At 60.2% G+C, this 113,779-nt stretch carries 105 protein-coding genes, 2 tRNA genes and 1 riboswitch (2 of these 108 only partly in view); of the genes, 64 read left to right on the top strand and 43 right to left on the bottom strand.

The features are described 5' to 3' along the window. Positions 1-482, top strand: the 3' portion of a protein-coding gene (locus QD336_RS12640; RefSeq protein WP_269346662.1) for a YebC/PmpR family DNA-binding transcriptional regulator. It extends 265 nt beyond the left edge of the window; 482 of the gene's 747 nt are visible here — the last part of the coding sequence; the start codon falls outside the window, past its left edge; its stop codon occupies positions 480-482. An 86-nt stretch (positions 483-568) separates the two neighbouring features. Here the strand turns inward: QD336_RS12640 and QD336_RS12635 are convergent, their stop codons facing one another. Together QD336_RS12635 and QD336_RS12630 are read right to left on the bottom strand one after the other, a co-directional pair. After that, complete coding sequence (locus QD336_RS12635) at positions 569-1,570, bottom strand: LLM class flavin-dependent oxidoreductase (protein WP_499170947.1); 1,002 nt, start codon at positions 1,568-1,570, stop codon at positions 569-571. 143 nt (positions 1,571-1,713) lie between these two features. After that, positions 1,714-4,023 (bottom strand): methyl-accepting chemotaxis protein, encoded by a 2,310-nt coding sequence (locus QD336_RS12630; RefSeq protein ID WP_499170946.1) that lies wholly within the window; start codon positions 4,021-4,023, stop codon positions 1,714-1,716. Between the two features lie 247 nt (positions 4,024-4,270). Between QD336_RS12630 and ruvC the strand changes: the two genes are divergently transcribed. From ruvC to QD336_RS12515, 23 genes are all read left to right on the top strand, one after another. Continuing rightward, positions 4,271-4,783: a crossover junction endodeoxyribonuclease RuvC gene (ruvC, locus tag QD336_RS12625; protein ID WP_003523217.1), complete on the top strand. Its 513-nt coding sequence runs from the start codon at positions 4,271-4,273 to the stop codon at positions 4,781-4,783. A gap of 28 nt (positions 4,784-4,811) precedes the next feature. Next, on the top strand, positions 4,812-5,429 hold the full coding sequence (ruvA, locus tag QD336_RS12620; protein WP_499170944.1) for a Holliday junction branch migration protein RuvA: 618 nt from the start codon (positions 4,812-4,814) through the stop codon (positions 5,427-5,429). A gap of 128 nt (positions 5,430-5,557) precedes the next feature. Next, entirely contained in the window at positions 5,558-6,598 is a 1,041-nt protein-coding gene (gene ruvB / locus QD336_RS12615; protein WP_269346667.1) for a Holliday junction branch migration DNA helicase RuvB, read from the top strand. A 136-nt stretch (positions 6,599-6,734) separates the two neighbouring features. Continuing rightward, positions 6,735-7,316, top strand: a complete 582-nt coding sequence (locus QD336_RS12610) for a DinB family protein (protein ID WP_499170942.1) — start codon at positions 6,735-6,737, stop codon at positions 7,314-7,316. After that, on the top strand, positions 7,313-7,840 hold the full coding sequence (locus tag QD336_RS12605; RefSeq protein WP_269346670.1) for an NUDIX hydrolase: 528 nt from the start codon (positions 7,313-7,315) through the stop codon (positions 7,838-7,840). Before QD336_RS12610 ends, QD336_RS12605 begins: the two co-directional genes overlap by 4 nt. Then, positions 7,837-8,373, top strand: a complete 537-nt coding sequence (locus tag QD336_RS12600) for an NUDIX hydrolase (protein ID WP_269346672.1) — start codon at positions 7,837-7,839, stop codon at positions 8,371-8,373. The genes QD336_RS12605 and QD336_RS12600 overlap by 4 nt, the downstream gene beginning before the upstream one ends. After that, on the top strand, positions 8,370-8,810 hold the full coding sequence (gene ybgC, locus QD336_RS12595) for a tol-pal system-associated acyl-CoA thioesterase (protein WP_269346673.1): 441 nt from the start codon (positions 8,370-8,372) through the stop codon (positions 8,808-8,810). The genes QD336_RS12600 and ybgC overlap by 4 nt, the downstream gene beginning before the upstream one ends. A gap of 262 nt (positions 8,811-9,072) precedes the next feature. Further along, on the top strand, positions 9,073-9,792 hold the full coding sequence (tolQ, locus tag QD336_RS12590; RefSeq protein WP_269346675.1) for a protein TolQ: 720 nt from the start codon (positions 9,073-9,075) through the stop codon (positions 9,790-9,792). Positions 9,793-9,851: 59 nt separating this feature from the next. Continuing rightward, a complete protein-coding gene (gene tolR, locus QD336_RS12585) occupies positions 9,852-10,313 on the top strand; it encodes a protein TolR (RefSeq protein ID WP_004445732.1) in 462 nt (153 codons plus the stop codon). 9 nt (positions 10,314-10,322) lie between these two features. Next, a complete protein-coding gene (gene tolA / locus QD336_RS12580) occupies positions 10,323-11,492 on the top strand; it encodes a cell envelope integrity protein TolA (RefSeq protein WP_269346680.1) in 1,170 nt (389 codons plus the stop codon). A gap of 68 nt (positions 11,493-11,560) precedes the next feature. After that, positions 11,561-12,820, top strand: a complete 1,260-nt coding sequence (gene tolB / locus QD336_RS12575) for a Tol-Pal system beta propeller repeat protein TolB (RefSeq protein ID WP_499170960.1) — start codon at positions 11,561-11,563, stop codon at positions 12,818-12,820. A 210-nt stretch (positions 12,821-13,030) separates the two neighbouring features. Beyond that, on the top strand, positions 13,031-13,564 hold the full coding sequence (gene pal, locus QD336_RS12570; RefSeq protein ID WP_003506243.1) for a peptidoglycan-associated lipoprotein Pal: 534 nt from the start codon (positions 13,031-13,033) through the stop codon (positions 13,562-13,564). 158 nt (positions 13,565-13,722) lie between these two features. Beyond that, positions 13,723-14,742, top strand: a complete 1,020-nt coding sequence (ybgF, locus tag QD336_RS12565) for a tol-pal system protein YbgF (protein WP_499170940.1) — start codon at positions 13,723-13,725, stop codon at positions 14,740-14,742. 27 nt (positions 14,743-14,769) lie between these two features. Then, positions 14,770-16,104 carry a tRNA lysidine(34) synthetase TilS gene (gene tilS / locus QD336_RS12560; RefSeq protein WP_499170938.1) on the top strand — a complete coding sequence of 445 codons (1,335 nt, stop codon included), beginning with the start codon at positions 14,770-14,772 and terminating at the stop codon, positions 16,102-16,104. A 154-nt stretch (positions 16,105-16,258) separates the two neighbouring features. Continuing rightward, positions 16,259-18,223 (top strand): ATP-dependent zinc metalloprotease FtsH, encoded by a 1,965-nt coding sequence (gene ftsH, locus QD336_RS12555; protein WP_269346687.1) that lies wholly within the window; start codon positions 16,259-16,261, stop codon positions 18,221-18,223. Between the two features lie 189 nt (positions 18,224-18,412). Continuing rightward, a complete protein-coding gene (glmM, locus tag QD336_RS12550) occupies positions 18,413-19,765 on the top strand; it encodes a phosphoglucosamine mutase (protein ID WP_499170937.1) in 1,353 nt (450 codons plus the stop codon). Between the two features lie 187 nt (positions 19,766-19,952). After that, on the top strand, positions 19,953-20,798 hold the full coding sequence (locus QD336_RS12545; protein WP_269346690.1) for an outer membrane protein: 846 nt from the start codon (positions 19,953-19,955) through the stop codon (positions 20,796-20,798). 212 nt (positions 20,799-21,010) lie between these two features. Next, a complete protein-coding gene (locus tag QD336_RS12540) occupies positions 21,011-22,189 on the top strand; it encodes a phosphoserine transaminase (protein WP_499170935.1) in 1,179 nt (392 codons plus the stop codon). 85 nt (positions 22,190-22,274) lie between these two features. After that, positions 22,275-23,870, top strand: coding sequence for a phosphoglycerate dehydrogenase (gene serA / locus QD336_RS12535; RefSeq protein WP_269346694.1), 1,596 nt, complete (start codon positions 22,275-22,277; stop codon positions 23,868-23,870). A gap of 227 nt (positions 23,871-24,097) precedes the next feature. Then, on the top strand, positions 24,098-25,174 hold the full coding sequence (locus QD336_RS12530) for a Tim44 domain-containing protein (protein WP_499170934.1): 1,077 nt from the start codon (positions 24,098-24,100) through the stop codon (positions 25,172-25,174). A 487-nt stretch (positions 25,175-25,661) separates the two neighbouring features. Continuing rightward, positions 25,662-26,852: an OpgC family protein gene (locus tag QD336_RS12525; protein WP_499170933.1), complete on the top strand. Its 1,191-nt coding sequence runs from the start codon at positions 25,662-25,664 to the stop codon at positions 26,850-26,852. A 206-nt stretch (positions 26,853-27,058) separates the two neighbouring features. After that, on the top strand, positions 27,059-28,255 hold the full coding sequence (gene mnmA, locus QD336_RS12520; protein WP_269346697.1) for a tRNA 2-thiouridine(34) synthase MnmA: 1,197 nt from the start codon (positions 27,059-27,061) through the stop codon (positions 28,253-28,255). Between the two features lie 135 nt (positions 28,256-28,390). Continuing rightward, a tRNA-Met gene (locus QD336_RS12515) sits at positions 28,391-28,467 on the top strand. A 1,261-nt stretch (positions 28,468-29,728) separates the two neighbouring features. On the opposite strand, the gene QD336_RS12510 is transcribed toward QD336_RS12515, so the two are convergent. Both QD336_RS12510 and QD336_RS12505 read right to left on the bottom strand, forming a co-directional pair. Beyond that, the gene (locus QD336_RS12510) at positions 29,729-30,421 is read right to left on the bottom strand and encodes a glutathione transferase, Atu3701 family (protein ID WP_499170932.1); all 693 of its coding nucleotides are present in this window, start codon (positions 30,419-30,421) and stop codon (positions 29,729-29,731) included. 223 nt (positions 30,422-30,644) lie between these two features. Continuing rightward, positions 30,645-30,719, bottom strand: a tRNA-Gly gene (locus QD336_RS12505). A 253-nt stretch (positions 30,720-30,972) separates the two neighbouring features. Here QD336_RS12505 and QD336_RS12500 point away from each other — a divergent pair. The 6 genes from QD336_RS12500 to pbpC all read left to right on the top strand — a co-directional run bounded on the left by QD336_RS12500 (position 30,973) and on the right by pbpC (position 41,091). Then, positions 30,973-31,482 (top strand): prolyl-tRNA synthetase associated domain-containing protein, encoded by a 510-nt coding sequence (locus QD336_RS12500; RefSeq protein WP_269346700.1) that lies wholly within the window; start codon positions 30,973-30,975, stop codon positions 31,480-31,482. Positions 31,483-31,532: 50 nt separating this feature from the next. Continuing rightward, the gene (gene trxA, locus QD336_RS12495; RefSeq protein WP_269346702.1) at positions 31,533-32,501 is read left to right on the top strand and encodes a thioredoxin; all 969 of its coding nucleotides are present in this window, start codon (positions 31,533-31,535) and stop codon (positions 32,499-32,501) included. A 68-nt stretch (positions 32,502-32,569) separates the two neighbouring features. Further along, positions 32,570-33,241, top strand: a complete 672-nt coding sequence (locus tag QD336_RS12490; RefSeq protein WP_499170931.1) for an LON peptidase substrate-binding domain-containing protein — start codon at positions 32,570-32,572, stop codon at positions 33,239-33,241. A 10-nt stretch (positions 33,242-33,251) separates the two neighbouring features. Then, positions 33,252-33,440, top strand: a complete 189-nt coding sequence (locus QD336_RS12485; protein ID WP_035222506.1) for a Trm112 family protein — start codon at positions 33,252-33,254, stop codon at positions 33,438-33,440. 119 nt (positions 33,441-33,559) lie between these two features. Further along, the gene (locus tag QD336_RS12480; protein ID WP_499170929.1) at positions 33,560-39,016 is read left to right on the top strand and encodes an alpha-2-macroglobulin family protein; all 5,457 of its coding nucleotides are present in this window, start codon (positions 33,560-33,562) and stop codon (positions 39,014-39,016) included. Further along, positions 39,013-41,091: a penicillin-binding protein 1C gene (gene pbpC / locus QD336_RS12475; protein WP_499170927.1), complete on the top strand. Its 2,079-nt coding sequence runs from the start codon at positions 39,013-39,015 to the stop codon at positions 41,089-41,091. The genes QD336_RS12480 and pbpC overlap by 4 nt, the downstream gene beginning before the upstream one ends. Positions 41,092-41,138: 47 nt before the next feature. Here the strand turns inward: pbpC and QD336_RS12470 are convergent, their stop codons facing one another. Further along, entirely contained in the window at positions 41,139-41,795 is a 657-nt protein-coding gene (locus tag QD336_RS12470) for a hypothetical protein (RefSeq protein WP_269346710.1), read from the bottom strand. A 796-nt stretch (positions 41,796-42,591) separates the two neighbouring features. Further along, positions 42,592-43,755, bottom strand: a complete 1,164-nt coding sequence (locus tag QD336_RS12465; RefSeq protein WP_499170926.1) for a M20 aminoacylase family protein — start codon at positions 43,753-43,755, stop codon at positions 42,592-42,594. A 164-nt stretch (positions 43,756-43,919) separates the two neighbouring features. On the opposite strand from QD336_RS12465, the gene QD336_RS12460 reads away from it, so the two are divergent. Together QD336_RS12460 and QD336_RS12455 are read left to right on the top strand one after the other, a co-directional pair. Continuing rightward, the gene (locus QD336_RS12460; RefSeq protein ID WP_499170925.1) at positions 43,920-45,038 is read left to right on the top strand and encodes a D-alanyl-D-alanine carboxypeptidase family protein; all 1,119 of its coding nucleotides are present in this window, start codon (positions 43,920-43,922) and stop codon (positions 45,036-45,038) included. A gap of 182 nt (positions 45,039-45,220) precedes the next feature. Continuing rightward, a complete protein-coding gene (locus QD336_RS12455; RefSeq protein WP_499170923.1) occupies positions 45,221-46,369 on the top strand; it encodes a CobW family GTP-binding protein in 1,149 nt (382 codons plus the stop codon). Positions 46,370-46,589: 220 nt separating this feature from the next. Here QD336_RS12455 and QD336_RS12450 read toward each other — a convergent pair whose 3' ends face one another. The 5 genes from QD336_RS12450 to QD336_RS12430 form a co-directional block, all read right to left on the bottom strand. Beyond that, positions 46,590-46,826, bottom strand: coding sequence for a sulfurtransferase TusA family protein (locus QD336_RS12450; RefSeq protein WP_499170922.1), 237 nt, complete (start codon positions 46,824-46,826; stop codon positions 46,590-46,592). Continuing rightward, positions 46,823-48,118, bottom strand: coding sequence for a L,D-transpeptidase family protein (locus tag QD336_RS12445; RefSeq protein WP_499170920.1), 1,296 nt, complete (start codon positions 48,116-48,118; stop codon positions 46,823-46,825). Before QD336_RS12445 ends, QD336_RS12450 begins: the two co-directional genes overlap by 4 nt. Before the next feature lie 294 nt (positions 48,119-48,412). Next, positions 48,413-49,366, bottom strand: coding sequence for an acetyl-CoA carboxylase carboxyltransferase subunit alpha (locus tag QD336_RS12440; protein ID WP_269346719.1), 954 nt, complete (start codon positions 49,364-49,366; stop codon positions 48,413-48,415). Between the two features lie 62 nt (positions 49,367-49,428). Then, positions 49,429-50,424, bottom strand: a complete 996-nt coding sequence (locus QD336_RS12435) for a site-specific tyrosine recombinase XerD (protein WP_499170918.1) — start codon at positions 50,422-50,424, stop codon at positions 49,429-49,431. Next, the gene (locus QD336_RS12430) at positions 50,421-50,594 is read right to left on the bottom strand and encodes a histidine kinase (protein ID WP_173988904.1); all 174 of its coding nucleotides are present in this window, start codon (positions 50,592-50,594) and stop codon (positions 50,421-50,423) included. The genes QD336_RS12435 and QD336_RS12430 overlap by 4 nt, the downstream gene beginning before the upstream one ends. Positions 50,595-50,782: 188 nt before the next feature. On the opposite strand from QD336_RS12430, the gene QD336_RS12425 reads away from it, so the two are divergent. Both QD336_RS12425 and aroB read left to right on the top strand, forming a co-directional pair. Then, a complete protein-coding gene (locus QD336_RS12425; protein WP_269346722.1) occupies positions 50,783-51,364 on the top strand; it encodes a shikimate kinase in 582 nt (193 codons plus the stop codon). A gap of 5 nt (positions 51,365-51,369) precedes the next feature. Then, on the top strand, positions 51,370-52,503 hold the full coding sequence (gene aroB / locus QD336_RS12420) for a 3-dehydroquinate synthase (protein ID WP_269346723.1): 1,134 nt from the start codon (positions 51,370-51,372) through the stop codon (positions 52,501-52,503). Between the two features lie 22 nt (positions 52,504-52,525). On the opposite strand, the gene QD336_RS12415 is transcribed toward aroB, so the two are convergent. Beyond that, positions 52,526-53,059: a P-loop NTPase family protein gene (locus QD336_RS12415; protein WP_499170917.1), complete on the bottom strand. Its 534-nt coding sequence runs from the start codon at positions 53,057-53,059 to the stop codon at positions 52,526-52,528. A 94-nt stretch (positions 53,060-53,153) separates the two neighbouring features. Beyond that, entirely contained in the window at positions 53,154-53,435 is a 282-nt protein-coding gene (locus tag QD336_RS12410) for a BolA family protein (protein ID WP_499170915.1), read from the bottom strand. A gap of 115 nt (positions 53,436-53,550) precedes the next feature. Between QD336_RS12410 and QD336_RS12405 the strand changes: the two genes are divergently transcribed. From QD336_RS12405 to QD336_RS12390, 4 genes are all read left to right on the top strand, one after another. Next, entirely contained in the window at positions 53,551-54,186 is a 636-nt protein-coding gene (locus QD336_RS12405; RefSeq protein ID WP_269346727.1) for a J domain-containing protein, read from the top strand. A gap of 68 nt (positions 54,187-54,254) precedes the next feature. Beyond that, positions 54,255-55,244 carry a cobaltochelatase subunit CobS gene (cobS, locus tag QD336_RS12400; protein ID WP_269346729.1) on the top strand — a complete coding sequence of 330 codons (990 nt, stop codon included), beginning with the start codon at positions 54,255-54,257 and terminating at the stop codon, positions 55,242-55,244. Between the two features lie 107 nt (positions 55,245-55,351). After that, positions 55,352-57,256: a cobaltochelatase subunit CobT gene (cobT, locus tag QD336_RS12395; RefSeq protein ID WP_269346785.1), complete on the top strand. Its 1,905-nt coding sequence runs from the start codon at positions 55,352-55,354 to the stop codon at positions 57,254-57,256. A gap of 37 nt (positions 57,257-57,293) precedes the next feature. Continuing rightward, positions 57,294-58,271, top strand: coding sequence for an esterase-like activity of phytase family protein (locus QD336_RS12390; RefSeq protein ID WP_499170959.1), 978 nt, complete (start codon positions 57,294-57,296; stop codon positions 58,269-58,271). A 3-nt stretch (positions 58,272-58,274) separates the two neighbouring features. Here QD336_RS12390 and QD336_RS12385 read toward each other — a convergent pair whose 3' ends face one another. The 3 genes from QD336_RS12385 to rpmB form a co-directional block, all read right to left on the bottom strand. Then, positions 58,275-58,610, bottom strand: coding sequence for a pentapeptide repeat-containing protein (locus tag QD336_RS12385; protein ID WP_269346731.1), 336 nt, complete (start codon positions 58,608-58,610; stop codon positions 58,275-58,277). Between the two features lie 104 nt (positions 58,611-58,714). Beyond that, positions 58,715-59,353 (bottom strand): queuosine precursor transporter, encoded by a 639-nt coding sequence (locus QD336_RS12380; RefSeq protein ID WP_499170912.1) that lies wholly within the window; start codon positions 59,351-59,353, stop codon positions 58,715-58,717. A gap of 163 nt (positions 59,354-59,516) precedes the next feature. Further along, positions 59,517-59,807, bottom strand: a complete 291-nt coding sequence (gene rpmB / locus QD336_RS12375) for a 50S ribosomal protein L28 (protein WP_003509888.1) — start codon at positions 59,805-59,807, stop codon at positions 59,517-59,519. A gap of 252 nt (positions 59,808-60,059) precedes the next feature. Between rpmB and QD336_RS12370 the strand changes: the two genes are divergently transcribed. Continuing rightward, on the top strand, positions 60,060-60,833 hold the full coding sequence (locus tag QD336_RS12370; RefSeq protein ID WP_269346738.1) for a DUF3108 domain-containing protein: 774 nt from the start codon (positions 60,060-60,062) through the stop codon (positions 60,831-60,833). 207 nt (positions 60,834-61,040) lie between these two features. Here QD336_RS12370 and QD336_RS12365 read toward each other — a convergent pair whose 3' ends face one another. Together QD336_RS12365 and gloB are read right to left on the bottom strand one after the other, a co-directional pair. Further along, positions 61,041-61,481: a cupin domain-containing protein gene (locus tag QD336_RS12365; RefSeq protein ID WP_499170910.1), complete on the bottom strand. Its 441-nt coding sequence runs from the start codon at positions 61,479-61,481 to the stop codon at positions 61,041-61,043. Then, positions 61,481-62,251, bottom strand: a complete 771-nt coding sequence (gloB, locus tag QD336_RS12360; RefSeq protein WP_269346740.1) for a hydroxyacylglutathione hydrolase — start codon at positions 62,249-62,251, stop codon at positions 61,481-61,483. Before gloB ends, QD336_RS12365 begins: the two co-directional genes overlap by 1 nt. A gap of 118 nt (positions 62,252-62,369) precedes the next feature. On the opposite strand from gloB, the gene QD336_RS12355 reads away from it, so the two are divergent. From QD336_RS12355 to QD336_RS12345, 3 genes are all read left to right on the top strand, one after another. Further along, a complete protein-coding gene (locus tag QD336_RS12355) occupies positions 62,370-63,131 on the top strand; it encodes a class I SAM-dependent methyltransferase (RefSeq protein WP_499170909.1) in 762 nt (253 codons plus the stop codon). 84 nt (positions 63,132-63,215) lie between these two features. Beyond that, on the top strand, positions 63,216-64,322 hold the full coding sequence (gene hisC, locus QD336_RS12350; protein WP_499170908.1) for a histidinol-phosphate transaminase: 1,107 nt from the start codon (positions 63,216-63,218) through the stop codon (positions 64,320-64,322). Next, positions 64,322-65,251, top strand: a complete 930-nt coding sequence (locus tag QD336_RS12345) for a prephenate/arogenate dehydrogenase family protein (protein ID WP_499170906.1) — start codon at positions 64,322-64,324, stop codon at positions 65,249-65,251. Before hisC ends, QD336_RS12345 begins: the two co-directional genes overlap by 1 nt. A gap of 160 nt (positions 65,252-65,411) precedes the next feature. Here QD336_RS12345 and QD336_RS12340 read toward each other — a convergent pair whose 3' ends face one another. Beyond that, positions 65,412-66,413, bottom strand: a complete 1,002-nt coding sequence (locus QD336_RS12340) for a DUF2125 domain-containing protein (protein WP_499170905.1) — start codon at positions 66,411-66,413, stop codon at positions 65,412-65,414. 49 nt (positions 66,414-66,462) lie between these two features. Between QD336_RS12340 and QD336_RS12335 the strand changes: the two genes are divergently transcribed. Then, positions 66,463-67,014, top strand: coding sequence for a gamma-glutamylcyclotransferase (locus tag QD336_RS12335; protein WP_499170903.1), 552 nt, complete (start codon positions 66,463-66,465; stop codon positions 67,012-67,014). Here QD336_RS12335 and QD336_RS12330 read toward each other — a convergent pair. From QD336_RS12330 to ftsE, 4 genes are all read right to left on the bottom strand, one after another. Further along, a complete protein-coding gene (locus QD336_RS12330; RefSeq protein WP_499170902.1) occupies positions 66,987-67,784 on the bottom strand; it encodes a lysophospholipid acyltransferase family protein in 798 nt (265 codons plus the stop codon). The genes QD336_RS12335 and QD336_RS12330 overlap by 28 nt on opposite strands. 110 nt (positions 67,785-67,894) lie before the next feature. Further along, a complete protein-coding gene (locus tag QD336_RS12325) occupies positions 67,895-68,611 on the bottom strand; it encodes a YdcF family protein (protein WP_499170958.1) in 717 nt (238 codons plus the stop codon). Positions 68,612-68,740: 129 nt separating this feature from the next. Next, on the bottom strand, positions 68,741-69,748 hold the full coding sequence (locus tag QD336_RS12320; RefSeq protein ID WP_269346749.1) for a cell division protein FtsX: 1,008 nt from the start codon (positions 69,746-69,748) through the stop codon (positions 68,741-68,743). Continuing rightward, entirely contained in the window at positions 69,741-70,400 is a 660-nt protein-coding gene (gene ftsE, locus QD336_RS12315; RefSeq protein WP_269346750.1) for a cell division ATP-binding protein FtsE, read from the bottom strand. Before ftsE ends, QD336_RS12320 begins: the two co-directional genes overlap by 8 nt. 199 nt (positions 70,401-70,599) lie before the next feature. Between ftsE and QD336_RS12310 the strand changes: the two genes are divergently transcribed. The 3 genes from QD336_RS12310 to QD336_RS12300 all read left to right on the top strand — a co-directional run bounded on the left by QD336_RS12310 (position 70,600) and on the right by QD336_RS12300 (position 72,384). After that, on the top strand, positions 70,600-71,271 hold the full coding sequence (locus tag QD336_RS12310) for a hypothetical protein (RefSeq protein WP_499170900.1): 672 nt from the start codon (positions 70,600-70,602) through the stop codon (positions 71,269-71,271). A 68-nt stretch (positions 71,272-71,339) separates the two neighbouring features. Continuing rightward, positions 71,340-71,882: a hypoxanthine phosphoribosyltransferase gene (gene hpt, locus QD336_RS12305; RefSeq protein ID WP_269346755.1), complete on the top strand. Its 543-nt coding sequence runs from the start codon at positions 71,340-71,342 to the stop codon at positions 71,880-71,882. Between the two features lie 142 nt (positions 71,883-72,024). Continuing rightward, the gene (locus QD336_RS12300) at positions 72,025-72,384 is read left to right on the top strand and encodes a response regulator (RefSeq protein ID WP_269346757.1); all 360 of its coding nucleotides are present in this window, start codon (positions 72,025-72,027) and stop codon (positions 72,382-72,384) included. Between the two features lie 264 nt (positions 72,385-72,648). Here QD336_RS12300 and QD336_RS12295 read toward each other — a convergent pair whose 3' ends face one another. The 4 genes from QD336_RS12295 to argH form a co-directional block, all read right to left on the bottom strand. After that, positions 72,649-75,390 (bottom strand): TIGR02302 family protein, encoded by a 2,742-nt coding sequence (locus tag QD336_RS12295; protein WP_499170898.1) that lies wholly within the window; start codon positions 75,388-75,390, stop codon positions 72,649-72,651. A 178-nt stretch (positions 75,391-75,568) separates the two neighbouring features. Beyond that, on the bottom strand, positions 75,569-76,837 hold the full coding sequence (gene lysA, locus QD336_RS12290) for a diaminopimelate decarboxylase (RefSeq protein ID WP_499170896.1): 1,269 nt from the start codon (positions 76,835-76,837) through the stop codon (positions 75,569-75,571). A gap of 13 nt (positions 76,838-76,850) precedes the next feature. Then, a complete protein-coding gene (lptM, locus tag QD336_RS12285; RefSeq protein ID WP_003509930.1) occupies positions 76,851-77,054 on the bottom strand; it encodes an LPS translocon maturation chaperone LptM in 204 nt (67 codons plus the stop codon). 94 nt (positions 77,055-77,148) lie between these two features. After that, positions 77,149-78,549, bottom strand: coding sequence for an argininosuccinate lyase (argH, locus tag QD336_RS12280; protein ID WP_499170895.1), 1,401 nt, complete (start codon positions 78,547-78,549; stop codon positions 77,149-77,151). Positions 78,550-78,573: 24 nt separating this feature from the next. Between argH and tlpA the strand changes: the two genes are divergently transcribed. Together tlpA and QD336_RS12270 are read left to right on the top strand one after the other, a co-directional pair. Beyond that, a complete protein-coding gene (tlpA, locus tag QD336_RS12275) occupies positions 78,574-79,242 on the top strand; it encodes a thiol:disulfide interchange protein TlpA (protein ID WP_499170893.1) in 669 nt (222 codons plus the stop codon). Between the two features lie 134 nt (positions 79,243-79,376). Then, positions 79,377-80,624, top strand: a complete 1,248-nt coding sequence (locus QD336_RS12270) for an MgtC/SapB family protein (protein ID WP_499170892.1) — start codon at positions 79,377-79,379, stop codon at positions 80,622-80,624. 18 nt (positions 80,625-80,642) lie between these two features. On the opposite strand, the gene QD336_RS12265 is transcribed toward QD336_RS12270, so the two are convergent. The 7 genes from QD336_RS12265 to QD336_RS12235 all read right to left on the bottom strand — a co-directional run bounded on the left by QD336_RS12265 (position 80,643) and on the right by QD336_RS12235 (position 85,958). Next, entirely contained in the window at positions 80,643-81,524 is an 882-nt protein-coding gene (locus tag QD336_RS12265) for a 3-hydroxybutyryl-CoA dehydrogenase (protein WP_499170890.1), read from the bottom strand. Between the two features lie 114 nt (positions 81,525-81,638). Then, positions 81,639-82,568, bottom strand: coding sequence for an electron transfer flavoprotein subunit alpha/FixB family protein (locus tag QD336_RS12260; protein ID WP_499170889.1), 930 nt, complete (start codon positions 82,566-82,568; stop codon positions 81,639-81,641). A 25-nt stretch (positions 82,569-82,593) separates the two neighbouring features. Next, the gene (locus QD336_RS12255; RefSeq protein WP_499170887.1) at positions 82,594-83,340 is read right to left on the bottom strand and encodes an electron transfer flavoprotein subunit beta/FixA family protein; all 747 of its coding nucleotides are present in this window, start codon (positions 83,338-83,340) and stop codon (positions 82,594-82,596) included. A 183-nt stretch (positions 83,341-83,523) separates the two neighbouring features. Next, positions 83,524-84,297, bottom strand: coding sequence for a rhomboid family intramembrane serine protease (locus QD336_RS12250; protein ID WP_499170886.1), 774 nt, complete (start codon positions 84,295-84,297; stop codon positions 83,524-83,526). A 32-nt stretch (positions 84,298-84,329) separates the two neighbouring features. Next, positions 84,330-84,908 carry a cob(I)yrinic acid a,c-diamide adenosyltransferase gene (locus QD336_RS12245; RefSeq protein WP_269342459.1) on the bottom strand — a complete coding sequence of 193 codons (579 nt, stop codon included), beginning with the start codon at positions 84,906-84,908 and terminating at the stop codon, positions 84,330-84,332. 1 nt (position 84,909) lies between these two features. After that, a complete protein-coding gene (locus QD336_RS12240) occupies positions 84,910-85,107 on the bottom strand; it encodes a twin transmembrane helix small protein (protein ID WP_020812918.1) in 198 nt (65 codons plus the stop codon). Between the two features lie 17 nt (positions 85,108-85,124). Continuing rightward, entirely contained in the window at positions 85,125-85,958 is an 834-nt protein-coding gene (locus tag QD336_RS12235) for an SDR family oxidoreductase (protein ID WP_499170883.1), read from the bottom strand. A 180-nt stretch (positions 85,959-86,138) separates the two neighbouring features. Between QD336_RS12235 and QD336_RS12230 the strand changes: the two genes are divergently transcribed. Further along, positions 86,139-87,056 carry a YihY/virulence factor BrkB family protein gene (locus tag QD336_RS12230; RefSeq protein WP_499170882.1) on the top strand — a complete coding sequence of 306 codons (918 nt, stop codon included), beginning with the start codon at positions 86,139-86,141 and terminating at the stop codon, positions 87,054-87,056. Here the strand turns inward: QD336_RS12230 and gluQRS are convergent. Beyond that, positions 87,024-87,923, bottom strand: coding sequence for a tRNA glutamyl-Q(34) synthetase GluQRS (gene gluQRS, locus QD336_RS12225; RefSeq protein ID WP_499170881.1), 900 nt, complete (start codon positions 87,921-87,923; stop codon positions 87,024-87,026). The genes QD336_RS12230 and gluQRS overlap by 33 nt on opposite strands. Positions 87,924-87,962: 39 nt before the next feature. On the opposite strand from gluQRS, the gene QD336_RS12220 reads away from it, so the two are divergent. Then, complete coding sequence (locus QD336_RS12220) at positions 87,963-88,619, top strand: DNA-3-methyladenine glycosylase family protein (RefSeq protein ID WP_499170879.1); 657 nt, start codon at positions 87,963-87,965, stop codon at positions 88,617-88,619. A gap of 16 nt (positions 88,620-88,635) precedes the next feature. On the opposite strand, the gene QD336_RS12215 is transcribed toward QD336_RS12220, so the two are convergent. Then, entirely contained in the window at positions 88,636-90,054 is a 1,419-nt protein-coding gene (locus QD336_RS12215) for a helix-turn-helix domain-containing protein (protein WP_499170877.1), read from the bottom strand. Positions 90,055-90,172: 118 nt separating this feature from the next. Between QD336_RS12215 and QD336_RS12210 the strand changes: the two genes are divergently transcribed. The 9 genes from QD336_RS12210 to QD336_RS12170 all read left to right on the top strand — a co-directional run bounded on the left by QD336_RS12210 (position 90,173) and on the right by QD336_RS12170 (position 100,640). Continuing rightward, positions 90,173-91,705 carry an acyl-CoA carboxylase subunit beta gene (locus QD336_RS12210; protein WP_269342477.1) on the top strand — a complete coding sequence of 511 codons (1,533 nt, stop codon included), beginning with the start codon at positions 90,173-90,175 and terminating at the stop codon, positions 91,703-91,705. 102 nt (positions 91,706-91,807) lie between these two features. After that, complete coding sequence (gene yghU, locus QD336_RS12205) at positions 91,808-92,704, top strand: glutathione-dependent disulfide-bond oxidoreductase (protein WP_499170874.1); 897 nt, start codon at positions 91,808-91,810, stop codon at positions 92,702-92,704. Positions 92,705-92,808: 104 nt separating this feature from the next. After that, on the top strand, positions 92,809-93,186 hold the full coding sequence (locus QD336_RS12200) for a hypothetical protein (RefSeq protein WP_269342481.1): 378 nt from the start codon (positions 92,809-92,811) through the stop codon (positions 93,184-93,186). Between the two features lie 35 nt (positions 93,187-93,221). After that, entirely contained in the window at positions 93,222-93,782 is a 561-nt protein-coding gene (locus tag QD336_RS12195) for an RNA 2'-phosphotransferase (RefSeq protein WP_499170873.1), read from the top strand. Positions 93,783-93,817: 35 nt separating this feature from the next. After that, positions 93,818-94,219 carry a hypothetical protein gene (locus QD336_RS12190; protein ID WP_499170872.1) on the top strand — a complete coding sequence of 134 codons (402 nt, stop codon included), beginning with the start codon at positions 93,818-93,820 and terminating at the stop codon, positions 94,217-94,219. Between the two features lie 4 nt (positions 94,220-94,223). Further along, a complete protein-coding gene (locus QD336_RS12185; protein WP_499170870.1) occupies positions 94,224-96,227 on the top strand; it encodes an acetyl-CoA carboxylase biotin carboxylase subunit in 2,004 nt (667 codons plus the stop codon). 124 nt (positions 96,228-96,351) lie between these two features. Then, on the top strand, positions 96,352-98,493 hold the full coding sequence (gene scpA / locus QD336_RS12180; protein WP_499170868.1) for a methylmalonyl-CoA mutase: 2,142 nt from the start codon (positions 96,352-96,354) through the stop codon (positions 98,491-98,493). Positions 98,494-98,506: 13 nt separating this feature from the next. Next, positions 98,507-98,923, top strand: coding sequence for a methylmalonyl-CoA epimerase (gene mce / locus QD336_RS12175; protein WP_499170867.1), 417 nt, complete (start codon positions 98,507-98,509; stop codon positions 98,921-98,923). Between the two features lie 172 nt (positions 98,924-99,095). Beyond that, positions 99,096-100,640 carry a glycerol-3-phosphate dehydrogenase gene (locus QD336_RS12170; RefSeq protein WP_499170866.1) on the top strand — a complete coding sequence of 515 codons (1,545 nt, stop codon included), beginning with the start codon at positions 99,096-99,098 and terminating at the stop codon, positions 100,638-100,640. A 154-nt stretch (positions 100,641-100,794) separates the two neighbouring features. Here the strand turns inward: QD336_RS12170 and QD336_RS12165 are convergent, their stop codons facing one another. Beyond that, the gene (locus tag QD336_RS12165) at positions 100,795-101,115 is read right to left on the bottom strand and encodes a metalloregulator ArsR/SmtB family transcription factor (RefSeq protein ID WP_269343490.1); all 321 of its coding nucleotides are present in this window, start codon (positions 101,113-101,115) and stop codon (positions 100,795-100,797) included. Positions 101,116-101,344: 229 nt separating this feature from the next. Between QD336_RS12165 and QD336_RS12160 the strand changes: the two genes are divergently transcribed. Next, on the top strand, positions 101,345-102,241 hold the full coding sequence (locus tag QD336_RS12160) for an acyl-CoA desaturase (protein ID WP_499170865.1): 897 nt from the start codon (positions 101,345-101,347) through the stop codon (positions 102,239-102,241). Positions 102,242-102,289: 48 nt separating this feature from the next. Here QD336_RS12160 and QD336_RS12155 read toward each other — a convergent pair whose 3' ends face one another. Beyond that, positions 102,290-103,522, bottom strand: coding sequence for an ROK family transcriptional regulator (locus QD336_RS12155; protein WP_499170864.1), 1,233 nt, complete (start codon positions 103,520-103,522; stop codon positions 102,290-102,292). A gap of 241 nt (positions 103,523-103,763) precedes the next feature. Here QD336_RS12155 and xylF point away from each other — a divergent pair, with 241 nt between their 5' ends. From xylF to metE, 4 genes are all read left to right on the top strand, one after another. Then, on the top strand, positions 103,764-104,804 hold the full coding sequence (xylF, locus tag QD336_RS12150; RefSeq protein WP_269342495.1) for a D-xylose ABC transporter substrate-binding protein: 1,041 nt from the start codon (positions 103,764-103,766) through the stop codon (positions 104,802-104,804). Positions 104,805-104,982: 178 nt separating this feature from the next. Further along, positions 104,983-106,296, top strand: a complete 1,314-nt coding sequence (locus QD336_RS12145) for a sugar ABC transporter permease (protein WP_269342497.1) — start codon at positions 104,983-104,985, stop codon at positions 106,294-106,296. An 18-nt stretch (positions 106,297-106,314) separates the two neighbouring features. Beyond that, positions 106,315-107,097, top strand: coding sequence for an ATP-binding cassette domain-containing protein (locus QD336_RS12140; RefSeq protein WP_269342498.1), 783 nt, complete (start codon positions 106,315-106,317; stop codon positions 107,095-107,097). 70 nt (positions 107,098-107,167) lie between these two features. Continuing rightward, positions 107,168-107,380: riboswitch (cobalamin riboswitch) on the top strand. A 97-nt stretch (positions 107,381-107,477) separates the two neighbouring features. Beyond that, positions 107,478-109,826 carry a 5-methyltetrahydropteroyltriglutamate--homocysteine S-methyltransferase gene (metE, locus tag QD336_RS12135; RefSeq protein WP_499170863.1) on the top strand — a complete coding sequence of 783 codons (2,349 nt, stop codon included), beginning with the start codon at positions 107,478-107,480 and terminating at the stop codon, positions 109,824-109,826. A 154-nt stretch (positions 109,827-109,980) separates the two neighbouring features. On the opposite strand, the gene QD336_RS12130 is transcribed toward metE, so the two are convergent. From QD336_RS12130 to QD336_RS12110, 5 genes are all read right to left on the bottom strand, one after another. Next, on the bottom strand, positions 109,981-110,208 hold the full coding sequence (locus tag QD336_RS12130) for a hypothetical protein (protein WP_269342500.1): 228 nt from the start codon (positions 110,206-110,208) through the stop codon (positions 109,981-109,983). 94 nt (positions 110,209-110,302) lie between these two features. After that, complete coding sequence (locus QD336_RS12125; protein ID WP_269342501.1) at positions 110,303-110,740, bottom strand: helix-turn-helix domain-containing protein; 438 nt, start codon at positions 110,738-110,740, stop codon at positions 110,303-110,305. Positions 110,741-110,867: 127 nt separating this feature from the next. After that, a complete protein-coding gene (locus QD336_RS12120) occupies positions 110,868-112,025 on the bottom strand; it encodes a hypothetical protein (RefSeq protein ID WP_499170862.1) in 1,158 nt (385 codons plus the stop codon). Next, positions 112,022-112,726 (bottom strand): TfuA-like protein, encoded by a 705-nt coding sequence (locus QD336_RS12115; RefSeq protein ID WP_499170860.1) that lies wholly within the window; start codon positions 112,724-112,726, stop codon positions 112,022-112,024. Before QD336_RS12115 ends, QD336_RS12120 begins: the two co-directional genes overlap by 4 nt. Continuing rightward, positions 112,726-113,779, bottom strand: the 3' portion of a protein-coding gene (locus QD336_RS12110; protein ID WP_499170859.1) for a YcaO-like family protein. The gene runs 143 nt beyond the window's last position; only the last 1,054 of its 1,197 coding nucleotides appear in the window; its start codon lies off the right edge, out of view — the gene reads right to left on this strand; it ends in the stop codon at positions 112,726-112,728. The genes QD336_RS12115 and QD336_RS12110 overlap by 1 nt, the downstream gene beginning before the upstream one ends.

Genomic DNA, 113,779 nt, shown 5'->3' with positions numbered 1-113,779 from the left:
ACGGCCCGGGTGGCGTGGCTGTCGTCGTCGAGGCCCTGACCGACAACCGCAACCGCACCGCCTCCAACGTACGCTCCATCTTCACCAAGGCAGGCGGCGCGCTCGGCGAAACCGGCTCGGTATCCTTCTCCTTCGACCGCGTTGGCGAGATCGCCTACAAGGCCGAAGTCGGCGATGCCGACAAGGTCATGGAAGCCGCCATCGAAGCTGGTGCCGATGATGTCGAATCGTCTGAAGACGGCCACACCATCATCTGCGGTTTCGAAGCGATGAATGAGGTTTCCAAGGCGCTGGAAGGCGTGCTGGGCGAAGCCGAAAGCGTGAAGGCCATCTGGAAGCCGCAGAACACGGTGCCTGTGGATGAAGAAAAGGCGCAGTCGCTGATGAAGCTCATCGACAACCTCGAAGATGATGACGACGTACAGAACGTCTATTCCAACTTCGAGGTTTCCGAAGAAATTCTCGCCAAGCTTTCCGCCTGACGTCTGATATTCCAAGAAAAAGCCCCGGCAGCCACATGGCTCCGGGGCTTTTTGTTTAAAGCATTTCCAGGAAATGCGAAAAAAATCTAGGCGGCCTTCCTGATGGAGGTTCGCACATCGGCGAAAATCTCCACGGAACGCAGCCGCTTTTCGATATCGTGGATCGGCATCGAGACGATCAGCTCATCCGCCTGCGTTTCGGCGAGGAAACCGTCAAGATGGCGCTCGATCGTCTGGGGTGAGCCAACAGCGGCGAAACGCAGCGTGTGTTCGACGGAGAAACGTTCCATCTCGTTCCAGTAATCGTCCATGCTGTGCACCGGTTTCGGAAACTGGGTGCGCACATTGCGCCGCAGATTGACGAATTGCTGCTGGGACGAGGTGAAGAGATGCTGCGCCTCTTCGTCGGTCTCGGCGCCGACACCCATCACACCCACCATCACATAGGGCTTGTCCAGCACCTCGGAAGGCTGGAACCGCTCGCGATAGATGTGGATCGCCTCCATCAGCATATCAGGGGCAAAATGCGAGGCGAAGGAATAGGGCAGGCCGAGCGCTGCGGCCAGATGCGCGCTGTAGGTGCTGGAGCCGAGCAGCCAGAGCGGCACGTTGGAATTCATGCCGGGCACGGCCAGGATCGCCTGATCCGGCTGCGGCGGGCCGAGGTAACGCTGCAGTTCGATGATATCCTGCGGGAAATTTTCCGCGCTGGCATCGAGGTTGCGGCGCAGGGCTCGTGCCGTGCGCATATCGGTTCCCGGCGCGCGGCCGAGACCGAGATCGACGCGGCCCGGCAGAAGTGCCGCAAGTGTGCCGAACTGCTCGGCAATGACGAGCGGGGAGTGGTTGGGCAGCATGATGCCGCCGGAACCGACACGGATATGTTTCGTCGCGGCACCCACATGGGCAATCACGAGTGAGGTCGCAGCACTTGCAATGCCCGGCATGCCGTGGTGTTCCGCCAGCCAGATGCGGTTATAACCGTGTTCTTCGGCCTTGATGGCCATGCGACGGGAATTTTCGAGCGCCGCGCTGACGCTCTCGCCTTCGCCGATCGGCGAAAGGTCGAGAATGGAAAAGGGGATCATCGGACGCTCCTGCAGAAGTTTAAGTCTTTGCTGCGGATGTAGGGCGCGTGTCCTGATTTACCAGAGAAGTCGCGCAGAATTGAAGCATGGTTCAAAAAAATTGGGGCCTCCGGAGAGGCCCCTGCTTTCGCCTGCCGGTCGCCTCAGCCCGCCCGCCGGAATTGCCTGTTCTCGTGATGCCGCGCCGTTTGTTGCTCCGAGGCCAGCACGAACTCTCCGAGCCTGCCATCCATTTCACCCGCTTCGGAGGCGAGATTGTGAATGGCCGCTGTCGTCTCTTCCACCATGGCGGCATTCTGCTGGGTCATGGTATCGAGGCTGGTGACGGTGCTGTTGATTTCCGAGAGCGTATGCGCTTCCTCGCGGGTGGATTCCATGATCTCCTCGATGCGCGCGCTGATGGTCTGCACATGTTTGCCGATGCCGGTCAGCGAAGCGCCGGCCTTTTCCACCAGCGCCACGCCGGCGGAAACCTCGTCGGTGGAGCGTTTCAAAAGGCTGGTGATTTCTTTCGCCGCGGCGGCCGAACGCTGCGCCAGTTCGCGCACCTCCTGCGCCACGACGGCAAAACCCTTGCCGGCATCACCGGCGCGTGCTGCTTCCACCCCGGCATTCAAGGCAAGGAGATTGGTCTGGAAGGCGATTTCATCGATGACGCCGATGATCTGGTTGATCTGGCGCGACGAGGTCTGGATCGCCTCCATGGCGGCGATGGTCTGTTCCATGACGCGGCTGGATGTGGTTGCCTCCGTGCTGGCGTCGCGCGCGATCCGGGTTGCCTGCTCGGCGCGTTCGATCTGGTCGCGGACGGCCTCGGCGATCGCCTTGATGGCGCTTGCCGTTTCGGTGATGGAAGCCGCCTGCCGCTCGGTGCGTTCCGCCAACTGATCGGCCCCCACCCGCATTTCCTCGGAGCCGCCACGAACAGCGGCGGAGTTACCGCCAATCGCCTCCATGGTCTCGCTGAGCCGGGCAAGCGCCGTATTGAAGTTGTGGCGCAGGCTTTCGAGATCATCTGGAAAAACGGTCTCTATGCGATGGGCGAGATTGCCGTTCGCCAGCCGGTCGAGCCCCTCATCCAAAGACTGCACGACCATCTGCAGGGTGCCGGCCTCGGCCTCGCGCTCAGCAAGATGCGCGCGCCGCGCCGTTTCGGCTTCCTCCCGCGTGCGCGATGCGGTCTCTTCCATTTCCCGCTGCAGGATGAGTTTTTCACGGAAACTGCCGAGCGCACGCGCCATCCGGCCGATCTCGTCCCCGCGATCCTGATTGCCGATTTCCGTATCGAGACGGCCGGCGGCCACCTCACCGGTTAACCCTGCAAGTTTTTCCAGCGGTGCGAACAGGCGCCGCGCGAAAAAGGCTGTCGCCGCGCACATGGCGGCCAGAACGCAAAGGCCGATCACGGCAAGCGTACCGGCAATCGAGACGGAGCCGGCATTCAACTCGCTGCGCAGCATGCTTTCGACCGCGAGATATTTCTCGCCGGCAAAAGAGAAGGGGCGGGCATAGGCATTGGCCTCGCCATCCGCGCGGTCGATCTTGGCGATGGTCATGCCCGCCGCGTTCAGGGCTTCGCCGTGGAAACCGTAGACGACAGGGTCGAGGCTCACCAGCTTTTCGCCTTCCACGCCGAGAACCTTGCCATCGGCGGATATGATGGCGGATTGTTCGGAGCTGCCGGCCGCGATGCCTTTGGTAAGTATCTGGCCGAAAACGTCCTCCTTGACGCGGAAAAGAACGATGCCCTTGAACGCGCCGAATTTGACGACCGGAACGCCGAAATAAATACCGGCCTCCTTTGTCGCAGCATCGATCCGCAACCCGGAGAAGCTGGTCTGCGCCACATCGTTGACCGCCTTTTCCGCATTCGCCGCGCCGCGCGCAAAGGCTGCGCCAAGGCCGCTTTCCGTCCAGACGCCGGACGTTACGGTTTCTCCGAAAGCCGGTCCTTTCAGATAGGAATAATAGACCGCCCCGGCGGGATCGATGAAGAGGACGTCGCTGAACGGCGTTCCCTTGAGATAACTGGCTATATCCGTCTGGGTCTTTTCATGGGTGGAATAATAAAAGCCGCTTGGGCTTTCCGGCTTGATCAGCTTTTCCCTGTCGCCAAAGGGGTTCTCCTTGACGAAGACGCGCTGCAACTCTGCCTTCGCGTCACCGGAATTTTTCTGCACGGTCGCCCAGCCGCTGCGCATGGAAACGACAGCCATCTGCAGGGCTTCGATCTTGGCAATGGAATCCGCCTGCGTCTTCAACTGTTCAAGACGCTCCTGAAGCATGTCACCGCGGAAGACGAGAATGCTCTCCATGGATTTCGACGCCTGTTCTTCCAGAACGCCGCTGCTGCTCTGATAACCGAGAAGCGTGAGAGCCCCGGTCGAGATCGCCATCAGCGCCAGGAAAATGACGAGAACCTTGGTGGATATGGAATGAAAACGGTTCAGCATGGCCGATACAGCCCCCAATGCCGGATCAGTTCCTACGCCATGCATGGATGGCGCCATCGGACGGCTGATATGGCGAAACTATTGTGCTGCGGATCATCATGTCCGCAGCTCCCCTTTTTTGATTTTGTGGAGAACAATGCGGTACGCGGTTTAAGCAGAGGTAAATGCTGCACTGCAAATTTGATGAATGTTGTCGTTTTGTTCACTTATCGCTGGCAGGGTCGCGGGCGGAAAGATAAGGTAGCTCATGCAAAAGACGATTCGAATCATCGGCATCGACCCCGGGCTGCGGCGCACCGGCTGGGGTGTCATCGACACCCTCGGCAACAGCCTCAGGTTTGTCGCTTCCGGCACGGTGACGTCGGATGGCGATATGGACCTCGCCTCCCGGCTCTGCCAGCTGCATGACGGGCTGGCGGATATCGTGCATAGCCATCAGCCCGACGAAGCGGCCGTGGAACAGACCTTCGTGAACAAGGATGCTGTCGCCACGCTGAAACTTGGCCAGGCGCGCGGCATTGCCATGCTGGTTCCGGCACGCGCCGGATTGCCGGTCTTCGAATATGCGCCGAATGCGGTCAAGAAGGCCGTCATCGGCGTCGGGCACGGCGAAAAGCAGCAGATTCACATGATGCTGAAAATCCTGATGCCGAAGGCCGAATTCAAGGGTAACGATGCGGCGGACGCGCTCGCCATCGCCATCTGCCACGCCCATAATCGCGGCGGTGACAGGATGCGGCGGCTCTTGGCGGCCGGTTGAATATAAGTCTCATTGAGCGGGCGGCATCATGATCGGAAAACTAAAGGGCAGCATCGAAGAAATCGGCACGGATTACGTGCTGGTGGATGTGCATGGCGTCTGTTACGTCGCCTATTGTTCGGCGCGCACCCTGTCGAAAATCGGTTCCGTTGGGGAAGCGGTGGTGCTGTTCATCGAAACCTATGTGCGTGAGGACCAACTGAAGCTCTTCGGCTTTCTCTCGGCACTGGAGCGGGAATGGTTCAACCTGCTGCAAAGTGTGCAGGGGGTTGGCTCGAAAGTGGCACTGGCCGTCCTGTCCACGCTTTCTCCTTCGGAACTCGCCAATGCCATCGCGCTTCAGGACAAGGTGATGATTTCGCGTGCGCCCGGCGTCGGCCCCAAGGTGGCGGTGCGCCTCGTGACCGAGCTTCGCAACAAGGCACCCGCCTTTGCCGGAGAGGCCTCTGCCTCCATCGGCCTCAAGCAGGAGCTTGGAGAGGGTGTCGCCTCCGCGCCGGTGGCGGATGCCGTTTCAGCACTCACCAATCTCGGCTATTCGCGCGACCAGGCCGCCAATGCGGTTGCCGCCGCGCTGAAGAATGGCGGGGAGGGTGGCGACAGCGCCAAGCTCATCCGGCTTGGGCTGAAGGAGCTTTCGCGGTAAGGACGGTCTGTCAATCGGACGTAGAGCCCATACATATCCTGAATTTCGTGAAGCGCGTTGTCGCGATAGTCGTGATATAGCGACGGCGGTCACCTGATGAATTTGACGAGAACAATGGAATGCCCTGAATGAGCGATGCGGAAAGATTGATCACCCCCGAAAAGCGCGGCGAGGATATCGACACCACGCTGCGCCCGCAGTCGCTGGATGATTTTACCGGCCAGGCGGAAGCCCGCGCCAATCTCAAGGTGTTCATCGAGGCTGCCAAGAACCGTGGCGAGGCGCTGGACCACGTGCTGTTCGTCGGCCCACCCGGCCTCGGCAAGACGACGCTGGCGCAGATCATGGCCAAGGAGCTTGGTGTCAATTTCAAGTCCACCTCGGGACCGGTCATCGCCAAGGCGGGCGATCTTGCGGCCCTCCTCACCAATCTCGAGGAGCGCGATGTGCTCTTCATCGACGAAATCCATCGACTCAATCCGGCGGTGGAGGAAATCCTCTATCCGGCCATGGAGGATTTCCAGCTCGATCTGATCATCGGTGAGGGACCGGCGGCGCGCTCGGTGAAGATCGATCTTTCCAAATTCACCCTTGTGGCCGCCACCACCCGTCTCGGCCTGCTGACGACGCCGCTACGCGACCGTTTCGGCATTCCCGTCCGGCTGGCTTTCTACACGGTCGATGAACTGGAGCGGATCGTCCGGCGCGGGGCGCGGCTGATGGGGCTCAATATGACCGACGAGGGCGCACGCGAAGTGGCAAGGCGTGCCCGCGGCACACCGCGTATTGCCGGGCGGCTTTTGCGCCGGGTGCGCGATTTCGCCGAGGTGGCGCGCGCGGAAGCCGTTACCCGCGAGATTGCCGATGAGGCTCTGACGCGGCTTCTGGTCGACAATATGGGTCTCGACCAGCTGGACATGCGGTATCTCACCATGATCGCCGTCAATTTCGGCGGCGGCCCCGTCGGCATCGAAACCATCGCCGCCGGTCTCTCGGAGCCGCGTGATGCCATCGAGGACATCATCGAACCCTATATGATCCAGCAGGGTTTCATCCAGCGCACGCCGCGCGGGCGCATCCTGACCGCGACGGCCTGGAAACATCTCGGCATGCAGCCACCGAAGGATCTCGAGGCGGCGCAGTTCCGGCTGACGCTGGAGGATGATTGAGGAAAAAAGCCGGCATGCCCGCGGGGGCCTGCCTATCTGACCGTGCAGGAAGACAGTGCAAAGGTTCTGAACGCAGGCCGGAGCTTGAGCACTCCGATTGAACGAGGCCGGCTTTTTGCAGGATGGAGGAATAGTGATGGCTTACGATCCGCTACGGGTCTTTCGCAAACTCGCGCACAACAACCGGTTGGCCAATTTCCGACTGCATCAGGCCTGTCTTCAGCTTTCGCAGGAGGCCTTCATTGCGCGCCGCGTCAGCTTCTTCCCGACGATCCGGGCGACGTTGAACCACATCCATACCGTCGACCGTTTTTATATTGACGCCCTGCAGGGCGGAACGCTCGGCTTTGCCGCCTTTGCGGTAGCGGAGCCCTTCGCCACCATGGCGGCGCTGCACGCCGCCCAGACGGAGCTTGACGAGGTGCTGATCGCATTTGTCGATGGGCTCGATGAGGGCGATCTCGCGGCCTCCGTCAATATTCACCGCGGCGCGCGCATCCAGCAGGATCGCTGTGACGATGTCCTCTCCCATCTCTTCCAGCATCAGACGCATCATCGCGGGCAGGTGCATGCGATGCTGTCCGGCACTGCGGTAAAACCGCCGCAACTGGATGAATTCATTGTCGGAGATGATGCACAGGCGAGAAAAGTCGAGATGGATGCGTTAGGATGGGCGGAACCCGATTTGATGTTTCCGGCCCGCAGGTCAGTACAATGACGCACGATACAAAAAAACAGGACACCCGCATCCGCATGAAATTCAAGCCGAAGCGCATCTTCCAGATGCGCGTTGCGGGATTGGCGTTTCGTGATGGCCATGTGCTGGTGCACCGGGCGTCGCATGAAAAATTCTGGACGTTTCCGGGTGGCCGCGCCGAAATGGGCGAGCGCTCCGAAGAAACGCTGGCGCGTGAAATGGTGGAGGAGCTGGGTGTCGAGGCCAAGGTGGGAAGGCTTCTCTGGGCGGTGGAGAATTTTTTCCACTATGAAGGCAAGGACTGGCACGAACTCGGCTTTTATTATCTGATGGACCTGCCGCAGACGCTGGCCTTTCATCCCACGGCTGTCATTCACCGCGTTCAGGACGGTGATAACGAACTGGAGTTCCGTTGGGTCGAGGCCACGCGACAGGCATTGACGGAGCTTGATATTCCGCCCTATTTCATCGCCGACGAAATAGAACACCTGCCGCAGACCACAAGACACCTCGTCTGGCATGACGGCGATCTGGACGATAAATGACTTCTGCCCCTGAACGCCACATGATCCGGCTGGACCGGAAACCGCAGCTCTTCAGCATGCGGGTTGCGGCGCTGATCTTGCAGAACGATCATCTTCTCGTCCAGCGCGGCACCAAGGACAATTATTGGGCCTTGCCGGGCGGAAGGGCGGAAATCGGCGAAAGCTCCGAAGAAACCATCATCCGCGAGATCGGCGAGGAACTTGAGCGGGATTGCTCGGTCGAGCGCCTTCTCTGGTCGGCCGAAAACTTTTTTGCCTATGACGGTTATGCTGCGCACGAGTTGGCATTTTATTATCTCATCTCGCTTGCGGCACCTTTTCCGTTCCATGAAAACGATATTGTGCACCGGATTGTGGATGGCACCGAGGTGGAGTTCCGCTGGCTGCCGGCTCAGCCTTCCGTCTTGCTCAAAAACGATCTGCGGCCCCGGTTTATCGCGGAGCGCATCGGGGTGCTACCTCAGCGTCACGAGCATCTTATCGTCTGCGAAGGTCGTTCCCCTGCGGCCGAAATTCTCAAGGAGACAGTATGAGCGGGCTTGTGGTTTCGCTTTCGGGTGAGCTTATCGAACATGGCCATCGTCTGACGCAGCGGGTCTATTATGAGGATACGGATTTTTCCGGTCTCGTTTATCATGCGCGTTATCTGCATTTTCTCGAGCGTGGCCGCACCGATTATCTACGTTGCCTCGGCTGCGAACAGAGCGCGCTTCTGACCGCCGATGAGGAAGGTCTGGTCTTCGTCGTTCACCGCATGGAGATCGATTTCAAGACCCCGGCACGGATGGACGACGTCTTGACCATCACCACCGTGACCGAGAAGGCGGGCGGCGCGAAAATGGTGCTCAATCAGGAAATCCGGCGTGGCGAAACGCTGCTCGTCGCCGCCAAGGTGATCATCGCCGTCATCAATGCCAATGGCCGCCCAAGGCGGCTTCCGGAGACGGTGGCGGAAAAATTCCTGAAGTAATTGACGGCCGGGCGCAGTAAATCCACCCGGCGTGGCCCGGCTGTAACACTCCTTTAACCATAATGGTGTCTTACTTTAGCAACTGGCATTTGTGCGGCGCACGCCTTCCTTTCACCAAATTTATTGGCAAGTAAGGCTTACTGGCAAGTATCGGGGTATGGCTAAGGGGTTAACGGCTACGGCCGTACGACTTCGAGCGTTAACACGCGTTTGAATCGCCCGGTCCCGTACCGGGCGTTTGGATTCGGGGATTGGATTATTTATGGAACAGGCAGGTTTGGCAGCGGCGACGCATGATGTAAGTCTCTGGGCGCTGTTTATGCAGGCGGGCTTCATCGTAAAGCTCGTGATGATCGGACTTATCGCCGCCTCGGTCTGGACGTGGGCGATCGTCTTCGACAAATATGTGACTTTCGGTAAGGCGAAGCGCCAGTTCGACCAGTTCGAACAGGTCTTCTGGTCCGGCCAGTCGCTCGAGGAGCTTTATCGCACGCTGGCGGAGCGCCAGAATGGCGGTCTTGCGGCGATTTTCGTTTCTGCCATGCGGGAATGGAAAAAATCCTTCGAGCGTGGCGCACGTTCGCCCATCGGCCTGCAGATGCGTATCGACCGGGCGATGGATGTGACGATCGCGCGTGAAGGCGAACAATACGAGGCCCGCCTCGGTTCGCTCGCAACGATCGGTTCGGCCGGCCCGTTCATCGGTCTTTTCGGTACGGTTGTCGGTATCATGACCTCGTTCCAGGCGATCGCCGGTTCGAAGTCGACCAACCTTGCGGTCGTGGCACCGGGTATCGCCGAGGCGCTTCTGGCGACGGCTATCGGTCTCGTCGCGGCTATTCCGGCGGTTATCGCCTACAACAAGTTCACGGCCGATGCGCACAAGCTTTCCGCTCGCATGGAAGGTTTTGCCGACGAGTTCTCCGCGATCCTGTCGCGCCAGATCGATGAAAAACTTCAGACGCGGCAGGCCGCCCAATAAGCGGCCGCGATTGAGATGCCGTGCAGTAATTTGCCGCAAGGCAAAATGGAGTAGATGATATGGGTATGTCAGCAGGTGGCAGCGGCGGCGGTTCCGGTGGACGCCGGGGTGGGCGCGGCGGACGGCGCAGAGGTGGCGCGATCAGCGAGATCAACGTGACGCCACTGGTCGACGTCATGCTCGTGCTGCTCATCATCTTCATGGTGGCAGCGCCGATGATGACGGTCGGTGTGCCGATCGACCTGCCGCAGACCTCCGCAAATGCTCTGAATTCGGACACCCAACCGATCACCATTTCCGTCAATGCCAATGGCCAGATCCATTTGCAGGAAACGGAAATCCAGGCAGCCGAAGTGGCCGACAAGCTGCAGGCGATCGCCACCACGGGTTATAACGAACGCATCTTCGTGCGCGCAGATTCCGTTGCCGCCTATGGCGTCGTTGCCGATGTGATGGCGCGTATCCAGGCGGCAGGCTTCAAGAATATCGGCCTCGTGACCCAGCAGAAACAGGACAATTGACGTAAGACGATGAAGGGCAGCCTTACCACATCCGCGATCGTGCACGCGTCGCTTCTGGCTTTCGCCCTTGTCTCCCTGGGCTCGCCGGAACCGCTCGACGTGTCACAGGCCGAGGCACTGCCGGTGGAGCTGGTGCCGATCGAGGAACTGACCCAGATCCAGCAGGGCGACAAGAACGCGCCGAAGGCCGAGAAGTCCGCCCCTGTTCCCACCACGCGTCCTGATATCATCGAGAATGCGCAGAATATCGGCAACAACACCGCCGATATCGAAGCGCCTCCGACCCCGACCGCCAAGCCCAACGACAATATCGCCGCAGCCGCTCCGCCCAAGCAGGAGAAGCCGCAGCCGGTCGTCGATACCAAGGCGAACGAGGTGAAGGAAATCGTCAAGGAAGAAACCTCGGCCCCCAAGCCGCAGGAAATGGCCGCCTTGCCGCAGACCAAGCCCGAAATAGCGCCGCAGCCGAAGACGGAACCGCCACCGCAGGAAACCAAGGCGGAAGAGCCGCCGCCGGCAACGCAGGAGCCGGCCGAAATTCCCGTGCCGCAAAACGTTCCGCGCCCAAATTCCCGCCCGGAGCCGCCGAAGCCGGAGGAGCCGAAACAGGCTGAGACCAAGCCCGCCGAGCAGAAGCCGGCCGAAAAACCGGCTGAGAAAAAGCCGGATCAGGCAAAGTCCACGGACAAGCCTTCCGACAAGAAGCCGGGCGAGAAGAAGCAGGAGACTGCAAAATCCGCCTCTTCGAAGGAGAGCGATTTTAACGCCGATGACGTTGCCGCCCTGTTGAACAAGCAGGCGCCCTCCGGTGGCGGTGCCAAGCGCTCCACCCAGCAGGCAGCCCTTGGCGGCAAAAAATCGACCGGCGGCTCGACGCTCAGCCAGACGGAAATGGATGCGCTACGCGGTGCGATCCAGAAGAACTGGCAGATCATTCCCGGTATGGCGGATGCTTCGGACGTTCGCGTCCGGGTGACCATGAAGCTTGACCGTGACGGAACCATCATTGGTCGGCCCGAGATCGAGGCAACCGGCGGTTCGGAAGGAACGCGCCGTGCTCTTTCCGGCGGAGCCTATCGCGCCATCATGCGTTCTGCTCCGTTCACGAACCTTCCCGCCGAAAAATACGATGCATGGAGCGAAGTTGTCGTGAACTTCGATCCCAGTGAATTGCTATGAATGCTGAAAGGCCTGGCAACATGAAGATATTTTCGCCGATCCGGCTGGTGCTCGCTGTCGCGGCCCTCATGTCGGTTTTCTCCGTACCGGCTTTTGCACGGGTGGAAATCAACATCAACAAGGGCAACGTCGAGCCGCTGCCGATCGCCATCACCGACTTCATGTCGAGTGACGGCATCGGTGCGCAGGTTTCGGCCGTCATCGCCGCCGACCTGCAGCGTTCCGGCCTGTTTGCGCCGGTCAACAAGAATGCCTTCATCGAAAAGATCAGCAATCCGGATCAGCAGCCGCGTTTCGAGGACTGGAAGGTCATCAACGCACAGGCGCTCGTCACCGGCCGCGTGACGCGCGAGAGCGACGGTCGTCTGCGCGCCGAATTCCGCCTGTGGGATACTTTCGCCGGCCAGCAGTTGGCTGGACAGCAATTCTTCACCCAGCCGGAAAACTGGCGTCGTGTCGCCCATATCATCGCGGACGCCATCTACGAGCGCGTCACCGGTGAAAAGGGCTATTTCGATACCCGCGTCGTTTTTGTCTCCGAAAGCGGCCCGAAGACGGCCCGCAAGCGCCAGCTGTCGATCATGGACCAGGACGGCTTCAACGTCCGCAACCTCACCAATTCGAACGATATCGTTCTGACGCCGCGTTTCTCGCCGAACCGCCAGGAAGTGACCTACATGTCCTTCGAAGGCCAGCAGCCGCGCGTTTACCTGCTGCAGCTGGAAACCGGACAGCGCGAAGTCGTCGGCAACTTCCCCGGCATGACCTTCTCGCCGCGCTTCTCGCCGGATGGCCAGAAGGTCATCATGAGCCTTCAGCAGGACGGTAATGCCAATATCTACACCATGGACCTGCGCTCGCGCACCACGACGCGTCTGACGAATACGGCCGCGATCGATACCGCGCCCTCCTATTCGCCTGACGGTCAGCGTGTCGCCTTTGAAAGCGACCGCGGCGGGCGCCAGCAGATTTACGTCATGAATGCCGATGGCTCCGGCCAGCAGCGCGTCTCCTTCGGTGATGGTTCCTATTCCACGCCGGTCTGGTCTCCGCGCGGCGATCTGATCGCTTTCACCAAGCAGTCGGGCGGCAAGTTCTCGATTGGCGTGATGAAGACCGACGGCTCGGGCGAACGTATCCTCACCAGCGGTTTCCACAATGAAGGCCCGACCTGGGCGCCGAATGGCCGCGTGCTGATGTTCTTCCGTCAGAACGCCGGTGCGGGTGGTCCGCAGCTCTATTCGATCGATCTGACGGGCTACAACGAACAGCTCATCAAGACGCCGACCTTCGCTTCGGATCCGGCCTGGTCGCCGCTTCTGGACTGATATTGACTGCCACAGCGGCGCCGGTCTGAACCGGCGCCGTCATGTTTTACGCATGCCATGGGGAAGTGCGCCTCTTTCTTGCCGCAAAGTGTTGTGAGGGAGCAAAAAAGTGGGACATTTCCTTTCTGTTAACCATAAGCGTTTGTCGGCTATTAACCGCGATCAGTTAGTGTCCGACAACGTTATTGAAATCCTAAGGAGAGACCGGCGATGAGCCGTACACACATTTCGGCACTCAGCCCCATGCAGAAACTGGCCCGTAACCCGGCTGTCATCGCCATGACGCTCGCGCTTGCTCTTGCAGGCTGCGCGAACAAGAAGAACATGCCGAACAGCGCCGGTGAACTTGGCCTTGGTGGCGCGGGTTCCGCAACGCCGGGCTCCCAGCAGGACTTCACGGTCAATGTCGGCGACCGCATCTTCTTCGACACCGACTCCACCTCGATCCGCGCCGACGCCCAGCAGACCCTGCAGCGTCAGGCCCAGTGGCTGGCCCGTTACCCGAACTACGCAATCACCGTCGAAGGCCATGCCGACGAACGCGGTACGCGTGAATACAACCTGGCGCTCGGCGCCCGTCGTGCCGCTGCAACCCGTGACTTCCTGGCTTCCCAGGGTGTTCCGGCAAACCGCATGAAGACCATCTCCTACGGCAAGGAAAAGCCGGTCGCGGTTTGCGACGACATTTCCTGCTGGTCCCAGAACCGCCGCGCTGTGACGGTTCTCGGTGGCGCGGGCATGTGATTGCCTGACGTTATTGTGAACGTGAACGAGAGGCGGTCTTCGGGCCGCCTTTTGTTTTTTTCATAGTTTGGCCGAAGTTAAGTTGCTTTTTCGGTTGATATGGAAAAAATCCGGCTTGCGCCATTCCGGTGCAAATCAGTTAAGGCAGGACGAATGAGATGAAGAAACTTGTCGTGGCGGGAATGCTGGGGCTTGCAGCCTGCACCGGCTTGAGCGGCATCGCCGTTTCGGGTCCGCTGTTTGGTGCGGGGGGTAGCTTCGGCACGATCAACTCTCAGCAACAGCCCCCGGTCGTCCGGGTTCAGGCCAATGAAGCCTATCGGGTTCAGCAGCTTGAAGAACAGATCCGGCAGCTCAACGGCCGTATCGAAGAAATGAGCTTCCAGCTCCTGCAGATGCAGGAAACGATCCGAAAGGCACAGGAAGACAACGAGTTCCGCTTCCAGGAACTGGAAGGCGGCAATGGCGGTGGTAAGGGTGCAAGCCCGGCCGCTGCACCGAAAAAGAAGGCGGAAGCCAGTCCGGTCAACCCGGCCTCGCCGCCGACCGACGACGTTGCAACGATCATCGAAACGCCACCCGAGGGTGGCGCTTCCGTTTCGTCCTCCGCTCCGTCCAATGGCGCAACGGGCGCTCCGGGAGAAACGACGCTCGGTTCGATCGAGCTCGATTCCAAAGGAATGCCGGTTGGCGGCACGCTGAACCAGGGCGCCAACAATTCCTCCGGCAGCCTTCCCGGCGTGACCACCGGTAACAGCACCCGCAAGACCGATCCGGTCAATACGGCGGCGCTGACCAGCGAAGGCGATATCTATCAGGCCGCTTATGGCCATGTGCTTTCCGGGGACTACAAGCTGGCGGAGCAGGGCTTCCAGCAATATCTCCAGGGCTACCCCAAGGGCGCCAAGGCGGCCGATGCGAGCTTCTGGCTGGGCGAGGCGCAATATTCGCAGGGCAAGTTCAACGAGGCGGCGAAGACTTTCCTCAACGGCCATCAGGCCTATGGCAAATCTCCGAAGGCGCCGGAAATGCTGATGAAGCTCGGCATGTCGCTTGCTGCTCTCGACAATACCGAAACCGCCTGCGCCACGCTGCGCGAGGTGCCGAAGCGTTATCCCAATGCCTCCAAGACCGTGCTGACCAAGGTTGCCAGCGAACAGAAACGGCTGAGCTGCTGATTTTTTCCTGCCATGGCGGGTATTTCCATGCCGGTTGATGCCCGCATTTCGAATGAAGAGACAGTCGCGCCGCTTGCGGCGGTGAAGTCTTTTGTCGAAAATCTCCACAAACCCACCCATATCCTCGTTGCAATCTCAGGCGGCAGCGACTCCACCGGCCTGTTGCTGGCATTAAACGAGGCAAGATCGGCTGGCGGCGATGGGCTGCGACTTTCCGCCGTCACGATCGACCATGCGCTGAGGGCAGAATCCGCCGATGAGGCGCGCAAGGTCGCCGTGCTCTGCGCCGAACTTGGAATTCCCCACACGACACGCCGATGGGATGGCGCAAAGCCGGCCTCCGGCCTGTCCGAAGCCTCCCGGCTTGCGCGTTATCGCCTGATTGCCGACGTTGCCCGGGCAACCGGCGCCGATCTTGTTGCGACCGGGCACACAATCGGCGACCAGCGCGAAACCGTGGCGATGCGCGCTGCGCGTAGCGGCGGCAGTGACAATCTCGGCCTTTCCGGCATGGCGGATGCTGTCCTCTATGATGCACATCTCTGGATCATGCGGCCGTTTCTCACCTGCGAGAGACAGGCGATCCGTGATTACGTCTTGTCACGCTCGCGGCATTGGCTGGACGACCCGAGCAATGAAAATGTCAGATATGAGCGGGTCCGCGTGCGGCAGGTGCTGCCTCACTCCCCGATTGCGCTTGATGAGAGCGCTGCCGTCAGAAGGCGGATGCTTTCTGAAAGAACAGCCATTTTCCTGCGCGAGCATGCAGAGGTTTTTCATGCCGCCCTTGCCAGCTTGGCCGGCGATAACGTCAATCCTGATCTTCCCGAGTTTCGGCATGGACTGGCGGCGTTGATCGCCACACTTGGCGGCAGATCCTATTTTCCGGCAGCAAGCAGTATGGAGCGCGTTCTGCGCTTTCTCAAAACGGGTGAAAACGGGCGAATGACCGTCGGCCGGGTTTTGCTCGAGCGCCGGCGGGACGGGTTCTATATTTTCCGTGAACAGCGAAACCTGCCGGAGCTTGAAATCGAGCCATCCGGGCAGGCCCTTTGGGATGATCGTTTCCTGGTGAAAAACGGAGCGGACTTTGCAATTGATGTTATGGCGGGCAGAGCTGGCACCGCTGAGCAGGCCGCGGCGCTCTTTCCATCGGCGCCCGCCGGGGTGGCGAAACCGGCAATGGCGGGTCTGCCGCAAATTGCCGCAGCGGCCGAAGGGAGGGTTTCCATGCCGGAGGTCACCGTCATCACGCCAAGGCTTGCCCCTTTCGATCTTTTCCTGCCGCGTTTCGACCTTGAGTTGGCGAATGCAATCGCCAATTTATTCGGACGGCCGGCCTATCCACAGCCCCCGGTTTAAATCCGGCCTCTTTTTCGTGAATTGCCATGGAATAGTTTTTACACCAAAACGCATCAGATAATGCGCTTTGCCTTGGCAAGGGCATATGTCGTCCTTATGTTAGGGGCACATAATGGCGGGCAGCAGATATGCCCGTGTGAGTTCGGGGAGTTCGATGAACCCAAATTTCAGAAATTTCGCCTTGTGGGCCGTGATTGCCCTCTTGCTGATCGCGTTGTTCAGCATGTTCCAGACGTCGCCGACGCAAACGGGTTCGCGGGAAATTCCGTATTCCCAGTTTCTTCGCGATGTGGATTCCGGGCGAGTTCGCGACGTGACCGTCACCGGTAACCGGGTTCTCGGAACCTATACCGAAAACGGCACGGCCTTTCAGACCTATTCCCCCGTCATCGACGACAGCCTGATGGAGCGCTTGCAGAGCAAGAACGTCACCATCGTGGCGCGTCCCGAAAGCGATGGCTCGTCCGGTTTCCTGAGCTACCTCGGCACTCTTCTGCCGATGTTCCTCATCCTCGGCGTCTGGCTGTTCTTCATGCGGCAGATGCAGGGTGGTTCGCGCGGCGCGATGGGCTTTGGCAAATCCAAGGCCAAGCTTTTGACGGAAGCGCATGGCCGCGTCACCTTTGACGATGTTGCAGGCGTGGACGAAGCCAAGCAGGACCTCGAGGAAATCGTGGAATTCCTGCGTGATCCGCAGAAGTTCCAGCGTCTCGGCGGTAAAATTCCGCGCGGCGTGCTGCTCGTTGGTCCTCCAGGCACCGGTAAGACGCTTCTCGCGCGCTCCGTTGCCGGTGAAGCCAATGTGCCGTTCTTCACCATTTCCGGTTCGGACTTCGTTGAAATGTTCGTCGGCGTCGGTGCAAGCCGCGTGCGTGACATGTTCGAACAGGCCAAGAAGAACGCGCCCTGCATCATCTTCATCGACGAAATCGACGCCGTCGGCCGCCACCGTGGCGCCGGTCTCGGCGGTGGTAACGACGAGCGCGAGCAGACCTTGAACCAGCTGCTGGTCGAGATGGACGGTTTCGAGGCGAATGAAGGCATTATCCTCATCGCCGCCACCAACCGTCCCGACGTTCTGGACCCCGCACTTCTGCGTCCCGGCCGTTTCGACCGTCAGGTCGTCGTGCCGAACCCGGATATTGTCGGCCGCGAACGCATCCTCAAGGTGCATATCCGCAACGTGCCGCTGGCGCCGAATGTCGATCTTAAGGTTCTGGCCCGTGGTACGCCCGGTTTTTCGGGTGCTGACCTGATGAACCTCGTCAACGAAGCCGCCCTCATGGCCGCCCGCCGCAACAAGCGCGTGGTCACCATGCAGGAGTTCGAAGACGCCAAGGACAAGATCATGATGGGTGCGGAACGCCGCTCTTCCGCCATGACCGAAGCCGAAAAGAAGCTGACTGCCTATCACGAGGCCGGCCATGCGATCACCGCGCTGAAGGTCGCCGTGGCTGACCCGTTGCACAAGGCGACGATCATTCCGCGCGGCCGTGCACTCGGCATGGTCATGCAGCTGCCGGAAGGCGACCGCTATTCCATGAGCTACAAGTGGATGGTCTCGCGTCTCGTCATCATGATGGGCGGACGCGTCGCCGAGGAACTGACCTTCGGCAAGGAGAACATTACCTCCGGTGCGTCTTCCGATATCGAGCAGGCCACCAAGCTTGCCCGCGCCATGGTTACGCAATGGGGCTTCTCCGATGCTCTCGGCCAGGTGTCCTATGGTGAAAACCAGCAGGAAGTCTTCCTCGGCCACTCCGTCTCGCAGTCGAAGAATGTCTCCGAAGCGACGGCCCAGACCATCGACACGGAAGTTCGCCGCCTGATCGACGAGGCTTATGCCGAGGCACGCCGCATCCTGACGGAAAACCACGATGGTTTCGTTGCGATTGCCGAGGGTCTGCTCGAATACGAAACCCTGACGGGCGACGAAATCAAGGCGCTGCTGAAGGGCGAAAAGCCTGCCCGCGATCTGGGCGACGATTCTCCGGGCAGTCGTGGTTCTGCGGTTCCGAAGGCCGGCACCAAAAAGGACGGCCCCAGCGAAGCAAAGGGCGATGGCGAGACCAAGGGTGACGGCGAAGCCGAAGGCGGCATGGAGCCGCAGCCGCACTGATCGCTTTCGCAAACGCATGATTGTAAAAGGCCATCCGGGTTTCCGGGTGGCCTTTTCATTTTGGTAACAAGATATAAGCCATTTTTGCGCTAATTTACGTGCTGTTTATCGTGGTTTGTGGCATCTAGCCAAAAACGCTTCCGGCTATTTTTATCTTTTGCCGGAATGCCCGAGAGATTTGGAGTTCAAATGGCACGCCGTTATTTCGGAACCGATGGTATCCGTGGACAATCGAACGTCTTTCCCATGACGCCGGATCTGGCGATGCGCGTGGGTATTGCCGTTGGCACGATCTTCCGCCGGGGCCACCATCGCCATCGCGTCGTGATCGGCAAGGATACGCGTCTTTCGGGCTATATGCTGGAAAACGCGCTGGTTGCCGGTTTTACCGCAGCCGGCCTCGATGTCTTCCTGCTCGGCCCCATCCCGACACCGGCCGTTGCCATGCTCACCCGCTCGTTGCGCGCTGATATCGGCGTGATGATCTCGGCCTCGCACAATCCTTTCTCCGATAACGGCATCAAGCTTTTCGGACCGGATGGCTACAAGCTCTCCGATGAGCTGGAGCTTGAGATCGAGGATCTTCTCGACAAGGACATCTACGCCCAGCTGGCCAAGCCGAGTGAAATCGGTCGCGCCAAGCGTGTCGATGGCGACATCTATCGTTACATCGAATTCGTCAAACGTACCCTGCCGCGTGATGTGACGCTGAGCGGGCTCAGGATCGCCATCGATTGCGCCAATGGTGCCGCCTACAAGGTGGCGCCCGCAGCGCTCTGGGAACTGGGTGCTGAAGTCGTCACCATCGGCAACGAGCCGAACGGCATCAATATCAATCTCGAATGCGGCTCCACCCACCCGGAAGCCCTGCAGAAGAAAGTGCACGAAGTGCGGGCCGATATCGGCATCGCGCTCGATGGCGATGCGGACCGCGTCATCATCGTTGATGAGCGCGGCGAGATCGTTGATGGCGACCAGCTGATGGCGGTCATCGCCGATAGCTGGGCCGCTGACAACACACTGCGCGGTGGCGGCATTGTCGCGACCGTCATGTCCAATCTCGGCCTGGAACGCTTCCTCGGCGACAAGGGCCTCACCCTTGCCCGCACCAAGGTCGGCGACCGTTATGTCGTCGAACATATGCGCAATCACAATTTCAACGTCGGTGGGGAGCAGTCCGGCCATATCGTATTGTCGGATTATGGCACAACCGGAGATGGCCTCGTGGCGGCATTGCAGGTTCTCGCCAAGGTCAAGCGCTCCGGCCGCACGGTCAGCGAAGTCTGCCGCAAGTTCGAGCCGGTGCCGCAGCTCTTGAAGAATGTGCGGATTTCCGGCGGCAAGCCGCTTGAAAACCCTGTCGTGCAGCAGGCGATTGCAGATGCGGAAAGCGCCTTGGCCAATAATGGCCGTCTCGTCATCCGCCCTTCCGGCACCGAGCCGCTGATCCGCGTCATGGCGGAGGGTGATGACAGCGCGAAGGTGGAGCAGATCGTCAACGATCTCGTTGGTGTCATTGCCAATGCCCGATCGGCCGCGTAAGGCTTACCGACAATAACGCAACAAGAAGCCGGCCTCGATGCCGGCTTTTTCTTTGAGTATTCGCTAATAAATATAGTGAATGATCGTGGTTAATCGGGACTTAACCATTTTACGTCAATCTCCATGACTGAACCGTTCACTGGCATCTGCTGCCGAAACCGCACGTGCCTCTTCTGGAGTGGAAGTCATGAAAAACGCCCTGGCCGGATTTCTGGCCGTCCTGCTGACCGGCACCAGCGCTATTGCTGCCGATCTTTATCAAGCCGAGCCCGCGCCGGCCTATGTCGAGGCCCCCGAAGTCGCGATCACCCAGGCGAGCGGCTGGTATCTGCGCGGCGATGTCGGTTATTCCTTCAACAAGCTGCGCGGCGCCCATTATTATCAGGGCGGACCGGGTGGTTATCTCCGGGACTTCGATACCGCGACAATCAAGGACAGCTATGTCATCGGCGGTGGTGTCGGTTATCAGTTCAACAACTATCTCCGCAGCGATGTGACCTTTGACTATATGGGTAAATCGGATTTCCGCGGTTCCACGAGCGGTTTCTGTGGCTCCGTTCCCGGTCGCTGCGTCTCGGCTGATCTCAGCTCGTTGAGCGCCTATACGCTGATGGCCAACGCCTATGTTGATCTCGGCACCTATGGTCGCGTCACGCCTTATGTCGGCGGTGGTATCGGCGGCTCCTATGTCAAGTGGGACAAGCTGCGCAACACCTCGTGCAGCGTTAATGGTCTCGGCTGCGATCCGACCACCGAGCACGGCGGCAAGGGCAAGTGGCGCTTCGCTTACGCGCTGATGGCCGGCGCATCCATCGACGTCACCTGTAACCTGAAGGCCGATATCGGCTATCGTTTCCGCCACATCAACAAGGGCGACATGTTCGCTTATGAGAATGGCGGCGGCCCGGGCCGTGACAAGGGTCTCTATTCGCACGAGGTGCGCGTTGGCGGCCGTTATGTCTTCAATGGCTGCGATACGGCACAATACATGCCGCCTGCCGATATTCCACTGCAGCCTGCCGTTTATAAATAAACGTCACGCCCTGCTGGTAGTTTCAAACCGTCCGCATCCTCCGGGTGCGGGCGGTTTTGTTTTGGCGGCATCTGACCCGACGCATGACGCATATGGACCAAAATTCTTCTGCGTAGCGACATATTCCGCTTGACTGAGATCGGCGACAGGAATAGCAACGGCGTCAGGACACCTCTCCCTAACGAGAGGCGCCTATCTGAAAGGGTAGTTAAATGACAGATATAGTGAAGCCGGACGTCCGTCCGGGCAATACGCATTTTTCCTCTGGTCCCTGCTCGAAGCGTCCCGGTTGGTCGCTAGATGCTCTCTCCGATGCACCGCTCGGTCGCTCGCATCGCGCCAAGGTTGGCAAAGCCAAGCTGAAGCAGGCCATCGATCTCACCCGTGAAATTCTGAACGTTCCTGCCGATTATCGCATCGGTATCGTTCCCGCGTCCGACACCGGCGCCGTTGAAATGGCGCTCTGGTCGCTGCTCGGTGAACGCGGCGTTGATATGCTCGCCTGGGAAAGCTTCGGTGCCGGCTGGGTCACCGATGTCGTCAAGCAGCTGAAGCTGAAGGACGTGCGCAAGTTCGAGGCCGATTACGGCCTGCTGCCGAACCTCGCCGAAGTCGATTTCGACCGTGACGTGGTCTTCACCTGGAACGGCACGACCTCCGGCGTTCGCGTTCCCAATGCCGATTTCATTCCGGCTGACCGCAAGGGCCTGACTATCTGCGATGCCACCTCGGCGGCTTTCGCACAGGACATGGACTTTACGAAACTCGACGTCGTCACCTTCTCCTGGCAGAAGGTTCTGGGCGGTGAGGGCGGCCATGGTGTCATCATTCTGTCGCCGCGTGCTGTCGAGCGTCTGCTGAGCTATTCGCCCGCTTGGCCGCTGCCGAAAATCTTCCGCATGGTTTCCGGCGGCAAGCTGATCGAAGGCATCTTCACCGGCGAAACCATCAACACGCCGTCCATGCTCTGCGTTGAAGACTATATCGACGCTCTGCTGTGGGCGAAGAACCTCGGTGGCCTGAAGGCGCTGATCGGCCGTGCCGATGCCAATGCCAAGGTCATCTACGACTTCATCGAGAAGAATGACTGGATCGCCAATCTGGCCGTCAAGCTGGAAACCCGCTCCAACACCTCCGTCTGCCTGAAGATCGTCGATCCCGAGGTGCAGGCGCTGGATGCCGCCGCGCAGGCGGACTTCGCCAAGGGCGTCGTCGCCCTGCTCGAAAAGGAAAATGTCGCCCTCGATATCGGCGCTTATCGTGACGCACCGTCCGGTCTGCGCATCTGGGCCGGCGCCACCATCGAGACGGCGGATATGGAAGCCGTCATGCCCTGGCTCGCCTGGGCCTACCAGACGCAGAAAGCAGCGCTTTCCAAGGCTGCCGCCTGATTTTGATACCGGCCCTGCGCGGATGCAGGGCCGCACATTCCCCATTCGTACATTTCCATCACTTCCTTCAAGGAGCCCGTGAACCATGGCACCTCGCGTACTCGTATCCGACGAACTGTCGGAAACCGCCGTCCAGATTTTCCGTGATCGTGGCGTCGAAGTTGATTTCCAGCCGAAGCTCGGCAAGGACAAGGACAAGCTTGCCGAAATCATCGGCAACTATGATGGTCTCGCCATCCGTTCCGCCACCAAGGCGACCGAAAAGCTGATCGAAGCCGCGACCAATCTCAAGGTCATCGGCCGCGCCGGCATCGGCGTCGACAATGTCGATATTCCGGCTGCTTCGCGCCGCGGTATCATCGTCATGAACACGCCCTTCGGCAACTCCATCACCACCGCCGAACACGCCATCGCGCTGATGTTTGCCGTCGCCCGCCAGCTTCCGGCCGCCGACAGCTCCACGCAGGCCGGCAAGTGGGAAAAGTCGAAATTCATGGGTGTTGAGATCACCGGCAAGACGCTCGGCGTCATCGGTGCCGGCAACATCGGCTCCATCGTCTGCTCGCGTGCGCTTGGCCTCAAGATGCATGTTCTCGCCTATGACCCCTTCCTCTCGCCGGAGCGCGCGCAGGAAATGGGCGTCACCAAGGTTGAGCTGGACGAGTTGCTGGCCCAGGCCGATTTCATCACCCTGCATGTGCCGATGACCGACAAGACGCGCGGCATCCTGAACGCTGAAAACCTTGCCAAGACCAAGAAGGGCGTGCGTATCGTCAACTGCGCCCGTGGCGGTCTGGTGGATGAAGCGGCTCTTGCCGAAGCCATCAAGTCCGGCCATGTCGCCGGTGCTGGTTTCGACGTGTTCGAAGTCGAGCCCGCCACAGAGAGCCCGCTTTTCGGTCTGCCGAATGTCGTCTGCACGCCGCACCTTGGCGCCTCGACCACCGAAGCGCAGGAAAATGTTGCCCTGCAGGTTGCCGAGCAGATGTCGGATTACCTCGTCAAGGGTGCCGTTTCCAACGCCATCAACATGCCGTCGATCACCGCGGAAGAAGCGCCGCGCCTGAAGCCCTTCATCCGTCTGGCGGATGTTCTCGGCTCTTTCGTTGGTCAGGTGCAGGAAAGCGCCACCAAGGAAATCGAAATCCTTTATGATGGCGCAACTGCCAACATGAACACCAAGGCGCTGACCAGCGCGTTGCTGGCCGGTCTCATCCGCAGCCAGGTTGCGGATGTGAACATGGTTTCCGCCCCTGTCATGATCAAGGAAAAGGGCATCATCCTGTCCGAGGTCAAGCGCGACAAGACCGGCGTCTACGACGGTTACATCAAGCTGACGGTGAAGACGGAAAACCAGATCCGCTCTGTCGCCGGCACGGTCTTCTCGGATGGCAAGCCGCGCTTCATCCAGATCAAGAACATCAACATGGATGCCGATGTCGGATCGCACATGATCTACATCACCAATACCGACGTTCCCGGCATGATCGGCTTCATGGGCACCACGCTCGGTGAAGCTGGTGTCAACATCGCCAACTTCCAGCTCGGCCGTGAAAAGGAAGGCGGCGACGCCATCGCGCTTCTTTATGTCGATGGCCCGGTTTCTGAAACCGTGCTCGACAAGCTGCGGGCCAACCCGGCGATCCGCCAGGTCAAGCCGCTGACGTTTAACGTCGACTGATACGCCTATCGTTCCTCCCAAGGGGACAATAAGGCCCGGTGCAGGGGAAACCCTGTGCCGGGTTTTTCGTTTTTCCAATGACTGTTTCGTCGCAAAATGCGTGAGATTATCGCATTGGTTGCATATCACAAAAAATTTAAGCCGAGTGGTCTAAAAATGATGATCATGAGTTGCTATATCGCCTGCTGACATGCCGCTCATGGGAGGGCGGCCAACAGGAGATAACAATGTTTGCTGCCTTTCGGCGCTTCAAGGGTTTGTTCGCAGTCGCTGCGCTTGGTATCGCGGTGTCTTTCGTTGCCGTTGACATGGCAGAGGCGCGCCGCGCCAGCGGCGGTTTCGGCAGCCGCGGCACGCGGACCTATTCCGCTCCGCCTTCGACCAGCACGGCACCAGGCCAGACCGCGCCGATCAACCGCAGCATGACCCCGAATACGAACCAGAACCAGGCGACACCGGGCGCGGCCCAGCCGGCACGCCCCGGCGCGCAGGCCCCGCAGCAGAACCGTGGCCTGTTCGGCGGCATGATGGGTGGTCTGATGGGCGGCCTGTTGATGGGCGGCCTGTTCGGCATGCTGCTGGGCGGCGGTTTTGGCGGCATGGCCGGTTTCTTCGGCATGCTGCTGCAGGTGGCGCTGATCGGTCTTCTGGTCATGTTCGCCATGCGTTTCTTCGCCTCGCGCCGTCAGGGCCAGCCGGCCTATGGTTCGGCAGGCGGATCGCAGCGCACGGATAACTCCGGTTCCTCCTTTAACGGCGGTTCGCAGGCGGGCTCTTCCGCATCCTCGTTCAAGATCCCGAAGATCGGCGCGCTTGCCGGCGCTGCGGGCGGTGTGGCTGCTGCAACTGCGGCCAAGCCGGTGCCACATGCCAATGCCGTGTCGGAAGGCGATGAAATCGGCATTACCCAGGGTGACCTCGAAATCTTCCAGAAGATGCTGGAAGACGTACAGGCTGCCTATGCCGCCGAGGATTACGGCACATTGCGCAAGCTGACGACGCCGGAAGCCATGTCCTACCTCGCCGAGGAGCTGAGCGACAATGCCACCAGCGGCGTGAAGAACGACGTGCGTGACGTGACGCTGCTGCAGGGTGATGTCGCCGAAGCCTGGCACGAAGAGGGGCAGGACTATGCAACGGTGGCGATGCGTTATTCCGCCATCGATGTGATGCGCGACCGCAACTCTGGCAAGGTGATCGAAGGCGACGAGCAGCATCCGTCCGAAGCCGTCGAGATGTGGACCTTCGTACGCCGCGCGGGCAACGACAACTGGCAGGTCGCAGCCATTCAGGCCGCTGCCTGAGGCTAAGGATTCGATCTTTATTGAATGAAACGGCCCGGAGGTTCCCCTACCTCCGGGCTTTTGTTTGTGAGAACCCACAATGATCTCCGTCCCGAGGTTGGCCACACTTCAGCTTCGCCCCGCGCAAGACCGGCAGGCGTAAAAAAATCGACTGATAAATCTAACGGGTGATATCTCCGCCAATGACGGGTCGCGATTTTGGCTTCGCCCTGCTATGCAAGGCTTTAAGTCCTGTTTGTCGAGGCATATCGCTAACGCATGGCTTGGCCACTCCACGGAATTGCCTTTTTTCATTCATCCGGCATTCAGTCCCTGCATCCTAACCAGAACGCCTACACGTCAATGTGACTTTTCGCGCCGGTTCTAAACCGCTTTGGAAAGGGAACCTCAGCCGCAAAACAGCGTTGACAATCCAATCCCCGGCGCCTCCCAAGCCGGGCTGGGTGGCCCGGCAATGTGCGGTCCGCGAGAACGGAGAGCTATCGAGATGAAACGCTTTGACCTGATCGACGGGATGCGTGGTTACTTCCTCGTCTTCATGCTGATCAATCATCTGGTGTTTGCCGGCGGTTTCTGGCTGGTGGAAATCAATCACCGGCAGTTTGCCTTTGTTGAGGATGCGCAGGGCTTCGTGTTCCTGTCCGGCCTCCTGATCGGCATGGTCTATGCGCGGAAAATGATGAAATACGGCTATGATGCCGGTAAACAGATGATCTGGAACCGGGCGATGGAGCTTTATCGTTATGCGATGGGCCTCGTCATTGCCGTGCTGTTCTTCCGTATGGTCATCCCGCATGCGCCCTATATCTGGTACAACTGGCTCGGCATGACGACGTTTGACGACCCGCTGCGTCTGGCGGCGATTGCGACATTCCTTTTCCAGCCGACCTTCATGGATATCCTGCCGCAATATATCGTCTACATGATCTTTGCTCCGCTGCTGGTGAAGCTTTGCCTCGACGGCAAGTGGGCCTATGTGATGGCCGGTTCTTTGCTGGTCTGGATGGCCGGCCAGCTCGGCCTGCAGCAGATCGTGACGACGCCGCTCAATGAACTCGTCAAGGGTGCTGACGAGCAGGGCATTCGCGTCAGCTTCAACCTGCTCGGCTGGCAGCTTGTCTTCTATTCGGCGCTGGTCATGGGCGCGATGACGGCGCAGAATCGCATTCCGTGGAAGGTGATCTTCTCGCCTGAGCATACATGGCTGCCGAAGGCCGCCCTTGTCATCTGCCTGTTCTTCATGCCGCTGCGCATCGCCACCGCCTGGGGCCTGATGCCGGAATTCATGATGGGCAAATTTTCCACCATGGAAATCCGCGCCGATTTCGGCCCGGTCTATCTCATCAACTTCCTCGCCGTCGGCGTCGGCTTGACCTGGCTGGTGATTGCCGGTCCGAAGCACCACCGCCCGCTCGTGCGTTCCATTGCCGAAGGGGTTATCTGGGTGCTTTCGCTGAAGTTCCTGCAATTGCTCGGCCGTCATTCGCTGCAGGTCTATGTCTGGCACGTGGCGATCGTTTATGGCGTCTATTATCTGGATGGTCGTACGGCGGAACTGTCGCAGCTCAACAAGACGCTGATTGCCTTCACGGCCATCGGATTGCTGGCTTTGCCCGCCCTGTGGCGGGAACGCGACAGGTGGTTCGGCAGCAGCGGCCAGAAGACGGCCGGCGCTTAACGGCCCGTCACGTCCCGAATCTGATGGCTTTACGGGGCGGTTTTCCGCCCCGTACTTGCGTGCGCGGCCATTCCTTTCTATATGCAGCCCTTAAATCCGCAGGATGGCGAGACAGGACGGCCCGATTGATGGCCAGTTTTCTCGCGGCGGATGACCGACAGGCGGCGGGGCCTTTACCCCCGTTATGACTGACGATGGGAAAAAACGTGAATACGCTCGATTTTGACAAGAGGCCGGAAGATACCCGGATCGTTGTCGCCATGTCCGGTGGCGTCGATTCTTCCGTGGTGGCCGGTATCCTCAAGCGCGAGGGCTATGATGTCCTCGGCATTACGCTTCAGCTTTACGACCATGGTGCTGCCGTGCATCGCGCCGGTTCCTGTTGCGCGGGGCAGGATATCGATGATGCGCGCAGAGTCTGCGAAACGCTCGGCATTCCACACTATGTGCTGGATTACGAAGCGCGGTTCCGTGAAACCGTCATCAATCCCTTTGCCGAAGCCTATGCGATGGGCGAAACGCCGATCCCCTGTGTTGCCTGCAACCAGACTGTAAAATTTGCCGATCTGCTGGCCACGGCGCAGGAACTGGGCGCCGATGCGCTGGCGACCGGTCATTACATCCGCTCGCGCCCCAATCCCGTTCCCGGCCAACCGGGGCGGCGCGCGCTCTATCGCCCGATCGACAGCGACCGTGACCAGAGCTGGTTCCTGTTTGCGACCACGCAGGAACAGATCGATTATCTGCGCTTCCCGCTCGGCGGCCTCTCCAAGGCCGAAACGCGGGCGCTGGCGGAAGAAATGGGGCTTGTCGTGGCCAAGAAGGCCGACAGCCAGGACATCTGTTTCGTGCCGCAGGGCAAATATACCGACATCATCAACAAGCTGAAGCCGAATGCGGCTCTGGCGGGTGATATCGTGCATCTCGACGGCCGCGTGCTCGGCCGCCATGATGGCATCGTGCACTATACGATCGGCCAGCGCCGCGGCATCGGCGTTGCGACGGGCGAGCCGCTTTACGTCGTACATCTCGATGCCCGGGGCCGCCGGGTCATCGTTGGCCCGCGTGAGGCGCTGGAAACCCGTCGCGTCTATCTGCGTGACATGAACTGGCTTGGCGATGGCGAACTGGCGAATGATGCCGGGCAGGGCTTTGCCTGTTTTGCCAAGGTGCGCTCCACCCGCCCGCCGACGGAAGCGGTGCTGCATGCGGACGAAAACGGTATCTATGTGGAGCTGATGACCGGCGAGGCCGGCGTTGCGCCAGGGCAGGCCTGCGTGCTCTATTCCGCGCCGGGCGCAGATGCCCGTGTTTACGGCGGCGGTTTCATCGAACGTTCGGAACGCTCGGCGGAAGCGGAAGCTTCGCTCAAGGCTCTTCTGGAAAAGCCGGTTGCCGCCTGAAACAGCGTACTTTTTGCAGCACTGCGGAAAGCGAATTTTTTGCGCATCTTGCGCTTGACACTTTGGGGAGCGGCACCTTATAAGCCGCTCATCCTGATGGAGCGGCCAGTCACATGACTGTCACGTTTCCCCTGTGGCGGGGTAGCTCAGGTGGTTAGAGCAGCGGAATCATAATCCGCGTGTCGGGGGTTCAAGTCCCTCTCCCGCTACCAAACAACAGCCGATATTCGGGCTGCATCAAACCGATAGATACCTTGATCTGCCATATAGTCTTCGCCTGTTTTTCTCAGGTGTGAGATGACGCTTGCGATCAATTCTCTGCACGCGAGCCACGCCGCCGCCATTCACACGGTGCATTTCGACACCGCAGAATTTGAGCGCCTTGTGGATATGCGCAAGGTCGGCCATGTCACGGGAAATGCGGTTGGGCGCTTCCAACCCCTCCAATTGAAACGTTCACTTGGCTGTTCAGGCCCGATTAACATCGCGTGCGTCAGTATTAGCCAATGGAACCGCTGCATTTGCAATGCGTTTGAGTCGGTCATTGGGAGCTAAAATCATGAAGCTATTGAGCGCAGCTATTTGTCTGGTGTCGCTGGGTGTCCTGACTGGATGCGTCGACGATAGCGGATACCGAGGTGGATATTATTCATCCGGCGTCTATTATCGGTCTTATGATCGTGATCGCTACTATCGCGATTACGATCGCCGGTACTGGGGCGAACGGAGAGAATGGCGCGATCATCGCGACCGCAGAGAGTGGCGAGACCGAGAACGGAACCAAACGGAGTGGCGCGATCGGGTGCAGCCCCGCATAGAGCCTAGCGCCAGAAACGGCCGCGATTCAGGGAATGCGCCAGTTATCTTGCCAAATGGTCGGGCAATTTATCCAGACTAGACAAGAACTGACTATCGGCACCCGAACGCTTCTCGGTCTGTCGCTGTTCAACCGATATCGGCATCATCAGCAGGCTGATGGCGTGCGCTCGGGTTTCCCCTGTACGGACAATGCTCCCGGCAATGCCAAGATGGCTTCTGGAGCGGCTAGCAAGCTGCGGGCGGCTTGGTACAGACAATCAGGGATATCCCGGCAAGCCGTGTCCACCCAATCTGGCGGCCTTCGGGAAATTAAGGTCATTGTGCAGAGGATGGAGAAGAAGGGCGCAGGCCTTCAATAAGGGAAAGTAAGCGATAACTTACACACATTGTATTTGAGAGGCTCCGAGGCGCTATCGTCCGTCAAAGGCAAATAAGTACTCATGCGCGTAACATTAGCCGATAAGTCTTGCCCTAAAAAAGGGAAACCCGCTTGCTGTCAAATGCAGCTAGCGGGTCTCAACCTCTACCCCCTCCCACAAGGGCGGCTGCACAAAAGCACATGAAATGAAATATGGCAAGATCATGGCGAATATATTCTTGTGATGCGTCGCGGCCCTTGGCTGATTTTGGATCAGAAGCTGGGCAGCACAGGGGTCAGTTCTTTGAGGCCTCGGTGAAGACCGCCAGTTGGGCGTCATAGGCCCGCTTGAACGCCGGACGGGCCTTGCCTCGGTCAACATAGGCCGAAAGGTTTCCGTAGCCTCTCAATATGCCCGATGATTCCAGCCGGCGTAATACGCAGATCATCAGAATATCTGCAGCGCTGAAAGAACCTTCGAGCCATTCGCGCTCGCCAAACCATGCGGACAATTCGTCAAGGCGCTTCAGGAGCTGCTCCTTGACCCGGGCAAGGCGGGCTTCGTGCCAGGGCTCGTCGCGCTCGAAAAGCCAGGTCGTACCAAAGTTGAGGACGGGCGGCTCGATCGTGTTCAATGCGGCGAACATCCAGGCAATGGTCCGGGCTCGTCGCAATTCGTCCTCCGGCAGCAGGCCCGCATGATTTTGCGCGATATGGAGCAGGATCGCCCCCGACTCGAACAGAATGAGGTCGCCCTGCTCATAGGAGGGGATCTGGCCGAAAGGCTGGCAAGCGAGGTGCGAAGCTTCCTTCATCGCTTCGAACGACAGGCGCCGGACATGATAGGGCTGGCCCACTTCTTCGAGCGCCCACCGCACCGGCATATCACGCGCGAGACCGCGGCCACCATCGGGAGAGCGTGCAAAAACAGTGATCGTGGGGTTCGGCTTCATCTCGATAGAAGCGGGGATTGTTTCGATATTTGACATCCTGCGTCTCCCATACGAAATCCGTATTTCCAGGAACAGCCTCCGCCTCGCGGGGCGTTCAGTCAACGGTGCTGCGTGGTGCACAAGCGGTCAATGTAGATATCAAGATGGCGATAGGCGAGCGCGCGCTCTTCGGCAGCGTGGAATGGAAACGCTAATCGCAAGCCAAAACCGCGACATCTTAAGAGACGATCGCCCAAATATCGATTTTCCTAGGGAAATTTGGAGCGGGCGAAGGGATTTGAACCCTCGACCCCAACCTTGGCAAGGTTGTGCTCTACCCCTGAGCTACACCCGCTCAAATCCCCGGTCCGGGGTAGTTCGCTGAACCGTGGGCCGCCAAGTGGCGACGGGCGCTATATCGCTCAATCGATTTTGGAATGCAACAGGGAAATGACAAAAACGCGAAAATTTCTTTGAGAAATGCGACAAGCAGCGGAAATGATTGAGAATTTTTCATCTCGCCGTTTTTTCCAGCGTTGCCAAGTGCCGGTCACCCCCTTAATCAGGTAAGGAACGACAATGGAATCGACAGAGGCAGGCGGCAGGATATGGCAGAAAATTCTCCCAAGACGGCAACGGAACTCTTCGAGTTTCTCGACGGGCTCGGCATTTCTCACACCACGAAAGAGCACGAGCCGGTGTTTACCGTCGCGGAATCCCAGTCGCTGCGCGATCTCATTCCCGGCGGTCATACAAAGAACCTCTTCGTGAAGGACAAGAAGGATCAGTATTTCGTCCTGACTGTTGAGGAAAATGCCGTCGTGGATCTGAAAAGCGTCCACAAGACCATCGGCGCGGCAAGTCGCGTCTCCTTCGGCAGGCCGGAAAAGATGCTCGAATATCTGGGCGTCGTGCCGGGCTCGGTCACGGTCTTCGGCGCCATCAACGATACGGACAGGCAGGTCACCTTCGTGCTCGACAGCGATCTCCTGGAAAACGAGCTGGTCAACGGCCATCCGCTTTCCAACGATCAGACGACGACGATCGCGTCGAGCGATCTCATTCGCTTTCTGGAGGCGACCGGACATGCGCCGCTCGTCTTGAAAGTCAGCGAGTGAAATACGATCTTTGCTTCAATCAACACAGACAGAGAGTTCAGGAGACCGGCATGAGCGGCACGAATAATCCTTACGGCGGTTCCTATGGCGGGCAGATGACCGCAAGCGTTCATCACAATGGCGAGCTGAACGGTGCGGCCTCCGGCCACATCAAGGACACGACGACCGCGGGTTTTACCAGGGACGTTCTTGAAGAATCGCGTCGCCAGCCGGTTCTGGTGGATTTCTGGGCGCCCTGGTGCGGCCCCTGCAAGCAGCTGACGCCCGTGCTCGAAAAGGTCATCAACGAGGCGAATGGCCGCGTGAAGCTTGTGAAGCTGAATATCGACGATCATCCGTCCATTCCCGGCCAGCTCGGCATCCAGTCCATTCCCGCCATCGTTGCCTTTGCGGATGGCCGGCCGGTGGATGGCTTCATGGGCGCGGTCCCGGAAAGCCAGATCAAGCAGTTCATCGACAAGATTGCCGGACCCGACGCGGGTGACCCCAAGGCCGAGATCGAAGCCGTTCTGGCCGAGGCGAAGCAGCTTCTGGCGGATGGCGATTTTAATGGTGCGGCACAGCTTTTCGGCGCCGTCATGCAGGCCGATCCGGAAAACCCCGCAGCGATTGCCGGTATCGCCGAATGCATGATCGCCGCCGGCCAATATGAGCGGGCGGGTGAATTGCTCTCCTCTCTTCCAGCGGAACTCAATGACGATGCGGGCATTCAGCTCGTTTCGAAAAAGATCGCGCAATATGAGGAAGCCCGCAAGATCGGCGATCCCGTGGCGCTTGAACGTGATCTGGCGCTTGATCCCGACCGCCACGAGGCGCGGGTGAAGCTTGCCAAGGTGCTGAATGCGCAGGGACGGCGTGACGAAGCGGCGGACCATCTGCTTTACGTCATGCGCAAGGACCGGACCTTTGACGATGACGGTGCGCGCCGCCAGCTTCTGGAATTTTTCGAGGCCTGGGGCTTCAAGGATCCGGCGACGGTTGCCGGCCGCAGGAAGCTTTCGGCGATACTGTTTTCGTAATGCGGGCATATCCCGTCCGTGGCGGCTGAGCCGCCGGTCGGGCAGCAGTGAACAGGGGGCTTGATCCCATGCATATCGGAAATGCAAGATATGTGAAGAATGACGACCTGCCGGAAACCGTACCGGTCTTTCCGTTGCCGGGCGCGCTGCTTCTGCCGGAAGGCCATCTTCCGCTCAATATTTTCGAACCGCGATATCTCGCCATGATCGACACGGCACTGGCGAGCCACCGGCTCATCGGCATGGTGCAGCCGGCGCTTCATGTCATCGAGGCGGGGCTTGAGGGCGGTCCGCTCAGCGCGGTCGGATGTCTTGGCCGCATCACCTCCTTTTCCGAAACGGGGGATGGCCGTTACATCATCTCACTCACCGGTGTCTGCCGCTTCCGCCTGCTGGAAGAGGTCGAGGCGGGCGAGCCCTATCGCAGCTTCCGGCATGCGCCCTTCATCGCCGATCTTTCCGGTGAATATGACGAGGAGGCGGTGGACCGTGAAAACCTGCTGCGCGTATTCCGCTCGTTCCTGGATGCCAATCAGCTGGAAGCGGATTGGGAAAGCGTGGAGAGGGCCGGCAATCGCGTTCTCGTCAATTCACTTTCCATGATGTCTCCTTTCGGGCCGGCCGAAAAACAGGCGTTGCTGGAAGCGCCTGATCTGAAGACGCGGGCTGAAACATTGATCGCCATCACCGAGATCGTTCTTGCCCAGGGTTCGGGCGAGGGCGGCACCGTGCTGCAATAGGATCGACGCCATGGACGACAGGATGAGCAATGTCGATCCGAAGCTGCTGGAGCTTTTGGTCTGCCCTTTGACGAAGGGTCGCCTTTCTTATGATCGCGCCCACAACGAGCTCATCTCCGAAAGCGCGAGGCTCGCCTATCCGATCCGTGACGGCGTGCCGATCATGCTGATTTCCGAAGCGCGCAAAATAGAAGACTAGTCTCCCCGTCTTCAGGCCTCCACCGATTGTCACGTCGCAAATTGACGAAGATGCGTTGACAACCATGCGTGGATTTGACCAGAGTCCCGCCCGACATGTCTGTTGCGGGGAGAATACCGATGTCGTTGCGCGCTCTTGTCCGGATCTCGTTGGTTGCGGTCTCTACCGCCCTCTTTTTTCTTCCAGCCACGGCAGCAGAATCGTCTCGAAAGGTGGTAACCACCCAGAACGGCGATTATTTCGGCTTCGATCTTAGAACGGAGCAGAATGTCTCGCTGGAGCAATGCGGCGAGATTTGTGTGGGCGACGCTGCCTGCAAGGCCTTCACCTACAATCCCAAGGTGAAATGGTGCTTCCTCAAATCCGATTTCAATCAGCTGAACGCCTTCCCCGGCGCTGTTGCCGGCAAGATCGTGGAAGTGGCGGCGGAAGCCGATATCGGCGCGCCTCAGCGCCTGTCTTTCGTCACTGACAGCCTGCAGCAGGAAGCGCGCCGGCTGAAATCCGGCCTTGCGACAAATGATGGCGAGACAGGGCAGGGTGTGGAAGCGCTGGTGGAGACGGCGCGGCAGCAGGCGGCATCTGGCAATATTCCCGATGCGGTGGCGACCTACAAGGCGGCCCTTGCAATCACGCCGGATGATGGCGCGCTCTGGGCGGAGTTCGCGGAAAAGGCGGCGCAGGTCACCGACAATTACTCCATCGCGGGTCAGGCCGCTTCCGCCGCCATCAATGCCTATCAGCTGAGCCGTACGGTCAGCGCCCGCACCGAAGCCCTGAACCGGCTGGCGCAGGCCTTCGAAAAAACCCAGAATTATCGCGCGGCACTGAACGCCTATAAGGAGAGCCTCGCGCTTTCCAACAATGCACGCATCAAGGCCGCCTATGCCGACCTGCGCACCCGCCAGGGTTTCCGCGTCATCAACAATACCGTGGATACGGACAGCGTCAGCCCACGCGCCTGCGTGCAGTTTTCCGAACCGCTGGTGAAGAATGGCGTCGATTATTCCTCCTTCATCACGCTGGATGGGGCAGCCCCCAAAGCCATTGAGGCGAAGGGCAGCGAGATTTGCGTCGAAGGCCTGACCCATGGCCAGCGTTACAAGATTGCGCTGCGCGCCGGCCTGCCGTCTTCGGTGGAAGAGCCGCTGGAAAAGCAGGTCGATCTCGATATTTACGTGCGTGACCGCGCCGCGACCGTACGCTTCACGGGTGAGAATTTCGTGCTGCCGGGCACCGCGCGCCGCGGCATCCCGATCGTCTCGGTCAATGCCGACAAGGCCGACCTGAAGCTCTATCGCGTCGGCGACCGCAACATTACCTCGCTGCTCACAAATTCGCAGTTCCTGACGCAGATGGACGGTTACAATGCCGACCGTATCGAAAACGAGATCGGTGAACTCGTCTGGCAGGGCTCGATCGAGATCAAGCCTGATCTCAACAAGGATGTGGTGACGAGCTTCCCGGTGGATGAGGCCCTGCCGGAGCGCAAACCCGGCATCTATGTGCTGACCGCCGTGCCGCCGGGCGTAGCACCGGAAACATGGGATTCCCGCGCCACGCAATGGTTCCTGGTCTCTGACACCGGCATCACCACCTATGCCGGCACCGATGGCCTGAATGTCTTCGTCCGCGCCCTTGGCAGTGCCAAGCCGCTCGCAGATGTGGATCTGCAGCTGCTTGCCAAGAATAACGAGGTGCTGGGCACGGCAAAGACGGATGCCGATGGCCGTGCGGTATTCTCCGCAGGCCTGATGCGCGGCACGGCCGCACAGGCGCCGGCAATATTGACCGCGCGCAATGGCGACAAGGACTATGTCTTCCTCGACATGACCCGCGCCGGCTTCGACCTCTCAGACCGTGGCGTGATGGGACGGGCAGCCCCCGGTGCCATCGACGTGTTCAGCTGGACCGAGCGCGGCATCTACCGCGCCGGCGAGACCGTGCACGCGGCAGCGCTTGCCCGTGATGTCGATGGCAAGGCAATCGAGGATCTGCCGCTCACCTTCATCTTCTCGCGCCCGGATGGCGTCGAGGACCGGCGTTTTGTCAGCGATGGCAAGGCGCTGGGCGGCCATGCAGTCGATCTGCCGTTGCAGGCAAATGCCATGCGTGGCACCTGGACGCTCCGCATTCATACCGATCCGAAGACGGCTGCCATCAGCGAAAAGAGCTTCCTTGTCGACGATTTTGTGCCTGATCGCGCGGAATTCGACCTTTCGAGCAAGGCAAAACAGATCGATCCGGGCGCGGAAACGGCAATCGACGTCGATGGCCGTTATCTCTATGGCGCCCCCGCTGCCGGTCTGACGCTGGAAGGCGAGGTGGCCATCAAGCCGACGCGCACGAGTGCCGATTTCGAAGGTTATTTCTTCGGTCTGGCGGATGAGGAAAGCGAAGAGGAAAACCGCAGCACGCTTGCCGAGCTGCCGGTTCTGGACGAAGAGGGCAAGGCGAGTTTCAATGTTGATCTCACCGATCTGCCTTCCACCACCCAGCTTCTTTCGGCCAACATTACCGTCCGCATGCAAGAGGCCGGCGGCCGCGCCGTGGAGCGCTCGCTGACGTTGCCTATCAAGGCGGATGCCCCGGTCATCGGCATCAAGCCGCAATTTTCCGGCGATCTTGCCCAGAATTCCGTTGGCCGTTTCCATATCATCGGCGTCAGCGCCGATGGGGCGAAGCAGGCGATGAGCGGCCTCAACTGGAAGCTCATCAAGGTCGAACGGAACTATCAGTGGTACCGTCAGGGCAATTCCTGGCGTTACGAGCCGGTGGAATATACCAAGCAGCAGGAAGCCGGCACCCTGTCCGTCGATGCCAATGGCGGCGAGATTTCCGTGCCCGTCACCTGGGGCCGTTACCGGCTGGAAGTGGAGGGCGCCGGCAATGGCGCGCCGGTTTCCAGCGTCGAATTTGATGCCGGTTTCTACGTCGAGGCAAGCTCGACGGAAACGCCCGATGCGTTGGAAATCGCGCTGGACAAACAGAACTACAAGATTGGCGATACGGCGAAACTTAAGGTTTCCTCGCGTTTTGCCGGCGAGTTGATGATCACTTCCGGTTCCGAGAAGCTGATTTCCGTTCAGAATGCCGAGATCGGTGAGGATGGCGGCGAGATCGACATTCCGGTCACCGAGGAATGGGGAGCGGGTGCTTATGTGACGGCGACGCTGTTCCGGCCTGGCGATGCGCAGGAAAGCCGCATGCCGATGCGCGCCATCGGCATCAAGTGGCTTGCCGTCGATCCGGCCGAGCGCAAGCTCGCCGTCACCCTCGGTGCGCCGCAAAAGACGCTGCCGCGCCAGCCGCTTGAAATTCCGATCACCGTTGCGGGTGCCGGCGTCGGCGAAAAGGCCTATGCCATCGTTGCTGCGGTGGATGTCGGTATCCTGAACCTCACCCGCTATGAGCCGCCGAAGCCGGATGAATGGTATTTCGGCCAGCGCCGGCTGGGGCTTGAAATCCGCGACCTCTATGGTCGCCTGATCGATGGTTCGCTTGGTGCCACCGGCCGGTTGCGCACCGGCGGTGATGGTGCAGGGGCGGCCCTTCAGGGCAGCCCGCCCACCGAAAAGCTGGTGGCCTTCTTTGCCGGTCCGGTCGAACTCGACGGTGACGGCAAGGCGACAATCAGCTTCGATATTCCGCAGTTCAACGGCACGGCCCGTATCATGGCGGTGGCCTGGACGAAGACGGGTGTCGGTCATGCCGTCTCCGATGCCATCATCCGTGATCCCGTCGTGGTCATCGCCAGCGCGCCGAAATTCCTCGCCCCGGGTGATGTCTCGCAATTGCGGCTCGATATCGCCAATACGGATGGCGAGGCCGGCGATTACCGGCTGGATGTGACAAGCAACACGGCGCTAACGGTCGATCAGGGCGAGATGTCACAGACATTGGCGCTTCAAAAAGGCGGTAAGTCGTCACTGACAGTGCCCCTGACGGGTGAACAACCCGGCAATGGCGCGATCACCATCAAGGTCTCCAACGCATCAGGTGTCTCGCTGGAGCAGGTGCTGAATGTTCCAGTCCGCCCGGCCGTTCTGCCGGTCACGACGCGGCGCGAAATCAAGATTGCGCCCAATAGCAGCCTGACGATCAATGGCGATCTTCTGGCCGACAGCATGCTGCTCGGCTCCTCCGTCGCGGTCAACGTCACGCGTTCGCCGGCCTTCGATATTCCGGCGCTGGTGATGATGCTGGATAAATATCCTTACGGCTGCGCCGAGCAGACGACGAGCCGCGCTTTGCCGCTGCTTTACGTATCGGAACTGACGAAAGACAGTGGCATGGCTGAGGACCCTGATACCCGCAAGCGGGTGCAGGAAGCGATCTACCGCGTGCTGTCCTTCCAGTCGAGTTCGGGCAGCTTCGGCCTCTGGTCGCCCGGTTATGGCGATCTGTGGCTCGATGCCTATATCACCGACTTCCTGACCCGCGCCCGCGAGCAGAGTTACGAAGTGCCCGAAGCGGCCATGGTGCAGGCGCTGAACAACCTGCAGAACGGCCTTTCCTATGATAGCAACGTCAAGGACCGCGGCAACGAGATCGCCTATTCGCTCTATGTGCTGGCGCGCAACCGCAAGGCTGCAATCAACGATCTGCGTTATTATGCGGATACGGCGCTTGCAGATTTCCCGACGCCGCTGGCCAAGGCGCATGTTGCCGCCGCCCTTTCGCTTTATGGCGATCAGGTCCGGTCCAAGAGCGTTTTCGGCGCTTCGCTGGATATGGCAAGCCGTGCCACCAATGTGAGCTTCGCGCGTTCGGATTATGGCTCTGCCCTGCGCGATGGCGCAGCGACGCTGGCGCTTGCGGCGGAAAGCCGGCCGGTGCCGGCCGTCGTGCCGCAGCTTGCCGGCGCCGTGGCGAAGGAATGGGAAAAGAAACCCTATACCAGCACGCAGGAACAGGCCTGGATGCTGCTGGCCGCCCGCGCCGTAAAGGGCGAGGACAAGGACATCCGCCTCGATGTGAACGGCGATTTGCAGACGGGAGGCTTCGGCAAGCGGATGAGCGGCGATGAATTGCTGGCAGCTCCCTTGAAGATCGCCAATGCCTCTGCCGATCCGGTCACGGCGGTCGTCACCACGGTGGCACCGCCGGCACAGCCGCTCGCCGCCGGCGGCGAGGGCTTCACCATCACCCGCACCTATTATTCCATGGATGGCGAGGAGGTGAACCCGAGCGAGGTCACGCAGAACGAGCGTTATGTGGTGGTGCTGAATGTGGTGCCGCAGAATAACTGGCAGTCGCGCATTCTGGTGACCGATCTCTTGCCCTCCGGTTTCGAAATCGACAATCCGAGCCTCGTTAATTCGGCCGAATTGTCGAATTTCGACTGGTTGCCGGAAACGGAAGCCGCACATACCGAATTCCGCTACGACCGTTTCGTCGCGGCCTTCGATCGCTCGGCCGGTGACAGTTCGGAGATTGCGCTCGCCTATGTGGTCCGCGCCGTCACCCCGGGCACCTATGATCACCCGGCAGCCTCGGTTGAAGATATGTACCGGCCGCAATTTGCCGCCCGCACGGCAACCGGCCGCATGGAGGTGCGCTCGGCAACCCCATGAGGCGGAAAAAGGCTGTCATCATCGGCTTCGTAACGGCCGCGTTGCTTTTGGGCGGCGCGGCCTTCGGTCTTGATGCGCTCGACAAGGCATATCCGCCGCCGCTGGAGGCTGCGCGGCAGCGCTCCTTCGAGGTGCTGGACCGTGATGGAAAATTGTTGCGCGCCTTCGCGACGCCGCATGGCCGCTGGCGGCTGAAGACCACGGCGTCCGAGGTCGATCCGCAGTTCCTGCGCATGCTGGTCGCTTATGAGGACCAGCGTTTTTACGATCACCATGGTGTCGATCCCTGGGCGCTTTTGCGCTCCGCCTGGCAATTGGCCAGTAACGGCCGGATCGTCTCCGGCGCCTCGACGTTGTCCATGCAGGTGGCGCGGTTGATCGAGCCGCGTGCTGATCGCTCCTTTTCGGCGAAGCTTCTTCAGGCCGTTCGGGCCATTCAAATTGAAAGACGGCTCGGTAAAGCGGAGATTCTCGATCTTTATCTGAATATCGCGCCCTATGGTGGCAATCTGGAAGGCATTCGCGCCGCAAGCCTTGCCTGGTTCGGCAAGGAGCCGGGCCGGCTCGACACCGCGGAGGCGGCCTTGCTGGTGGCGCTGCCGCAATTGCCGGAAAAACGCCGCCCGGATCGCTTCCCGGAGGCGGCAAGGCAGGCGCGCGAGCGGGTGTTGCAACGGCTTGCCGTCGAACGTGTGGTCGGCGAGGGAGAGGCGGAGCGGGCCGCATCGGCGGCCGTGCCGGTCAACCGGCGGGACCTGCCATCCTATGCGCCGCACATGGCCGTCGCCGCCCGTGCCAAATTTCAAAATGCCGCAGAGGCGCATTCGACGCTGAGATTGCCGATCCAGCGGGAACTGGAGGCTGTTGCCCGCCACGCGGCGGAAAAACTGGGCGACAAGGTCTCCGTCGCCATCCTCATGGCTGATGCGCAGACCGGTGATATTCTGGCGGAAGTAGGTTCGGCGGATTATCTCGATACGGCGAGGCGCGGTTTCGTGGAGATGAGCCGGGCCGTTCGTTCGCCGGGCTCCACCCTCAAACCGTTCATTTACGGCCTTGCCTTTGAAGACGGTCTTGTCGGACAGGAGACCATCATCGAGGATCGGCCGGCCGATTTTTCCGGTTACCGTCCGCGCAATTTCGATATGCATTATCAGGGCGATGTCAGCATCCGGCAGGCGCTGCAACTGTCGCTCAACGTGCCGGCGGTCAAGCTGCTTGATGCCGTCAGCCCTTCGGCGCTGATGGTGCGTTTCCGGCGGGCGGGCGTCAAACTCGTGCTTCCGGCCAACGAAGCGCCCGGCCTTGCCATTGCGCTCGGCGGTGCCGGTATCTCTCTCGTGGATCTGGTGCAGCTTTACGCCGGGCTTGCCGGTAGCGGCGACCCCGTGCGGCTAGGCGATGGTGTCCGCTCGTTACCGGAACGGCTGGAGGGTGACCGGCAGTTTTCCGATGCCGCGATCTGGAACGTCACCGACATACTCTCCGGCGTGCTGCCGCCGCTTGGCGTGAAACAGCGTGGCATCGCCTACAAGACCGGCACCAGCTATGGGTATCGCGACGCGTGGTCGGTGGGTTATGACGGGCGGCACGTCATCGGCGTCTGGGTCGGCCGTGCCGATAATGGCGCGGTGCCGGGCATTGCCGGTTATGCGACGGCGGCCCCAATCCTTTTCGAGGCCTTTGCAAAATCCGGCGTGGCGGTGACGCCGATGCCCGCCGCACCCTCCGGCATTGCGCGCGTAGCCGTAAGCGATCTTCCCGCCAACCAGCGACGTTTCACGACAACCGCAAGCGGTCTGCTTTCTGCTTCAAGACGCGAAAGCGCCCCCCGCATCGTGTATCCGCCGGAAGGCGCGCGGGTAGAACTCTCCAGCCAGTCCGGCATTTCACCGTTGGTGCTGAAACTGCAGGGCGGCCGCGCGCCCTTCCGCTGGCTTGCCAATGGCAGGCCCCTGCCGGACCCTTCCCACCGCCGCAACAGCGAATGGCGGCCCGAAGGGCAGGGGTTTTCAACGCTCACGGTAATCGACGCCGACGGCCGCGCCTCGAGTGTGCGGGTTTTCGTCGAGTGAATTCTACGACGCACAAAAGATGGCGCGTGCCGTCGGCCTGATTCTGTTCAGCGCACCAGAGTGCCAGTGGCTCCGAATACTCGGTCACTGCGGGTGCCAGTTTTTTCTTCCTTCGGCTTGAAACCAGCCCTAAAAGGACCGAAACCGACACTCGCGCCGAAGCCGCGTTTATACCAGGTTTCGATCTCACTGCCGACGGCAACCTGATCAACAACCAGATATGGTTTGTTGCGAGGCAACACGGCGTCGAAACAACTATCTTTCCCTCGTTTTACATTGGACAAGATATAGGACGCATCGACAGGCGTATTTCCGTCGCGGACATCATAGGTTTGATATCCTTTTACTTTGATACTATTGTAGGTCGCGAGGGATTGCCCCAATACCTCGATTTCCAAATCTCTTGGACGATCAGCAATAGTCTCGGTTTTCTCGTCGACCTTAACTGGGGCGAGTGTTTTCAACCTGTTCTGTTGCTCGATATCTTTTCCGCAAATTTCTTTGAAATCGTTGTCAGCTACTTTGTAAATATGGCCTGGAAGAAGTTTTTTGGGGCTGACGAGCGCAATATTGTGTGCGGAACCGTCCAACGCCTGCTGCGCTGCTGTCTGACCAATAAAAGGATTAGGACGAACTAAAATGCTACTACTTTCGCAAGAGGTAAGCATGCCGGTGACGATGAATGCTAAAAACAATCTTTGCATTTATTCCCCCCAAAAAATAAATCCTCAGTAGTAAGGATGATTCTGTATCCTTAGTCAACTTTGGCGTGTTTTATTGGGTTTGCACCTGAGGGCGCGCGCCTCAGTCGGCGGTAAACTCAATTTACAAATTGAAATACAATCGTAAATTATTATATTTATTCGATTTTTTATGCTAAAACTGTAAAATATTATTAATTAAATCAAGAAAATAACAGAATTGTACTGTGTTATCTCGGTGTTTTCTGGGGGTAGTATTTTTCTTGTATGGATGAATTCTAAATAAAAGCCGGAAATATTATTGTTTTACTTCGGTTTTCCGAGATTTTTCAGAGGTGAGGTGAATTTCACCTTGTGCCTAAGCTCTACTATGAGGAGAATTCAGGAGAAATGGCGTCCACGAGAGGATTCGAACCTCCGACCCCAGGATTCATACCACTTCGGCTTTAGCCGCCGTCCTGCCGCTAACGACAGAACGTTCGTGGTCTGGACTGTCCCTTCACCATGGACCTTGCGGCCTTTAGGTGCTGCCCATCCAGTCTCTACACCTTCACCGGATTTCTCCGGAGCTTGGCTCGGGATTGGCATGCTGGAAGACCAGCGAAGCTTTCCCCGACTTTGAGCAGATCGATTGCGTCGTTTCCGGGCGCAACCCCCAATTTACCTTAGGAATCCTGTGCTCTATCCTGCTGAGCTACGTGGACACTGAATTGCTCTTTAACCCGACGATGCCTGCGGATCAACCGCGTTCTGCATCGCGGTCGATCTCTTCCTCGGCTTTCTTTCCGTAAGCGGGCGGTCAGTTCGCCAGACGCTGTTCGGCCAGCTTCACCCAGTAGGAAATGCCGTAGGCGATGGCGTCGTCGTTGAAATCGTAGCCGGGATTGTGGAGCCCGGCCGAATCGCCATTGCCGATGAAGATGAAGCAGCCCGGTCTTTCCTTCAGCATGAAGGAGAAATCCTCGCCCGCCATGGAGGGGTCTACATCGGGATCGACATTCGGTTCACCCGCCACATCACGGGCAACGAGGATGGCGTGGTCGGTTTCGGCCGAATGGTTGAAAGTGACAGGGCAATAACGCTCATAGACGACTTCCGCTTCCGCGCCATTGGCAAGTGCTATGCCTTCCGCCATCTGCTTTATGCGCTCCTGCGCCAGATCGCGCACCGTTTCATCCAGGCTGCGCACCGTGCCGGCGATCAAAGCTTCGTTGGGGATGATGTTGTGGCTGGAACCGGCGTGGAAACGGGTGACGGAGACCACAACGGAACGGATCGGATCGGCATTGCGCGAGGCGATCATCTGCAGGTTGCCGACGATCTGAGCGCCGATGGTGATGGGATCGATGGTGCGGTGCGGTTGCGCCGCGTGGCCGCCACGGCCCTTGACGGTGATGGAGAACTTGTCCGGTGCCGCCATGATGCCGCCCTTGCGGATGGCGAAGGCGCCGAGCGGAATGCCCGGCATATTGTGCATGCCGTAGACCTCGTCGATGCCGAAACGCTCCATCAGGCCGTCCTCGACCATGGCGAGTGCGCCAGCACCACCTTCTTCGGCGGGCTGGAAGATGACGGCGATCGAGCCGATGAAATTGCGGGTCTCGGTGAGATATCTGGCGGCGCCGAGCAGCATTGCGGTGTGGCCGTCATGGCCGCAGGCATGCATTGCACCCGCCGTTTTCGAGGCCCAGGGTTTGCCGGTTTCCTCGAGGATGGGAAGCGCGTCCATATCCGCCCGGAAGCCGATGGTACGATTGCCCGGAAGATTGCCTCTGATGATGCCCACTACCCCGGTGCGGCCGAGACCGGTCACGATTTCGTCAACGCCAAAGGATTTCAGCTTCTCCGCGACAAAGGCCGCGGTGTTGTCGACGTCATACAAAATCTCGGGGTTTTCATGCAGGTGACGCCGCCATTCGCTGACTTCCTGCTGAAGTTCGGCGGCTCTGTTCAAAATCGGCATTCGTTCATTCCTGGGTTCATCGGTGCGGCATGTGGTAAAAGCCCATCCTCCGTGGTGGATAGTGCGCCGCATAATTGACGTAATCAATGTACTTTGCCATTGCTAGGACATATATGGTGAATATTGCCATTCCCCGACCGAAGACGGGAATTCGAGGACTAGCCTTGCCAAACACAGTGAAATCGCCAAACGCCGCCCGCCGGCTTTCCGCAACCATTGCCATCGTCACCGCAAGCCTTGTTGCAGCAGTGCCCGTGGCCAATGCCAATCCGAAAATGGTGGTGGATGTCAAAACCGGCAAGGTGATTTCCCATCAGGAAGCCTTCCGCAAATGGTATCCGGCTTCGCTGACCAAGCTGATGACCGCCTATATCGCCTTTTCGCAGATGAAGGCCGGCAAGATCAGCCCGCAGACGGAAGTGGTGATGAGCAAGAAGGCCGCCGACCAGCCGGCCTCTAAAATGTATTTCAAGCCGGGCCAGAAGCTGACGATGGACAGCGCGCTGAAGCTGCTGCTGATCAAATCCGCCAATGACATCGCCGTGGCGATCGCCGAAACCATCGGCGGCACCAGCGACAATTTCGTGGCGCAGATGAATGCGCAGGCGCAGCGGCTGGGCATGAGCTCCACCCACTACATCAATGCCAACGGCCTGCCCGGCAAGGGGCAATATACGACGGCGCGTGACCTTGCGCTGCTGGCGCTGATTATCAAGCGGGAATTCCCGGAATATGCCGGCTATTTCTCGCTGGAAGGTGTCAGCACCGGCAAGAAGAACTACGCCAACTTCAACATGCTGGTCGGCCGTTTCGATGGTGCGGACGGCATGAAGACCGGCTTCATCTGTGCCTCGGGCTTCAACCAGGTCTCGTCCGCCGTGCGCAATGGCCGCTCGGTCATCACTGTGGTGCTGGGCGCGGATAGCCTTGCCGGGCGAACAGATCAGTCCGCCGATCTCTTGCAGATGGGGCTGACGGCGCCTTCCGGTCAGGGTGTTTCGCTTGCCGCGCTCGCGCCCTATGGCGAGACCGGTGATGTGAACGACGTCAGTGCCGAGATATGCAACCCGAAGGCCGCCAAGGTGCGCAGCGAAAGCCGCGATGAGACGGGTCGTATGGTCATCCATTCGCCCTATGTCAAGGAAATGACCCGGCCGCCGGAATATTCCTTCGCCGGTCTCATTCCGGGCAGCGAGACCGTGGCGGTGAATACCGCCAAGGGCGCTGCCGGCAAGGGCGAGGTGGCCAATGTGCCGATCCCGATTCCGCGTCCGACATTCTGATCGCCCGCAACGGGCCTCGCGGCCGCCGCGATGCGGTTTATGTATTCGCAGCTTGCTAATGTTATGATATTACGATGGCGCCCGTGGCTTTTGCCCCGGGCGATTTCTTTTCGTTCCGTGCGGCTCCGGCTCTTGTCTTACGCAATGGCATGCCGGGGCAGCCATCACCATACAGGCAAGGCATGTCTCGCGATCGCATTCCGGTTTCCATCATCACCGGCTTTCTCGGCGCCGGAAAATCGACGCTGCTCAATCGGCTTCTCAAAGACCCTGAGATGAGCGATGCCGCGATCATCATCAATGAATTCGGCGATGTCAGCATCGATCACATGCTGGTCGAAAGCGCTGGCGAAGGCATCATCGAGCTGGCGGAAGGTTGCCTGTGTTGCACGGTGCGGGGTGAGCTGGTGGATACGCTGGCGGAACTCATGGACGGTATCCAGACCGGCAAGCTGAAGCCGGTCAAGCGGGTGGTGATCGAGACCACGGGTCTTGCCGATCCCGCCCCTGTCATGCAGTCGGTCATGGGCAATCCCGTCATCGCGCAGAATTTCGTGCTGAACGGCATGGTCACGGTGGTGGATGCCGTCAACGGCCTGTCCACGCTCGACAATCACGAGGAAGCGGTGAAACAGGCGGCGGTGGCCGACCGGCTGGTGATGACCAAGCAGGCGCTTGCCGATGCTGCCACGATTGCCGCACTGACGGTGCGCCTTGAGGCGCTGAACCCGCGCGCGACAATCGAGGATGGCGACAAAACCGACTGGAGTGCCGCCGGGCTTCTCGACAACGGCCTCTACGATGTCTCCAGCAAAAATGCCGATGTCGGCCGCTGGCTGGGGGAAGAGACTGATCATGACGATGACCATGAGCATGACCATGACCATGATCACGCGCACGGCCATCACCACCATCATGGCGACCACGATCATCATCATGACGTGAATCGGCATGACGCGTCGATCCGCTCCTTCTCGATCATTCATGACAAGCCGATCGAGCCGATGGCGATCGATATGTTTGTGGATTTGCTGCGTTCGGCCCATGGCGAAAAACTGCTGCGCATGAAGGCCATCGTCAAATTGTCGGACAATCCGGGCCGGCCTTTGGTGCTGCATGGGGTGCAGAACATTTTCCACACGCCGGAACGCCTCGCGGCCTGGCCGGACCCGGCGGACCAGCGCACACGTATGGTGCTGATCACGAAGGATCTGCCGGAGGCCTTCGTGAAGGACCTGTTTGCGGCCTTCACGGGAACGCCGGGCATTGACCGGCCGGACAGGCAGGCGATGACGGATAATCCGCTGGCGGTTTCGGGGTTGCGGTTTTAGGTCGTGCCGTGATGGGCGAGGTCGGCGGGTGTGGTTCCCCTCTCTGTCCTGCCGGACATCTCCCCCGCAAGGGGGGAGATCGACTCGCGGCTGGGTTTCGCCCAACTTCACCGTTGCGAATGTAGTGACGACGGCACATCTTGCCGATCTCCCCCCCTTGAGAGGGAGATGCCCGGCAGGGCAGAGGGGGTAACCGCGGCTGGTGCCGTCAAATGTCGGTTTACCCGCCCTTCACGATCCGAAACCGATGCCCCTTGTCCACCGCAACGGCCTCGACCAACCGATGCCCGTCCTCATTGCACATATGGGTAATATCGATCACCGCCAGAGGGTCGGTCGTCTCGACGGTCAGAATATCGCCGGCCTTGAGGGTGGCGAGTTTCTTGCGGCTTCTCAAAACCGGAAGGGGGCATTTAAGCCCCCTCAAATCATAAACAATCTCGGCCGTGTCGCTCATTCCTTGGCCCAGAACTTCCAGAAAGGCTTCTTTTCCGGTGCTTCCGGTGCCGGGGCGGGGGAATAGGCGAGCGGGTTCATGGTCGGGACCGGTACGCCCTGGGCGGCAGTGCCGGTCTGGCCAGCCGCTGCGGGGGTAGCCGCGGCAACCATGGTCGGGGCCGCTGGCGCCGGGTTCGATTGCGGGGCGGCGGGTTGGGTCGCCGAAGGACGCGGGCCGCGCAGGGCCGAGGCGGTTGCGGTCGTGGCCGGAGAGGACGAGGTCACCTGCTGCGCCTTTTTCTCCATCAGCGCGGCATATTCCGTTTCCTTCATCAGCTTGCCGGCCTTCAGCGCCGAGCCGGTCGGGGCGTATGCGGGTTCGCGGCCCTTGCGCTTTTCGGCCACCAGCGCCTTGCGCTCGGCCTCGCTCGGGTCGTACCAGGCCATGCCGTCATATTTCTTCATCGCCTTTTCATAGGCGAGATCATAGGTCTTTTCGTAGCTCGAAAGCGCGCTGACGAGTGCCGGCGGCGTGCTCATCGGCGGGCACTGGGCGGCGGCGTTGAAGCTGCCGCCTTCCGTCTGCTGGTTGAAGACATATTTCTTCTCGCAGACATTCACTTCCGGCGGACGCTTCGTCACTTCGAAATTGTCGTAACCGACCTTCAGCATCTTCCAGAATTCGAGATGTTCGCTCTGGCGATGGCGGGCCATGTTTTCCGCCGTCATGCGGAAGGGAAAGGCCTGCAGCTGCACGGTCTTCTGGCCGCCCTTGAAGGCGTCGCGCGCAAAACCGTAGATTTCAAGAATCTGCGCATCCGTCATCGAATAACAGCCGGAGGACGAGCAGGCGCCATGGATCATCAGATTAGTGCCGTTGCGGCCATTGGCGGCATCGTAACGGTTCGGGAAACCGGTATTGATGGCGAGGTAATATTTGGAATTCGGGTTAAGGTGCGCAGGCGTCAGGTTGTAGAAACCTTCCGGCGCCTGGCGGTCGCCTTCCTTCACCTTCGGGCCGAGTTTACCGGACCAAGCGCAAATCTCGTAGCCGGCAATCTTCTCGAAGCGGTTGTCGCGCCTGGCCTTCCAGATTTCCAGCGCGCCTTCTTCCTTGAAGATGCGGATCATGATCGGTGAGGTGCGGTCCATGCCCCGCTTGTCGATCTCGGCCAGAATAGCCGGAGACAGCGGGTAATCGACCTTGTTCTTAACGTGGGAAACGTCGCGTTCGACGGTTTCGAGCGTATCGTTGCAGCCGGCAAGAACGAGCGCGGTGCAGGCAAGAAGTGCAAAATGTGTCAAACGCATGATCTGATCCGAAAGACGATGGCACGAAACGGCGGCAGTTCTATACCGTTCCGTGTGCAATTTAAATACGGTATTAACCGTTTACATCTTCTTAACTCAAATCGGATCCGCCCCCGCGGCCGCCGATACATCTGTTGATGTGACCGGACTATGGCCGAGTTGGGGCGATCTTGCCGGAAATTAAGGCCGGAGTCAGATTGTTTTAGCTGTTCTTCGAACCGCCAAACGATCTGACTTTTTCTTTGAACGCATTTGCCGGGCGTAAAACCGCTACGCACTTTTGACGGAAATGCTCTAGAGATTCCGGCCGATATCCAGGAATTTCTGGCGGCGTTCAGCGCGCAGCTGCGTGCCGGAACGCTGGGAAAGATCGGCAAGCGCCTTGGCGATGACATCGCCGGTCGCTTTGATGACGGTTTCCGGTGCGCGGTGCGCGCCGCCGATCGGCTCGGGGATGATTCCATCGATGACGCCGAGCGACTTCAGATCTTCCGAGGTGATCTTCATGTTGGTCGCGGCTTCCTTGGCGCGGGTCGAATCGCGCCAGAGAATGGAGGCGGCACCTTCCGGGGAGATCACCGAATAGATCGCATGTTCGAGCATGTAGACGCGGTTGCCGGTGGCGATCGCGATCGCGCCGCCCGAGCCGCCTTCGCCGATGACGACGGAAACGATCGGCACCTTCACGTTGAGGCACATTTCCGTCGAGCGGGCGATGGCCTCGGCCTGTCCGCGCTCTTCCGCGCCGACGCCGGGATAGGCGCCTGCGGTATCGATGAGGGTGACGACCGGCAACGAGAAGCGGTCGGCCAGTTCCAGCACACGGATCGCCTTGCGGTAACCTTCCGGGCGCGGGCTGCCGAAATTATGCTTCAGGCGGCTTTTGGTGTCGTTGCCCTTTTCCTGGCCGATGATGGCGACGGGCTGACCGTTGAAGCGGCCGAGGCCTGCCTGAATGGCGGCGTCTTCGGCAAATTTGCGGTCACCGGCCAGCGGCGTGAAATCGGTAAACAGCGCCTTGGCGTAATCGACGAAATGCGGACGCTGCGGATGGCGCGCGACCTGCGTTTTCTGCCAGGCGTTCAGCTTGGAATAGATGTCCTGCATCGCGTCGTTGACGCGCGATTCCAGGCGGTTGATCTCCTCCGAGGTGTCTATGCTCTCGTCTTCATCGGCAAGCTTCTTCAGCTCGATGATCTTGCCCTCAAGGTCCGAGATAGGTTTTTCGAAGTCGAGATAATTGTGCATGAGATCCGTTTCCGATCGTTTTGCGCAAGGTTTGACCGGATTATCCGGCGGTTCCGGTCGCTCTAATCAAGGTTTTTGCCCTGTTTGGCAAGGGGGTGATGTGTTTGTACCAGCTCTTGCAAGCGTTCTTCCAGCACATGTGTATAGATTTGTGTCGTGGAAATGTCGGAATGGCCGAGCAGTTCCTGCACCGCGCGCAAATCCGCACCGTTCTGCAGCAGGTGGCTGGCGAAGGCGTGGCGCAGCACATGCGGCGATACAGCGGACGGGGTTAGACCCGCACGAATGGCGATGTCCTTGAGGTCTCGGGCGAAGACCTGGCGGGGCAGATGCCCTTCCTTGCCGCTCGAAGGAAAGAGCCACGGGCTCTCCGGTGTCTCCGGTTTTTTCTGAGAAGCGGCCGCCTTGCTTTTCTCCGGTGCGAGCGCCTTTCGGGCGGCTTCGTATTTTTCCATGGCCCCGATGGCGGCGTGCGAAAGAAGCACCATACGGTCCTTGTTGCCCTTGCCGCGGATCATCAGGAAGCGGCCTTCCTGGCGCAGCACCTTGACGGGGAGCGAGACCAGCTCGCTGACACGCATGCCGGTGGCATAAAGCAGTTCGAGCAGCAGATGCATGCGGATGCGGGCAAGCTGGCCGGGACCTGCGGTTGCCGCTTCCTGCGCCGCGAGCCCAAGAAGCCGGTTCACATCGGCCACGCTCATCGTTTTCGGCAGGGCGAGGCCCTTCCTGGGTGCGTCGATGATGCCGGTCGGGTCATCGCCGCGCAGCCCTTCCGAATAAAGAAAGCGATAGAACTGCCGCATGGAGGAGAGGCGCCGCGCCTGTGAGGTTGCGGCAAAACCCTGAGCGGAAAGATGGGTCAGATAGGCGGAAAGGTCCGGTGTCTGCGCTTCCGTCAGGGATTGGCCGCGACCGGAGAGAAATTCGCGCAGGTCGGAAAGGTCGCGCTCATAGGAAGAGAGCGTATTGGCGGCGGCACCGCGCTCGGCGCTCATCATCTCCAGAAAACTTTCAAGCCGCGCGCCGTCGCGCCCTGCCGTTTGTTGTCCGCTCATGGGGTGCGCCTTGCCGGTTCCGTGGTGGGCGGGTTCAGCCGCTCGGAGGGAATGCGCACGGTCACCTCGCGGTCGCGCGGCTGAACGACCATGACAAGCAGCACCATGCCGCCATAGATCAGCCCCGCGATGGTCGCCAGTATCATCGTGAAGCGGAAGAGGGTGGGCATGGCGGCTCCGTGCAGGTGGCGGTCGAAATCTATATGCGGTGCGGCGAAAGCGGCGACAAGGTCAAAAAGCCCGCTCCACCCCGCGCCGCATGCGGCGATCATTGTGATTCACCGCAATTCAGTCAGCAATTTGGCTTGACGCTTCGTAAACATTTGCCGATATCCATGCCAAACGGGCTTTCAAATTTATGAATGAAACGAATTTATCCGTCCCGGCCACACTCGGGGAGCAAGCACGGGCAAAGCTCGGACGGCGCAACATCGTCTTCGTCGGGCTGATGGGGGCTGGAAAGTCGGCGGTCGGCCGCATGGTTGCCCAGCAGCTCAAGGTTCCTTTCATTGATACGGATGTCGAAATCGAGCGCGTATCGCGCATGACGATATCGGAGCTTTTCGCCACCTATGGCGAGGAGGAATTCCGGGCGCTGGAAACACGGGTCATCAAGCGCCTGCTGCGTGGCGGCCCCAAGGTCATTTCCACCGGTGGCGGCGCCTTCATCAACGACAATACCCGCGGGCATATCCGGCGCGGCGGCATTTCGCTGTGGCTGAAGGCCGATCTCGAGGTTCTGTGGGAAAGGGTCAACAAGCGCGATCACCGTCCGCTTCTGAAGACCGAGAACCCCAAGGCCACGCTGGCCTCCCTGATGGAGAAACGTTACCCGATCTATGCGGAAGCGGATCTGACGATCATGTCCCGGGATGTCCGCAAGGAGATCATCGCGACCGAAGTGCTGACGGCCATAGCCGGCCTCGAACAGAAAGACTGACCACCATGACGCCTTCCGAAATCCACGCCGATGAACGTCTCGTCCATGTGCCGCTCGGCGAGCGCGCCTATGACATTCTGATCGGGCCGGGGCTGATCGGCAGGGCGGGCGGCGAGATTTCAGCGCGGCTGAAGGGCAGACGCGCGGCGATCATCACCGACGAGCATGTTGCGCCGCTTTACCTCGAAGGCCTGATGGACGGTTTGCAGACGGACGGCATCGAGGCCGTTTCGCTGACCCTGCCGGCCGGCGAAAAGACCAAGAGCTTCGAGCATCTCGTTACCGTCTGCGACGCGGTTCTGGCCGCAAGGGTGGAGCGCAACGATGCGGTCATCGCGCTCGGCGGCGGTGTGATCGGCGATCTCGCGGGTTTTGCCGCAGGTATCGTTCGCCGGGGCGTGCGCTTCGTTCAGATCCCGACCTCGCTTCTGTCGCAGGTCGATTCCTCCGTCGGCGGCAAGACCGGCATCAATACTCGCCACGGCAAGAACCTCATCGGTGTTTTCCATCAGCCCGATCTGGTGCTGGCGGATACGGCGGTACTCGATACGCTGAGTCCGCGGGAATTCCGCGCCGGTTATGCCGAAGTGGTGAAATACGGTCTGATCGACAAGCCGGATTTCTTCTTCTGGCTGGAAAAGAACTGGGACGACATCCGCACCGGTGGCCCGGCTCGCATCCAGGCGATTGCCACGAGCTGCCAGGCCAAGGCCGATGTGGTGGTGGCCGACGAGAAGGAAAACGGCGTGCGCGCCCTTCTGAACCTCGGCCACACCTTCGGTCACGCGCTGGAAGCGGCAACCAATTACGACAGCAAGCGGCTGGTGCACGGCGAAGGTGTCGCCATCGGCATGGTGCTGGCGCACCAGTTCTCCGCCCGCCTCAACCTAGCAAGCCCTGACGATGCCGCGCGCGTCGAGGCGCATCTGAAGGCCGTCGGCCTGCCGACGACGATGAAGGACATTCCCGGCGAATTGCCGCCGGTCGAAACCCTGATGGCGGCAATCGCGCAGGACAAGAAGGTCAAGGGCGGCAAGCTCACCTTCATCCTCACCCACGGCATCGGCCAGTCCTTCGTGGCCGACGATGTCGCGGCGTCCGAAGTACAGTCCTTCCTGACGGAGAAGCATCCGGGGTGAACCACCTGAAATCACTCCCTGATCAGAAGGCCCCGGCCTCATTGGCCAGACGTTCTATCGCTTGAGGCGATAGCGCCGCAGCCTCGGCCCGGGTTTTAAGGCGGACCTTGCCGCTACCGAAGGCTTCATAAAGCTGCAGATGCCCTGCAAAGGAGGATGACGTCGTTCGCGTCCAGTAATCTCCTGCCCATGCCAGAAGTGCCGCCTGATCGCTCTCGGTCTCGCCGTGCTGTGTGCCGCGCCGCAACAGGCCGTCATGACATTCGGCCCAGGGCAGGTCGAGCCATATCAGCGCGTTTGCTTTAGGCAGCGCCGTTTCAACCAGCCAGCCATAGACGCCTTCGATGATCCAGTCGCTGGTATTGGCGTGGCCGGTCGCCAGAAGTCTGGCTTCCTCCTCGTCCCGTTTACGCCCGTCCGCCTGCCAGTGCAGGTGATCGAGATCGTAAACGGGCAATTTCAGCGCCGAACCGAATTTTGACGCGAGACTGCTTTTGCCGGAGCCGCTATTGCCGATTATGGCGATGCGGAGCGAGGAGGCGTCTGCTGCCGACATTCGGGTCATCCGTCGAGTTAAGTTTCTTTTGTAATGCAGAATCTTTCAGCGAACTTGATTCTTAGCCCGAAAATACGAAAGTAATGCTGCGTGACTAGAACTGCACCGTTTCCCCCGGTGCCGCCGCCTCGATCGCGAGCGCATGCAGCCCCGCGTCGAGTTCCGGCTTCAAAAGCGCGTTGATCGCCCGGTGGCGCTCGACGCGAGACTTGCCGGAAAAGCTTTCAGACACTATTTGAACACGCATATGCGTCTCGCCCGTGCCGGTGATATCCGGCTGGTGGCCCGCATGCATCTGGCTTTCATCCACAACCCTCAGGCGCTCCGGTGAAAAGCTCTCCCTGAGCTTGGTTTCTATGCACTCTCGCAGGGACATTCGAAGGGCTCCAATTCTGTTTGCCGGTCTTTGAAGGGGGCTCCCTAAAAGCCTGTAACATTCCGCTTTGTCAATTCTTGTTGTGCGGCTTTTCGCACCCCATAATCAGGGCATCATGAAACTGGATTCGAAATATTTCGATCGCATCCGCACGCGCCGGAAAAGGGAGCGGGAACCTGAGGTTCAGGCCCCGACCTGCCAGTGGGACGGATGCGACAAACCGGGTATTCACCGGGCACCCGTCGGCCGCAATGCCGAGGGGCAATTCTTCCTGTTCTGTTTTGAGCACGTGAAGGAATACAACAAGGGCTATAATTATTTTTCCGGCCTCTCCGACAGCGAGATCGCCCGTTACCAGAAGGAAGCGATCACCGGCCATCGCCCCACCTGGACGGTGGGCGTGAACAAGACGGCCCGCGACAGCCCGCTGCATTCCACGCTGCGCTCCGGCACGGCGAGCGGCAATGCCCGTATCCGCGATCCTTTCGGCTTTGCCGGCGGTTTTGCGGGTGGATCGAGGGCAGGCGGTACCCGCATGCAGCAGGACCGCAAGCTGAAGACGCTGGAGGCAAAAGCCTTCGATACGCTCGGTCTTTCTTCCAGCGCAAAGCAGGAAGACATAAAAAGGCGCTACAAGGAGCTTGTCAAAAAGCACCATCCTGATGCTAATGGTGGCGATCGTGGTTCGGAAGAGCGTTTTCGGGCTGTTGTTCAAGCATATCAATTGTTAAAGCAGTCAGGTTTCTGCTAAGCCAACTTACGTGTTTACCGCCTGATTGATGATGTGGCCGGGTGGCTGCCGCCCGCCTTGGAGACGTGATGAGCAAAATCGACCTTGATATTTCCAACCTGCCCGACACGACGGTGTCCGTGCGGGAGGTTTTCGGCATTGATACGGATCTGCGGGTTCCCGCCTATACGCAGGGCGACGCCTATGTGCCGGATCTCGATCCCGACTATCTTTTCGACCGCGATACGACGCTTGCGATCCTCGCCGGTTTTGCTCACAACCGACGCGTCATGGTTTCCGGTTTCCACGGCACGGGTAAATCCACCCATATCGAGCAGGTCGCGGCCCGCCTCAACTGGCCCTGCGTGCGCGTCAACCTCGACAGCCATGTCAGCCGTATCGATCTCGTCGGCAAGGATGCCATCGTTCTGAAGGACGGCAAGCAGGTTACCGAATTCAAGGACGGCATCCTGCCCTGGGCTTACCAGCACAATGTCGCGCTCGTTTTCGATGAATATGATGCCGGCCGCCCGGACGTGATGTTCGTCATCCAGCGCGTGCTGGAATCCTCCGGCCGCCTGACCCTGCTCGACCAGAGCCGCGTCATCCGTCCTCACCCCGCCTTCCGCATTTTCGCGACCGCGAACACCATCGGTCTTGGCGATACGACCGGCCTTTACCACGGTACGCAGCAGATCAACCAGGCGCAGATGGACCGCTGGTCCATCGTCACCACGCTGAACTATCTGCCGCATGAGCAGGAAGTGAACATCATCGCCGCCAAGGTGAAGAGCTTTGACAATCCGAAGGGCCGTGAAACCGTTTCCAAGATGGTGCGCGTGGCCGATCTCACCCGTTCGGCCTTCATCAATGGCGATCTTTCCACCGTCATGAGCCCGCGTACCGTCATCACCTGGGCGGAAAATGCGGAAATCTTCGGCGATCTCGCTTTTGCCTTCCGCGTGACCTTCCTCAACAAGTGCGATGAACTGGAGCGCACGCTGGTGGCCGAGCAATATCAGCGCGCCTTCGGCGTCGAGCTGAAGGAAAGCGCCGCGAACATCGTTCTCAGCGCCTGATCTCCCCGGCTTGTCCGGAGAAGATCACCGATGACTTGAAGACGCCGGCCGGCCGCGCATCCTGAGGATGGGCGTGCCGCAGGCGCCGACGAATGACAGGAAAGACAATGGCAGGGCGCGGCGACAATTCCAGAGCGAAACCGGGTACGGCGATCGATACGGAGCCGTTGCGTCAGGCGATTGCCGGATGTGTGCGATCGGTTGCCGGCGATGCCGAAGTCGAGGTCGTTTTCGCCAATGAGCGGCCGGGCCTTGCCGGCGAGCGCATGCGCCTGCCGGAAATCTCCAAGAAACCCACCGCACAGGAAATCGCCATCACGCGTGGCCTCGGCGATTCCATGGCCCTGCGTCTCGCCTGCCATGATGCCGATACCCATGCGGTAATGTCGCCACAAGGTGCGGAGGCGCGGCTGATTTTCGATGCCGTCGAACAGGCGCGTGTGGAATCCATCGGCGCGCTGCGCATGCCGGGCATGGCCTCCAACATCCATGCCATGAACACCGAGAAATACGCCAAGGCGAATTTCGCCGGCATCAGCAACAAGGATGATGCGCCGCTCGCGGAAGCCGTGGCGCTTCTGGTGCGTGAGAAGCTGACCGGCGAAAAGCCGCCGGAAAGCGCCGGCAAGGTTGTCGATCTGTGGCGCGATTTCATCGAGGACAAGGCCGCCGGCGACCTTAAAGATCTCTCAAGCGTCATCACCGACCAGAAGGCGTTTTCGCGGCTGGTGCGCAAGATGCTGACCTCCATGCAGATGGCGGAGGATTTCGGCGACGAGGATAACGAGCCGGAGAGCCAGGAGGCGGAGTCCAACGAGGACCAGCCGCGCACCAACGAGACCGAAGAAGAGCAGGTCGAGGAAGAAGCCGGCTCGGACGCGACGCCCGCTGATGAGAACGAGGCCTCGCAGGAGGAAATGGAAGAAGGCGAGATGGACGGCGCCGAGATGTCGGACGAGGAAATGTCCGACGATCTCGACGAGGATTCCGAAACGCCCGGCGAGACCCGCCGCCCCAATAGCCCCTTCGATGATTTCAACGAAAAGGTCGACTACCGTATCTTTACCGAGGAATTCGACGAGGAAATCCGTGCCGAGGAACTCTGCGACGAGGCCGAGCTTGACCGTCTGCGCGCCTTCCTCGACAAGCAGCTCGCCCATCTTCAGGGTGCCGTCGGGCGCCTGGCGAACCGTCTGCAGCGCCGCCTGATGGCGCAGCAGAACCGTTCCTGGGATTTTGATCTGGAAGAGGGTTATCTCGACCCGGCCCGTCTCGTCAGGCTCATCATCGACCCCATGCAGCCGCTTTCCTTCAAGAAGGAGCGCGACACCAAGTTCCGCGATACCGTGGTTTCGCTTGTCATCGATAATTCCGGTTCGATGCGCGGCCGTCCGATCACCGTTGCAGCCACCTGCGCCGATATTCTGGCGCGCACGCTGGAGCGCTCGGGCGTGAAGGTGGAGATTCTCGGTTTCACCACCAAGGCGTGGAAGGGCGGGCAGTCGCGCGAGCAGTGGCTGGCGAACAGCAAGCCCGCTTCACCGGGCCGCCTTAATGATCTACGCCACATCATCTACAAGTCGGCGGATGCGCCATGGCGGCGTTCGAGGCGCAATCTCGGTCTGATGATGCGCGAAGGCCTGCTGAAGGAAAACATCGATGGTGAGGCGCTGATGTGGGCGCATAACCGCCTGATCGGCCGCCCCGAGCAGCGCAAGATCATGATGATGATTTCAGACGGTGCGCCGGTGGATGATTCGACCCTGTCGGTCAATCCGGGCAACTATCTGGAACGGCACCTGCGCGCCGTCATCGAGCAGATCGAAACGCGGTCGCCCGTCGAGCTGCTGGCGATCGGTATCGGCCATGATGTGACGCGTTATTACCGTCGCGCCGTCACCATCGTGGATGCGGACGAACTGGCCGGCGCAATGACCGAGCAGCTTGCGGCCCTCTTCGAGGATACGAGCGGTGCTTCCGGTTCGTCCCGCAGGGTTCGCCGTGCGGGATAAGCGGGGCCGGGCTTCTTCCGCCTGCAAAACTTTCATGATGGCAGCCATTCTGGCGGCTGGAGCACTATTCCCGGTTTCCATCGGCGCCTCCACTATCGATGTGCCGGTGAGCGCGCGTCTCCTGTCCTCTTTCGAGGTCGGCACCAGCACAAAACGTTTCGGCAAGCTGGAATTTGTCGGCGGTATGGTGATGAGCGCGCCCGAAAAGCTGTTCGGGGCGATATCCTCCATCCGTTTCCGCCCCGACGGGCAGGAGTTTATTGCGGTGCTGGATACCGGCCACTGGCTGACGGGCAGGGTCACGCGCGATGCGGCCGGCGCGCTGTCCGGACTTGCTGACGTCCGTATCACCCCCATGCTGGACATGGGCGGACGCGAACCGCCACGCAAGATGGAGATGGACGCGGAAGGGCTGGCCCTGCGCGGCGACAAGGTCTTCGTCAGCTACGAGCAGCGGCACAGGATCGATATCTATCCCGATCCGGGTTTTGCAACGTCAAAGCCGCTTGGCCGCCTGCCATATCTCATCCCCAGTAACGAGCTGCGCCATAATGGCGGCATGGAGGCCCTGGCGTTATCGCCAACCGATTCACCGCTCGCTGGCGCTCTGGTCGTGGTGGCTGAGAAGAGCATCGATGCGGATGGCAATCTTCTCGCCGCCATTTTGGAAGGTCCGCTGAAGGGCACATTTGCCGTCACCCACCACCCGTCATTCGATGTGACGGACGGCGCTTTCCTGCCCAATGGTGATCTGCTGCTTCTGGAGCGACGCTTCAACTTCGCCGAAGGCGTTGGCATGCGCATCCGCCGCGTCCGCGGGGGAGACATCAAGCCGGGTGCGGTGGTGGATGGCGAAATCCTGCTGGAAGCGGGCATGGCCTACCAGATCGACAATATGGAAGGCATGGATGTGGTGAAGGGGCCGGATGGCTCCACGCGTCTCATCATCGTTTCCGATGACAACCACTCGTTTCTCCAGCGCAATCTGATGCTGGAATTCAAGCTGGTGGAGTGAATATCAGGCCTGCTCTTGTGCGGCCTTGTAGGCAGCCAGGAGATCCTCGACAGGGATGCCGTCGATCTTCATGCCGGTCATCCGGCATGCCGTTATCTGCGTGCCGGACAGATTTGAATTGCTCAGTTTCAGACCGGAAAAATTGACGTCATCAATCGACCAGCCGGACATGTTGCTGTCCGTAAACGATGCACCGGAAAAGTTGATGTCGTTGAAGCGCGTGCCGGCCAGGTTGGCATTGTTGAAGACCGTCCCCGACAGATTGACGTTATCGAAGCTGGAGCCCGAAAGCGTGGCGCTCGTCGCATCCACAATGTCGATAACGTCCTTGATCTGCATGTCAGCCTGCCTCCGCGCTGTGTCACGGACGGCAGACTGCAATGCCGTCAGCGGGTTTGCAAGCGCGATTTGTTCCACGCTTGCAAACCCGGTCAACGGAGATGTCAGGCCGATTTGGCGGCGCCTGGCATCGGCTTCAGCGTGTTCATCAGCGCGCCGTAGGGCAGGAGCATGACGAGGCCGACGAGGACCTTCACCGAAAGATCACCCAGCGCCCAGGAAATCCACCGGGGGGCTTCCAGAGCGAAGACGCCGAGCACCGGCGCGTTCTCGATGGCGAAGGCATCATTGGGCCCGACGAAGGAGAAGCTTGCCGCAAAGGCGATGGAGAAGAACAGGGCCGTATCCAGCACCGAACCCAACATCGAGCCGGCAAGCGGCGCATGCCACCAGCGCTGGCGGCGCAGGCGGTTGAAGACCGAAATATCGAGCAGCTGGCCGATCAGATAGGCGGTGCCGGAGGCGACGGCGATGCGGGGGATGGATGTCCAGAAGGAAAGCGTGACGCCGACGACGAAGCCGGCAAGCACAACGCGGCGCGCGACCGAGGGGCCGAACTGGCGGTTCGTCAGGTCGGTGACGAGGAAGGCTACCGGATAGGTGAAGGCACCCCAAGTCAGAAGGTCGCCGAGGTTGATACCAAACAGCGAGCCCGACAGCGGATATTGCACCAGAACATTGGAGGCGACGACGACGAGCGTCATCAGCAGAACATAGATAAGCGTAAAGCGCAGATAGGGCATTTTTTTATCCTGGGTGATGCCACCAGTTGGAGCCAAACATCGGAAGGAAACGTCTCAAACGGTTTCCATAGACTCGATGTACCTAAAATCTGGAACAAACAAAAGGCTTGAGCGGCAAAAGCCATTCAAGCCTTCTGAATATCAGATGATGTCAAAACCGCTATTAAGCAGCTTCAGCCGTCTTCTTGGCGATCTGGCGGCGCAGGAGACGAGCGCGCATGCTCAGTTCGTTTTCGCCGGACTTCAGAAGGAAGGCATCGAGGCCGCCACGGTGTTCAACGGAGCGCAGAGCGGCTGCGGAAACACGCAGGCGGAAGCGCTGGCCGAGAGCATCGGAGATCAACGTGACCTGGCAGAGGTTCGGAAGGAACCGGCGCTTGGTCTTGTTGTTGGCGTGGCTGACGTTGTTGCCCGTCTGGACGCCCTTGCCGGTCAATTCGCATACACGGGACATGGGTACACCTATTTCGTTTCGTCTGTTTCACCACTGGCTCGCCACCGGCAAAACCGGGGTGGCAATCCAACTGGCCATGATTGGAAAGTTGCGGTTCTATAGTCAGACGAGACTGAACAGTCAAGCCGCTCGCGATCAAATCAAAGGAAATTCCGGCGTTTTCAACCGTCGTCCGCTTTTTTATTGCCACAAGTCAGCGTATATGATCGCCCGATAAGGCCGCTTCCGCGCCTCTTTTAAGGTGATATCGAAATGATTGCCAGAGGAAAAAGCATTTTCGTGGCCGCTGCTATGGTGTTTGCGGGCGTCTCCCCCTCGCTCGCCGCCGAAGCGCGCCACACAAGCGAATACAGCATCAATCTCGGCATCCTGCCGATCGCGCGGGCGAGTTTTTCGACTCGCATGGACGGGCCGAATTATTCGATCTCCGGTTCCTTCAGCGCCGCCGGCCTTGCCAGCATTCTGAAGGATATTTCCGGCAAGACGACGGTCTCCGGCGCCAAGCGCGGCCACCGGCTGCAGGCCAACGAATATTCGCTGGTCTACAAGGACGGCAAGCGCGTGCGAACCTATGATGTGGTCTATCGCAACGGTAACGTCACATCGACGACGGTGAAACCCGAACCGAAGGCCCGGCCGGACAATTGGGTGGACGTGAAGGACCGTGATCTTCGCTCGGTTCTCGATCCGATTTCCGGCCTCATCATTCCCGCCGGCGGCCGCATCTGCCCGACGCGCCTGCCGATCTATGACGGTGAGTCGCGACTCGATCTCGTTTTGAGCTCCAGCGGCACCAAGCCGTTCAAGACCAATGGCTTCAGCGGCGACGCCATCGTCTGCAAGGCGCGTTACGTGCCGAAGTCGGGTTACCGGCAGGGACGCAAGGATATCGAATATCTGAAATCCATTTCCATGGAGATCTGGTTCGCCAAGTCGAACAATATGGATGTCTATGCGCCCGTTTATGCGATCATCCCGACGCGGGTGGGGCAGGTTTATATTACCGCTACGAAATATGGCGGCTGACCAAAGCTGACGGTGGCGTAAGAAAAGCAGACGTTGCGGCGTATTTCTTCTCCACGCCGGGGAGAAGGTGACCCGAAGGGTCGGATGAGGGGGCGCCGTTGCCGTATCTCACGACTCTAGCCTCCTCATCCCGCTGCCGCGGACTTCTCCCCCTCGGGGAGAAGAAACTTGTGGTGCTCACTCACTCCACAGGCGATTTCTGTAGGTTCAGGGCACATGCCCAGGCGACCAACCGGGTTCGGCCATGACGAAGCTCGAAAAGGCAAAGCCCGGCGAGACGGTGCAGCCGACGAGCGTGAAATCGCCGAGGCTTTCCGCCGATTGCCAGCAATTGGCCGGCACGATCACCTGTGGACGCTCTCCCTCCAGAATGGCGCGGCCAAGCGTGAAGGTCTGCACCTCCCGGCCGTCCTGCGAAAGATGCAGCGCGATCGGCGCGCCGGCATAATAGTGCCAGACCTCTACCGCATCGGTGACCCGGTGCCAGTGCGAACGCTCACCCTTTTCCAGAAGATAATAGATTGCCGTGGAATGGCCGCGCTCGCCGCCGACCGTGTCGCGGAAAGTCTGGTGGTAGAATCCGCCTTCCGGATGCGGCTCCAGCCCCAGTTCGCGAATGATCGCCTGCGCTGACAGATCCGTTGCCATCAGAAATTATCCTTGCGTGTACGGATTTCGGCAAAGACATCGGCGTCCGTGGCGCTTTCAAGGCCCAGATGTCTGCGGATGCCGGCATCGGCCACCCGCATATAGGGGTTGGTCTGTTTTTCGAGCCCGATGGTGGTGGGAATAGTGAATTCATTCGCCTGACGCGCCTTCTCGATGCCTGCCGCACGCGCGCTCAGCACGGCATTGTCGGGATCGACGGTGAGGGCAAAGCGTGCATTCGCAAGCGTATATTCGTGGCCGAAATAGACCTTGGTCTCATCCGGCAGGGCCATCAATTTCTGGAAGGAGTGCCACATATCGGCCGCCGGGCGTTCGAACAGCCGGCCGCAGCCCATGGCGAACAGCGTATCGGCGGCAAACAGCAGGCCGTCATCCGGCAGATAATAGCAGATATGACCCGCCGTATGGCCGGGTGTGGCGATGACCTGAACGCGGCGGCCGGCGAATTCGAATTCGTCGCCATCGGCCTGCGAGCGGTCGAGGCCAGGGATCGCAATCGCCTCGTCATAGGGGCCGTGCACCTCGCAGCGGAACTTGTCCTTCAGCGCCAGATTGGCCTCCACATGGTCCTGATGGTGGTGGGTGGTGAAGATATGGGTGAGCTTCCAGCCGTGGCCGTCGAGAGCGAGCAGGATAGGGCCTTCTTCCGGCGCGTCGATGGTGGCCGTCGCCCCGCTTTCGGGATCGTGCAACAGAACCCCGAAATTGTCGCTGCGGCAAAGAAAGACGTCTATTTCCAAAGGTTTCATCGTATCCTCTCCGTTTGCCGGCCAAAACCGGCGCATTCGCCCGCCTGACTTTCCCAACTGACTTCCAATGTAGGGGCTGACGCCTTGAAGTCCAACCGCCTGATGCTACATTCTCGCCATGAATACCGATATCGTCGATCTGCGCGAATTCTATCATTCACCGCTTGGCCGCTCGGCCGAGCAGGCGATCACCATGGCGCTTTCGACGCTGTGGCCGCCCTTGCCGGAAGAGCGGCTGGTCGGCCTTGGTTATGCGGTGCCGTTTCTGGAACGGTTCCGCCGCGATACGGAGCGCACCTTCGCCTTCATGCCGGCGGGGCAGGGCGCTGTGAACTGGCCGGCGGGCGAATTTTCCTCCACCGCGCTGGTGTTCGATGAGGAACTGCCGCTGCCCGATTCGTCGATAGACCGGGTGTTGATGGTGCATGCGCTGGAATTTGCCGAAAATCCGCGGGAAAGCCTGAAGGAACTTTGGCGGGTGCTGGCGCCCGGTGGCCGTCTGGTGATCGTGGTGCCGAACAGGCGCGGGGTCTGGGCGCGCATGGAACATACGCCCTTCGGTTCCGGCCGGCCCTATTCGCGCGGGCAGCTGACGGCGCTGCTGCGCGAAACCAATTTTACGCCGGGTGCTTCCGCCGAGGCGCTGTTCTTTCCCCCCACCACAAGCCGCCCGGTGCTGAAATTCCGCCGTTACCTCGAACTGACCGGCCGTCGCCTCTGGCCGCTGTTTTCCGGCGTCATCGTGGTGGAAGCCCAGAAGCGCCTCTATCAGGGATTGCCCGTCACCCAGCGCGCCTCGCGCCGCGTTTTTGTGCCCGTGCTCGCGCCGCAGGGGGTTCCAACGACTCGCGCGGCTGCAAGCCAAGTAAAGCCGCGCTGACCCTCGACAAAGCGCCCATTCCGGTCTAATGCCTCCGGCATTGCTTTTGCCGGGTTCTCCGGCGTTTTTCCAAAGGTCGATCAAATGAGTGCAGAGCTTAGCCAACCTGTTCCGCGTCCGGGTATTCTGGATATCGCCGCTTATGTTCCCGGCAAGGAACATGTGGACGGCGTCGCGAAGGTTTATAAGCTCTCCTCCAATGAAACACCGCTTGGGCCGAGCCCGAAGGCGATCGAGGCTTTCGGCACGGCCGCCAGCCATCTGGAAATCTATCCGGACGGTCAGGCGATTGCGCTGCGCCAGGCGATTGCCGACGTGCACGGTCTCAACATCGCAAACATCCTGTGCGGCAACGGGTCGGACGAGCTTCTCGGCCTGCTTTGCCACGTCTATCTGGGTTCCGGCGATGAGGCGATCATCACCGAACATGGTTTCCTCGTCTACAAGATCCAGATCATGGGTGCGGGCGCGACCCCGGTGACGGTGAAGGAAAAGGATTGCGCGGTGGATGTGGATGCGATCCTCGCCGCCGTGACACCGAAGACCAAGATGGTGTTTGTCGCCAATCCGGGTAACCCCACAGGCACCTATGTTCCGGTCGCGGAAATCCGCCGCCTGCAGGCCGGTCTGCCCAAACATGTCGTGCTGGTGCTGGATGCGGCTTACGCTGAATATGTGCGCAAGAACGACTATGAGGCCGGTCTTGAGCTGGTCTCCGGCAACCGCAACGTGGTGATGACCCGCACCTTCTCGAAGGTCTATGGCCTCGCTGCCCTGCGTGTCGGCTGGATGTATGGCCCTGCCGCCGTCATCGATGCGCTGAACCGCGTGCGCGGTCCTTTCAACATGAGCGCGCCGGCCATCGCGGCCGGTGCTGCTGCCATCCGCGATCAGGCCTTCGTTGAAAAGGCCGTGGCGCACAATGCGCTGTGGATGGAAAAGCTTGTCACGGCCTTTACCGGTCTCGGCCTCACGGTCACGCCGTCGGTCACCAACTTCATCCTTATCCATTTCCCGGATCAGGACGGCAAGCGCGCGACGGATGCGGATGAGTTCCTGAGCCGCCGCGGTTACATCCTGCGTGCGGTGCGCGGTTACGGTTTCCCGAATGCGCTCCGAATGACTGTCGGTTCTGAAGAGGCCAATCTCGGCGTCATCGCGGCTCTCACCGAGTTCATGGGGCAGGCGTGATGGGTGAAATCATGTTTGAACGCATCGCGCTGATCGGCATCGGCCTGATCGGCTCGTCGATTGCCCGCGATATCAAGGAGCTGGGCCTTGCCCGCCATGTGACGATTTCCACCCGCAGCGAAGACACGCTGAAACGGGCGGAAGAACTGGCGCTCGGTACGGATTACACGGTTTCGGCGGCGGAAGCGGTGAAGAACGCCGATCTCGTCATCGTCTCGGTGCCGGTCGGTGCTTCGGAAAGCGTGGCGCAGCAGATCGCGCCGCATCTGAAACCGGGTGCCATCGTCACCGATGTCGGCTCCACCAAGGCTTCGGTCATCGCGCAGATGGCGCCGCATATGCCTGACAATGTGCATTTCATTCCCGGCCATCCGCTGGCGGGCACGGAAAAATCCGGTCCGGATGCCGGTTTTGCCGGTCTTTTCCGCGATCGCTGGTGCATCTTCACGCCGCTGCCGGGCACGGATGCTGCAGCGCTGGAAAGGCTGCAGGATTTCTGGCGGGCGCTCGGTTCGCGTGTGGATGAAATGGATGCCGAGCACCACGACAAGGTTCTGGCGATCGTTTCGCATCTGCCGCACATCATCGCCTATAATATCGTTGGCACTGCGGATGATCTGGAGACGGTGACCGAATCGGAAGTCATCAAATATTCCGCCTCCGGTTTCCGTGACTTCACGCGTCTCGCCGCCTCCGATCCGACCATGTGGCGCGATGTTTGCTTGCACAACAAGGATGCGATCCTCGAGATGCTGGCGCGCTTCTCCGAAGACCTCGCTTCCCTGCAAAGGGCGATCCGCTGGGGAGAGGGCGACAAGCTGTTCGAACTGTTTTCCCGCACGCGCTCCATCCGCCGCTCCATCATCGAGGCTGGTCAGGACGTCGATACGCCGGACTTCGGGCGTCATGCGCTGGATCAGAAGAAGTAAGCCTGCAAGACAAGGCGCGATCTTCTCTCTTCGTCATGCCGGATTTGATCCGGCATCCAGCCACGGCGCGTTTGCGCCGTGAGGTGAGTCTTACGCGATCAAGGGCTTGATCGCGCTGGACCCCGGTCAGGTCCGGGGTGACGGAGCGGGGCGCTACAGCTCAAATCGGCGGGATTTTCCCAAGCGGAATGAAGCCGCTGACGGTGGCGCGGCCGCGATCCACCACGAGGTCAACGGATGCCCTGTCACCGCCACCGGCAAGCGCGCCGAGCAGTTTGCGGGCTGTATCGATGGTGGATTGCAGCTGCGGAAATGCCTGCTTGGCATTGTCCGACCAGGCGCCGAGCTTTTCGATTTCCAGCTTGAACTGGCCGGAGAGATAACCCTCATTGTCGAAGGAGAAGGGGCCGCTGATGCGCATGGTGCGGCCTTCGCCAATATCCGCCACCAGCCGGCGAAGCTCACCGCTCGTGCCATAAAGGCCGGATTTGTCGCTGCCATCCACCATGCCCGCCTTGCCCGCGAGCGTGACGTCAACGATGGCGTCGAGGCGGGGAAGAACCTGCGGCCAGTCCTTGATGACGGTTGCCGAATCGGTGAGCGTGATCGCGCCGTCGAGATCGGCGCCGTTCTGGCGCAGATGCATTTCCGTCTTGACGGCATCGAAATCGATGGTCTGGCCGGTGACGGAAGAAACCGCCTGCGCCTTCAGCCCGTCGATGACGAGCGAGCTGCGGTCGATGCCCTTCAGCTTGGTGACGATGCTGGACTGCATGTTCTTCCAGGCAGCCGAAATTGTCAGGCCGTGGGCCGAGCGGATTTCCGCCGGCGAATCGAGTTCCCAGACGATATGGCCGGGATTATAGACCTGCGCCGCCGAGCGAAGCTCGCCGAAGGAGGCGGAAACGCCGTTCTCCTTATCGTCCACCGTCACCTTGGAGCAGAAAAGGCCAATGCGGAAGGGATAACCCTTGAAGGCGATATCGCCGCATTCGCCGCTGACGCTGCGGGCCTGCGAGGGGGCGATGACGTTCAGCACCGTCTGCTTTAACCTGTCGGCGGCGTAAAACCACCCGGCGGTATAAAGTCCGATTACCACCACGATGGCGATGGCGAGCCAGAGGAATTTTTTGGCCGTGCCGGATTGGCTTGACGCTGCCATATTGATCTCCGATGAACAGACTTCAGACAATTTCGATTTGGCTTGGGATATGGACGATTTTTGGGTCTTTGGCTACGGTTCGTTGATGTGGAACCCCGGCTTCGCCTTTGAAGAGAGGCAGCAGGCGCGGTTACACGGGTATCGGCGCTCGCTCTGCATCAGTTCCAATTATTATAGAGGCACGGAGGAAAAACCCGGCCTCGTTCTCGGCCTGGAGCGTGGTGGCTCCTGCCTCGGCGTCGCCTTCCGCGTGCGGGGTGCGGACCATGATCCCGTCATGGCCTATCTGCGCGAGCGCGAGTTGGTGACGAATGTCTACAAGGAGCGGGTGGTTTCCATCGCGCTCGCCAATGGCCGGCGCGGCAGTGCGGTGACCTATGTGGCCGATCCCGCGCATGAGCAATATATCGGCGGTCTCGGCGTTGCCGAATCGGCTGTCATCATCGCGGCTGCGACTGGTCGCTCCGGACCGAATACGGATTATGTCTTCAACACCGTGCAGCACCTGCAGGAGATGGGCATTCGCGATTCGCTTCTGGAGAGCATCGCCAAAAATGTCGGCACGCTCGCCGCTCAGCCGGCCGCGGTTTCCTTGCTCTGAAGTTCGGCTATCCGCTTCACGGCGGTCGGCGGCAGCGGCAGGTGCGGGTTGTTGCGCACGGTTTCGAGCAGCAACTCGTCGCTCGCCTTTTCCGTCACATCGATCAAACGCTTGAAAAACACGTCCGGGTCCAGCCCCGGTTCGATGGCCGGCAGGATGCGCACCTTGAAGTGGCCGGGATAACGCATGGTGGACCGGCGCGGCCAGAAGAGGCCGGGATGCATGGCAACGGGAATGACCGGCACCTGCAGATCGCGGTAAAGCCTCGCGATGCCGTAACGATATTCGGGTTCGGCGCCGGGCGGGCGGCGTGTGCCTTCCGGATAGATGATGAGTTCGCGGCCAGCGGCCATTTCCTCTTTCGCCCGCTCCATCACCTTCAGCATCACCTTGCCGCGCGCGGCACGGTTGACCGGGATCATGCGCTGTTTCATCACATACCAGCCGAACAGCGGAATCCACATCAATTCCCGTTTCAGAATGTAGACGGGGTCTGGCAGGTTGGGCAGCAGCGCGTAGGTATCCCAGAAGGACTGGTGCTTGGGTGCGAAGATGCAGCCGGTTTCGGGAATATTTTCCAGCCCTTCAATCTCGAAGGTGGTGCCGACGATGGTTTTCATCAGCCAATGGTTGGACCGCGCCCAGTTCTTGGGAATTTCGAAGGCGATCTTGCGCGGCAGGATGAAATAGATCGGCGTCAGCACGATCATGCGGACAATCAGATTGAGGTAAAACAGCGTATTGAAAAGAAAAGAGCGCAGCTTGAGCATCAACAGCCTTCCCGGGATGCAGCCGTCCGAAGCCTTAAGCCCGATGCCGGATGCCGATGCCAGACGCCTACACGAAAACAAGGGGCGGCAGCAAGCGTGTTTCTGGACGCTTACGACGAAGCCGCCGTCACTTTCGGCGGGGCGTGGTCCGTGACGACCTTGCGCAGGCCGTCGCCCTTGCCGAAGCCGGTGAGGTCACGTCCGGCCGCCGCCACGAACTTCAGATATTCGTAGAGCATGGTTCTCACCACATCCGGTTCCACGAACCAGTTGGTGCGGGCGAGATCGGCGCTGATGACGGGATAGGCGATGAATTCCGTCTGCGGGCTGGCGCTGCGCAATTCATGCAGGCTGCGATGCATGTGGTAATTATTGGTGACGACGACAATGGAGGAATAGTTGTGGTCGCGTATCCAGCTTGCCGCCTCATTGGCGTTGCCGATCGTGTCGATCGCCTTGTAACCCATGTCCACGCAGCAGGAGAACATGTCGGATGACCCTTGCGTCATCTTGCGGATCTGCGCCCGGGTGGTGGCGGGGTTGACGCCGGAAATCAAGAGCCGCTTGCCCACACCGTCTCTCAGCAGGCCGACAGCCTGTTCGATGCGCTGATAACCGCCGGTGAGAACGATGATGGCATCGCCTCTCGCCCCCTCCGGTGGACGCATGGAGGCGACGGAATCGGCAAACCACAAAAAGCCGCCGGAAAATGCGCCGAGCGTGATGACGCAAAGCAGGATGAGACCGCGAATAAAACGGCGCAGAGGACCGCGCCGCGACAACAGGCCCTTTTGGCCCGGCCGCGCCGTCGTCTGATCCTGGTCCATCCGACTCACAAACATTCCTCCTGAATACTCGCCGATTAAGGCAAGGAACAGGCAATTTTGTCCACCGTCCGCAGGTTACATCCGGTGTGTGACGGCTTCAGTTTTTCTGCGGAATTTCGGAGGATAATCTCACGACGCAAGGCCATCGCTTTTCGACGGATCGGACCGGACGCGGTCAATATCGTCAATGGTGCGGATGACGGTCATGCGCGCGGTAATGGTGGTGAGAAGCGCGATTATGATCATCGTCATGGCGATGCCGAAATAACCGCCGAGACCGACCGAAAACGAGCCAAAAAGCGCGCTCGCCTGATCGCTCTGCGGCGTGGCGACCGTGCTCGATTGCCAGAACCCGGCCAAAAGGAACACGGCGGCGGCCAGCGCGCTGCCTGCCGCTGCCCCCTTGAGGCTGATCTTCAGAAAATGCTTCTGGAATTCGCGCGCCACGAAGCTGCTTTCGGCGCCGACGAAATGCAATACCTCGACAATGTGCCGGTTGCCGGACAGTGCACCGCGCGTGGCGAATACCACCGTCAGCACCATGGCGGTGAAGACGAGGATGAGCACGCCGACGCCGATCATGACGGTTGTTCTGGCCATGGAAACCAGCCTGTCCACCCAGGTGCGGTGGTCGTCCAGAAAGGCTTGCGGGATTTCCGTCTTCAGCATATCCCGCATCGCCTGGAAATCGGGCGGGTTGTTTTCATCGATGGTGATGACGACGAGGCGCGGTATGGGAAGTTCGGAGAGATCGAGACCGCTGCCGAGCCATGGCTCCAGCAGGCGCGAGGTCGCCGCATCGTCGAGGATGGTGCCGTCGCGGGTGCCGACGAAAGTGAGCGCCAGATTGCGCGCCTTGGTGAGCGCCGCATTCATGTCCAGCCCGTCCTCGGGTTTGATCTGGATGGTGATCTCGCGGGAAATCTGGCTCTGCCAGGTGGCGGCGGTGGCGCGCACCATGGAGACCGCGCCAAGCGTCAGGCAGGCGAGAAAGGCCATGATGGCAATCACCACCATCAGCGCATTGCCCTGAATGTTGGAAGGCGGCAGGATGGGCGCCATGGGGCGGATGCGCATGGGCGGGCGCTTCGGCTGCGCCGCTTCGGGCTTCAAGGCTTTGCGGTTGATCTCATTCATAGATATCGAGCCGCCCTTCGGTCAGGATCATCCGGCGCGCATCGATCTGGTCCATCAGCGCGAAATCGTGCGTGGCGATGACGACGGCCGTGCCCAGCCGGTTGAGTTCCAGGAAGAGGTTCAGCAGGCGTTTGGCCATGGGCGGATCGACGTTGCCGGTCGGCTCATCGGCCAGCAATATTTCCGGCTGGTCCATCAGCGCGCGGGCAATGGCGGCGCGCTGCTTTTCCCCGCCGGAAAGGATGGCTGGCAGAACATTGATACGCTCGCCAAGCCCGACCCATTTCAGAAGCTCGATCACATCGTTGCGATAGGCGCTTTCTTCCTTGCCGCGCACGCGCAGCGGCAGGGCGACGTTTTCATAGGTGGTCAAATGATCGAGCAGACGGAAATCCTGAAACACGATGCCGACGCGGCGGCGCAGCATCGGCAACTCACTGCGCGGAATGCGCGACACATCGCGGTTGAACATGCGGATATTGCCGCGTGTTGGCTGCAGCGACATCAAGAGCAGGCGCAACAGCGTCGTCTTGCCGGCACCCGACGGGCCGGTCAGAAACTGGAACGACCCTTTGGGAATGTCGAAGGTCATGTCCCTCAGGATCTCGGGTCCCATGCCGTAACGCAACCCGACATTTTCGAAATGGATCAACGGACTTCCAGTCTCTTCGTTTCGTGGTGGTTCGCAAGCCGCCGACGCGTGGGTTCGGATGTCGGGGTTTAAACCGGTTCCGGTGGCCTGCGCGAGCCGTTTTTGCGAAGCATTAACCAATTAAATTTAAAACTTGGCAGGATTCGTTGCAATGCCCAGTTTTGCGGGCCGGAAAACCTGACCGGGGAATTCTATGGCTATGTTCCGTTCATCTCGCCGGCAAGCGGCATTCGATTTTGACCTCCTGATGCCGGAAACACCGGCGCGCCGAACGGCACGGGCGGCAAATCCCGACCGCGATGTGGTAGACGCGGAATTTGTCACCATCAAGGAAAACCGTGCGCGCCAGCCCGGAAATGACAATCGTGGCGCAGCGCGCCGGCAGATGGCAAAGCCACCCGTGACCATCGGTGTGCTCGGCCTTGCTTTCATCGGCTGGCTGGATCGCAGATTGTCGCGCCTTTCGGCGGATGCCTATTCGGCGCTGGTGGCGGGGCTCGCCATTCTCGTTTTCGTCTGCTCGGGCGGCCTGTCTGTCGTGGTGCCGGAAAAGACGGCTGTTGCGGCTTCGGTCAACCCGCTCGCCATTTCCCATGTCTCCGTGACCCCGCAGGAGGCGGGCGGCATGGATATTCTGCTCATCAGCGGCATTGTGGAAAACAATGGCGGCAATCTGGAAGAGGTGCCGGCCCTTCGCGCCGATCTCTTCGCCGCCAAGGGACAGCTGGTGGCGAGCATGGTCATCGAGCCGCCGGTGAAAGAGATGCAGCCCGGTTTCAGCCACGGTTTTTCGGCAAAACTGCGCCATCCCGGTGGAAAAACGCCTGATATCAAGCTTTCCTTCGTTGAGGCGGGTGCGTCCGAACGCTGACTGTGCTAACGCCTGTCTTCTATTTTTACTGAAAGGTAAAATCGGCAAGGCGCAGCACAGGAGTAAGAATGCCCGTCGTCCGTGGAAAAAACATCGAGCCGCTTTATAGCGCCGAGCAGATCGCCGAGCGCAATCGCGACATGGCCAAGCACATTGCCAGCGGCCCGACCAAGGATTTGCTGGTCATCGCCGTGCTCAAGGGATCGTTCATTTTCGCGGCCGATCTTATCCGCGCGCTGCATGACAGCGGCCTAGCGCCCGAAGTCGAGTTCATCACGCTGTCCAGCTATGGCACCGGCACGGTTTCCCAAGGCGTCAGGATCGTCAAGGATATCGACAGTGACGTGAAGGACCGTGATGTCCTGCTGATCGACGATATTCTCGAATCCGGCCGCACGCTGCGTTTTGCCAAGGAACTGCTTTTCGAGCGTGGCGCCCGCAACGTCACCATCGCCGTGCTGCTCGACAAGAAGGTGAAGCGCAAGGAAGATCTGGAGGCCGATTATGTCGGTTTCGAATGTCCTGATTATTTCGTCGTGGGTTATGGCATGGACGTGGCTTATGCCTTCCGCGAACTGCCCTTCGTCGGCGTTGTGACCGGCGACGCCTGAGCTTATTTGCCGTGCCGGAACGGCACAGGGCGGAGACGCCTCATTAACCATTCACCCAGCCTAAGCCTGGGTGTTTACCTCTTGAAAAGAGGAGCCTGCGATGTTGCTCACGGCTGGAAATGATGCCCAGGAGCAATGAGTAATGGCGAAGATTCTGATTACCGAAGACGAGGATGCGCTGCGTTCTTTCGTGGCGCGGGCGCTCCGTCTCGACGGTCACGAGACCCATGAGGCGGCAGATGGCGAGCAGGGGCTGGAGAAGCTCCAGGAAACCAGTTTCGATCTTCTTCTTTCGGATATCCGCATGCCGGTCATGGATGGCATCGAGCTGGCGCACCGCGCTGCCGAAAGCTTCCCGGCCATGCGCATTTTGCTGATGACCGGTTATGCCGAACAGCGCGAACGCGCCGATGATCTGGCGGAGAAGATCGTTGACGTCGTTTCGAAGCCTTTTGCACTTCCAGATATTCGCAAGGCCGTGGCGCGTGCGCTTGCGGCCTGAACGGCGAGATTACAGAGATTGAAAGGGCGGCCAGGGGCCGCCTTTTTTGTTGGTCCGACTTCGTCTGCGGTTCTGCGCAATTCCCCACTTCCGTCATTCCGGCCTTGAGCCGGAATCCAGCCAGCCCAAGCCCTTGGGCTGAAGGGACTGCCTCTCGCCGCGCAGACGCGCGTCGGCTGGATGCCGGATCAAGTCCGGCATGACGGAGAAACTTTAGCTTCTAGGTAGAACGTAACGTAGCGCACCATAATCCGTGCGCACCTCTCACCGAATATCCAGCAACCGCTCCAGATAACGCCGTTCCACTTCACCCGGCGGGTTGTTACCGAGCTTTTCGCGGATGGCCTCGAGAATTTCACGGGCGCGCTGCACGTCGATCTCATCCGGCACCTTCACCTGATCGCCGAAATCCGGGCCGGTCGTGCTGCGCGGGCGGCCGAGCGGGTCGCGGCCATTTTGTCCGCCCTGGCCGGCCATGCCTTCCTGTCCCTGTCCGGGTTGCTGGCCCTGCTGGCGCATGGCCTGCATGATCTGGCCCATCATGTCCTGCGCGCCCTGTCGCAGCGCGTTCAGCGCATTGCCCTGGCCTTCGACCGCCTGTTCGCCCTGGCCCTTGCCCAGCGCTTCGCCGGCGCCCTGCATTTCCTGCTGGGCCTTGCCGAAGTTTTCGCCCGGTTCCATGCCGAGATCGCGAAGGCCCTGCTGCAATTCCCCGAGCTGCTTGCCGAGCGCATCCTGCTGCGCCCGCAGGTTTTTCAGCGCGTCGCGCAATTGCTCGGCGGTCATCCGGTCGGTCTGCTGTCCGCCCTGCCGGCCGTTTTGACCCTGTTGGCCCTGTTGATCTTGTTGGCCCTGCTGGCCTTGCTGGCCCTGTTGCGGCGGCTGACCATTCTCGCCCATCTGCTGGTCGTCTTCGTTTTCGCCGCCCTGCTGCGGGTCGCCGCGCTGCATGCGGTCGCGAAGCGCCTGATCAAGCTTGAAGGTCTCGTCCATCAGCTTCTGCTGCTGCTGCAGGATTTCGCCGAGCTTGTCGATCTGCTGGCGCATCTTGCTGCTCTGCTGCTGCCCCTGCTGGCCCTGACGCTGCGGCCTGCCGGCCTGCAGATTGTTCATCATGCGCTGCAACTGCGAGAGCATTTCCTGCGCCGCATCGCGGTTGCCGGAAAGGGCGAGGTTCTCGATCTGGTTCATCATGTTTTCCAGATCGCGCTGGCGCAGAACGTTCTGGGCCTGGTTATTCAAGTTGGCTTGCGGCGCGTTCTGCATACGCTGGGCAAGTTCGCTCATGAACTGCTGCATGGCTTCGCGCAGCTCCTGCATCAGCTTGGCGATCTCCTCGTCGGAGGCGTTGCGCTGCAAGGCTTCCGAAAGCGCGTTCTGCGCATCACGCAGACGTTTTTCCGCCTGCGAAAGATCGCCATCCTCGATGCCGAGCGCGATTTCCCAGAGATAATCCGCCGTGTTCTTCAGCATCTCCTGATTATAGGCGAGACGCATGCGCGTCTGCGCCGATTGCAGCAGGAGATAATGCGTGGTGTTGGGAATGGTCTCTTCCGGACGCAGGCCCACCGCCTCGTTATAGGCGATCGCCTTGGGCATCTGGCGCGTATCCAGCGAGAAGATCTGCCGCTGTTCGACGATGGCAGCAGCAAGCGGTTCGGAGAAGTTGCGGCCCGGCAGCACCATTTCATGCGCGGGACTGCGGCCGGTCTGGCCGGCGCCATCCGTTGCCACCAGCGTGATGCGCACGCGTTTGCCGGCCATTGGATGTTCGGTCAGGTTGCGGCTGGTCAGGCCCTTGATTTCGCGATTGTTCTGCCGTGGCAGATCGAGCTTGAATTCCGGCGGCGGGTAAAGTGCCGTCGCGCCTTCCGCCACGCCGACGGGCTCGATGATGGCATGGGCTTCCTTCAGGCCATAATCGTCCTTGGCGGTGAAGCCCACTTCCAGCGCGCCATTGACGGCGCGGCGCGGCATGTTGTCGAAGGCGATGCTGGGCGGCTGGTCGGGAATGACGTTGAACACCCATTGCTCGCCATTGGCGGTGATCATGCCGCTTTCGGTGACATCCATGGCGAAAGTGCGCGGCGCAACGGGCTGATCGGCCGAGCGTGCCGGCGCCTGAACGGCAACATCGCCGCTTGCGCTGTCGGCACGCGCCGCCTCGGGCGCGAGCTTCTGCAATGCGCCCGCCATTTCCGGCTCGAAGGTCACTTCCTCGCCGCCATCACCGCCGGTCATGCGGATCGTCAGCTTGGAAGATTGCGGCACGGAAACCGCGTCGCGGCCGCTCGCATCGCGTCCGGTCAGGAAGATCGGCGCGCGGCCGGTATAGGCGGGCGGCGTGACCCATGCATCGAGACGAATATCGGGATTGAGCGGACCGACGGCCGGCCGGCTGCGGAAGGCATCTGCAATTGTGCCCGCACCATTCGAATAGGAGAAACCGAATGCTGCTGCCAGAACGAGGGCGGGGATGGCGCGCAGCGCCAGACGGTCGTAGCGGGCAATATCGGGTTTCGGCAGGCCGGCATTAAGCGCAGCGATGCGCTCCGCCATGCGGATCTGGTGTTCTTTCCAGAGTGTGCGGGAAAACGGGGTGTCGAAGGCCGGTTCATCCTCCTGCACGCCGACCGGCTGGTGCGCCAGCCCGTTGCGATCTTCCAGAAGTCGGGAGGCTTCATGATCCGTTGGCCATTTCAGCCGCAGGATCGGCAGAAGCGTGGCGATGAAACTGAAAACCAGAACGAAAACGATGCCGAGCCGCAGGAAATCCGGCATGTGCCGGTAAAGACCGAACCAGGCGAGCGCCAGAAACACGGCGGCAATGGAAAGCGGCCAGAGCGTTTTCGGGGCAATTTTTTCCGAAAGCAGGACGATTTTTGCGAAGAAGCGCTTGGCGGCAACCCGGCGGGCAAGGTCCGGCCGCTGCGCGAATGCGCCGGTCGGGCGCTTTCTGCCTGTCCTGTCCTCTCCGCCAGTCTTGTCCTCTCCGGCAGTGGTCATCAATCCGTTCTCCCGGTTCTGGCCACGTCGAACGCCATTCGTGGAATGACGCGCTTTTCATATCACGGAGGCAAGGATAACATTCTTTGTGGCGAAGACGAGGGCACCTAAGCCCTCACCCCCATTTTTTAGGCAGCTTCGCTTGATTGTGATCGGTGACGCCGGATAGCGGGCGGTATCAGTCCAGCCAGGCGGGTACGGAATCGAGAGCGATCAGCTCCTCATAGGTGCCGCGCGGGCGGATGACGTGGAACTTGTCATCCTTTACCAGCACTTCCGGCACCAGCAGGCGCGAATTATAGGTGCCGGCCTGCACTGCGCCATAGGCTCCGGCGGAGCTGACGGCGATCAGATCGCCCGGTTGTGGTGCCGCCATTTCGCGGTCCAGCGCCAGATAATCGCCGGTTTCGCAAACCGGACCGACGATGTCGGCCTTGATGCGCGGCGCGTCCTCGGACGGTTGCACCACCGGGCGGATGCCGTGATAGGCCTCGTAAAGTGTGGGACGGATAAGATCGTTCATCGCACCGTCGACGATCACGAAGGTCTTTTCGCCGCCATCCTTCACATAGATCACTTCCGTCACCAGAATGCCGGCATTACCGACGATGAGGCGGCCCGGTTCGGTGACGATCTTGCAGTTGAGGCTCTTCAGCTCGTTCTTGACGATATGGGCATAGGCATCCGGCAGCGGCGGCGGATTGTTGTCGTCGCGGTAGGGAATGCCCAGCCCGCCGCCGATATCGACGTGGCTGATTGCATGGCCGTCCGCGCGCAGCGCCTCGACGAGTTCACGCAGCAGCCGGAAGGCATCCTCGAAAGGCTGCAATTCGGTGATCTGGCTGCCGATATGCATGTCGATGCCGGTGACTTCGATGCCGGGCAGGGTGGCGGCATGGGCGTAGACCGCGCGCGCACGCTCATAGGAAATGCCGAACTTGTTTTCCTTCTTGCCGGTGGAAATCTTGGCGTGGGTGCGCGCATCCACATCGGGGTTGATGCGGAAGGAGACATGCGCCCGCTTGCCGGCCTTGATGGCGCGCAGGTTGAGGACTTCCAGTTCCGGCTCGGATTCGATGTTGAAACAGTAGATGCCGGCTTCCAGCGCATAATCCATTTCGGCGACGGTCTTGCCGACACCCGAGAACATGATGCGGTTTGCCGGCACGCCGGCAGCCAGCGCGCGGCGCAGTTCGCCGCCCGAGACGACATCGATGCCGGCACCGAGCTTCGCCAGCGTCTTCAAAACCGCCTGGTTGGAATTGGCCTTCATGGCGTAACAGACCATGGCGTCCACATCGGCAAACGCACCTGAGAACACCTTGTAGTGGCGTTCCAGCGTTGCGGTGGAATAGACGTAGAAGGGGGTGCCGACCGCCTTGGCGATCTCAGGCACAGGCACGTTTTCGGCGTGAAGCACACCGTCTATATAGCCAAAATGGTTCACGGCTTTTTACCCGTCAGAGAAGCTTGTCGAGGATGAAGGGCCGTTCCGCCGTTGCCGGCTTCGGCTCACTGCCATCGGCGGCGCGTTTGTTGCGCATTTCGACCGGCGTGCTCGGCGGGTCGATGTCGCCCTTACGCCCGCAGGCGCTGAGAGCAAGGCTGACGGCGAGCGTCATGCCGATGGGAACGATGAGTTTGCGCGCGGTTTTTGAAAGCATGGGCCTGTCCAAAGGAAATATGTGCCTCTCTGATAACGAAAAACAGGGCGCTTGTGCACCCTGTTTCTTGTGATCGCAGCGTAACGCGATTTTATCAGTTGCGTCCACGCCACCAGGCGATCTGCTTCTTCACTTCGGAAGGCGCCGTACCGCCGAAGCTGGTGCGGCTGGCGACCGATGCCTCGACGGACAGAACGTCGAAAACACCCTTGGTGATGCCGGGGTGAATGGCCTGCAAATCCTCAAGCGAAAGATCGGCCAGATCGCAGCCCTTCTTTTCGGCGAGCGCCACGGCATTGCCGGTCACATGATGGGCATCGCGGAAGGGCAGGCCCGCTTCGCGCACCAGCCAGTCGGCAAGATCGGTGGCGGTGGAATAACCCGAACCGGCGGCGGCGCGCATACGGTCCTTGCGCACTTCAAGGTCACGGATCATGCCGGACATGGCCGCAATCGCCAGTTCCAGGCTCTCGGCGGCGTCGAAAACCTGTTCCTTGTCTTCCTGCATATCCTTGGAATAGGCGAGCGGCAGGCCCTTCATGACGGTCAGCAACGCCACCAGCGAGCCGTTGATGCGGCCGGTCTTGGCGCGCACCAGTTCGGCGGCGTCGGGGTTCTTCTTCTGCGGCATGATCGAGGAGCCGGTGGAGAAGGCGTCCGACAGGCGGATGAAACCGAATTGCGGTGTCGACCAGATGACGATCTCTTCGGCCAGCCGCGATAGGTGCGTGGCGCAGATCGAGGCGATCGACAGGAATTCCAGCGCGAAATCGCGGTCGGAGACGGTGTCGATGGAGTTGCGGGTCGGTTCGCGGAAACCAAGCGCTTTCGCCGTCATGTGGCGGTCGATCGGGTAACCGGTGCCGGCAAGTGCTGCAGCGCCGATCGGGCTTTCGTCCAGATGCTCGATGGCGTGGCGCACGCGGGCGCGGTCACGGCCGAACATTTCCACATAGGCCATGCAATGGTGACCGAAAGTCACGGGCTGGGCCGTCTGCAAATGGGTGAAGCCGGGCATCACGGTATCGGCATTTTCCTCGGCGCGATCGAGGAAGGCGGCGATGAGCGCCGTCAGCATACCTTCGGTCTTCTGCAATTCTTCCTTCACCCACAGGCGGAAATCGAGCGCGACCTGGTCGTTGCGCGAGCGGGCGGTGTGCAGGCGGCCGGCGGCCGGGCCGATCAATGTTGCAAGCCGCGCCTCGATGTTCATGTGAATATCTTCGAGCTTGCGCGAAAATTCGAAGCTGCCAGTTTCGATCTCTGACAGGATCGTGTTCAGGCCGTGAGTGATCTTGTCTTTATCTTCGTGCGAAATAATGCCCTTTTCCGCCAGCATGGCGGCATGCGCCATAGAGCCGCGGATATCCTGGGCGTAAAGCTTCTTGTCGAAGCCGATGGAGGCATTTATCTCTTCCATGATGGCAGATGGCCCGGAAGCGAAACGTCCGCCCCACATCTGGTTGGAGGATTTCTGATCTGTGCCGTCAGCCATGTTCGCAGTGCCCTGGAGTATTCGATGACAGAAAAAAGGCCGTTCAGGCTTCCTTCCGCCAGATTGGTTGCAATTGCTGCCGTTGCCGGTCTCTTAAGCGGCGCGGGCGCGGTCTGGTTCAGGCATATTGGGTCTGAGAGCCCGGTTCAAGGGGCAGCGGTGGCCGAGGGCGGTTTATGTGAGGGTGCTGCAAACCGCATCGCTTCGCTGAAACCGTTTCTGAAGGGGCAGGTGGCGGCGATGTCGGCGGCGGATAAGCCGCGTGTCGTTCCGCTCTCCTTCAAGGGGCCTGAGGCCAAGGACATGACGCTTGCCGACCTCAAGGGCAAGGCGGTTCTTTTAAACCTCTGGGCCACATGGTGCGTGCCCTGCCGCGAAGAGATGCCGGCGCTGAACGCGCTGGAACATGAAAAGGGCGGCGACGGTTTTGAGGTCGTGGCCATCAATATCGATGTCGGCGGGGATGAAAAACCGAAAGCCTTCATGGATGAATACAAGATCGATGCGCTGAAGCACTACCGCGACAGTTCCATGGGCGTCTTCAACGTCCTGAAGAAGGAAGGCCTCGCTTTTGGCCTGCCGGCAACCCTGTTGCTGGATGAAAACGGCTGCCTGCTCGCCGCCATGAACGGCCCGGCCGCCTGGGACAGCGACGATGCCAAGGCGCTGATATCGGCGGCGACGGTAAAATGACGCCGATGGCGGGCTGGCGAGCGGCACGGGCCGCAAATCGCCTCCCGCATGGGTGTCCATCCGGGCAGGCGGATGCAGACAAATCTGCGTTCCCTTCGTATAATGATCGGCCTTCGCCATGAATGGGTGACGACATGGAGTTGCTTATCCCCCGGCTGGGTCTTGCCCTTGCCATCGGCCTGCTCGTTGGCCTCGAGCGGGGCTGGCGGGAACGCGATGAACCGGCCGGCAGCCGTACCGCCGGGATCAGGACTTACGGCATTTCAGGATTGCTCGGAGGTGTGTTTGGTGCGCTGGCCGATGAGCAGGGCAATGCTTTCGCCTTTGCGGCGGGTTTTCTCGGATTCGCATTCAGTTTTTCATGGTTCAAGCTGCGCGAGGCGCGCCATGACAATGATTTCAGTGTCACCGGCGTCGTTGCGGCGCTCTGCGTTTTTGCCCTCGGCGGGCTTGCGGTAACGGAGCAATATCAGGCGGCGGCGGCTGGTGGGGCGGCCCTTGCGGCCCTGCTCGCGGGTAGGGAAGTTCTCCACCGTCTGCTGGAACGGCTGACATGGATCGAACTGCGCTCCGCGCTGGTGCTTGCCGTGATGACCGCCGTTGGCCTGTCGATCCTTCCGAACCGGACAATCGATCCGTGGAGTGGTTTCAACCCTTGGGAAATATGGCTGTTCACCGTGATCAGCGCCACGATTTCCTATTGCGGCTATATCGCCGTGCGCCTCCTCGGCTCAACCCGTGGCCTGCTGGTGACCGGGCTGGCTGGCGCCCTCGTCTCCTCGACGGCCGTAACCGCCAGCTTCGGTCAGAAGGCGAAAAGCGGTGAAAACGTGTGGCCTCTGGCCGGTGTGGCGGCGCTGGCAGCGGCCGTATCGCTGCTCCGGGTTCTCGTTATCGTTCTCGCCCTTTCGCTGACGACGTTTTCCCTCATCGCACCGGCAACGCTGGCCGCTGCATTGGTTCTGGGGTTGAGCGGAGCCGGTCTCATAAGGCTGCAGACCATGCAGTCCGGACAGGCAATCGACGCAAAAAACCCGTTCGACCTCGTGCCCCTCGCCATTTTCGCCACGCTTTTTGCCGTGACGAGAACGCTGAATGCCGTTCTTCTCGTCTGGATCGGCGCGGGTGGCTTCATCGTCCTCACGGCTTTGTCGGCCATATTCGATGCGGATGTCGCCGTTCTTAGCGCGCTGCGAACCAACACGCAGAATCTCTCGCCGGATATCGTGGCAAGCGCGATCCTCGCCGCTCTCGCCACCAACGCGGTAGGACGCGTATTCGTCGCCGGCGTTTCCGGAACGCTAGTCTATTGCGGGTTGCTCACCGTTGCATCCGTCCTCGCCGCCGGCGTCGGAGCGGTTACTTATCTGCTGGTCGCCTGAGGGTTCAGGTGAAGGGGATCAGCGTGTCGGAACAGGCGTCTCGCCGCGATAGTCGTAGAAGCCGCGGCCGGACTTGCGGCCGAGCCAGCCGGCCTCGACATATTTGACCAGCAGCGGGCAGGGGCGATACTTGCTGTCGGAGAGACCGTCATGCAGCACCTGCATGATCGACAAACAGGTGTCGAGACCGATGAAATCGGCAAGCTGCAGCGGGCCCATCGGGTGGTTTGCGCCAAGCCGCATCGCGGTGTCGATGGCTTCCACCGAGCCGACGCCTTCATAAAGCGTATAGATCGCCTCGTTGATCATTGGCAGCAGGATGCGGTTCACGATGAAGGCCGGGAAATCCTCGGCGACGGTGATCGCCTTTTCCAGCGTCCGCACATAGTCCTTCGCCGCGTCGAAGGTCTTTTCATTGGTGGCGATGCCGCGCACCAGTTCCACCAGCTTCATGACGGGCACCGGGTTCATGAAGTGGATGCCCATGAACTGTTCGGGACGGTCGGTGGCCGATGCAAGCCGGGTGATGGAAAGCGACGACGTATTGGTGGCGAGAAGCGCTTCGGGCTTCAGGACCGGGCAGACCTGCGCATAGATCTTGCGCTTGATCTCCTCGTTTTCCGTGGCGGCCTCGATAACCAGATCCATCGGCGCCAGATCGTTGATGTCGGTCGATCCGCTGATGAGCGTCAGCGCCTGCTTGCGGGCCTCGTCGGAAAGCTTGCCGTTGGTGACCTGGCGGGCGAGATTGCCGTTGATGGTGGCAAGGCCTGCTTCGATGCCTTCCTTCGAAAGATCGTAGATATGGACCCTGTAGCCGGCAATGGCGGAAACATGCGCAATGCCGCATCCCATCTGACCGGCTCCGATGACACCGATGTTTTTAAAGGGGGCGGTCATATGCGGTTCTCCCATGTGCTTCATCTGCAAATTCGCTGGCGATGTTACGCATATCGCCGAAAAAGAGAAGGCGGCGCGTTCAAAAAACGCGCCGCCTTCATCATGTATTTAAAATCAAAGGGCTTTTTGCAGTTCCGGCAGCGCCTCGAAGAGGTCTGCGACGAGACCGTAATCGGCGACCTGGAAAATCGGCGCCTCTTCATCCTTGTTGATGGCGACGATGACCTTCGAATCCTTCATGCCGGCCAGATGCTGGATGGCCCCCGAGATGCCTGCGGCGATGTAAAGCTGCGGCGCAACCACCTTGCCGGTCTGGCCCACCTGCCAGTCGTTCGGCGCATAACCCGCATCGACGGCCGCACGGCTGGCACCAACGGCGGCACCGAGCTTGTCGGCGACGGGAAGGATGACTTCCTTGAACTTCTCGGACGAGCCGAGCGCACGGCCGCCGGAGATGATGATCTTCGCAGAGGTCAGTTCCGGACGATCGGAAGAAGCCAGGGCATCGGAAACGAAGCTGGAGACACCGGGGTTTTCAGCAGCCGCGATCGTCTCGACCGCTGCCGAACCACCCTCGGCGGCGGCCGCAAAGGCGGTCGGACGCACGGTGATGACTTTCTTGGCGTCGGTTGCCTGCACCGTCTGGATGGCGTTGCCGGCATAGATCGGGCGCTTGAAGGTATCGGGCGATACGACCTCGATGATTTCCGAGACCTGCGCGACGTCGAGAAGAGCCGCAACGCGCGGCGTCACGTTCTTGGCGGATGCCGTCGCCGGCGCGATGATGACGTCATAGGAGGGGCTGAGCGAAACGACCAGCGCCGCCAGCGGCTCGGCGAGCGCATTGGCATAGGATGCGTCGTCGGCGAGCAGCACCTTGGAGACGCCGGAGAGTTTCGCCGCAGCGTCGGCTGCGCCCTTTGCACCGGAACCGGCGACCAGAATGTGGACGTCGCCGCCGATCTGGGTTGCCGCCGTCAGCGTCTTGCCCGTCAGGTCGGAAAGGGTTGCGTTGTCGTGTTCTGCCAGAAGAAGAATGGCCATGAGAATATCTCCCTTTTCCGAAACCTTAGAGGACGCCGTCGGCTTTGAGCTTTTCGACCAGCTCGGCAACCGAGCCGACCTTGATGCCGGCCTTGCGGCCTGCCGGCTCCTCGGTCTTCAGCACCTTCAGGCGCGGTGAAACATCGACGCCGAAATCGGCCGGGGCCTTCTTGTCGAGCGGCTTCTTCTTGGCCTTCATGATGTTCGGCAGCGAGGCGTAACGCGGCTCGTTCAGACGAAGATCGGTGGTGACGACGGCGGGAAGCTTCAGCTCCACCGTCTGCAGGCCGCCATCAACTTCACGGGTGACCGCGACCTTGCCGTCGGTCGGCACGACCTTGGAGGCAAACGTGCCCTGGCCCCAGCCGAGCAGGGCGGCCAGCATCTGGCCCGTCTGGTTGCTGTCGTCGTCGATCGCCTGCTTGCCGACGATGACGAGACCGGGCTGCTCAGCCTCAGCCACGCCCTTCAAGAGCTTGGCGACGGCGAGCGGCTCGACGGTTTCGTCGGTCTCGATCAGGATGGCGCGGTCAGCACCCATGGCAAGCGCGGTGCGCAGCGTTTCTTCCGCCTTGGCCGGGCCGATGGAGACGACCACGACCTCTTCGGCCTTGCCGGCTTCCTTCAGGCGAAGGGCCTCTTCCACCGAGATTTCGTCGAACGGGTTCATCGACATCTTCACATTGGCAAGCTCGACGCCGGAACCATCCGGCTTCACCCGGATCTTCACGTTGTAATCGACGACTCGTTTAACGGGAACAAGGATTTTCATCGGCGGCTTTCCTCAAACTCCTGTCCGCGGGGCGGGTAGACCGCGCGGACCTCCAAAAACAGGTTGGCGACATGGATAAGCATTTTTCCCGCAAATACAACGGAGCAATCCTCATTATCACATGCACGTAAGGCATATCTTACGTTGACGTTAACGTAAATACTCTATCTCTGACGACGGGTCTCATCTACCCCCGTCATAGCCCCGTTCGATTTGCGACAACCCTGCCGTTTGCGACGTATTCTTGAACTGCGCCGCCCTCGGCGCAACAATGCTGCGGTCAAACAGGGGAACCCCCGGCCTGCGCATGAAAATCACCATGATGGCGCCCGCCAGAATGCCGCCCACATGCGCCCCCCAGGAAACGTTTTCCTCCAGCCCCAGCGCCAGCATCAGGAACTGCTGGCCGATCCACAGCGCCAGCGGAATGAAGGCAGGCAGGGGCAGCGGGATGCGCATGAAGACCAGCACCCAGACACGCACCTTGGGATGTAATAGGAAATAGGCCGCAACCACACCGGAAACCGCCCCCGATGCACCGATCAGCGGCCCTTCGGAGGTGGGGGCGACCAAACCGTGGAACAATGCGCCGACAATCGCGCAGGCGAGGTAGAAGATCAGGAACCGGAAATGGCCGAGCGCATCCTCGACATTGTCGCCGAAGACCCAGAGAAACAGCATGTTGCCGGCCAGATGCCAGAAATCGAGATGCAGGAACGCATAGGTGACGACGGTCAGATCATCCGGCACCACCTGCAGGGCGGGTTCCAGATAGGCGTAATCGAATACGACGGCGGGAATGAAGCCGAGGCCGAGCGCTGCGGCATTGGCCTCCACATCGCTGGCCAGCACGCCGGTAAACAGCCAGACCAGCACATTGACCACGATCAGGCCGATGGTGACATATTGCAGCCGGATATGTTTGAGGGAATTCGCGTCGTGCAGCGGTATGAACATCGAATACCCTTCGTTTGCGCCACGGATGCGCTTTAGCGGTTCTTGCCGGGAACCCACAATATGTCGGCCCTGCCGGCCTCATTGGCGAAGCGGGCGGCGACGAACAGGAAATCGGACAGGCGATTGGCATATTTCAGGGCCGCCGGGCTGACGATCTCGTTGTCCGTGACGGAAAGTTCCACCATCAACCTCTCCGCCCGCCGGCAGACGGTGCGCGCCATGTGCAGATTGGCCGCTGCCGCGCTGCCACCCGGCAGCACGAAGGAGGTGAGCGGTTCGAGGGCGGCATTGAGGTCGTCGATTTCGTTTTCCAGCCGCGTGACCTGGCTTTCGACAATGCGCAGCGGCTCATAGGAAAGCGGCTTGCCATCATCAGGCGTGGCGAGATCGGCGCCGAGATCGAAAAGATCGTTCTGGATGCGGAACAGCATGGCATCCAGCGTTTCCAGCCCGCCGGTATGAAGCCGTGCGACACCGATGGCCGAATTGGTCTCGTCCACCGTGCCATAAGCCTCGACGCGAAGATCGTGCTTCAGCCGGCGCGGGCCGGAAACCAGCGCCGTCGTGCCCTTGTCGCCGGTGCGGGTGTAGATCTTGTTCAGCTTCACCATGTCAGCGGCCGCCGCCGGTGAGCCAGAGCGTGAGCATGATCAGCACGATGGCGACGGCCTGCAGGAGAAGGCGAAGCTGCATCAGCTTGTTGGAACGGTTGGCGTCCTGTCCCTTCAGCATGTTGAAGAGGCCACGTATCAGCACGATGACGACAAGGCCCATGACGATAAGGGCCAGAACGGTGGTGAAGCCGGACATTTAGGGGGTACTCCTCCTCAATCGAATCTGCGCAGCAGACGATAGAACAGTCCGGCAGGCAAGAGCCGTTTCAGGATAAGCCCCTGTTTGGCTGGAACGGTGACGGGATAATGCGGCTTTGGCCTTGCGGCGGTCAGGGCATGTTTCAGCACGGCATAAACGGCGTCCGGGCCGAGCTTGTGGCGGTTGACGGGGCCGGAACCATCCATGCGCGCCAGCTGGCGTTTGTATTCCGCCGCATGGGCCGAGTTTTCCAGATCGATATGCCTGTTGATGTAAGTGAGTGCCGTCGCGGTGAATTTCGAGGTGATCGGCCCCGGCTCGATCAGGCTCACATGGATGCCGCTGCCCTGAAGCTCCATGCGCAACGTCACGCCCAGCCCCTCGATCGCGAATTTCGATGCGGTGTAAGCGCCACGATAACGATAGGGAACGAGGCCGAGAATGGAGGAGCAATGCACGATGCGGCCCGCGCCCCGGGCACGCATGAAGGGAATGACCCGCCGCGTGAGATCGTGCCAGCCAAAGACATTGGTTTCGAACTGCGCCCTCAGCGCCTCCACCGGCAGATCTTCCACAGCACCCGGCTGGCCATAGGCGCCGTTGTTGAAGAGCGCGTCAATGCGGCCTCCGGTTCTGGTCGTCACCGTCTCCATCACCGCGGCGATGGTCTCCGATTTGGTGTAATCCATGATCAGGGTTTCTATGCCCTGATTTTCCAGCGCAGCCATGTCGGTGATGCGGCGCACGGTGGCAAAGACCCGCCAGCCGTCCCGGTGCAGCGCGCCGGCGCAATAGGCGCCAATGCCCGAGGAGCATCCGGTGATGATGATGACGGGTTTTTCAGACATCTGCCGCTCCGGGAAACCGAATATCGCTCTGGCCCGATGGTCCGGCCCCTGAAAATCGCAATGCGCGAAATCCGTGTCCGGACGGGAACCGAAAGGCGGGCTTGCGCGCTGTACAAAACGAAGCTGATTTCCCATATTCGGGGCGAAGTTACAAATGAAATGCCGATGAATGGAGGTGACATGGTTGCCGCAGTGCGCCTGGCAGGCAAGGTTGCCTTCGATGCCTATTCCCATTTCGCCGAGGATGACGGCTGGGCGATGGCGAGCCATATGGCGCTTTCCATCCTGCTGGCGCTGTTTCCCTTCCTGATCTTCGGCACGGCGCTCGCCGGTTTTCTCGGCGCAGACCAGTTTTCCGAAACGACGGTGCATCTGATTTTCGATACCTGGCCGGAGGCGATTGCCGGGCCATTGGCGGCGCAGGTGCAGCAGGTGCTGACCATTCCGCGCGGCGGGCTGCTGACGATTTCGGTGCTGGCCGCCGCATACTTCGCCTCCAACGGTGTCGAAGCGCTCAGGATTTCACTGAACCGCGCCTATCGCGTCACCGAGACGCGCTGGTGGTATGTCACCCGCCTGCTCAGCCTGCTTTATGTGCTGATCGCCGTCGTGGTCCTTGCCGGCATCAGCATCGTACTCGTTGCCGTGCCCGTCGCCATGTCCTTTGCCGAGCGACGGTTCCCGTGGCTGACGGATGTGCTGAACACTGTCTCCAGCCTCGGCCTTTACGGCACGATCGTGGTGCTGACGGCGGGACTGGTGGCGGCGCATCTTTGGTTGCCCGCCGGCAAGCGCCGCATCTGGGATGTCTGGCCCGGCATTCTTCTGACGATGATCTTCTGGGTCATCGGTGCGGCGATTTTCGCCTATTATCTTTCCACCTTCGCCAATTATGCCGCCACCTATGCCGGCCTTGCCTCTGTCATGGTGGTTCTGGTCTTCCTTTATATGGTTGGCGTCATCTTCATGCTCGGTGCCGAGGTGAACGCCGCGCTGATGAAATACAAGGTCCGGCAGATCATCCGTCGCAATATCGGCGGCAGCGGCGCGCGGCGGGAACGGGCGCTAGAGGAGGCCGACAAGCCGACGGATATCTGAGGGCGCGGCACCTTCTGCACGGAGGGCGGAGAGGCCGGTGCTGCCTTCGCTTTTCGAAAGCTTGCGCCCGTCCGCACCGAGGATCAGCCGATGGTGGTGATAGACGGGCTGCGGCAGGTCCAGCAGGTGTTGCAGCAGCCGGTGGATGGCGGTTGCATGGAAGAGATCCATGCCGCGCACCACATGGGTTATGCCCTGCAGCGCATCATCCACCACGACTGAAAGATGATAGCTCGAAGGCGCATCGGAACGCGACAGCACCACATCGCCCCAGAGTGCGGGAAGGGCTTCGATCCGTCCCCTCTCGCCATCGCCGCCCTCCTGCCAGAACAGGGGGACGCCGACGGCGCGGATCGCCTTTTCCATGTCGAGCCGCCAGGCATGCTGCCGGCCGGAGGCGAGAAGGGCGGCCCGTTCTGCCTCAGGTCTCTCCCGGTCGACAGCCGGATAAAGCGGCGCGCCGTCCGGATCGCGAGGCCACACGCCTCCGCCCGCCTCAAAAATACGAACGATGGCCTTGGTTTCTCCACGGCTGAGAAAAGCCGGATAGGCGAGGCCCGCGTCGATCAGCCTGTCCAGCGCCACCCGGTACTCATCGAAATGCTCCGATTGCCGCCTGACCGGTCTTTCCCAGTCGAGACCCAGCCAGCCGAGATCATCATAAATCGCCTGCTCCAGCGCCGGTGTGCAGCGCGTCTGGTCGATGTCCTCGATGCGCAGCAGAAAGTGGCCGCCATTGTCCCGCGCCATATCGTGGTTCAGAAAGGCGGAAAGCGCGTGGCCGAGATGCAGCAGGCCGTTGGGGCTTGGCGCAAAACGGTAAACCGGCTTTTGACGGAGAGACGAAGGCATGGTTTCTTCTGCCATGTTTTAAAGCGCCCCACCAGCGGGCTTGCGGCATATGGAATGACGGATATGAAAATCATTACCGGGATGGATGACATCAGCGAAGGGCTGGAACATCTCGCCCGCCTCGACCCGGCTCTCAGCCTCACCATCGAAAAAGCCGGTCCGCTGGAGTTACGCATTCACGAGCCCGGCTTTGCCGGCCTTGCCCATATCGTCGTCTCGCAGATGGTGTCCCGCGCCAGCGCCAATGCCATATGGGTGCGTATCCTTGCCGGCACGGGCGGCGTGGTCACGGCGGAAAATTATCTCGGCGCTCCGGAAGAATTGCGCGCCACCTTCGGGCTTTCGCGTGCCAAGGCGACGACGCTGGAAGGGCTGGCGCGCGCCGTCACGGAAGGGCAGATCGATCTTGACGGCGTGGTGCGCAAGGAGGCGGACGCCGCCCTTTCCGAGCTGGTTGCGCTTCGCGGTATCGGCCCGTGGACGGCGGAGGTCTATCTGATGTTTTGTGGCGGGCACCCGGATATTTTTCCGGTGGGCGATGTGGCGCTGAGATCGGCGGTGGCGCATGCGCTTGATCTGGAGGTCAGGCCGGATGCGAAATGGCTGGCGGAGCGGGCGACACTCTGGTCGCCGTGGCGCTCCGTCGCCGCCCGGCTTTTCTGGGGTTATTATGCCAACATCATGCGGCGTGCCATGGTGCCCCTGCCTTGAAGCGGGCTGCGCGGGGCTAAAAATCGGCGATCCTGTAGGGCAATGCTCCGCGCGAAAGATGATCGAAATGCAGCTTGCGTTTCAGCGGCGGCACGGCGCGCTGCACGCAATCCACCCTCTCGCAGACCCGACACGATATGCCGATCGGTTTGAAGGAGGCCGCATTGCCGAGATCGAGCGTATCGGCATAAACGAAATTCTGCGCATGGGAAATTTCGCAGCCGAGCGCGATGGCGTAACGCGGCCTCTCCAAATTGAAACCGCCACCGGCCTTTTCGATCTGGGTGGCGATGGAAAGATAACGCACGCCGTCCGGCGTTTCCGCCAGCTGCCGCACGATCCTGTCGGAGCTTTCGAAGGCCTGATGGATATTCCACAGCGGACAGGCCGCGCCGAAACGGGCAAATTGCAGCCGCGTGGCGCTGTGGCGTTTGGTGATGTTGCCGGCGCGGTCGATCTTGGCGAAAAAGATCGGCACCCCCTTCATGCCCGGCCGCTGCAAGGTGCTCAGCCGGTGCGCCACCTGCTCGAGGCTCGCACCGAACCGCACGGCCAGAAGTTCGAGATCGTGGCGTAGTTCCTGTGCCGCCCGGTGAAAACGACCATAGGGCAGGATGAGGGCTGCGGCGAAATAATTATGCAGCCCGATGCGACAGATTTCCGCCGCTTCCACATGGCGGAAACCGGCGCCGGAAAGCACTTTGTCCACCGTCGCGCCGGCGTGAAGCTGGGCGATCTGCAACGCAAGCTGAAAACAGCGGGTCGGTGCCGCCATGTAGGAGCTGAGGGCGAGCGTTTTTCCGGCAGGGTCGAAATGCCGGATCAGTCCACCCGCCGCCTCGCTTCGGGTGATATGGATGCCGTAACGGCTCCTGAGATGCGTCGCGAGAATGCCGTAGGTCTCGCCGTCTTCTATCTCCAGTTCTTCCGCCAGTTCCTCGGCCAGAAGATCGATCTCGGCGACGTAGTTATCGACGAAGTGGAAGAAGTCGCGTACCTCCTCATAGGGGGTTCTTTCCACCTGCGCGGTTCCGCGGCCCAGCCGGTCATCCAGCTGCACCAGTTGCTCGCTGTTCTGGCGATAGGCCTGATGGGCGCGCAGCAACGCATGGGCAAAACCCGGCGCATTCTGGGCGATCAGCTTCAGTTCCTGAAGCCCCGGCTCGTAATTCATGAACAGCGGGTCTTTCAGCGCCTCGCGCACGGCGGAAACCAGCCGGTCGCTTTCGCCTGTCGCCAGCTCCGCCATATCGAGCTGGAATTTTTCCACCAGCGTCACGAGAACGCTGGCCGAAACCGGGCGCTGATTGTTTTCGATCTGGTTCAAATAACTTGCGGAGATGCCCAGCCGTTCGGCAAATTGCGCCTGCGTGGCGCGGGCATTTTCGCGGAGGCCACGCACCTTGCGGCCGATGAAGAGTTTTTCCGTCGCCATGTTGCAACTTTGCAAAATTAAACATTGCAAATATTTATGGCACGCATACGCGCACGATCAAGGCTTCTAGGCGAATGTTTTCTAAGCTATTGATTTTGAGGAAACGCATGGAGGAAACATGCTTGGCATTCTGGAGCAATTGGAAGCGCGGCGGGAAGAGGCGCGGCTCGGCGGCGGCGTCAAGCGCATCGAGGCGCAGCATGCCAAGGGCAAGCTGACGGCGCGCGAGCGCATCGACGTGCTCTTGGATGAAGGTTCCTTCGAAGAATACGACATGTATGTCACCCACCGGGCGGTGGATTTCGGCATGGCGGAGCAGAAGGTGGCGGGTGACGGTGTCGTCACCGGCTGGGGCACCATCAACGGCCGGCAGGTCTACGTGTTTTCCCAGGATTTCACCGTGCTTGGCGGTTCGCTGTCGGAAACCCATGCCCAGAAGATCTGCAAGATCATGGATATGGCGGTCAGGAACGGCGCGCCGGTAATTGGCCTCAATGACAGCGGCGGCGCGCGCATTCAGGAAGGCGTGGCTTCGCTCGGCGGTTATGCCGATGTGTTCAAGCGCAATGTCGTCGCTTCCGGCGTCGTGCCGCAAATCTCGGTTATCATGGGCCCTTGTGCGGGCGGTGCGGTCTATTCGCCGGCCATGACCGACTTCATCTTCATGGTGCGCGATACTTCCTACATGTTCGTGACCGGGCCGGATGTGGTGAAGACCGTCACCAACGAAATCGTCACGGCGGAAGAGCTGGGCGGGGCCTCCACCCATACGAAAAAGTCCTCCGTCGCCGATGGCGCTTATGAAAACGACATCGAGACGCTGGAACATGTGCGGCTGCTGTTCGATTTCCTGCCGCTCAACAACCGCGAAAAGCCGCCGGTGCGGCCGTTCCACGACGATCCGGCGCGGCTGGAAGCGCGGCTCGATACGCTGATTCCTGATAGTTCCAACAAGCCATACGACATGAAGGAACTGATCCACGCGCTGGCTGATGAGGGCGATTTCTTCGAGCTGCAGGAGGCCTTCGCCCGCAACATCATCACCGGCTTCATCCGTCTTGAAGGCCAGACGGTGGGGGTTGTCGCCAACCAGCCCATGGTGCTGGCCGGCTGCCTCGATATCGACGCCTCGCGCAAGGCCGCCCGTTTCGTTCGCTTCTGTGATGCCTTCAACATTCCGCTGCTGACGCTGGTGGATGTGCCGGGTTTCCTGCCCGGAACGGCGCAGGAATATGGCGGCGTTATCAAGCACGGCGCGAAACTCCTCTTCGCCTATTCGGAAGCGACGGTGCCGATGGTGACGCTGATTACCCGCAAGGCCTATGGCGGTGCTTATGACGTGATGGCCTCCAAGCACATAGGTGCGGATGTGAATTACGCCTGGCCGACGGCGGAAATCGCCGTCATGGGCGCCAAGGGGGCGGCGGAAATCCTCTATCGTTCAGAGCTTGCCGATCCCGAGAAGATCGCTGCGCGCACGAAGGAATATGAGGAACGTTTTGCCAATCCCTTCGTGGCGGCGGAGCGCGGTTTCATCGATGAGGTCATCATGCCGCATTCCTCGCGCCGCCGCATCGCCCGTGCGTTTGCCTCACTGCGCAACAAGAGCGTCGAAACCCGCTGGAAGAAACACGATACTATTCCGCTCTGACCCGCTGCGGGGCTGGAAAAATGCTTCGGCCACCTTACTATATGGATGTTCAGGCGCCCGGATGTCCGGATGTCCTCCCGAAACGAACAAGGACAATTTTTGATGGCCGAAAATTCCTCCGCAGATAATTTCCCCGCCGGATATGAAGTGCCCAGGGTCTGGACCTGGGACAAGGGCAATGGCGGCCAGTTCGCCAATATCAACCGCCCGATCGCCGGTCCCACCCATGAAAAGGAACTGCCCGTCGGCAAGCACCCGCTGCAGCTTTATTCGCTGGCGACACCGAACGGCCAGAAGGTCACCATCATGCTGGAAGAATTGCTGGCCGCCGGCCACAAGGGCGCAGACTATGATGCCTGGCTGATCAAGATCGGCGAAGGCGACCAGTTCGGTTCCGGTTTTGTCGGCGTCAATCCGAATTCCAAGATCCCGGCACTGATGGATCATTCGACGCCTGAGCCAACGCGGGTTTTCGAGAGCGGCTCGATCCTCGTTTATCTAGCGGAAAAATTCGGCGCTTTCCTGCCGAAAGAGGGCAATGCCCGCACGCAGGCGCTGAACTGGCTGTTCTGGCAGATGGGCTCCGCACCCTTCCTCGGCGGCGGTTTTGGCCATTTTTATGCCTATGCGCCGATCAAGATCAAATATGCGATCGACCGCTACGCCATGGAAGTCAAACGCCAGCTGGACGTGCTGGATCGGCATCTGGCCGATAACCGTTATCTGGCAGGTTCGGAATATACGATCGCCGATATGGCCGTCTGGCCGTGGTATGGCAAGATCGCGCTCGGCCAGGCCTATGGTGATGCCGGTGCTTTCCTTGAAGCCGACGGTTACAAGAACGTCATGCGTTGGACGCTGGAAATCGGCGAACGCCCGGCGGTCAAGCGCGGCGTGATCGTCAACAAGACCTCGGGCGATCCGTCCGAACAATTGCATGAACGCCACGATGCCTCTGACTTCGAAACGAAGACGCAGGATAAGATCGGCAAGGCATAAGAAAAGGATTAGAGCGCCAAAAGCGCTCTAACTATTTGAATTGAGGCATTTCCGGACGTAAAAGCATGGCTGCTTTTACTGGAAATGTTCTGGAAGGACAAAAGATGGCGAACCTGCCCGAAATGACCAAACACAAGGGATTTCCCTCCGGCATGCCGAGCACGGGCGTCCAGTTCACCATCCGTCGCGCCAACCCCAAAGGGGTAACGCCCATCAAGATGATACCCCGCCGGGCGCGCGACGATTCCAAGGAGCATCGTATCGATGCCGCCTTCCTGCACTCGCTCTGGCACCATTTCGGTCCGGAACCGTTCGAGCGTGGCAATCTCGATGCTGCCCGCCTCAACCTGCTGTTTGGCCGCGAGGTCGTGGCGGCGGAAAAGAACTTCGATCCGCTTTCCTATCAGGCGATGCTGGTCATCGACGAGCGTGTCGCCCGGCAGAATTTCCCGGAATCCTTCGAGAATTTCTTCGAGATTTGAGTGTGCTGTCATCTGCCAACGGGGAATGAAATTCGATGTCGACAGCGACCAGCAAATTCCTGAGTTATGTTCTGCGCCATGCACCGGAGAGTATCGGCCTGACCCTGGATGCTCAGGGTTGGGCGGATGTCGCAGATCTGTTGGCAAAAGCGAATGCGAGCGGCACGTCGCTCGATGAGGCAGGCCTCTTTGCCGTCGTTGCAGAAAGCGACAAGAATCGCTTCACGCTGTCGGATGATGGCCGCCGCATCCGGGCGGCTCAGGGACACTCCGTGAAGGTCGATCTTGGCCAGCCGCCAGTCGAGCCGCCGCTGCAATTGTTTCACGGTACGGCGACCCGTTTCCTCGAACCCATCCTGCGGGAAGGCTTGCGCCCGGGGGAAAGGCAACAGGTTCATCTTTCCGCTGACCGGGCGACCGCGACGACCGTCGGACAACGGCATGGAAAGCCTGTGGTCCTGATTGTCGATGCCCGTCTGATGTTTACGGACGGTTACAGTTTCTACAGAGCCGATAATGGCGTTTGGCTGACCGACGCGGTGCCTTTTTCCTATCTGACCCTGTTCGAGGACCCCTCCGCGGAAAGCGGCGGATGACGGGCTGACGGTTGAGAATGGAGGAGGGAGGCGAAATGGATGCCGGTATATTTCAGATCGACATGGATTGGCTGCATCGCTGGTTGAAGTCGCGGCGTAGTGGCGGTTCCCGTAAATCGCCCGGCAACCGCAGCCTCAAACCCAGGATGACGCCGGAAGCCGCGCGGCACGATCACCGCCAGATGCTGCGCTTCATGGCGGTCAATGCGGCCGTCGGCGTCTTGATTGGCATCTGCGTTGGTGCGGGACTGATCCTTCTCGATATCGGCGGCATCGGCGCGCGTATCGGCCGTGCTGCAAATCCCGTCGTGCCGGTGCTGCTGGTGGTCATACCCATCGCATCCCTGTTCGGCGCGGCCGCCACCGCCTCGGCGATCCTGATGATGCCCTATGAAAAGAAATTCCGCGACGACGATGACGATGCGAGGGGAGAATAACCGCATGATCAAGAAAATCCTCATCGCCAATCGTGGCGAGATCGCCTGCCGGGTCATCAAGACCGCGAAGAAGATGGGCATTGCCACCGTCGCGGTCTATTCGGATGCGGATGCCAATGCGCTGCATGTGAAAATGGCGGATGAGGCCGTCCATATCGGTCCGGCGCCTTCGTCGCAGTCCTATATCGTCATCGATAAAATCCTCGATGCGATCCGGAAGACCGGGGCGGATGCGGTGCATCCCGGTTATGGTTTCCTCTCTGAAAATGCCGCCTTCGCCGAGGCGCTGGAAAAAGCGGGCGTCGTCTTCATCGGCCCGCCCGTTGGTGCCATTCAGGCCATGGGTGACAAGATCACCTCGAAGAAACTGGCGGCCAAAGCGGGTGTTTCCACCGTGCCCGGCCATATGGGGCTGATCGAGGATGCGGATGAGGCGGTGAAGATCGCGTCGCAGATCGGTTATCCCGTCATGATCAAGGCGTCTGCCGGCGGCGGCGGCAAGGGAATGCGCATCGCCTTCAACGATGCCGAGGCGCGGGAAGGCTTCCAGTCGTCGAAAAATGAGGCGAAATCCTCCTTTGGTGACGACCGCATCTTCATCGAGAAATTCGTCACGCAGCCGCGCCATATCGAAATTCAGGTGCTGGGCGACAAGCACGGCACGATTCTTTATCTTGGCGAGCGTGAATGCTCGATCCAGCGCCGCAACCAGAAAGTCATCGAGGAAGCGCCATCGCCCTTTCTGGACGAGGCGACGCGGCATGCCATGGGCGAACAGGCCGTGGCGCTCGCAAGGGCAGTCGGCTACCATTCGGCCGGCACCGTGGAATTCATCGTCGATGGCGACCGCAACTTCTATTTCCTTGAAATGAACACCCGTCTGCAGGTGGAGCACCCGGTGACGGAACTCGTCACGGGTATCGACCTGGTCGAGCAGATGATCCGTGTCGCCGCCGGTGAGAAACTCTCCTTCGGACAGGCGGATGTGAAGTTGAACGGCTGGGCGATCGAAAGCCGGCTTTATGCCGAAGACCCCTATCGCAACTTCCTGCCCTCCATCGGCCGGCTCACGCGCTATCGCCCGCCATCAGAAGGCGCACAGGAAGGTGGCACCGTCATCCGCAACGATACCGGCGTGTTCGAAGGCGGTGAAATCTCGATGTATTACGATCCGATGATCGCCAAGCTGTGCAGCTGGGGCAAGGATCGCGAAACCGCGATCGATGCCATGGGGCAGGCGCTGGACCGTTTCGAGGTGGAGGGCATCGGCCATAATCTGCCGTTCCTGTCGGCCGTCATGCAGCATGAGCGTTTTCGCTCTGGCAGGCTGACGACGGGCTTTATCGCGGAAGAGTTTCCGGAAGGGTTCTCCGGGGTCGAGCCGGATGAGGCCGCCGCACGCAGGCTTTCCGCCATCGCCGCCATCGTCAATCAGCGCTTGCAGAACCGCGCCGTTGAAATTTCCGGCACCATCGGCAATCACCGCCGCATCGTCGGCCATGACTGGGTGGTTTCGTTTGGCGCAGTCCGCCACGGGGTCAGCGTTGAAACCGGTGCGGATGGCACGGCGGTCCGTTTTGAGGACGGGACGACTTTGACCGTCGATACCGGCTGGCGTCCCGGCCAGAGCCTTGGCCTGTTTACGGTGGCGGGTGAGGTCATTGCCGCCAAGGTCGATCTTGCCGGGGCGGCAATTCGCCTGCGTTGGCGCGGCATGGATGTTCTCGCCCGCGTGCGCAGCCCGCGCGTTGCGGAGCTGGCGCTGCTGATGCCGGAAAAATTGCCGCCGGATACGTCGAAACTGCTGCTCTGCCCCATGCCGGGCGTCATTACCGGCATCTCGGTGGGTGAGGGTGACGAGGTGGAGGCAGGTCAGGCACTGGCGACGGTGGAGGCCATGAAGATGGAAAACATCCTGCGCGCGGAAAAACGCGGTCGTGTCGCCAGAGTGGCGGCAAAACCGGGCGACAGCCTCGCGGTGGACGAAGTCATCCTCGAATTCGAGTGACGCCGCTGCCGTTTCTTCGGAACGCATATGGGCCGGAGCGATTTACGGGCACTGGTGAGCTATTCGATTTTCGTCACGATTGCCCGTCACAGTGCTAAAATGAAATGCAGAAGGGGAGAGATGCATGTCGGGTGAAAAAACGGTGCGGGATTGGCTGCAGCTTGCCGAAAAAGAGCTGAAGCGTTCACCGGAAACGCTTGTCTGGCACACGCCCGAGGGTATCGAGGTCAAGCCGCTCTACACGGCCGACGACCTGCAAGACATGTCTCACCTGAACAGCCTGCCGGGCTTTGCGCCTTTCACGCGCGGCCCGCGCGCCACCATGTATGCCGGGCGGCCCTGGACCATCCGCCAATATGCAGGTTTTTCCACGGCCGAAGCCTCGAATGCCTTTTATCGCAAGGCGCTCGCCGCCGGCCAGCAGGGTGTTTCCGTGGCCTTCGATCTCGCCACCCATCGCGGTTATGACAGCGATCATCCGCGCGTGGAGGGCGATGTCGGCAAGGCGGGTGTGGCGATCGACAGCGTCGAGGACATGAAAATCCTGTTCGATGGCATTCCGCTCGAAAAAGTCTCGGTCTCGATGACCATGAACGGTGCCGTTATTCCGGTGCTCGCCAGTTTCATCGTTGCGGGGGAGGAGCAGGGTGTGCCCCGCGCGGCGCTTTCCGGAACCATCCAGAACGATATCCTCAAGGAGTTCATGGTCCGCAACACCTATATCTATCCGCCCGAACCCTCGATGCGGATCATCGCCGACATCATCGAATATACGGCAAAGGAGATGCCGAAATTCAACTCCATTTCCATTTCCGGCTATCACATGCAGGAAGCCGGCGCGACGCTGGTGCAGGAACTGGCCTTCACCCTGGCGGATGGCCGGGAATATGTGCGGGCGGCGCTGGCCAAGGGGCTGAATGTCGATGATTTCGCCGGCCGCCTGTCGTTCTTCTTCGCCATCGGCATGAATTTTTTCATGGAAGCGGCAAAGCTGCGTGCCGCGCGCCTGCTCTGGTCGCGCATCATGCAGGAATTCAAGCCGCAAAACGCCTCGTCGCTGATGCTGCGCACCCATTGCCAGACGTCCGGTGTCTCGTTGCAGGAACAGGACCCCTACAACAATATCGTCCGCACCGCCTTCGAGGCCATGTCCGCCGTGCTTGGCGGCACGCAATCGCTGCACACCAATTCCTTCGATGAGGCGATTGCGCTGCCGACGGAATTTTCCGCCCGCATTGCCCGCAACACCCAGCTTATCCTGCAACACGAAACCGGTGTGACGAAAGTCGTCGATCCACTTGCGGGCTCCTATTATGTCGAGAGCCTGACGGACGAGTTAGCCGAGAAGGCCTGGGCGCTGATCGAGGAAGTCGAGGCGCTTGGCGGCATGACCAAAGCGGTGGCCGAAGGCCTGCCGAAACGGCTGATCGAAGAAGCGGCGACGCGCCGGCAGGCGGCGGTGGACAAGGGCGAGGAGGTCATCGTCGGCGTCAACCGTTACCGCCTCGAAAATGAAGAGGATATCGATGTTCTCGATATCGACAATGCCGCCGTGCGCGCCGCGCAAATCTGCCGCATCGAAGAGACACGCCGCCGCCGTGATGGCAGGGAAGTGACCCTGGCTCTGGAGGCGCTCTCGGAAGTGGCCCGCAGCGGCAAGGGCAATATTCTCGAAGCGGCGGTTGTTGCCGCCCGCGCCCGCGCCACGGTGGGAGAGATTTCCGATGCGCTGCGTGCGGCCTTCGGCGACCATGCCGCGGTGCCGGAGGTGGTGAGCGATATTTACGGCGAGGCCTATAAGGATGAGCCGGAGCTTGCCACGCTCGCCGCCCGTCTTTCCGGCGTCGCGGAAAGGATCGGCACCAAACCGCGCATCATGGTCGCCAAGCTCGGGCAGGATGGGCATGATCGCGGCGCGAAGGTCATTGCCTCGGCCTTTGGCGATATCGGTTTTGATGTGCTGGCCGGTCCCCTGTTCCAGACGCCGGCCGAGGCCGCCGATCTTGCTGTTCAAAACAGGGTGCATGTGGTCGGCATGTCGTCGCTTGCGGCAGGACACAAGACGCTTGCGCCACAGCTGGTCGAGGCACTGAAACAGAAGGGTGCGGACGACATCATCGTCGTTGTCGGTGGCGTCATTCCGCGTCAGGATTACCAGTTCCTGCTCGACCATGGCGTTTCGGCCATCTTCGGACCAGGCACCAATGTCATGGATGCGGCCAACAAGGTGCTGGACCTGCTGGAAGGCATCCGGCGAAACGCTTGAGGGAAAGACGACCATGTTCGGACGATTGAACCACGTCGCCATTGCGGTGCCCGATCTCGACGCCGCCGTCGCCCGTTACCGGGCGCTCGGCGCGCAGGTTTCCGAACCGCAATCGCTGCCCGAACATGGGGTGACGGTGGTTTTCATTCAGGCGGAAAACACCAAGATCGAACTTCTCCATCCGCTCGGGGAAAATTCACCGATTGCCGCTTTTCTCGAAAGAAATCCGGGTGGCGGCACGCATCATCTCTGCTTCGAGGTGCCCGATATTATCGCGGCCCGCGACGATCTCGTCAGGAAAGGTATCCGTATCCTGGGCGATGGCGAACCGAAGATCGGTGCGCACGGCAACCCCGTTCTCTTCCTGCATCCGAAGGACATGGGCGGCGTGCTTTACGAGCTTGAGCAGGTTCTCCCGACACACGGCTGAAACACAGACCCCGTAAGACGCTGGCCATGCGGCGGACGGTGAGCGGCGATCGCTCGCCTTGCCGGAACGTGTTTCGTTTGTTTTCTTTTGACATTCGTTTTATTTTCGCTTTTATAGCAATTGTCTTTCAATAATGGGGGAGGCGATCCCCCGGCGCTGTCGTGGAGCCCCTATGTCCGGCGAGAATATTTTCGATCTTTTTGTCATCGGTGGTGGCGTCAATGGCTGCGGCATCGCCCGTGATGCGGTGGGCAGGGGCTATTCCGTGGCGCTTGCGGAAAAGGGCGATTTCGCTTCCGGCACCTCTTCGGCAGCCACCAAGCTCATTCACGGCGGCTTGCGTTATCTTGAGCATTACGAGTTTCGCCTGGTGCGCGAAGCCCTGATGGAGCGGGAAATCCTGTGGGCCATGGCGCCGCATGTCATCTGGCCCATGCGTTTTGTTCTGCCCATGCAAAAGGGCGGCGTGCGTCCGTCATGGATGGTCCGGCTCGGCCTGTTTCTTTATGACAATCTTGGCGGCCGCAAGCTCCTGCCGCCGACCCGCACGCTCGATCTCAGGCAAGACCCGGCCGGCAAACCGCTGAAGCCCGTCTTCGCCAGGGCTTTCGAATATTCCGATGGCTGGGTGGATGATGCCCGCTTCGTGGTTCTCAATGCGCGGGACGCGGCGGACCGCGGCGCAACGATCATGAACCGCACGCGGGTCGTCTCCGCACGGCGTGAGGCCGGAATCTGGCTCATCGAGACGCTGGACGAAAAAACCGGCCGGCCGGCCACGCACAGGGCGCGCATGCTGGTGAATGCCGCCGGTCCCTGGGTCGACAAGGTGCTTTCGGGTGTCTTCGGCCGCAACGATGTCCACAATGTCCGCCTCGTGCAGGGCAGCCACATCATCGTGCGCAGGAAGTTTTCCGATCCGCGCGCTTATTTCTTCCAGAACCCGGATAACCGCATCATCTTCGCCATTCCCTATGAGCGCGATTTTACGCTGATCGGCACCACGGATCGCGACTATCAGGGCGATCCGGCCAAGGTGCGTATCTCCGAGGATGAAATTTCCTATCTCTGCAACGCGGCCAGCGAATATTTCAGCGAGCCGGTTCGACCCGAAGATATCGTCTGGACCTATGCCGGCGTGCGGCCACTTTTTGATGACGGTGCATCGAAAGCCCAGGAAGCCACCCGCGATTACGTGCTGAAGATCGAACAAACCGAAGGCGAAGCGCCGCTCCTCAATATTTTCGGCGGCAAGCTCACCACCTACAGGCGGCTGGCGGAACATGCGCTGGAAAAGATCGGCGCGGCGATTGGTGAGAAGGGCAAGCCATGGACGGCGGGATCCCACCTGCCGGGCGGCGATTTCGGCGCGGAGAGATACGAGGCTCAGGTGAGGGCGCTCGTCTCGCGTTATGGCTTCCTCGATCAAGGTCATGCCGGGCGGCTCGTCAGAAACTATGGCACGAAGGCCGCGCGACTGCTGGGTAGCGCCACAGATGCATCGGGCCTCGGCCGTCATTTCGGCGGCACGCTTTACGAATGCGAGGTGCGCTGGCTGGTGGAGCGCGAATGGGCGTTTTCTGCCGAGGATATTCTGTGGCGGCGCACGAAACAGGGCCTGCGTTTGAGCAAGGATGAGGCCGTCGCTCTCGACGAATTCGTGATGCTGCTGACCGGTGCCGGGGAAAAGCCCGAGGCCATGGCGCAGCGGGCCTGAAGAACGGTCGACTGCCCTCTCAGCTTCCCGAATTCTTCACGGGATTTCCGTGCGCTGTCGGCGCTCAACGTGTAGCTGTCGGCCGATGCTTGTTCCATGCGCCCCTCGCAGACAGTACTTCCCGATCAAAAGCATGGTGCCTAACGCATCACTCTCACTTCTTTGTGCTGGATTTGAACTCGGCTAATGCCTTGCTTTCCTTCTTAAGCGGCCGGCCGACGGGGCAGACGTCTTGAACAAAATTGTTGAGCGTATTCACCAATTTATTCGGCGCCAGCGAGTAGCGAATGAATTGGCCCTCGCGCTTGCCTGAGATCAAGCCGGCGGTTTCCAACACATTCAGATGCTGCGAGATGGAGGGTTTCGACATTTCGAAGCGGGCTGCGATTTCGCCCGCCGTAAGGTCAGTGTGGGCGAGATAGGCCAGGATTTTACGGCGTGGGGCAGAGGCCAATGCCTCAAAAACCAACTGCATAGGCGGAGTCGTCACTTGCTCCGCCAGCCTCTCGGAATCGTTCTCTTTATCTATCACATTGCCCTTCTTTCGCCGATGAAGCAAAAATATCAGATATTAAGTTAATTAACTAATTGCCTAATTTTGGAAATGGGTTACAAAGGTAATTAGCTTATTGCCTAAATGAATATCATCTGTTGGTTGCTGGCGCAAGATTGCGTCCGGGTAGGGTATGGAAAGGGCGTGATGCATGACGACAATTTCCACAGGACGTATGATCTCGCATCCCTTTGGCAATGCAAACGAAGGCCAAGTGTGCTGGAGGCCGGCAAAATCGATCTGGGCAGGAGTGATGATGGCGGTTGCTTTGGTGTTCGGCCCGCTGACATTTTCCTGGAGTGGTTTCACTTTGTTCGTCATCACGACCGCGATCACCATTTGTGCCGGACATTCGGTGGGAATGCACCGGCTGCTGATCCACCGCTCGTTCCGTACCAGCAAGTTGGTCGAGCGCGTGTTGGTTTATCTTGGCACGCTGGTCGGCATGGCCGGGCCTTTTGGTATGATTTACGCACATGACATTCGCGATTGGGCCCAAAGACAGACGATATGTCATGACTTGTATGCGCATCGGCGCTCTTTCTTCGTGGATGTTTGGTGGCAGATGCATTGCGCTGTTGCACTCAAACATCCCCCAACGTTCGTCATCGAGCCGGAGGTTGCGAACGATAGATTTTACCGCTTCCTGGAGCGAACCTGGATGGCGCAGCAACTACCCTGGATGCTGTTGTTCTATCTTTTGGGTGGCTGGAGTTGGGTGGTATGGGGTACTGCGGTGCGTGTTTCGGTTTCTCTAACCGGGCATTGGCTCATCGGCCACTTTGCTCATCGTGGGGGGCATCAGGGATGGGCAGTCGATAATGTCGCTGTACAGGGCTACAATATCCCCAAAGCAGCAGTGGTTACTTTCGGCGAATCCTTTCATGGGAATCATCACGCTTTTCCGGACTCGGCCCGGCTTGGACTCGAGAGGGGACAAATCGATCTAGGTTGGAATTTCATCCAATTGCTGATGTGGCTTGGGATTGCCAGTGCGGTTAAACTGCCGGAAAATATGATGCCTCGCGAAGGCCTGCGCCGCCTTTAGGAGTGCGGCGAATGGCTCGTCGCATTGCGCGCGTGCGTTTGGTAGCAGCTAGCCCCCCGAACTCCTCACAGGTCTCTCAGGGCTGTCGGCGCTTAATATATAGTCGTCGGCGGCGGACAGCGCGTGTTCCATGTGTCCTTCGAACACCAGTTCCGGTTCGTTGGGGGCTATGGCGATTTTCGGCATGCCGCCGAAACGCACTGCCTGCGATTGTGCAAGCCCGTCGCGCAGGCCGCTTTCCAGAAGATCGAAATAGCGCGTGCCGGGGCCGGTGACAAAAACCGGCATATGGCCGTGCAGGCTGAAGAGGCGCGAAAGGCCGTTGCCGAGCGCCAGACCGGCGGTGCGGAAGGCGAACCGCGCCATGCGGGCGCCGGTGCGGGCCGAAGCGGCGATCTTGTCCACCTCCGCAATCGGCACGAATTTCGCCGGTTCTGCCTGCGGCGGCGCTTCGAAGGCCGAGCGCAGGATGGCGTAGAAGCCGGAATAGGCCTCGATACAGCCTCTGGTGCCGCAACGGCACAGGGCGCCATCGGCCAGATGCAGCATATGGCCGAAGTTGGGGGCGCTCACCTCGATTGCGCCACCGGTGGAGCGGGCAATGCCAAGACCGATGCTGTGACCGAGCGACAGGGTGACGAGCGCTTCCGGCGCGGGACCTTCTTTTGCCTGCTCCCGCATCCAGATGGCCTTGGCGGCAAGCAGGGTTTCATTGTTCAGCGTCACGCGGATGCGGCCGTCTTCGGAAACCAGTCGCTGGAAATCAATCCTTTCATCGCCGAGAACTGGCGACCAGAGCAGCGTTGCCGCCGGCGCGTCCACCAGCCCCTTGCTGCTGATCGAGACCTGAAGAATATCGTTCCGATCGAGGCGTGAGCGATCGGCAAGCCTTGCGAGGCCGGCAAGGATGACGCCGCCGAACGCGCCTTTTTCGGCTGTGACCCGCTGTTCCGTGAAACGGTCCACCAGCTTGCCGGAATAATCGACCAGCGAATATTGCACGCTGTCGGAGGAAATGATGACGATGGCGACGTGGCAGAAAGCACCGCGCGGCCCAAAGAGAATGCGCGGCCGGCCGCGGCCGGCGGTGGCAAGCTGCTCTTTTCGCAAAATGAGGCCGGCCCGTTCCAGTTCCGTGGTGATGGCGGAGACGGTGGCGGAGGCAAGCCCGGTGAAAGACGACACTTCGGTATGGGAAAGGCTGCCGTGAAGACGCAGTGCCGCCATCACCGACAGGCTGTTTTTCTGGCGCACCAGTTCCGTACTTGCAATGGCGGACATGGGCTGGGGCCTGCTCCCTGAACGGCTTTTTCCTGTCGTGCTGACCCTGTCTGATGGCCCATGCCACAGAGAAGATCAAGGCACCCGGATGCTGCCCGCAGCCGTTGTTGACAGCATGGGGAATCTCTGACATTAATTTTCTCGACTGTCGAGAAAATTGTGAAATCACAGAGACCGGCAGCTTTTTCCGGGCGTTTTCCCTGCATGGAGGTGCAGGCTGCGCCCTTACCGGGAGGACATCATGAATTCTTTTGCCAAGCTTTTGGCGGGTACGGCCGTACTCGTTTCCCTGCATACCGCCGCCATTGCGGCCGATCTCGTCGTTGGCGTTTCCTGGTCGAATTTCCAGGAAGAACGCTGGAAGACGGATGAGGCGGCAATCAAGGCTGCGCTCGACAAGGCCGGTGCGAAATATATTTCCGCCGATGCGCAATCATCTGCCGCAAAACAGCTGACCGACGTGGAATCGCTGATCTCCCAGGGCGCCAATGCGCTGATCATCCTGGCGCAGGACAGCGATGCGATTGGCCCGGCTGTTGAAAAGGCCGTTGCCGAAGGTATTCCGGTCGTTGGTTATGACCGCCTGATCGAAAACCAGAGCGCCTTCTACATCACCTTCGACAACAAGGAAGTGGGCCGTCTTCAGGCTGCTGAAGTCTTCAAGGTCAAGCCGGAAGGCAATTACGTCTTCATCAAGGGCTCCTCTTCCGATCCGAATGCGGACTTCCTGTTCGCCGGCCAGCAGGAAGTGCTGAAGGCCGCCATTGATGGCGGCAAGATCAAGAATGTCGGCGAAGCCTATACCGATGGCTGGAAGCCGGAAAACGCCCAGAAGAACATGGAACAGTTCCTGACCAAGAATAACAACAAGGTCGACGCGGTCGTCGCTTCGAATGACGGTACCGCCGGTGGCGCGATTGCCGCTCTCGCGGCGCAGGGCATGGCCGGTTCGGTTCCCGTCTCCGGTCAGGATGCCGATTTCGCCGCGCTGAACCGCGTTGCGCTCGGCACGCAGACGGTGTCGGTCTGGAAGGACAGCCGTGAACTCGGCAAGGAAGCGGCCGGCATTGCGCTTGCACTCGCCGGCGGCAAGAAGATGACCGAGATCAAGGGCGTCACCACCTTTGATGGCGGCCCGAAGAAGGTGAAGATGCAGTCGGTCTTCCTCAAGCCGATCGCCATCACCAAGGACAATCTCGGCACGGTCATCGATGCCGGCTGGATCAAGAAGGAAACGGCCTGCCAGGGTGTGAAGGCCGGATCCGTCAAGGCTTGCAATTGATCGAATAGGTCCCGGTTGGGCGCCGCGCCATGGTTCATGGCGGGGCGCCCTTTAGAGCATTTTCAGGGGAAGCGGAACGGCTTTCATCCGGACAATGCGTAAGAACAAAAACTTGGATCGTTCTGGCGATTCGAAGAAAAGCCAAAACGATCCAAGATGTGAGGAGCACCGGCAGTTCATGGCCGACATGACCCAATCCAATTCCACAGCGCCCGCCAAGACGGAAAAGACAGGCTCGATTACGCGTTTCATCAGCGCTACTGAGCTGGATACCCGCCTTCTCGGCATGGTCGGCGCGCTTCTTCTGATCTGGATCGGATTTCATATCCTGTCCGGCGGCCTCTTCCTGACGCCGCGAAATCTCTGGAACCTTTCCGTGCAGACCGCTTCCGTGGCAGTCATGGCGACGGGCATGGTGCTCGTCATAGTCACCCGCAATATCGATCTGTCGGTCGGGTCGATCCTCGGTTTTTCCGGCATGATCATGGGCGTCATGCAGGCAGAAATCCTGCCGCAGATCCTGGGCTTCGAACATTGGGCTACATGGATCGTCACGCTTCTGGTCGGTATTCTCGTCGGTGGCGCGATCGGTATGCTGCAGGGCTCGATCGTCGCCTTCCTGAATGTGCCATCCTTCATCGTCACGCTCGGCGGGCTTCTGGTCTGGCGCGGTGGCACCTGGTTCATCACCAGCGGTCGCACCGTGGCGCCGATGGATTCCACCTTCCGCCTGATGGGCGGCGGTACCAGCGGCTCGATTGGCGCGACATGGAGCTGGATCGCGGCCGCCATTGCCTGCGTCGCCATCGTTGCGGCAATCCTGAATTCCCGCCGCCAGCGCCGCCGTTTCGGCTTTCCGCTGCGGCCCGTCTGGGCGGAATATTTTCTGGTGGCGCTCGGCTGCCTCGTCGTCGTCGGTTTCGTGGCCGTGGTCAACAGCTATCCCTGGCCGGTGAACATTGCCCGCAACTATGCCGACGCCAATGGCATTGCCTGGCCGGAAGGCGGATTGTTCATCGCGCATGGCATCGCCATTCCGGTGCTCATGGCGCTCGCGGTCGGCGCGGTCATGACCTTCATCGCGACAAGGCTGCGCTTCGGACGTTATGTCTTCGCCATCGGTGGCAATCCGGAAGCGGCGGAACTGGCCGGTATCAAGACCCGCTGGGTCACGGTGAAGATCTTCACGCTGATGGGCGTTCTGTGCGCCATCGCCGCGGCGATTTCGACCGCCCGCCTCAACGCCGCCACCAATGCCCAGGGTGAGTTGGACGAACTTTACACCATCGCGGCGGCCGTCATCGGCGGCACCTCGCTCGCCGGCGGTGTCGGAACCGTAGCGGGCGCAATGCTCGGTGCGCTCGTGATGCAGTCGCTGCAATCCGGCATGGTGCTGGTGGGTATCGATACACCCTTCCAGCGCATCGTCGTCGGTGTGGTCCTGGTCGTCGCCGTCTGGCTCGACACCATCTACCGCGCCCGCGCCAAGTAAGAACCGAGGAGAACTCCTATGACGGACCAAGTCACGCCCCTCGTGGAAATGCGCAATATTTCCATTTCCTTCGGCGGCATCCACGCGGTGGAAAACGCCTCTGTCGATCTTTTCCCCGGTGAGGTGGTTGCCCTTCTCGGCCATAATGGCGCCGGCAAATCGACGCTCATCAAGATACTTTCCGGCGCTTACCGGCGCGATGGCGGCGATATCCTCATCAATGGCGAGGATGCCGATATCCGCAATCCCCGCGATGCCAAGAAATACGGCATCGAGACCATCTACCAGACGCTGGCCGTGGCGGATAATGTCGATGCGGCGGCCAATCTTTATCTTGGCCGCGAGCTGAAGACGAAATGGGGAACGCTGGACGATGTCGCCATGGAAGCCTCGGCGCGTGAGGTCATGGGCCGCCTCAACCCCAATTTCCGGCGGTTCAAGGAGCCGGTGAAAGCGCTTTCGGGCGGCCAGCGGCAATCCGTCGCCATCGCCCGCGCCATTCTGTTCGATGCCCGCATCCTCATCATGGACGAGCCGACGGCAGCGCTCGGGCCGCAGGAAACGGCGCAGGTGGGCGATCTCGTCAAGGAGCTGAAACGGCAGGGCATCGGCATCTTCCTCATCAGCCACGATATTCACGATGTCTTCGATCTGGCCGACCGGGTTTTCGTGATGAAGAATGGCAAGGTGGTTGGCCATGCCCGCACGCAGGATGTGACCAAGGACGAGGTTCTCGGCATGATCATTCTGGGCAAGGTCCCATCGGGCGCGGTGCCGGGACCGGGCGCGGTCACATTCTGAGATCGTTGGTCTCAATCAAATAAAGATATAAAGATTTCTTTATGTCTATTGACATTGTGACACCCCTGTTGAGAATGGCGGGTGTCATGGTTCTCCGGGGTGATTGTTTCAGCCCGGAGCTAAGAGGGAATCCGGTGCGCCGAAGATCGGCAAGACCGGAGCTGCCCCCGCAACTGTAAGCGGCGAGCCTTTGTCCACAACGTCACTGGGGTGAAAGCCCCGGGAAGACGGGCAAAGGCGGCGACCCGCGAGCCAGGAGACCTGCCAGGACAAAATAACGTCCACGGGCGGGGTGTCCCGGTGGTTGCGCAATGGTTCGGCAAGGCCGGGCCTGCACGCGTCCGCTTTACCCATGCCCCCCAACCAAATGGGGTATGACAATGCCAGACAAGACCATTCCAGTCGCATCGCTCGGTTTTCCGAGGATCGGCCGTCATCGTGAATTGAAGTTCGCGCTTGAAGGCTTCTGGTCCGGAAAGATTTCCGAAACGGACCTTCTCGAAACCGCCGGCAGGCTGCGCGCCGAGAACTGGGCGCTTCAGCGGGAAAAGGGGATCAGCCTTATCCCCTCCAATGATTTCTCCCTCTATGATCACGTGCTCGACACGGCCGTGATGGTGGGGGCCATTCCGTCGATCTACGGATGGACGGGCGGAGATGTCTCCCTGTCGACCTATTTCGCCATGGCGCGCGGAAGTCAGAGCGAGGCCCATGCCGGCTGCGACCACGTTCATGAAGGACATGCGCATCATGGCCAGGGCGTTCCGGCGCTGGAAATGACCAAGTGGTTCGACACCAATTATCATTACATGGTGCCGGAGGTTTCCGAGGAGCAGCATTTCGTGCTTACCTCGCAAAAACCGGTCGACCATTTCCTCGAGGCTAAAGCGCTCGGCATTCACACACGACCCGTCATCCTCGGCCCGGTCACGTTTCTGAAGCTTGCCAAGGCGCGAGAGGCGGCCTTCAAGCCGCTCGATCTTCTGGCGAAGCTGCTGCCCGTTTATGAAGAACTGCTGCGTCGTCTCCGCGCCGCCGGGGCGGATTGGGTGCAGATCGACGAGCCGGTGGCCGTGCTGGATCTTTCAGAGGGCGAACGCCATGCGCTTGCCGTCGCTTATCAGGCTCTGTCAAAGGCCGCGCCTGATCTCAAAATCCTCATCGCCACCTATTTCGGCGGTCTTGAGGATAATTTGCAGGCCGTCGCGGCGCTTCCGGTCGCGGGTCTTCATCTCGATCTGGTGCGCGCGCCCGAAGCGTTGGAGGCCGCATTGAAGGTCTTGCCCGCAAACCGCGTCCTGTCGCTCGGCGTCATTGACGGCCGCAATATCTGGCGTGCCGATCTCGCCGCGATCATCGGCAAGCTGGAAACCGCCATTGCCGAACGGGGTGCGGCGGCCTTTCAAATCGCGCCGTCCTGCTCGCTGCTGCATGTTCCGGTCGATCTCGAACTGGAAACCGGCCTCGATGCCGATCTGAAGAGCTGGCTGTCTTTTGCCACCCAGAAGCTCGGCGAGCTTGCCACGCTCGGCCGGGCTTTGGGTGAGGGCAGGGCCACTGTTGCGCCGGAACTGGAAGCGGCCTCGCGGGCGGTCGCCGCACGTGCATCCTCGCCAAAGGTAACGGATACCACCGTTCAAAAACGCATCGCGACGATCGGCGCCGCCGACAGGCAACGGGCGAGCGCCTTTGCCGAGCGGCAGAAGCTGCAATCGCAGGCCATCGCCCTGCCGCTTTTCCCGACGACGACCATCGGCTCTTTCCCGCAGACGCCGGAGGTGAGGAAAGCTCGCTCCGCGCATTCCAAGGGCGCCCTGACCGACGCGCAATATGAAAACTTCCTGCGGAAGGAAACCGAAGCGACGATCCGCTGGCAGGAGGAAATCGGCCTCGACGTTCTCGTCCACGGCGAGTTCGAGCGTAACGACATGGTGCAATATTTCGGCGAGCAGCTTTCCGGCTTCGCCTTCACCCAACATGCATGGGTGCAGAGCTACGGCTCGCGTTACGTGCGCCCACCGATCATCTTCGGCGATGTGTCGCGTCCGAAGCCGATGACGGTTCGCTGGTGGGACTATTCCCAGTCGCTCACCGAAAAGCCCGTTAAAGGCATGCTGACCGGGCCGGTGACGATCCTCAACTGGTCCTTCGTCCGTGACGATATCGCCAGAAGTCTGACCTGCCGGCAGATCGCGCTCGCCATCCGCGATGAGGTCAACGATCTCGAGGCAGCCGGTGCGCAGATGATCCAGATCGATGAGGCGGCGTTACGTGAAGGCCTGCCGCTTCGGCATAGGGACTGGCAGGATTATCTCGGCTGGGCGGTGGATTGCTTCCGCATTTGCTCCAGCGGCGTGGGCGACCGGACGCAGGTGCACACTCACATGTGCTATTCCGAATTCAACCAGATCATCGACGCGATTGCGGCGATGGATGCCGACGTGATCTCCATCGAGACCTCGCGTTCGAAGATGGAACTGCTGGATGCCTTCCGGACCTACAAATATCCGAACCAGATCGGCCCCGGCGTTTACGATATCCATTCGCCGCGCGTGCCGGCAGTCGCGGAAATGGTCGATCTTCTGGCTTTGGCGCGGGAAAGGCTTGACGATCGGCAGCTCTGGATCAACCCGGATTGCGGTCTGAAAACCCGCAAATGGGAAGAGGTCAGGCCGGCGCTGGTCAATATGGTCGCTGCGGCGGCCGAACTTCGCCGCGCAGCGCCCTGATATGACAGAGGCCCGGCAAAACCGGGCCTCTGTCATGGCTTTCGCCGAGAAAAGGGGGAGGGCATAGGGAGAAGAGAAAGGTTCCCGGGTTTTCACGACTGGAGGTCGGAATGGAAACGCTCAATCCTGCCTGTCTATGCCGTTGCAGAAGTGCTCAATGCAGATCGGTCGATGCGAAGGCGCTGGCATTCAGCTCCGCGGGCGGCAGACCCTGCTGATTGATATCCTGGGCCAGCGACAACAACGCCATTTCCAGGAAATAGGTCGACATGCCCAGTTCCAGGGATTTCGAACGCTGGCAAAGATAGGAGACCATCCGCCCGAGTGCCAAAATCTCGTCTGCATTATCCTGTTCAAGTATTGCTGAGGTAGACGCCACCATGATTCCCTCTCGACAGTCGACAGTATGAAAACGCGTTGATCCCGCGTTGTTCATTTTTGACCACATCGAGCGTCACGCGAGCGTCACACCTGCGTCAATCGTCGCTCTTGTCCGTTGCTGCGCCGGCATTTTCCGCCGCTTCGGTTGCTGCGAGCGATGTGACGAGAGCCACGATGCTCCGGCGCACGGCTGCACTCTTGATGCGCGAAAAGGCCTGGTTCAGCGAAAAACCTTCATTCGAGGCCACGAAGGTCTGCATGGCATTGATCGTGCCCAGCGCCGGGTTGGCGGCGCCGCCATCGGGTGTGGCATTGGCGAAAAGGGAGCTGACCTCAACGCCGAGAATCGACGCAATGGCCTGCAGACGCGAAGCGCCGACGCGGTTGGCGCCCTTTTCATATTTCTGGACCTGCTGGAAGGTGATGCCCAATCGCCCGGCCAGCGCACTCTGACTCATGCCGAGCGACTTGCGGCGCATTCTGATTTGTGCGCCGACATGTACGTCGATCGGGCTGGGTAGTTTGGCCTGCATTACAAATTCCTCCTGTGTGAGGTTATTAAATTCGATCATTATCAATTAATATTGTTGAAGGTATGTATTCAACACAATTTCCACGGGTATTATGATGCTTTTTTGACAAAGTAATACAGTTTTCTGTTCATAACTTTGTGTTCCTCTCGCGATTTATCACTTTTATTGCGCATCGCAACGCCCCGTTGCGGCTGGAAAGATGGCTCCAGCCAGCCACGCCGATAGCCTGAAAACCAAGTCCGTCCCAAATTTGCCGATTGACCACGTCGAATGCCTCAAGTGCCTCCCTGTCGCCGAAATGCGGAAGCCAGACGGATGGTCGTTTTTGACCGGGCCGTGTGACATTTTCAAGAAGGACATTGTTGTAAAGCCTGGGCAGGCATTTGTTGGTATCGATGGCGGGCGAGACCGGAATGGGATTTCGCTCGATCGCAAAACCTTGCCGAGCAAGCGAGAGGGCGGAGGCGTCCAGTTTTCGTTTCAAATCGATTGCTGCGCGGGCATCGCATTCGCCATGGGCGACCGGATCGGCAACGAGTAGCAACGGCCGGTCCCCTCGTTTGAGACCGGTGACGGAAACGAACTGGTCAACATGGAAGCCGCATTGGTGCATTTTCCCGCCAGCTATTACCGGTTTGCAAATTCGCGTTGTGGAAAGATCGAAGGCGACCGGGACCTTGCCGAGGTCTTCCGGCCGATATCCGAAACTGTGCACGCGTCTGCCATCGAGAGCCTGCACTTTTCGCCACCGCTGCGAGGGGGCGGCCGCAGCTTTTCTGAAGCCCCTGTCATCCGCCAGGCTGGAATGGCCCACCAGCCGAAAATTCGGCCCGACCAGCTGGTTGCCGCCCGCCAGGGCCACATCCAGATGCGTAACTGTCGCTCCGAGGTGTTCGGCCAAGGTCACGCTGAGGGCGCTTTGCGCGACTGAGACAAATTCTGCCGCGGTGCCCTCCTCCTGATCGCCGGTCCGCACATGGAACATGTCCTGTATCCACGGATGCGGGACACTGTCACCTTCAGCCAAGGGAACCAGCGTGGCCGCGCAGGGAACCTGCATGCTGTCGAGCCAGTCTTGCGCCGTGGCAAAACTGGCGTGATCGATCACAATGGCGGCGGTGACGTCTGATGGCAGGGCCGAGAGCAGGTTTCCGATTGGAATGAGCGGTGAAACAGTGTCATCGGCCCGGCTTTCCGCGAAAAAAGCGGCTGGCAATGCGAGTGCGATCGTGCGGATCGGCCCGCCGCAATCGGGCACCAGCGGCAAGGGACCGGCGACGCTCAAGAGGCTTTTTCCCCGGCTATCCGCCGCGTGGCCAGTTGCTGGAAAAACATGGTGTTCTGCAGCGTCCATGATTGCGGCGGCGTGGATGGTGCTGTCTCGCCTGTCAGCGCTGCCAGAAGTCTGGCCGCATCCTTTCGTTTGACGGACACGGCATGTGCGGCGAGCAGATTGGCCGTCGCAGGGCCGAGACCCGCTTCAGCGGCGATGGCGCGCCATGTTCTGCGGGTAAAATGCAGGGTGCCGGCGGCAAGCGAGAGCGCGTCGAATTCTTCGGGCGTGACCAAGCCACGGCAGGCGGCGAGCGTCGCCTCGGCATCGACCAGTGCGATCGTCAGCGGGCGGTAGCCGAGCTCGCCAGGTGCGTGGCTCACCGCCACATCGGCATCGGAAAACCGGCGCCCGTCGCGATAGGCCTCGAAGATATCGCCGATGCCGATCATGCCGAAGGCGGCGCATTCCGCCGCCCTCAGCGCACCCATGCTGGCGGCACCGAAAACGGTGACGCCGCTCGACAGCGCAAACAGGATTTCCTTATGCCAGACGGCGGCGCAATCGCCATAAAGACCGTCGATCAGCCCGATTGCCGGGACGCCTTGCCGGACCGCATCGAAAATATCGCCGCAGGCGGCCGGTCCGCGAAGATCGAGCCCGGATATAAGTTCGCCGTGGATGGAGGGGCCTGCAAAAACCACCGGTTTCATCAAGTACCCCCAAGGTTCAGCAGATGATCGAGCGTGCGCGGCGAGATGTGTTGCAGGCCGCCGCCCGCCGGGGCGAGGCCGCTTGCCAGAACCCGCACGACATGCAGGCCGGAGACCTCCGTTTCCAGCGGAAAGACATAGACATCCTCGATACCACAAGCGAAGAGGTGCTCCGCAAGCCGGTGCCAGGACGGCAGGGACATATTGCCGGGCGCCGTAAAGTCGAGGCCGAGCGAGGGTGGTTCCGCCGGCCGCAAGCCGGCGGCGGCAGGCCGTGCCGCAAACATATCCCGCCGGTAACGGAGCGGGGAGAGATCGTCCCTTGCACCGCTGATATCGGTCAGCCGCGACTGGATCGCCTCCAGCAGCGCAGCCATTGCGGCGGCATGGGCGCTTGGACGGCAGGCGGCGCCCGCGGCGCTGCGGGTGGCCGGCCCGTCTTGAGCCTGAAGCGACCGGGACAGGCTCGCCATCACCACCGGCACGCCGAGCGCATTCGTCAGGTCGAAAAATGAGGGCGGCAGGCCGATATCCGAAAGGCGCTGAATGAGGCCGTCGAAGGATGGGTCGACGCCCGACGGAAGGAGAAGTGGTTGTGGTGCGAGGGTGCGGGTCGCGAAGGTGTCGACGAGAAAGCAGGCATCGTTTTCGATGAGTTCGAGCAGCGCATGGAAAATCGCATGGTCGTGGTCGAACCCGGCCGCGAGGCCCTGAGAACTCATGCGGAAAGCCTGCCGATCCCACGGGAAATCCGCGCGGAAATCCATGCCGACGAGCTCGTAAGGGGCAAGGACCTCCTGCTGGCGGCGAATGGAAGTTCCCTTCACCCAGGCGCGTTCCTTCAGTTGATCGAGAGCATCGGGATCGATCCGACCGACGGTTTCGAAGGGAATGAGGGGAGCGCCCTTGTTGCGCATCTCGTCGATGGAGCCGAAAGCGACGATATGTCTGCGGGTGTCTTCGGCGACAGCGCCTTCGATCGCCTCCATGATCGCCGATAGCCGGGCCTGTTCCGCAAAAAGGCCCTTGCCCTGCGATACCGACAAACCGCGC

The organism is Rhizobium sp. BR 250, assembly GCF_047445855.1.
In the GTDB taxonomy this organism is placed as follows: domain Bacteria; phylum Pseudomonadota; class Alphaproteobacteria; order Rhizobiales; family Rhizobiaceae; genus Agrobacterium; species Agrobacterium tumefaciens_I.
Note: the sequence above shows the minus strand (reverse complement) of the source record. Positions and strands in the feature narration are given on the sequence as shown.

What these genes read in the sequence shown, in the direction of transcription:
- QD336_RS12635 (WP_499170947.1), bottom strand. Translation starts at nt 1,570, where the DNA reads ATGATCCCCTTTTCCATTCTCGACCTTTCGCCGATCGGCGAAGGCGAG.
- QD336_RS12630 (WP_499170946.1), bottom strand. Translation starts at nt 4,023, where the DNA reads ATGCTGAACCGTTTTCATTCCATATCCACCAAGGTTCTCGTCATTTTC.
- ruvC (WP_003523217.1), top strand. Translation starts at nt 4,271, where the DNA reads ATGCAAAAGACGATTCGAATCATCGGCATCGACCCCGGGCTGCGGCGC.
- ruvA (WP_499170944.1), top strand. Translation starts at nt 4,812, where the DNA reads ATGATCGGAAAACTAAAGGGCAGCATCGAAGAAATCGGCACGGATTAC.
- ruvB (WP_269346667.1), top strand. Translation starts at nt 5,558, where the DNA reads ATGAGCGATGCGGAAAGATTGATCACCCCCGAAAAGCGCGGCGAGGAT.
- QD336_RS12610 (WP_499170942.1), top strand. Translation starts at nt 6,735, where the DNA reads ATGGCTTACGATCCGCTACGGGTCTTTCGCAAACTCGCGCACAACAAC.
- QD336_RS12605 (WP_269346670.1), top strand. Translation starts at nt 7,313, where the DNA reads ATGACGCACGATACAAAAAAACAGGACACCCGCATCCGCATGAAATTC.
- QD336_RS12600 (WP_269346672.1), top strand. Translation starts at nt 7,837, where the DNA reads ATGACTTCTGCCCCTGAACGCCACATGATCCGGCTGGACCGGAAACCG.
- ybgC (WP_269346673.1), top strand. Translation starts at nt 8,370, where the DNA reads ATGAGCGGGCTTGTGGTTTCGCTTTCGGGTGAGCTTATCGAACATGGC.
- tolQ (WP_269346675.1), top strand. Translation starts at nt 9,073, where the DNA reads ATGGAACAGGCAGGTTTGGCAGCGGCGACGCATGATGTAAGTCTCTGG.
- tolR (WP_004445732.1), top strand. Translation starts at nt 9,852, where the DNA reads ATGGGTATGTCAGCAGGTGGCAGCGGCGGCGGTTCCGGTGGACGCCGG.
- tolA (WP_269346680.1), top strand. Translation starts at nt 10,323, where the DNA reads ATGAAGGGCAGCCTTACCACATCCGCGATCGTGCACGCGTCGCTTCTG.
- tolB (WP_499170960.1), top strand. Translation starts at nt 11,561, where the DNA reads ATGTCGGTTTTCTCCGTACCGGCTTTTGCACGGGTGGAAATCAACATC.
- pal (WP_003506243.1), top strand. Translation starts at nt 13,031, where the DNA reads ATGAGCCGTACACACATTTCGGCACTCAGCCCCATGCAGAAACTGGCC.
- ybgF (WP_499170940.1), top strand. Translation starts at nt 13,723, where the DNA reads ATGAAGAAACTTGTCGTGGCGGGAATGCTGGGGCTTGCAGCCTGCACC.
- tilS (WP_499170938.1), top strand. Translation starts at nt 14,770, where the DNA reads ATGCCGGTTGATGCCCGCATTTCGAATGAAGAGACAGTCGCGCCGCTT.
- ftsH (WP_269346687.1), top strand. Translation starts at nt 16,259, where the DNA reads ATGAACCCAAATTTCAGAAATTTCGCCTTGTGGGCCGTGATTGCCCTC.
- glmM (WP_499170937.1), top strand. Translation starts at nt 18,413, where the DNA reads ATGGCACGCCGTTATTTCGGAACCGATGGTATCCGTGGACAATCGAAC.
- QD336_RS12545 (WP_269346690.1), top strand. Translation starts at nt 19,953, where the DNA reads ATGAAAAACGCCCTGGCCGGATTTCTGGCCGTCCTGCTGACCGGCACC.
- QD336_RS12540 (WP_499170935.1), top strand. Translation starts at nt 21,011, where the DNA reads ATGACAGATATAGTGAAGCCGGACGTCCGTCCGGGCAATACGCATTTT.
- serA (WP_269346694.1), top strand. Translation starts at nt 22,275, where the DNA reads ATGGCACCTCGCGTACTCGTATCCGACGAACTGTCGGAAACCGCCGTC.
- QD336_RS12530 (WP_499170934.1), top strand. Translation starts at nt 24,098, where the DNA reads ATGTTTGCTGCCTTTCGGCGCTTCAAGGGTTTGTTCGCAGTCGCTGCG.
- QD336_RS12525 (WP_499170933.1), top strand. Translation starts at nt 25,662, where the DNA reads ATGAAACGCTTTGACCTGATCGACGGGATGCGTGGTTACTTCCTCGTC.
- QD336_RS12510 (WP_499170932.1), bottom strand. Translation starts at nt 30,421, where the DNA reads ATGTCAAATATCGAAACAATCCCCGCTTCTATCGAGATGAAGCCGAAC.
- QD336_RS12500 (WP_269346700.1), top strand. Translation starts at nt 30,973, where the DNA reads ATGGCAGAAAATTCTCCCAAGACGGCAACGGAACTCTTCGAGTTTCTC.
- trxA (WP_269346702.1), top strand. Translation starts at nt 31,533, where the DNA reads ATGAGCGGCACGAATAATCCTTACGGCGGTTCCTATGGCGGGCAGATG.
- QD336_RS12490 (WP_499170931.1), top strand. Translation starts at nt 32,570, where the DNA reads ATGCATATCGGAAATGCAAGATATGTGAAGAATGACGACCTGCCGGAA.
- QD336_RS12485 (WP_035222506.1), top strand. Translation starts at nt 33,252, where the DNA reads ATGGACGACAGGATGAGCAATGTCGATCCGAAGCTGCTGGAGCTTTTG.
- QD336_RS12480 (WP_499170929.1), top strand. Translation starts at nt 33,560, where the DNA reads ATGTCGTTGCGCGCTCTTGTCCGGATCTCGTTGGTTGCGGTCTCTACC.
- pbpC (WP_499170927.1), top strand. Translation starts at nt 39,013, where the DNA reads ATGAGGCGGAAAAAGGCTGTCATCATCGGCTTCGTAACGGCCGCGTTG.
- QD336_RS12470 (WP_269346710.1), bottom strand. Translation starts at nt 41,795, where the DNA reads ATGCAAAGATTGTTTTTAGCATTCATCGTCACCGGCATGCTTACCTCT.
- QD336_RS12465 (WP_499170926.1), bottom strand. Translation starts at nt 43,755, where the DNA reads ATGCCGATTTTGAACAGAGCCGCCGAACTTCAGCAGGAAGTCAGCGAA.
- QD336_RS12455 (WP_499170923.1), top strand. Translation starts at nt 45,221, where the DNA reads ATGTCTCGCGATCGCATTCCGGTTTCCATCATCACCGGCTTTCTCGGC.
- QD336_RS12450 (WP_499170922.1), bottom strand. Translation starts at nt 46,826, where the DNA reads ATGAGCGACACGGCCGAGATTGTTTATGATTTGAGGGGGCTTAAATGC.
- QD336_RS12445 (WP_499170920.1), bottom strand. Translation starts at nt 48,118, where the DNA reads ATGCGTTTGACACATTTTGCACTTCTTGCCTGCACCGCGCTCGTTCTT.
- QD336_RS12440 (WP_269346719.1), bottom strand. Translation starts at nt 49,366, where the DNA reads ATGCACAATTATCTCGACTTCGAAAAACCTATCTCGGACCTTGAGGGC.
- QD336_RS12435 (WP_499170918.1), bottom strand. Translation starts at nt 50,424, where the DNA reads ATGAGCGGACAACAAACGGCAGGGCGCGACGGCGCGCGGCTTGAAAGT.
- QD336_RS12430 (WP_173988904.1), bottom strand. Translation starts at nt 50,594, where the DNA reads ATGCCCACCCTCTTCCGCTTCACGATGATACTGGCGACCATCGCGGGG.
- QD336_RS12425 (WP_269346722.1), top strand. Translation starts at nt 50,783, where the DNA reads ATGAATGAAACGAATTTATCCGTCCCGGCCACACTCGGGGAGCAAGCA.
- aroB (WP_269346723.1), top strand. Translation starts at nt 51,370, where the DNA reads ATGACGCCTTCCGAAATCCACGCCGATGAACGTCTCGTCCATGTGCCG.
- QD336_RS12415 (WP_499170917.1), bottom strand. Translation starts at nt 53,059, where the DNA reads ATGTCGGCAGCAGACGCCTCCTCGCTCCGCATCGCCATAATCGGCAAT.
- QD336_RS12410 (WP_499170915.1), bottom strand. Translation starts at nt 53,435, where the DNA reads ATGTCCCTGCGAGAGTGCATAGAAACCAAGCTCAGGGAGAGCTTTTCA.
- QD336_RS12405 (WP_269346727.1), top strand. Translation starts at nt 53,551, where the DNA reads ATGAAACTGGATTCGAAATATTTCGATCGCATCCGCACGCGCCGGAAA.
- cobS (WP_269346729.1), top strand. Translation starts at nt 54,255, where the DNA reads ATGAGCAAAATCGACCTTGATATTTCCAACCTGCCCGACACGACGGTG.
- cobT (WP_269346785.1), top strand. Translation starts at nt 55,352, where the DNA reads ATGGCAGGGCGCGGCGACAATTCCAGAGCGAAACCGGGTACGGCGATC.
- QD336_RS12390 (WP_499170959.1), top strand. Translation starts at nt 57,294, where the DNA reads ATGGCAGCCATTCTGGCGGCTGGAGCACTATTCCCGGTTTCCATCGGC.
- QD336_RS12385 (WP_269346731.1), bottom strand. Translation starts at nt 58,610, where the DNA reads ATGCAGATCAAGGACGTTATCGACATTGTGGATGCGACGAGCGCCACG.
- QD336_RS12380 (WP_499170912.1), bottom strand. Translation starts at nt 59,353, where the DNA reads ATGCCCTATCTGCGCTTTACGCTTATCTATGTTCTGCTGATGACGCTC.
- rpmB (WP_003509888.1), bottom strand. Translation starts at nt 59,807, where the DNA reads ATGTCCCGTGTATGCGAATTGACCGGCAAGGGCGTCCAGACGGGCAAC.
- QD336_RS12370 (WP_269346738.1), top strand. Translation starts at nt 60,060, where the DNA reads ATGATTGCCAGAGGAAAAAGCATTTTCGTGGCCGCTGCTATGGTGTTT.
- QD336_RS12365 (WP_499170910.1), bottom strand. Translation starts at nt 61,481, where the DNA reads ATGGCAACGGATCTGTCAGCGCAGGCGATCATTCGCGAACTGGGGCTG.
- gloB (WP_269346740.1), bottom strand. Translation starts at nt 62,251, where the DNA reads ATGAAACCTTTGGAAATAGACGTCTTTCTTTGCCGCAGCGACAATTTC.
- QD336_RS12355 (WP_499170909.1), top strand. Translation starts at nt 62,370, where the DNA reads ATGAATACCGATATCGTCGATCTGCGCGAATTCTATCATTCACCGCTT.
- hisC (WP_499170908.1), top strand. Translation starts at nt 63,216, where the DNA reads ATGAGTGCAGAGCTTAGCCAACCTGTTCCGCGTCCGGGTATTCTGGAT.
- QD336_RS12345 (WP_499170906.1), top strand. Translation starts at nt 64,322, where the DNA reads ATGGGTGAAATCATGTTTGAACGCATCGCGCTGATCGGCATCGGCCTG.
- QD336_RS12340 (WP_499170905.1), bottom strand. Translation starts at nt 66,413, where the DNA reads ATGGCAGCGTCAAGCCAATCCGGCACGGCCAAAAAATTCCTCTGGCTC.
- QD336_RS12335 (WP_499170903.1), top strand. Translation starts at nt 66,463, where the DNA reads ATGGACGATTTTTGGGTCTTTGGCTACGGTTCGTTGATGTGGAACCCC.
- QD336_RS12330 (WP_499170902.1), bottom strand. Translation starts at nt 67,784, where the DNA reads ATGCTCAAGCTGCGCTCTTTTCTTTTCAATACGCTGTTTTACCTCAAT.
- QD336_RS12325 (WP_499170958.1), bottom strand. Translation starts at nt 68,611, where the DNA reads ATGGACCAGGATCAGACGACGGCGCGGCCGGGCCAAAAGGGCCTGTTG.
- QD336_RS12320 (WP_269346749.1), bottom strand. Translation starts at nt 69,748, where the DNA reads ATGAATGAGATCAACCGCAAAGCCTTGAAGCCCGAAGCGGCGCAGCCG.
- QD336_RS12310 (WP_499170900.1), top strand. Translation starts at nt 70,600, where the DNA reads ATGTTCCGTTCATCTCGCCGGCAAGCGGCATTCGATTTTGACCTCCTG.
- hpt (WP_269346755.1), top strand. Translation starts at nt 71,340, where the DNA reads ATGCCCGTCGTCCGTGGAAAAAACATCGAGCCGCTTTATAGCGCCGAG.
- QD336_RS12300 (WP_269346757.1), top strand. Translation starts at nt 72,025, where the DNA reads ATGGCGAAGATTCTGATTACCGAAGACGAGGATGCGCTGCGTTCTTTC.
- QD336_RS12295 (WP_499170898.1), bottom strand. Translation starts at nt 75,390, where the DNA reads ATGACCACTGCCGGAGAGGACAAGACTGGCGGAGAGGACAGGACAGGC.
- lptM (WP_003509930.1), bottom strand. Translation starts at nt 77,054, where the DNA reads ATGCTTTCAAAAACCGCGCGCAAACTCATCGTTCCCATCGGCATGACG.
- argH (WP_499170895.1), bottom strand. Translation starts at nt 78,549, where the DNA reads ATGGCTGACGGCACAGATCAGAAATCCTCCAACCAGATGTGGGGCGGA.
- tlpA (WP_499170893.1), top strand. Translation starts at nt 78,574, where the DNA reads ATGACAGAAAAAAGGCCGTTCAGGCTTCCTTCCGCCAGATTGGTTGCA.
- QD336_RS12270 (WP_499170892.1), top strand. Translation starts at nt 79,377, where the DNA reads ATGGAGTTGCTTATCCCCCGGCTGGGTCTTGCCCTTGCCATCGGCCTG.
- QD336_RS12265 (WP_499170890.1), bottom strand. Translation starts at nt 81,524, where the DNA reads ATGACCGCCCCCTTTAAAAACATCGGTGTCATCGGAGCCGGTCAGATG.
- QD336_RS12260 (WP_499170889.1), bottom strand. Translation starts at nt 82,568, where the DNA reads ATGGCCATTCTTCTTCTGGCAGAACACGACAACGCAACCCTTTCCGAC.
- QD336_RS12255 (WP_499170887.1), bottom strand. Translation starts at nt 83,340, where the DNA reads ATGAAAATCCTTGTTCCCGTTAAACGAGTCGTCGATTACAACGTGAAG.
- QD336_RS12250 (WP_499170886.1), bottom strand. Translation starts at nt 84,297, where the DNA reads ATGTTCATACCGCTGCACGACGCGAATTCCCTCAAACATATCCGGCTG.
- QD336_RS12245 (WP_269342459.1), bottom strand. Translation starts at nt 84,908, where the DNA reads ATGGTGAAGCTGAACAAGATCTACACCCGCACCGGCGACAAGGGCACG.
- QD336_RS12240 (WP_020812918.1), bottom strand. Translation starts at nt 85,107, where the DNA reads ATGTCCGGCTTCACCACCGTTCTGGCCCTTATCGTCATGGGCCTTGTC.
- QD336_RS12235 (WP_499170883.1), bottom strand. Translation starts at nt 85,958, where the DNA reads ATGTCTGAAAAACCCGTCATCATCATCACCGGATGCTCCTCGGGCATT.
- QD336_RS12230 (WP_499170882.1), top strand. Translation starts at nt 86,139, where the DNA reads ATGGTTGCCGCAGTGCGCCTGGCAGGCAAGGTTGCCTTCGATGCCTAT.
- gluQRS (WP_499170881.1), bottom strand. Translation starts at nt 87,923, where the DNA reads ATGGCAGAAGAAACCATGCCTTCGTCTCTCCGTCAAAAGCCGGTTTAC.
- QD336_RS12220 (WP_499170879.1), top strand. Translation starts at nt 87,963, where the DNA reads ATGACGGATATGAAAATCATTACCGGGATGGATGACATCAGCGAAGGG.
- QD336_RS12215 (WP_499170877.1), bottom strand. Translation starts at nt 90,054, where the DNA reads ATGGCGACGGAAAAACTCTTCATCGGCCGCAAGGTGCGTGGCCTCCGC.
- QD336_RS12210 (WP_269342477.1), top strand. Translation starts at nt 90,173, where the DNA reads ATGCTTGGCATTCTGGAGCAATTGGAAGCGCGGCGGGAAGAGGCGCGG.
- yghU (WP_499170874.1), top strand. Translation starts at nt 91,808, where the DNA reads ATGGCCGAAAATTCCTCCGCAGATAATTTCCCCGCCGGATATGAAGTG.
- QD336_RS12200 (WP_269342481.1), top strand. Translation starts at nt 92,809, where the DNA reads ATGGCGAACCTGCCCGAAATGACCAAACACAAGGGATTTCCCTCCGGC.
- QD336_RS12195 (WP_499170873.1), top strand. Translation starts at nt 93,222, where the DNA reads ATGTCGACAGCGACCAGCAAATTCCTGAGTTATGTTCTGCGCCATGCA.
- QD336_RS12190 (WP_499170872.1), top strand. Translation starts at nt 93,818, where the DNA reads ATGGATGCCGGTATATTTCAGATCGACATGGATTGGCTGCATCGCTGG.
- QD336_RS12185 (WP_499170870.1), top strand. Translation starts at nt 94,224, where the DNA reads ATGATCAAGAAAATCCTCATCGCCAATCGTGGCGAGATCGCCTGCCGG.
- scpA (WP_499170868.1), top strand. Translation starts at nt 96,352, where the DNA reads ATGTCGGGTGAAAAAACGGTGCGGGATTGGCTGCAGCTTGCCGAAAAA.
- mce (WP_499170867.1), top strand. Translation starts at nt 98,507, where the DNA reads ATGTTCGGACGATTGAACCACGTCGCCATTGCGGTGCCCGATCTCGAC.
- QD336_RS12170 (WP_499170866.1), top strand. Translation starts at nt 99,096, where the DNA reads ATGTCCGGCGAGAATATTTTCGATCTTTTTGTCATCGGTGGTGGCGTC.
- QD336_RS12165 (WP_269343490.1), bottom strand. Translation starts at nt 101,115, where the DNA reads ATGCAGTTGGTTTTTGAGGCATTGGCCTCTGCCCCACGCCGTAAAATC.
- QD336_RS12160 (WP_499170865.1), top strand. Translation starts at nt 101,345, where the DNA reads ATGACGACAATTTCCACAGGACGTATGATCTCGCATCCCTTTGGCAAT.
- QD336_RS12155 (WP_499170864.1), bottom strand. Translation starts at nt 103,522, where the DNA reads ATGTCCGCCATTGCAAGTACGGAACTGGTGCGCCAGAAAAACAGCCTG.
- xylF (WP_269342495.1), top strand. Translation starts at nt 103,764, where the DNA reads ATGAATTCTTTTGCCAAGCTTTTGGCGGGTACGGCCGTACTCGTTTCC.
- QD336_RS12145 (WP_269342497.1), top strand. Translation starts at nt 104,983, where the DNA reads ATGGCCGACATGACCCAATCCAATTCCACAGCGCCCGCCAAGACGGAA.
- QD336_RS12140 (WP_269342498.1), top strand. Translation starts at nt 106,315, where the DNA reads ATGACGGACCAAGTCACGCCCCTCGTGGAAATGCGCAATATTTCCATT.
- metE (WP_499170863.1), top strand. Translation starts at nt 107,478, where the DNA reads ATGCCAGACAAGACCATTCCAGTCGCATCGCTCGGTTTTCCGAGGATC.
- QD336_RS12130 (WP_269342500.1), bottom strand. Translation starts at nt 110,208, where the DNA reads ATGGTGGCGTCTACCTCAGCAATACTTGAACAGGATAATGCAGACGAG.
- QD336_RS12125 (WP_269342501.1), bottom strand. Translation starts at nt 110,740, where the DNA reads ATGCAGGCCAAACTACCCAGCCCGATCGACGTACATGTCGGCGCACAA.
- QD336_RS12115 (WP_499170860.1), bottom strand. Translation starts at nt 112,726, where the DNA reads ATGAAACCGGTGGTTTTTGCAGGCCCCTCCATCCACGGCGAACTTATA.